This is a genomic window from Caballeronia sp. HLA56 (genome assembly GCF_054655155.1).
The window spans coordinates 625,068-740,410 of the sequence record NZ_BAAHOB010000002.1 but is presented as its reverse complement, the minus strand read 5'-3'; the positions used below and the strand labels follow the sequence as shown (position 1 = coordinate 740,410).

Sequence of the window (115,343 nt, the reverse complement as noted above, 5' to 3'; positions counted from 1 at the left end):
GCATCCTTGGCCCAACCAAACACGGCGCGCACCACGCCCGCCGGATCTCGCACTTCGATAGGACCGCTCTCCGGGCGAAGCGCCGACCATCCTTCAGGAAATTCCGTCACGATTTCGTGACCGCTTTCCCTCACCCATCTCAGGCGCCATGCTCGTGCCATCGCATCGCGCATGCGTGCGACCGATTCATAGCCAGCGGGCAGCTCGACCGCCATCGGCAGCGTGATCAGGTTGTCTTTCCAGAGCTTGGCTTCTTCGTCGATGCGCTCGACAGGCTCGAACGCGCCAGCTTCGAATGGATTCTCGGGCCGGCCGGATTTACGCTCGCTCGTGCTGGATTTCGGCAGACCTTCGAAGAGACGCTCGGCGTCGTCGCGGGTGAGCTTGGGTTTTCCTTTCTTCATTTGTCTCTCTGCGGCAAGGGGTCTTGTCTAGCGACGGTGCTTCATTCGCGCGCGGTTAAAGTCGCTCTTGGCGTCATTGTGCACTGTTCGCTTGCACTAGCCCGTGAAGGTGGCTTAGGCGACGACTTTACACGACGCTCAAAGTCCGCTAAACGCCACCGCGATGCCAACAGTCACTCCACGCCAGCACAAAGCAGCGCAGCGATAGCGGCCGCCGCATCGCTCATTGCCTCGCTTCCCGCTGCGCAAGACTCACCGTAAAAATACCCATTTCATCGATACGCTGTTCCAGCTTGCGGAAACCTGCGCGCCTGACGAGTTCATCCATCTCGGCCTGCGAGCGACGCCGCATGACCCGGCTTGCCTCACCGCGATGAGTATTCGACGAACGCGCGATAAATTCGCGTCGCGGATGCCACGGCTGTGCCGTATAGACGAGATAACTGCCCGGCAGCACTGCTTGCGCAAGCGCATGCAGCGAGCGTTCGATCATCGCGTTGTCGCCGTAAAGCTCGTATAAACCCGCCGCGATGGCAAGCGTCGGACGGGGTTCGAGCGTGGTGAACGACGCTTCATCGAAGGCATCGGCTTGCTCGAAGTGGGCGATCGACTCGAGTCCCCGCCGTGCGATCGAAGCACGTCCCGCTTCGACATTGATCGCACTCACATCGCGCAGCACGATGCGATCGACGGTCACGTTGGCGTCGTCGGTTGAATTTGCTATCGCGTCGAGCACGTGGCGTCCATGCCCGGCCGCGACATCGACGAGACGCACGGGTGAGCCCTCACGAACCAGCCGCGCGATAGCCAGACCCAGGAGCGCTTCGATATGCGTCTTGCGCTGCCGCATACCCTTGCACCCTGGCGCATTCAAGTAAAAGCGATCGATGAGACGTCCGATGCCACCGCATCCACGTGCCTCGTTGCGGTAGACATAGTCGAGCGTCGCGTCCGAATCGAACCCAAGCGAAAGACCAAGCGCGATGCCTTCCGAAAGCGCCCCGCCCGCCCTCAGCGCCAGCCGGTTCATCCACCAATAAAAACGTTCGAACGGCTTGGTTGGAGGCTTCAGCATCGCCTCGTACTCGTCGCGGAATGGTCCGCGCTTGTTCGCGTGAACGAGTGATACACGCGGGCTGCGCGCATTGAATTCACGCAAGATAAATGCGCGCAATGGTTCCAGCGCCTTGGCGCGATCCCGCTCGCCTAGCGTATCGTGACGAAAACGCGGCAGCACGACGCGCTCTTTGCGAGCCGAACGCAGCCGATCATAAAAAAGGTCCTGCGGCGCACGCTGCACGACCCGGTCCGCACCTGAAATCAACACTTGCGTAGGCACGGTGATGGCAGCGGCATCGTCGACGATACGCTTCGACGTATCGTGCAGATCCAGCAACATGTTGACGGCGATCGGCCGCGTAACGAGCGGATCGGCCGCATAGCTCGCGATGCGTTCTATATCTTGCGTGAGCAGCTCGGGCCTCACTAGACTTTTCACATGGAACGAGCCGCGCAGCTTGTGCGCGAGCCGTAACCCAGCCCGCGCAAACGGTATATACCGTTTCATGCGAAATGCGGGCGATGCCAGCGCGAGACAGCGGACAGGCGGCGCGTAATCATGAACCCACGTCGCTGCAAGCACCGCACCGACGCTTTGCCCGATAACAGCGATGTCTTCCACGGCAATGCCGTGCGCATCACGGATATGATCGATGAAGCACTGCAGGTCACGCACCGACGCAGCCACGCTCGGGCTATATCCACGTGGCCCCGGCGACTTGCCATGTCCGCGCGCGTCCCATGCGAAGAAGGAGAAGTCACGCAACTTCAGCTCATCGACGAGATGCGCGACGCGTGCCGAATGTTCGTGTCCGCAATGCAGCAAGACGATTGCGCCACGACGACGCGATTTCGCCGCCGGCCAATGACGGTAGAAAAGCTTCTCACTGTCGTGCGTGATGAATTCGGACTCGTTGATTGTACGTTTGGTCATAGTGCTCTTTAACTTCGTGTTTGATTTGCTCGCAGATGCAAGGTCAATGCACCTGCTTCACTCCGGCGCTACCGCGCATGAATACGTTTGATACGCGCCTGAAGTATTCTTTCGCCGATGTTTGCCCGTAAGAAGTCTGTCGATAACGACGAGTGCCATGCGAATGAATAGTCATGGCGGTATCGACGTAAAGAATGCCGCTCTCGCGCGAACAAGTGCGCCGCATTGTTGCTCGGGCATGTGAAGCGTTCACATGCCCCGGTGATCAGCGACGCATGACTTCGACGACCGATGCGGTCGCATCGTCGGCTTCATGGAACTCGAAGCGCACCGGCAGAAAGCGCTCGATGACTTCCGCATTCGTCCTTGCGTGCATCGATATTTTCTCGACCGTGAAGCGGCCGCCGCCCGCGAGCGCGAGTGGCAACAGGAGCTGATCGCCGAGATGCTCGCCAATGGCCGCAGCGGATGCCAAATAGCGATCCGCCATTCGAACCACGGTCTGCGCAACCTTATCCGCCGATACCGCGCGTTCGCCAAACGCCGTAAATACCTCGGTGACGTGCGCATGTTCGAGCGTGACGAGCAACGCGTTTCCCGGCCCCGGTTCGGCTTCCAGACCACGCACGAGCAGCTGCGAGTCGTCCCATCCCATGCCGGGACGAACCACGTCGAGTTCATGTTGCGCAACGCCGGCGGGCGCCGCCGCGATGAAGCTCTCCGCATACGCGGTATCGAGCGCGCCACGCGCAATCCACTCGCACGGACGCAAGCCCTCGCACGGCTGCACCGTGGCGACAATCTCTCCACCGCCGTCCGGATAAAAGCCGAAGCGCTTGAGCTCGATGTCGATGACCGCGCCCATGTCGCCCATCGCGCGACGCCATGCACGTTGCAGAAAATGCGCGGGCGGCGCCATCGGATTGTGTGTGCCGCCGCGTATACGCACGGTAGATGCTTTATCGGCGAATAAAAGCGCCGGCAGAATCGTTTGCAAGACGAGCGTGCAGCTTTCCGCCGTACCGATATCGAAGCTGTACTCGCCGCTCTTGATCGGCCCCGGCGTGAACATCAGCATCCGCGATCCGACGTCTGCTCCGGAACATTGCGCACCGGATATTGCTTGCGCTGCCGCCACCGCTAAGAGATGTCGATGCAACAGCCCTGGCTCACTTCGCCTTGCGCGGATATTCCCGATCCTGAAAGGCTGCCCCGTGAAAAGCGAAAGCGTGAGCGCCGTGCGTAAAACCTGGCCGCCACCTTCGCCGGCCGATCCATCCAGTTCAATCATTTGCTTGTTACTTGGTATTTAGAATTCGTTCCGAAACCCCGGCGGCACGCATTCTCCGCTGTCGGAGCGTGATCCTGCAACCCTCCGTGCGCACGACAACCTTTGGTCTTGCGTGCAACATACAGCACGCCGGTACACAAAATGCAAAACACTAAGCCATGCGCACAAAAATAGACTAATCTCCATCTGGCGCAACAGCCCGTACCGCATCGTCCAGCCAGCAAGCGCCCGCGCCCCGACGCCAGGAGACGCCCATGAACGACGCCTCACGCCCCGCCGCCTCCGACTCGGGCAACCTCGAGCAAGCCACCAACGTCCCCATGGAGCCGCGCGTTCAGAAGATCGTCGTGGCGATACACGGCATCGGCAATCAACTGCACAGCGATACCGTGCGTTCGGTCGCGAGCCAGTTCGGCGCACGCTACGATCCGCCATTGCCCGTCATGCCGTTGGGATACTTCGATATCGCGGGTGTCGGCGAAGTGGATGTACGCCAGCTCGATCTGCCGCAAGGCGGTCCTTATACCGCCGAGCAGCGCGAGTTCTATTCCGCGCTTGGCTTCGCGGAAGTGTATTGGGCCGACATCCCGCGCGAAGTGGTCAAACAGGACGACACGCTCGAAGAAAGCAAGGCCTGGGGGTTGTCCATCGTGAGCCGCGCGCAGGCGGCATACATGCTGACCGTCGCGGATCGCAAGCTGGAGCCAGCCGATTTCTCGCTCGCCGCGGGTGTGGTGGAAGAAGTGGTCGAAACCGTCGCCATCATGCAAAGCCTGCTTGCCGTGACCGAGAAGGCCGGCATCTTCAAGTTCGATCTGGCGCCCGTGCTGCGCGACTATGTGGGCGACGTGCAGCTTGTCGCGGATTTCAAGCAGCATCGCGACACCATCGTGTTCCGGTTTCATCGCGTGATGGAGCGTCTCGTCGCGCTCGTCACCGAGCGCTGTCAGTGTCCGCCCGAGGTGTATATCGTCGCGCACAGCGAAGGTACGGTGATCAGTTTTCTGGGCATTCTGCAGGCGCTTTCCGCTCCGACGGCAGCGGACCCCAAAGACCACAAGCAAGTCATCGATACGAGCTGGGTGCAGAGTCTGCGCGGCTTCATGACGATCGGTTCACCCATCGACAAACACATCCTCTTGTGGCCAAGACTCTGGGACGGCATGCAACTTCGAAGCGAAGTGCAAGGAGAGTGCATCACGCAAGTCGATCGTCCGGGCGGGCCGTTGACACTGCCCTCGCGTATCCGCTGGCGCAACTACTATGACTTCGGCGATCCGGTCGGCTTCGCGCTCGATACCGCCCGCGACTTTCTGCAACAGCGCGGCTGCGAGGCTTTCGAGTTCGATGCAGACAAGCACGACATCGGCTTCTCGCGCTATTGGCTGCCGGGCAAGGCGCATACGGATTACTGGACGGACTCGAATGTCTTCGGCCATTTCATCGAAGACGTGGTGCTGCGCAAGAACACCGCGAAGGCGCCGGGCAATCTGCCGTTACGCGGCATGGTCGGCACGGCGATTCCTTATCTGCTCAGCTTCGCGCTTCATCTCATGGCCGTGTTCTTCATCTACAAGGCAGTCACGGCCACCTCAGGTGCGGGCGGCGCAAGCACGGCGCCAGCGTTTATATACCTGACGCGCTCGGTGTTCGCGCTCGCGTGTCTTCTGATGGGCACGACAGTGGCCGCACGCATACCGCGGCTCGTCAAGGCGAGCGGCGCCACGCATCCGGTTGCACGGCTACGTTGGCGTCTCGTCGCGCTAGCTGCATTCGTCGCGGGTGTCGCCATCTTCTGGCTCGTGATCCTGAATGGCGTTGCCGAGTTCCTCGCGAGTCCAGTCACGCATGATGGCGATGCGCCCAGCGCGCTCACCGGGAAAATCATGTTCACCCTGGCCGCGCTGATCGTCGCGCTGACGGGATGGTTCGCGCCGCGCAAACCGCGATGGGGACGCCGCGTGCTCGTCGCGGCGGGCACGTTGATGACAATCCTCATCGTCGGCGTGCGACTCTGGGGCGACCTCGCAAACAAGCCGTTATGGCCCGTGGTGATCGGTGCGCTGCTGTTTCTCTATGCGTGGTGGCTGGCCATTCTGATATTCGATCTCGCCTTCGTATGGCATCGCTATGTACGCAACTCAGTCGCGCTCGATACGCTGCGCGCATGGCGTGAAACCGGTAAGGACCCGCTGCCCAAACCGATCATGTCGATGCGGGGCAAGCAAAACTGAGCATAGCGTCTATGCATGAAGCACGAGCTTCTGCACGCGCCAGTTGAGCAGTTCCGCGACGAAGAGCGTGTTCTCCGATGGACACGCCATCTCGTGAATCCAGCCGAACTGCTTCAACTGCTTGCCGGCACGGCCAAGCACGCCGAGCAGCTTGCCGTCGAGCGAGAGCTTGTAGATGCGGCCTGGAAAGGCATCGGCGCTATAGAGCACCTGGTTCGGTCCCGGTGAGATGCAGATGGCCCAGGGCGATCCGGGCGCGAAAGTGCCCGCCGCAATCGCGGCTTCATCCGGCATGTTGCCAATAGCAGGACGCGCATCCGGCGGTACGGGTACGTCGATCGTGAATTGACGCTGAAAGTTGCCTTCCGTGTCGAAGACCTGAATGCGACGGTTGCTGCGATCGGCGACGTACACCATGTTGTTTGCATCGACGGCAATGCTGTGCGGCGTATGAAACTGCCCCGGCGCCTTGCCACGCTCACCCCACGACTTGATCCAGTTGCCGTCGTTATCGACCTTCGCCACGCGCGAGTTGATATAACCATCGCTTATATAAGTGTTGCCTGCCGTGTCCCACGCAACGTCGGTCACTTGCCTGAAGCGTCCCGGCTCCGAAGCCAGCGGCGGGTTCGGATGCTTGAGCGGCGCGGTTTCTTCGTCCGCTGCTTCCTGCTTGCGGCCGAACACCATCGCCACGCGTCCTTCAGGCGTGAACTTGATGATCATGTCGGAGCCTTTATCCGTCACCCAGATGTTGTCGTGCCGGTCGATCTTGACCGTATGCGCGAACGACCACGCATAGAGGTTGTGGCCGATCTCGCGCACGAAGCGGCCATTGCGATCAAACTCCAGGAGTTGCGCGGCCGCCGCGCCATACGCGGGACCTGTGCTGTTACCGCGCGAAAGAACGAAGATGTGCCCCGCCGAATTGACCGCAACGCCCGAGCATTCGCCGAGGTACATGTCGGTCGGCAAGCGCACGGGATAGGGTATGGAGTCGAAGGATAGAGATGGCACACTGTCGTCTGCATAAGCAAGATGCGGGAACAGTGCGAGCGCCGCTGCGCTCTGCGTGGCCATCGCGAGAAAGCGACGGCGGCTTGCGACGCCCGGCTGCATGACTTCGCAGCATGGGCAGAACATCGAGTGCTGAAGGCTCATCGTTACCCTCCTCTTGTTCGTCGCCTGCATGGACGGGCATCGTCGCTTCAAGCTTCTGACGATGCGAGAGGAAGTGTAGTGTATTTGAAGCGAGACACGCGCGCAGTTCGCGCAACTGCTTTCGAATCTGAAAGGACTAAAGGGAGAAGCGCATCATGAGCGATGCATGGCAATATCAGGTAAGAATCAGGCTCGCGCCGGACTATGCGACGAAGGCTCGCCAAAACATGGATGACGTTGCGCTCGCGCCGCTCGCTTCGCTATTGCGAACGCATGACGCCGAGTTGCAATGTCAGTTCGATGCCTTCGCGGGCTACGTCGCCGAAGCGGAACGCGAGGGAACGGAACACTATCCGCTCTATCAATGGACGCGCGACACCATTGAAGACCCGGTGAAGAAGGCCAAGTACATCGAGTGGTTCACCTTCCATGTGCAAGGGCAAGAGGTCTATGACAAGCGGCTCGCCGATGCACTCGAAGCCGACCTGATCGCGCTGAACAGCGAAGCGATCAGCGAGATCAGAAAGATCGATACGAACCCTGCACGCAATCCGCAGCCGCCGAAGCAACCATGACTACGCCTTGGTTGCATCCATCCATTCGACGATATTGCGCACCGTGTCTTTATAGAACGTGCGATACAACTCTTCCGTGACATAGCCGATATGCGGCGTTGCAAGCACGTTCTGCAGCGAGCGCAGTGGATCGTCCGCGGCGAGCGGTTCTTCGTCATACACGTCGAGCCCCGCGCCTGCGATTCGCTTCGACGTGAGTGCATCGAGCAAGGCGGCATGATCGACGATAGGCCCGCGCGACGTATTCACGAGCCGCGCCGTCGGCTTCATCAGCGCGAATTCAGGCGCGCTCACGAGATGCCGCGTGCGCTCCGATAGCCGCAAGTGAATGGACACCAGGTCCGACGTGCGAAAGAGCGTTTCCTTATCGACGCGCTGCACGCCTTTCTCTTGCGCGCGTTCCTCGGTAAGGTTCTGGCTCCACGCGATCACGTTCATGCCAAACGCGCGGCCGATCACGCCGACTGCCGAACCAATACGCCCGAGACCCAGAAGCCCGAGCGTCTTGCCCGCGAGTTCGGTGCCGAGGCCAACCTGCCATCCGCCGCTTTGCAACGAACGATTCTCGGCGGGAATGTTGCGCATCGTCGCGAGGATGAGCGCCCAGGTGAACTCGATAGTGGCTGTCGACGAGTAACCCGTGTGCCTGACCTCGACGCCACGGTCGCCAGCTGCGTCGAGATCGATGGATGCATTCGCCGCACCCGTCGATGCGATCAGCTTGAGCCTTGGCAAATGCTCGATGATGTCGCGCGTGAGCGGCGTGCGCTCGCGCATGGCGCAGATGACATCGAAGGGTTCGAGGCGCTTGAGCAAAGCATCGCGCTCGGCGATGTGATCGTTGAAGACGGTGATCTCGGCGCGGCCTTTGAGCGGCGACCAGTCTGCGAGCTTGAGTGCGACATTTTGGTAGTCGTCGAGTATGGCGACGCGGACCGAAGAAGTAGACGCGATAGACATGATGAATGGCTCTGCTGCTAACGAAGAGGCCCTAGTGTGACGCAAAGCGCGATTTCGCGTCGGCGCGACATCTCGTGAAATAAGTTTGGAAGAGACTGCGCGAGACGCTTTCCCTATAGTGATCTGCATCGCCACCCACGAATCGAAGGGACTTCCCGTGAAAAGCAGATCAGACGTCACCGTATCGAACCCATCCGGCACGCATGCGACTGCTCGCGCGCTGCGTCATGTACTCGTGATTGTCACCACCGCGGCGCTCGCATTTGCAAGCAGCTCGGCCTTCGCGGGCTGGACCCGCTCAGGCTCCGCCTACACCGGCCGTGGCGAATATAACGGCGCGCACGCGAGTTCATGCGGTGGCGGCAGTTGCTCGCATGCCGGCGGCTACATGAATCCGTGGGGCGGCGTGGCGACCAACACCGGCACGGTCACGCGAACCGGCACCGGGCAGTTCGCGAACTCGGGCACCGCCGTGGGTCCGGAAGGACGATCCGTGCAGCACTCCGGCGATACGAACTGCGCCGGCGGCAGCTGCAATCACACCGGCAACATGACCACGCCGAACGGCAAGACCACCACCACCGACAGCACCGTCACGCGCAACGGCGTCGGCCAGTACTCATCGACGAGGTCGGTGACCGGACCCAACGGCAACACCTCGACGCATAACGCATCCACGAATTGCGCGGGCTACACCTGCAATCGCTCGGGCACGGTGAACACCGCGAGCGGCGGCAGCGTAACGCACTCAGGAAGCGCTACGAGCGTCGCGCCGGGCGTCGTGGTGACATCGGGTACGTCGGGTGCTTATGTGGCCAGCAGCGGCTCGCATGGCGCCACCGTGGTCACGGGTAGCACCGTGACGGCCAGCACGACGACGGTGATCGCAGCGCCCGTCGTCGCGACTCCGCCGCCGCCCGCAGCGACGGTTTATGTCGCACCGGCGCCGCGCCCTGCCGTGTGGGTTCCCGCGCACTGGGTCGGCAGATTCTGGGTGCCCGCGCATTGGGCGTGATGCGGCGAGCATGACAGGCATGACGGGCATGCCTTACCGCCTGTAAGCGGTACACTGCGGGTCAACGCCGCTCATCAACGAGACTCGCCATGGTCAATCATGCCTGTGCTTGCCGGACCTTCAGGGTCGCTCACTCATGAAGCGGCAAGACGCGAAGCGCCCGTATCTGCCACACGAACATACGCATAGCGTGCTGCACGATCTCACCTGGACTGCCGGGCCTGTCGTGCTTGCGCTTGCCATCGCCGGGGCGCTGGTCTTCTGGCTCCTCGATCCCGCGCCGCCTCGCACCATCACCATAAGCGCGGGACAAACCGACAGCTCGTTCTACTATTACGCCGAAGAGTACGCGAAGATCCTCGCGAGAAACGGCGTCACGCTCAAGGTAATGCCATCGGATGGCTCGGTGCAGAACCTGCATCGTCTGCTCGATCCGAAGGAGAGAATCGATCTCGCGCTCGTGCAGGGTGGCGTGGCGAGCAAGGAGCATGCGTCATCGTTGATATCGCTCGGCAGCGTGTCGTATGTCCCGCTCGTCGTGTTCTATCGCGGCAAGGGGCTGACGCAGCTTTCGCAACTCGAAGGCAAGCGCATTGCAATCGGCCGTGAAGGCAGCGGCACGCGCATGCTGTCGCTCAAGCTGCTCGAAGCGAATGGCATCAGACCGGGTGGAAGCACTGAGCTATTTGCAACAGACGGCCTGGACGCGGCCACGCAACTCGTCAGCAATCAGGTCGATGCCGTCTTTCTAAGCGGCGATTCCGCCACACGCGCACTCATGCTGCGCATCTTGAAAGTACCTGGCGTCTCGGTAATGGACTTTCAGGAAGCGCGCGCTTATACGCGTGTTTTTCCCTATCTCGATGAGATCGATCTGCCGCCAGGCGTGCTCGATCTGGGCCGTCGCGTGCCGTCCGAGACCGTGCATCTGGTTGCGCCAACCGTCGAACTCGTCGCGCGTCCAACGCTGCATCCCGCGCTATCCGATCTATTGATCGAAGCCGCGCAGGAAGTGCATGGCAAGCCCGGACTCTTGCAACGCGGCGGACAGTTTCCGAATTTCGTCGCGCATGAGTTTCCGATCAGCGAGGACGCCAACCGTTATTACCATTCCGGCAAGGGCTTCTTTTACCGCGTGCTGCCGTTCTGGCTTGCGAATATCGCGGATCGCGCGCTCGTGTTGTTGCTGCCCGTGGCGGTGCTGATTTTTCCGGCGCTGCGGATCGTGCCAGGCTTGTATCGATGGCGCGTGAGGTCGCGAATCTATCGTTACTACGGCGCGTTGCTGGCGGTCGAACGCGGCGCCATGCGAATGTCGAACGATGAAGAGCGCAAGGGCCTGCTGGTCGAACTCGATTACATCGAGGAGTCGTTGAACACGCTCAAAGTGCCGCTTGCGTATGCGGATGCGCTTTACGTTTTGCGCGAACATATCGGCTTCGTCAGGTCGCGCCTTTCGGCCGTCACGCGAAAAGCCGCGAGCGAGGTTTAGCATCCTCGACGATGGCTGCGTCATCTCATGGACAACGCAGCCATTGACGCCGAAACGCTTACTTGAACCCGGCCACCGCGTGCGGCACGTAAGGCTTTTCGAGCTGCGCGATTTCCTCGTCGGTCAGGTTCAATTCGAGCGCAGCAACTGCATCGTCGATATGTCCCACCTTGGACGCACCGATGATCGGCGCACTCACAGGCGTCTTCTGCGCAACCCAAGCCAATGCAACCTGCGCACGCGGTACTCCACGCGCTTGAGCGACGGCGGCAACGGCTTCGACCACTGCACGGTCCGCATCGTCCGTTCGATACAGCGTGCTGCCGAATGCATCCGACTCTTGTCTTGCGCTCGTCGCATCCCAGTCGCGCGTCAGGCGTCCTCGTGCAAGCGGACTCCACGGCAATACGCCGATGCCCTGATCCACGCAAAGCGGCAGCATCTCCCGCTCTTCTTCGCGATACAGCAGGTTCAAGTGGTTCTGCATGGTCTTGAACTCGGTCCATCCTTTGGCACGCGAAAGATACAGCGACTTGCTGAACTGCCACGCATACATTGAAGACGCACCGATATAACGCGCCTTGCCCGCCTTCACGACATCATGCAGCGCTTCGAGGGTTTCCTCGATCGGGGTCGTGTAATCCCATCGATGAATCTGGTAGAGATCGACGTAATCCGTTCCGAGTCTGCGCAAGCTGTTATCGATCTCGTTGAAGATAGCCTTGCGCGACAAGCCACCACCGTTCGCACCGGGACGCATGCGATTGAAGACCTTCGTTGCGATCACGATGTCGTCGCGTCGCGTGAAGTCGCGCAATGCGCGGCCGACAATCTCTTCCGATGTGCCATCCGAATAGGTATTGGCGGTATCGAAGAAGTTGATGCCCGCGTCCAGCGCGTGCTGAATGATCGGGCGGCTCTTTTCTTCGTCGAGCGTCCATGGATGCGTGCCGCGCTCCGGCACACCGAACGTCATGCAGCCAAGACACAGGCGCGAGACCTCGAGTCCGGTCGAGCCTAGTTTCACGTATTCCATCGTGTGATTCTCCATTCAAGGCGAACAAGCGTGTAGGCAACCAAGCCCTCTACCTTAGCGCATGCAGCCCCGGCGCGCTTTCAGCCAGCCTTAAAAGCCTGCATGGCAATTCGTGCTTGACGCATCCCTTCACTCCTGCCGGTAGCGTCCGCTGCTGCTAACATGCCCTGCTTCGAAGCGCCTTACCAGATGTTCAAGCTCGCGTGGCTTGCAAGGAAGCGCCGATAATCGTTCGAGGAATGCGTGCATGCATCAGGATCAGTTGGACGGCATCATGACGTTCGTCGCGGTAGCCGAGGAAAAGGGCTTTTCCGCCGCTGCCGTGCGGCTTGGCGTGTCGCCTTCCGCCGTAAGTCAGGCTATTCGCACACTTGAGAAGCGCGTGGGCCTCGCGTTGTTCTCGCGCAATACGCGCGGCGTGAGCCTTACCGAAGCCGGAGAAAAATTCTTCGAACGCGTCTTGCCCGCAGTGCGCGAACTCGCGCTCGCTTCGGAAGAACTCGGCGCGGCGGCCGAACGACCGTCCGGAACCTTGCGCATAACGGTGGCGCGCTCGGGTCATATGATCGTGCTGCAGCCCGTGTTACGCCGCTTTCTCGATCGTTATCCGGAGATTCGCGTCGACCTGTGCATCGACAATTCGCTCGTCGATATCGTGGCGCGCGGCTTCGACGCGGGCATTCGTTTTGGCGATCGTGTCGAGCGCGATATGGTGGCCGTACGGATCGGGCCGCCCATCGAAGCGCATATCGTCGCATCGCCTGACTATCTTGCACGGCGCGGCGTTCCGAAGCATCCGCATGATCTGGCGGCGCACGACTGTATAAGCTTTCGTCTGATCAGCACCGGACAGATCGAGCGCTGGAGCTTCAGGAAGAATGGGGAATCGCTCGATCTCGTCGTGACAGGTCGGCTCATTCTCAATGACTCGGCTGCGCTCGTGCAATCGGCGCTGGATGGCATCGGCATCGCTTATATGATCAATGGTTATATCGAGCGATTCATCGAGGAAGGCCGGCTCGTGCGCCTCCTCGCCGACTGGAGCCCGCCACTGCCCGGCTATACGCTGTATTACCCGGACCGCCGTCATGTCGCGCCGAAGCTGCGCGCCTTCATCGACTTTCTTCGCGATGAGCGTGACGGGCTCGCGACTTCGCAGCAAGACATCGAACATAGGCCAAGCGTCGATATGCTGATTCGTCCGGCGCTTTGAAGTCTTTGTCTGTCAGCGGCGCTTATAAGGGCTTGAATCTCCAGACGCTGTCGCACAAGCGGGGAATGGATCATGCTCGCGAATTGCTCATGAATAACGTTTTTTAACGGAGAATCGCACATGGCAACGACCGCTGACAAACCCGTCTGGTTCATTACCGGATGTTCGACCGGCTTCGGCCGTGAACTCGCCGCCAAGACCTTGGGCCTCGGCTACCCGACCGTGATCACCGCGCGCAACGTCGCGGCCGTCGAAGATCTTGCAAAGGAGTACGGCGATCTGGCGCTTGCGCTCACGCTCGATGTCACCGACCCTGCTCAGGTCAAAGCCGCAGTGCGCGATGCGACGGCCAAGTTCGGCCGCATCGACGTGCTCGTGAACAACGCGGGCATCGGCTACTTCGGCTCGCTGGAAGAAAGCGAAAGCGAAGAAGTGCGCAAGATGTTTGAAATCAACGTCTGGGGCTTGGTCGATATGACCCAAGCCGTGCTACCGGGCATGCGCGCGAAAAAGAGCGGGACCATCGTGAATATTTCGTCGGTCGGCGGGATCATCGCGTTCCCGGGCATCAGCTTCTATCATGCGACGAAGTTCGCGGTCGAAGGCTTGTCGGAATCACTGTCGCAAGAAGTAAAGCCGCTCGGCATCAAGGTGCTCATCGTCGAGCCGGGACCGTTTCGCACCGACTGGGCGGGCCGCTCGGCGAATCAGGCGCCGCATACCATCGCCGATTACGCCGAGACCGCGAAGGCGCGCGTCGATATGGTGCGCAACTACAGCGGCAAGCAGCCGGGCGATCCGGTGCGTGCCGCCGAAGCGATCATCAAGGCGGTCGAAAGCGACAATCCGCCGTTGCGGCTCTTGCTCGGCAAGGCCGCGCTCACCAACGCGCGCCTGAAAGTCGAAGCCCTGCGCAAGGACTTCGATGGCTGGGAAGCGGTGACGCTGGGCGCGGACTTTCCAGAAGGCGAATGAGTGCGCTGATGAATAGGGCATTCTGCATGCGGTCTGTTGAATGCAAAATGCCAGACTTACAACGCCAGCACGTTCACCGCCACGTCTATGTGGTGCGACCCGCCGCCGAGGATCATCCCGCGCAATAACGACACGTCCGTGTAGTCACGCCCCGTGGAGAGCGTGATGTGATCGAGATCCGCCAGCACGTCGTTGGTCGGATCGAGATCGACCCAGCCGCTCTGCGGGCAATGCACTGAAACCCATGCATGCGAGGCATCCGCACCGATCAGCCGGGTCTGGCCCGGCGGCGGGTCGTTGCGCAAGTAACCGCTCACGTAGCGCGCCGGCAAGCCGAGCGAGCGCAGGCAACCGATCATCACCTGCGCGAAGTCCTGGCATACGCCGTGACCCAAGTCGAAGGCGCGCGTGGCGGGTGTATCGAACGCAGTCGACGACGGGCGGTATTCAAAATCCGCATGAATGCGATGCATCAGATCGATTGCACCCACGACGAGCGGTGTGTCGGCCTCGAAGCTCTGTGCGCCGTACTCGCGCAACGCCTGATCGAGCGCGATGTTCGGCGACGCATAGCAAAACTCGCTCTCCGCGAAGAACCGCGCGCCCGCGTGGTATTGCAGGCGCTGCACGACCTTTTCCCACGGCGGCGTTTCGGCGGGATCGAACGCATTCCAGCGCGGCACGAGCCGCACCGTGGTCTCGCTCGTCATCGAAAGACGCTCGTGCGGCGCATCGAGCGAAAAGTACAGCACGTCGTTGCCGAACGCATCGACTCGGCTGTGCACATAAGACGGCACCGGCTCGATCCGCTCCGTGTGCGCGATCACCTGTTGCCACGGGCAATGCAACGGGCGAATCACCGCGAGATGCTGCGCGATCTCGACAGGCGTCGAATAACGATACGTGGTGCGATGCGTGACCGCGAGCGTCGTGGCTTCGGGGTTGCTGGATACGGTCATGAAGATACCTGCGAGGCCAGCGTGTTCGCATGGCTGAAGTAACGCGCGCTTACCTCGTTCGAAGCCACGCCCACGGCACTCACTAGCCGGTCGCACAGTTCGATCAGATTGGCGAAGCGGCCGTCTTCGTCCGTCTCGCACAGCGACTCGAGACTCGGAAATGATTCTGCATGCGGCATGATGAATGCAAAATGCGTTCGACGCGCGCCGCCCGCCGCCGCCGCGATTTCATCGAGCTTTTTGCGCAAGCGGACATACACGCCGACGAGGCCGCGCGGGTTGGTTTCATCCAGCACGATCATGTCGATGAGCGCCGGCACTTCCAGCCGTCCCGGATAGCGCGATCGATACGTCAACGTGCTGTCGAAAAGCTGCAGCAACAAGTCGAAGCCTGCCGGTGTGGTCAACGTGCCGTGCTCGGCAGCCACGCGCACGAAGCTCGCCATGTTCGCGACGCGTTCGATATGCCGGCCAATGAAGAGCAGCCGCCACGCTTCGTCGCGCGTCATGCGGTCGCCTTGCGCACCGCTGATGGCGGATAGCTGCGTCGCCAGATGTTCGAGCGCATTCGCGAGCATTACGCGGTCGTAGTGCCTGCTGACCGGCGGCGCGGACTCGCCGCTTCCGCTCGCATTCGGACTTCCGCTCGCCGAAGGCAGCGCAAGCCGCGCGAGGGCATCGCGGAAATCGTTACGCGACGCGAGAATGTTGCGCCAGTGATCGTTGGAAAGACGGTCGCGAATTTCGCCCGAGGCGCGCGCCTGATCCGCGAGATTGCCGCCAATGCTCGTCGACCGGTTTGCAAGACCCATCACCAATGCGCGCTCGAAGGCTTGCGGCGAACTGCGCGCGGGCGTATCGATCGATGGAATCAGGCCGCATTGCGCCGCGAAGTCGGCAAGCGTCGGGAACAGATCGCCGTTGTCGTTGACTTCGAGCGTGCCCAAAAGCAGGCGGCACAGGCGCACGTTGTTCTCCGAGCGCTCGCTGTAGCGGCCCGCCCAAAAAAGATTTTCCGCCGCGCGGCTCGACACCGTGCGGCGCGCGCGCACGTCGCCCGGTTTCATCGGCGAAGGCAACAGCGATGCGGCCGGCACCGGTTGACTCGACAGCACCCACGTATCCACGCTGCTGCCGCCGAACTGCATGGACACCGTGGCACGCCGGTCCGCGGCAAGCCGCGTGAAGCCGCCCGGCACGACGCTGAAGCCGCCGTCGATGTTCGCAATGGCATACACGCGCAGCACACAGGGACGCGAACCCAACGCGCCATCATTGAAACGCGGTGCGCTCGAAAACTGCAGGTTCTCCTGCACGGTGAAAACATCCGGCGAGCGTTCAATCCGTTCGCGCCATTCCGCCAGGTCCTGCACGCCCGCGTCGATGCCCGGCGGATGGTCGGTTTGCGCGCCCGGCCACGTCGGCGCGAGCAACGCTCGGTCCAGTTGCTCGAAAGCTTCCTCGCGCGCGGCGGGCTCGCCGCACCACCACGTCGGCACGGTCGGCAAGTCGAGCGACTCATCGAGCAAGGCATCGGCGATACCCGGCAGGAATGCATTGAGCGCGGGAGATTCGGTGAAGCCCGCGCCCGGCACGTTGGACACCATCACGTTGCCCGCGCGCATGACCTGCAGCAGTCCTGGCACGCCGATGGTCGAGTCGCCGCGCAACTCGACTGGATCACAAAATGCGTCGTCGAGCCGCCGTAATATTGCATGCACTCTCGACAAACCCGCGAGCGTCTTGAGATAGAGCTTGTCATGCCGCACCGTCAGATCCTTGCCTTCCACGAGCGTCACGCCCAGATAGCGCGCAAGGAACACGTGCTCGAAGTAAGTCTCGCTGAATGGTCCGGGACTCAAGAGCGCGATATGCGGTGCATCGGGAGAAGTCTCTTCGTGTTCGCCATCGTCGTCGCGCATGGTGGCGCGTGCGGCGCGTGCGAGCGTCGCGATGAGTTGCGCATAAGCGGGCGCGAGACGGCTTACGCGCATGGCGCGAAACGGATCGGCAAAAAGACTCGCGACGATGAGCCGGTTTTCGAGCGCATAACCGAGGCCGGAAGGCGCCTCGGTCCGATGCGCCATGACCGTCCATGTGCCCTTTGGCGTGCGCGCGAGATCGACCGCGACGATCTGCAGAAAGCGCCCGCCAGGCGGTACGTAGCCCTTCACGGGACGCAGATAGCCAGGATGTCCGAACACGAGCGCGGTGGGCAAGAGACCACGATGCAGCAGCGTCTGCGGGCCGTAGACATCGGCCATGATCGCTTCCATGAGACGCGCGCGCTGAGCGACGCCGCGCTCGATCACGGCCCACTCTTCTTCGTCGATCAGAAGCGGCAGCAGGTCGAGCGACCACGCGCGCGGCTCGCCGTTATCGGCATAGACGTTGTACGTGATGTCGTTGTCGCGAATCTGCTGCGCAACGGCGGCCACGCCTTCATCCAGATGCTCGATACCGTCTTCACCGAGCAATTCGAAAAACTGGCGCCAGGGCTCGCGCAACTGGCCGGAAGAATCGCGCAATTCGTCCCAGTGCCCTTCGCGCGCCGGCAAGGTGCGCATCAGCGCGAGTGCGTCGACACGCGCACCGGACGTGTCGAAGGGCAAGGTCGATTGAAACGGCAAGATCGTCTGGTTCCGTGAATGAGCGCTTCTTAACGATAGCGCAGGTCGAGCGTGAAGGGGAATTCGAGGCTGCGTTGCTGCGGCTCGATCTGTGTTGGGCCCGGCGTATGTCCCGTCGCGAAGAAACGCGCGCGCCGGCGGCTCTCCGCTTCGTATGCATTCACCGGGAACGTCTGATAATTGCGCCCGCCCGGATGCGCGACATGATACTGACATCCGCCGATGGCGCGGCCCGTCCAGGTATCGACGATATCGAAAGTCAGCGGCGCATGCACGTCGATGGTCGGATGCAGCGACGCCGATTGCGACCATGCTCTGAAGCGCACGCCGGCCACATATTCACTGACGCGTCCCGTGGGCTGCATCGGCAAGGGGCGGCCGTTCACGGTAATGACATGCCGGGCGCCGTTGAGCCCGAGCGCCCGCACTTCGAGCCGCTCGACGGAAGAATCGACGAAGCGCACCGTGCCGCCTATCGCACCTTCCTCGCCCATCACGTGCCACGGTTCGAGTGCATTGCGCAGCGTCAGTTCGATGCCATTGGTGTCGTAGGCGCCGACGAGCGGGAAACGGAATTCAAAATGCGGATCGAACCAGCTCTTCTCGAATGCGAAGCCGGCTTCGCGCAAGTCGGCCAGCACGTCCTCGAAATCCATTTCCACGAAACTGCCGAGCATGAAGCGGTCGTGCAGCTCCGTGCCCCAGCGCGTAAGGCGCGCGGTGTAGGGCTTTTCCCAGAAGCGGGCGACCAGCGCACGCAGCAGAAGCTGCTGCACGAGGCTCATGCGCGCGTGCGGCGGCATTTCGAAGCCGCGCAGTTCGAGCAGGCCGAGGCGGCCAGTCGGACCATCGGGCGAATACAGTTTGTCGATGCAGAATTCCGCGCGGTGCGTGTTGCCGGTCACATCGATCAGGATATTGCGCAGAATGCGGTCGATGAGCCAAGGCGGCACGGTGGCGCTGTCGCGACCGCCCAGCAGATCGAGCTGGCGTTGCAGTTCCTTGAATGCAATTTCAAGCTCGTAGACCTGATCGTTGCGCGCCTCGTCGACACGCGGCGCCTGGCTCGTCGGACCGATAAAGAGACCCGAGAACAGTGTGGATAGCGACGGGTGGTTGAGCCAATAGGCAATCAGGCTCGCGAGCAGATCGGGCCGTCGCAGGAATGGGCTGTCGGGCGGAGTCGCACCGCCAAGGACGAAGTGGTTGCCGCCGCCCGTGCCAGTGTGACGGCCGTCGAGCATGAATTTCTCAGGGCTCAGATACGTCTCGTGCGCCGCGTTATAGAGAAATTCGGTGTGCTCGACGAGCTGTTTCCAGTTCGATGCCGGATGAATGTTCACCTCGATCACACCAGGATCGGGCGTGACTTGCAGCACCTTCAGACGCGTGTCGCGCGGCGGCGGATAGCCTTCGACGATCACCGGGATACGCAGGTCGGCGGCCGTGGCTTCGACGGCGGCGAGCAAGTCGAGATATGCGTCGAGCGAGGTCAGCGGCGGCATGAACACATGCATGAGCTTGTTGCCGTTGCCGTGTTTCTTGAGCGCATCGGCTTCGGCTTTCGGACCTGCGGCGCGCGCCGGATTGCGTGCTTCGACGCACACGGCGGTACGCGCGATCCACTTCGCGGATTCGCCTCGTTCGGGCATGCGAGTGGTTGCCGAATACGCCGATGCATCGTCCAAGGCTGACGATCCAATCAATGCTTTCCCCGGACCTGCCGCATCGCTGCCGAGAACATCTGCGCCCGGCTCGGCATTTTGCACACCGGATTCAAAATCCCGGTCGGCGGCATATTGCATGCGAAATTCAGCCGCCCGGCGCAACGGCATGGACGGCGCAAACGGGTCGTGCTCGTGCTGATACGGATAGTCGCTCTTGGCCACCCACGGCAGCGAATCGAGCGGCATGCGGTAGCCCATCGGCGAATCGCCCGGAATCAGATACATGCGCTCGTCGCGGAAGAACCACGGGCCGCTCGCCCAGTGCGCCGGACGCGTGCCGTCGGCGGCTTCGCGGGCAATGGGCAGCGCGTAGCCGGTCACCGAGGGCAAGCCGGAATCGAACACACGGAAGAGCCGTGCGCGCTCCAGTTCGTCGTCGAGACGCGAGTCGAACGGGTCCACGTTGACCGGCAGGCGACGCTCGCGCCACAGGTAGTACCAACTGTCTTCGTAGCCCGCCTGAACGTATTTTGCATCCAAGGAAAGCTTGCCCGCGAGATGGCGAATGAAGCGCTCGGCATCTTCGGCGGTGTAGTTGGCGGGCTCGCGTTCGTCCGCGAAGAGCGTGGGATCGCTCCAGCACGGCTCGCCGTCCGCACGCCAGAATAGCGACAGCGCCCAGCGCGGCAACTGCTCGCCGGGATACCACTTGCCCTGGCCGATATGAAGGAAGCCGTTCACGCCGTACTCCGTGCGCAGCTTGTCCATTAGCGTGACGGCGTAGGCGCGTTTGGTCGGACCGAGGGCGTCGGTGTTCCATTCGGGCGCATCGCGGTCGCGCACAGCGACATAGGTCGGCTCGCCGCCCATCGTCAGGCGCACGTCGGAAGCATTCAACTGCGCATCGACCTGATCGCCCATGCGCAGCACGTCACTCCAGTCTTCCTCGCTGTACGGCTTCGTCACACGCGGCGTTTCCAGCACGCGCGTGATGGTCATGGTGTGAGTGAATTCGACTTCGCTCTCATCGACTGCACCTGAAACGGGCGCCGCGCTGTCCGGCTCCGGCGTGCACGCCACCGGAATGTGGCCTTCTCCCGCGAGCAGGCCCGAGGTCGGATCGAAACCGATCCAGCCCGCGCCCGGCAGAAACACTTCGCACCATGCATGCAGATCCGTGAAGTCGACTTCCGTGCCGCTCGGACCGTCGAGCGATTTCGTATCCGGCGCGAGCTGCAGCAGATAGCCCGAGACGAAGCGCGCTGCAAGTCCCAGATGGCGCAGCGTTTCGACGAGCAGCCAGCCTGAATCGCGGCACGAACCGGCAGCGCTGACGAGCGTTTCCTCCGGCGTCTGCACGCCCGGTTCCATGCGGATCAGGTAGCGAATCTCATCGGCGAGACGTTGATTCAATCCGACCATGAAGTCGATGGTCGGCGTCTCCGTACGGTCGATGCTCGCGATAAACTCCGCAAAGCGCGGCGTCAATTCGCGCTTGATCATGTAGGGTGCGAGGTCGTGGCGCAAATCCGGCGCGTAAGCGAACGGAAATTTTTCGGCGGACGGTTCGAGAAAGAAATCGAACGGGTTATAGACCGCCATCTCGGCGACGAGATCGACCGTCACCTTGAACTCGCGCGTTTTCTCCGGGAAAACAAGGCGCGCCTGATAATTGGCGAACGCGTCCTGCTGCCAGTTGATGAAGTGTTCCTCGGGCTCGACGTTCAACGAGTACGACAGAATCGGCGTGCGGCAATGCGGCGCCGGGCGCAAGCGCACCACTTGCGGCGACAGCCCGACGAGCCGGTCATAACGGTAATGCGTGACATGGTTCAACGCGACGCGAATGGACACACCGGACTCCTTTTATTCAAATGACGCCGCACACGGACAGTGCATCGTGCGCGTCTTATCTGTTGCTTAAGCGTTGCTGTAACGCCAGGCGGGAAGAGCGCTTAACGCGGCACGATGATTGCGTGGACTGCGCGCATCCACGAACACCGCGTCGGTTCCGACGCGAACTCCACCCCTTCCGGCTATCACGATGAAGACTTTTCACTGCAACCGCTGCGATCAGCTCGTGTTCTTCGAGAACACACACTGCGAAAATTGCGGCGCGCGGCTTGGCTACGTGCCCGAACTCAATCAGATCAGCGCATTCGAGGAAACCGGCGACGGCCAATGGAAAAGCCTGCATCCCCTCGCGAAAGACATGTTGTACCGCCCGTGTCATAACTACGAGGTCGAGAACGTCTGCAACTGGGTGGTTCCCGCCGACTCGCCGGAAACGCTCTGCTGCTCCTGCAAGCTCACGAGCGTCATTCCCAACCTCGACAATCCCGACAACCGCACCTACTGGTATCGGATCGAGGCGGCCAAGCGGCGCTTGCTCTATACGCTTTCCGAGCTCGGCCTGCCGGTGATCTCGCGGCAGGAAGACCCGGAACGCGGCCTCGAATTCCGCTTTCTCGAAGGCGATTCGCAAGGCCACGGCGTGATGACGGGTCACGACAACGGCATCATCACGCTCAACATCGCGGAAGCCGACGACGCGCATCGCGAGAAAACGCGCGCCGATCTGCATGAGCCGTATCGCACCTTGCTCGGTCATTTCCGCCATGAAACAGGGCACTATTTCTTCGATCGCCTGATTGGCGACACCGCGCGAATTGCGCCATATCGCACTGCATTCGGCGACGAGCAGCAGGACTACAACGCCGCGCTCCAGCGCCATTACAACGAGGGACCGCCTCCCAATTGGGAAGAGAACTTCGTGAGCAGCTATGCCACGATGCATCCGTGGGAGGACTGGGCCGAGACCTGGGCGCATTACCTGCATATCGTCGATACGCTCGATACCGCCGTGTCCTGCGGCCTCGCGCTCGTCCCCGACAGTCCGCATGAACCGACGCTTACCGACCAGACGCCTGTCGAGGAAACCACCTTCGATAACCTGATGAAACGCTGGTTTCCGTTGACCTATGTGCTCAACAGCCTGAACCGCAGCCTGGGCATGCCCGATGGTTATCCGTTCACGCTCGCCCCGGCGGTGATCGACAAGCTGCGCTTCGTGCATCGCGTCGTCGCGGCAGCGTCGAAACGCTAGGGACGCGTTCAAGCGGAGCCTTGCGACTGGCTCTGCGACTGACCCGTCCCCTGCGTTTGCGTCTGCGTTTGCGAGGGCTCCTGAGTCGCTTCCGGCGTCTCGGGAGCGATAGGCAAGAGAAACTCGCGGCTGATACGGCCTGCAAGATCGTTCACGCGCGCGAGAAAGCTCACGAGATACGCGTGCAGCCCCGCTTGCAGAATCTCGCTGATGCGTCCCGTTCTAAGCTCGGCGCTCAATTGCGCCGCTAGGCGCGACGCCTCGGTCTCGCGACCCTTGGTGACATGACGGATGAGCAGCTCCGCTTCGGCAATGCTCGCCGCAAGCGAGCGCGGCCATTCGCCATAGAGAATGAGGAGGCCGGCAACGCGCTCGGGCGTGATGACATCGCGATACACTCGGCGATACACCTCGAAGCCCGATACCGAGCCCAGCACGGCGGTCCAGTGGTGATAATCGAACGGCTGCGCGGAGGTATCGGCGCGCTGCTCCATCATCTCGAACTTCACATCGAGAATGCGAGCCGTATTATCCGCACGTTCGATGAAGGTTCCGAGACGCATGAAGTAAAACGCATCGTCCTTGACGAGCGTGCCGAGCTGAACCCCGCGCGAGAGATGCGAACGAAACTTCACCCACTCGAAGAAGGTATAGGGCTCGCGCTCGAGAATGCCATCGGCCAGCATGCGCTGACAGTCGAGCCACGTCGTATTGAGCGATTCCCACAACTCGCTGTTCGTCGAACTGCGTACAGCGCGTGCATTCTCGCGAGCAGCCCGCAGACAACTCACGATGGACGAGGGATTCGACATGTCCCGCGCCATGAAGTCGACGACCTCGTGGCTCTTCATGCCGTGGTGCGCGGCGGAATAGATGCCGCTTAGTTCGGAGATGGAAAGCATCGCGCGCCAGCCCAGTTCCGCATATTCGTCGGACTGCGGCAAGAGCGAAAGCTGATAGTTCGCGTCGAGCATGCGCGCGGTGTTTTCGGCGCGTTCGGTATAGCGCGCCATCCAGAAGAGATGATCCGCGGTACGGCTCAGCATGGGTTTTCCCGGTTGTTGATATGGAGGTTCGCGTCTCGATTCTCGAGCCGGGGCTCTTAGCGTTCAAGCACCCACGTGTCCTTGGTTCCGCCTCCTTGCGACGAATTCACGACAAGAGAACCTTCACGTAGCGCGACCCGAGTAAGGCCGCCCGGCACCATGCGCACCTCGTTGCCCGACAGCACGAACGGACGCAGATCGATATGGCGAGGCGCGATGCCTGCCTCCACATACGTCGGGCATGTCGATAGCGCGAGCGTAGGCTGCGCGATGTATTTGTCCGGATGCGCTTCGAGCACCTTGCGAAACTCGGCGATCTGCGCGGTCGTCGATGCCGGGCCGACCAGCATGCCGTAGCCGCCCGCGCCATGCGTTTCCTTCACGACGAGTTCGGGCAAGTGATCGAGCACATACTTGAAGTCGTCTGGCTTGCGGCACATCCATGTCGGCACGTTGTTGAGTATCGGCTCTTCGCCGAGATAGAAGCGCACCATGTCCGGCACATACGGGTAGATCGATTTGTCGTCGGCAATGCCTGTTCCTACCGCATTGCAGAGTGACACGTTGCCCGCGCGATATGCCGAGATGAGGCCCGGAACGCCGAGCGACGAATCTTCGCGGAACACGAGCGGATCGAGGAAGTCGTCATCCACGCGGCGATAGATCACATCGACGCGCTGCGGCCCTTGCGTCGTGCGCATATACACGAAGTCGTGGTCGACGAAGAGATCCTGTCCTTCGACCAACTCGACGCCCATTTGCTGCGCGAGGAACGTGTGTTCGAAATACGCCGAGTTATACATGCCGGGCGTCATCACGACGATCGTCGGATTTTCAACGCCTGCGGGTGCCGCCGCGCGCAATGTATCGAGCAGCAAATCGGGGTAATGCGCAACCGGCGCCACGCGGTTACGCGCGAACAGATCGGGAAAGAGCCGCATCATCATCTTGCGGTTTTCAAGCATGTAGGACACGCCCGACGGCACACGCAGATTGTCTTCGAGTACGTAGAACTCGCCTTGGCCGGCACGAACGATGTCGATACCCGCGATATGCGCATAGATGTCGCGCGTCACCTTAACGCCGCGCATCTCCGGCCGATACTGCGAGTTGTTGAGAATCTGCGCCTCGGGAATGATGCCCGCGCGAATGATGTTCTGCTCGTGATAGATGTCGTGAATGAACCGATTGAGCGCATTGACGCGTTGCCGCAAACCGCGCTCCAGCGCTTTCCATTCGTCTGCGGGAAAGATGCGCGGAATGACATCGAAGGGAATGGTACGTTCGGGAATGCTGCCGGATGTATCGCTCGTTCCGTAGACTGCGAACGTAATGCCGACGCGGCGAAAGTTGAGATCGGCTTCGGCGCGCTTGAGGCTGATTTGCTGTTCGCTCTGCGCGATGAGCCAGGTCATGAAATCGCGGTAATGCTTGCGCGGATCGCCCACCTCATTGAAGGCTGCCGCTGGCACACCGCGCGCCTCCAGCACGCTTTGCTCGAACATCTCGTTGAAGAATGCTTGCGTCATAACCGGTCTTCCATATGAAGTGCATGCTGGGGCGGCGCCCCTTCGCTCGTAATTCTGGTTGCACTCGCAAACGCTCGAAAGCCTAACGACGCGGCCGACCGGACTCAACCGGTATGTCGTGTTGTTTCTTAGGCGACCTCTAAGCGCGATGCCAACGATAGGCACGATTTTCGTCTGCATCGAATGCGCGGGCAGCCCAGTGCCGTTCAATCGAAAAGCAACTTCAATGCCAATGGTACAAGCCGGAATTAAACACCTTTATATTGCGCCGATGCCAACAACCATGCACCATAAAAGCGCATCGGTCCGAACGAGTGCACAGTCTGAGGAAGCCAGACGGCCGCACGGCGGTGCGCGTACGCATGAATCGTTGCGCTCCACCGGTATCATAAGCGTCTCACCGCCAGTCTCCGACAGTTTATGAATACGCCCTCTTCTCCCGCTTCGCGCCCTGCCTTGCGCGAACTCACGCCACTCGAAGCACGCGTCCTCGGCGTGCTCGTCGAAAAGCAGCATACCGTGCCAGACACTTATCCTTTATCGCTCAACTCCCTCACCTCGGGATGCAACCAGAAGACCGCACGGGCTCCAGTCATGAACGTGAGCGAGGACGAAGTCCTCACGACCATCGACGGATTGAAGCGCCTCTCGCTCGTGATGGAAGGCAGCAGCAGCCGCGTGCCGCGTTTCGAACATAACGTCAATCGTGTGCTTGGTGTGCCGAGCCAATCGGTTGCCTTGCTCGCTACGTTGTTCTTGCGCGGCCCGCAAACCGCTGCCGAATTGCGTTCGAACAGCGCGCGTCTGCATGGCTTCGCGGACATCTCCTCCGTGGAGAGCTTTCTCGATGAGCTCGCTTCCAACGACCCGCCGCGCGTGATGAAATTGCCGCGCGTGCCGGGCGAGCGCGAAAGCCGCTGGGTGCATTTGCTATGCGGCGAAGTGAGCATGAGCGATTTCCCCGTGCGCGATGTCGCTGAACGCGAGTCTTGGTCGCCATCGGAAGTCGAATCGCTCAAGGCCGAGCAAAAGCGCCTGACACTCGAAGTCAACCAGCTAAGAGCGATGGTTGAGCGCATGGCGGCTGAATTGGGTATCGACCTCGAAGGATCGTCGGACGAAGCATGAGTGTGTCGATCGATCCTGCGGGCTTTAGCGTCGAGCGTGCAATGCTGGTCGTCTTCAAAGCGGTTCAGCTTTAGCGCATCGTGCCAAGACCAACCAAAGGCGATGGTTTAGCTAATGCTCGACGTAACCGGAAAGGAACACGTAAGCATTAAACGAAGATAGCGTGACATGCGCGCATCAATTACAAATATCTTGGATAATTCGCTCGCAGCGCCAGGCGCAGACAAAAGACGATACTGTGCCGCGCCTCGAACCCGCAACGACGTATGAGGAGAACCAGCGTTGGAACCCGACACGAGCGACCAAAACAAGAACCGTCCATGGCTCTGGGCGACTCTTTTGATTCCCTATATTGCCCTGCTCTGGCTGCCGTTTTATAACGACACGCATCCATCGTTCGCAGGCTTTCCCTTCTTCTACTGGTATCAGTTTCTTTGGGTGCCGCTCACGTCGCTTTTGCTTTATGTCGTGTATCGGGGCATCAAATGAACGATCTCAATCCAGTCAATCCGGTTGCGATGACCATCTTCATCGCGTTCTTTCTATTGGTCACCGTCGTCGGCTTCTTTGCGGCGCGCTGGAAGCGTGGCGATCTTACGCAACTCCATGAATGGGGCTTGGGCGGCCGGCAATTCGGCGTATTGATTTCGTGGTTCCTGGTCGGTGGCGATTTCTATACCGCCTATACGGTGATCGCGGTTCCCGCACTGGTCTATTCGGTCGGCGCGTACGGCTTTTTCGCGCTGCCTTATACGATCATCGTGTACCCGTTCGTGTTCGCGGTAATGCCCAAGCTCTGGAAAATCGCGCACGCCAAAAATCACATCACCGCTGCGGACTATGTGCACGGCGAGTACGGCGGCAAGTGGTTCCCTGCTGCCATCGCGTTGACGGGCATCGTCGCGACCATGCCTTATATCGCGCTGCAACTGGTCGGCATGCAGGTGGTCATCAAGGGACTTGGCGTGACGGGCGAATTGCCGTTGATCGTCGCGTTCGTGATCCTCGCGCTCTACACCTACACGAGCGGCCTGCGCGCGCCCGCGATGATCGCGTTCGTCAAGGACATCATGATCTATATCGTCGTGATCGCGGCCGTGTGGGTCATTCCGTCGAAGCTCGGCGGCTATGCGCATGTGTTCGATACCGCCGATCAGTTCTTCAAGGCCAAGGGCGGCGCAACGGGCATCACGCTCAAGCCCGCGCAATTCACGGCGTATGCTTCGCTTGCGCTTGGATCGGCGCTTGCGGCATTCATGTATCCGCATACCATGACCGCCGTGCTGTCTTCGTCGTCCGCGACCACGGTGCGCAAGAACGCAATCTTTCTGCCTGCTTACACCTTGCTGCTGGGCCTGATCGCATTGCTCGGCTATATGGCGATCGCGGCGGGCATTCATGTGAAATCGGCGTCGGATGTCGTGCCCGCGCTCTTCAACACGCTGTTTCCCTCGTGGTTCGTGGGCTTCGCGGCGGCGGCCATTGCCATTAGTGCGCTCGTGCCGGCCGCGATCATGTCGATCGGCGCGGCGAATCTTTTCACACGCAACTTGTGGGGACCGCTGATCTCGCCGGACATGACGCCCGCTTCGGAAGCCGCGACGGCCAAGGTGGTATCGCTCGTCGTGAAGTTCGGCGCGCTGCTGTTCATCGTCTTCCTGCCGACGCAATATGCCATCGACCTGCAATTGCTCGGCGGCGTGTGGATTCTGCAAATATTCCCCGCTATCGTGTTCAGTCTCTACACGCGCCGCATGACGATGCCCGGCCTCTTTCTCGGCTGGCTCGTCGGTATCGTGCTCGGCACTGGACTTGCCATCTCGCAAGGGCTCAAGCCGGTGTATGTCCTGCATGTAGGCGCGGGATCGTGGCCGCTTTATATCGGCCTGATTGCGCTGGCGGTGAATATCGTCGTGACGTTCGCCGTATCGCTCGTAACGCATCGCCGCGTGGTGCCCGCGATTTAACGCCATGAACAGCCCGGCGCTTGACGGCGTCGGGCTTCTTTGCCGAGTGATAGTATCGATGGAGCATGCCCTTCTCATCTTCCGTCGAGTGCCATGTCCGCCTCTTCCATCGCGAACACGCTGTTCGCACCCGGCAAGCTCTCCATCGGCCTTACGCTTCCCTTGGTAACGTCGGGCCGGACCGTAGTGGACTTTAGCGAGCAGCTAGAACTCGCGCGTCTTGCAGATCAACTCGGCTTTCGTGCGCTATGGGTGCGCGATGTCCCGCTCAATAGCATCGACTATCCCGATCCCGTCGGACACCTCGATCCGTGGGTTCTGCTCGGCGCGCTTGCATCGAATACGCAGCGTATAGCGCTTGCAAGCGGAGCAATCGTGCTCACGTTGAGACACCCGCTTCATATCGCCAAGGGCGCCGTTTCCGTCAATACGCTTTCGCGTGGACGCTTCATTCTCGGTGTCGGCTCCGGTGACAGGCCGCCTGAATATGCGGCCTTCGGGCGCGATCCTGAAGAACGCCGCGACTTATACAAACGACATTGGGAGACGCTCGCTGCGGCCATCGAGGTGCCCTCGCGCGTCATTCCGGACCGCGAGCACGAAGGTGCGCCCGCATTCTTTCTGCGGCCTGAGCAGGACGCTTCGATTCCCTTGATCGCAGTCGGCTCCGGCGGTCAAAGCGTCGACTGGATTGCGCGTCACTCGCTTGGCTGGATGACTTATCACCGTGAACCGCAAGCGCAGCGCGGCCGCTATAGCATGTGGCGCGCAGCGGTCGAGCGCGTGTCGCCCGGCGAATTTCGCGCATTCGGCGTGGCCATGCGTCTCGACTTGAGCGAAGATCCCGACGAACCTGCCAGCGATATTCCTCTTGGCTATCGCACGGGTTATCGCGCGTTGATCGACCTGCTGCGCGCCATGCGGGATAACGGCACGCATCATGTCACGCTGAACGTTTCTTCTGAGCGGCGCGAGGCACGCGCGGTCATCGAGGAAGTCGCGGGATACGTGTTACCCGAATTTAATCGCTAAACGCATATGACCAGGCTTGCTTCCTTGCCCACCAACGATATCGTTGCACTCGACGCCATTGCGCTATCCCAAGCTATCCATGCACGAGAAGTATCTTGCGTCGAAGTGATGAGCGCGTATCTGGCGCAAGTGGATCGCCTCAACCCGCAAGTCAACGCGATTGTCGCGATGCAGGATCGCGAGAGTCTTTTAAAGCTCGCAAGCCAGCGCGACACGCAATTGGCGCATGGCGGAAGTCTTGGCGTGTTGCATGGTTTTCCTCAAGCGCCCAAGGACATTTTGCCCGTCGCCGGCATGGTGACGACCAAAGGCTCGCCCCTCTTCGCCAAGCAAATCACGCAAACCGATGCGTTCATTTTCGAACGCACGCGTCGCGCAGGCGCGGTCTTCATTGGCCGCACCAACTCTCCCGAGTTCGGCCTTGGCGGACATACCTATAACCCCGTTTATGGTTTGACGCGCAACGCATTCGATCCATCTCGGTCGGCTGGCGGAAGCAGTGGCGGCGCAGCCGTTGCGGTCGCGTTGCGCATGCTTCCCGTGGCCGATGGATCGGACATGATGGGCTCGCTGCGCACGCCGGCGGCATTCAACAACGTGTTCGGATTTCGCAGTACACCGGGATGCGTGCCGTATGGCCCCGCCGACGAAGTGTTCTATCAGCAATTCAGCGTCGCCGGTCCAATGGCGCGCACGGTCCCCGAACTCGGCTTCCTGCTTTCGGTGCAAGCGGGATTCGATGCGCGCGCCCCACTCTCGCGCCGCGGCGATTCACCGGCGGCATTTGCCAGTGCCTTGGAGCGCGATATGCGTGGCACGCGAATCGGCTGGCTTGGCGATCTGAACGGATATCTGCCTACCGAGACGTCCTTGCTCGATACCTGTAGCGCCGCCTTGCGTCACTTTGAAACGGCAGGTTGCACGGTTGAAGCGGCAGAGTTGAAATTCGATTTCAATCGCTTGTAGCAAGCGTGGATCGATTTACGCAGCTTCGCCATTGCGGGCGCTAATGCGCCGCTTTATCGCGATGCCGCTAAGCGCGCATTGCTAAAGCCCGAAGCCGTATGGGAAATCGAGCGCGGACTGGGTCTTTCGGGAGAAGACGTCTACCGCGCCGCACTGGACCGTTCGGCGTGGTATCAAACGCTCAACGCGCTATTCGAACGTTATGATTTTCTGGTGCTGCCTGCGGCACAAGTCTTCCCCTTCGATGCCACGCTCAACTGGCCTCATTCCATAGGCGCACGAACAATGGATACCTATCACCGATGGATGGAAACCGTGGTGCCCGCAACCATGGCGTCCTTACCCGCGTTGTCGGCGCCAGCCGGTTTCGGTCCTGCGGGTTTGCCAGCCGGAATACAAATAATCGGGCCGGCGCAAATGGATCTTGCCGTGTTGCAAGTCGGGCTTGCCTACGATCGCGCAAGCGGCTATTCCAGCATGCGCAGTCCGTTGCTTGCTTAGCGGGATTAAACCGCGCTAAGCGCATTTTCAAGTGTTTGCTTCTTGCACGCTTGCCGCTTTCTTTCCTGCCGGACGAGCTTTGCTCTTGGCGCCCGCTGCCTTAGACGATCCGGCCGGACTGTCACGACGCGCGCCCGTTTTGCCGTTTGATGCGCCGTCGATCAAATACACGCTACGGTCTGCTACATCCTTGATCCAGGCCGGTGGACGCGCGTGCCCACTCCAAGTCAGACCGCTCGCGGGGTCACGATACTTAGGCGGCATCTTCGATTTCTTGACGGCCTTCCTGGACGAAGCCACATTCTTCGACCCCACCGGACGCCCACGCTTCTTGACGCCAGGCGAACTGTCGCTCTTGTCGAGATCCGCCGTAGTCAGGCCATATTCCTGCATCAGCGCGCGAATGTTTGCGATCACCTCGCTCGATTTACGTTCACGCAATGCATCTGCACGGCGCTGCAATTTTTGAATCTGAGTTTCCAACTGAGCCAATGTAACCATTCTTCCCCCGTTTGATATCCTGCATAGGTCTAGGGAATGAGCGTACGAGAATTGATAAAGGCTTAAACAATGAAGCATTAATCTCGACGCGCACACTCACCCGTCGAGACATCTTAAAGCGATACCATTGTTATAGCGGCAATCGCTCAAAAGATTACTTTTTATTGCTTTCGGCCTAATTGCGTTCGATGCGCTTGACGTGCTTTAACCGCGCACGGCGCAATGGCTTAATGAATATGGCGTTGGCGAAACAATCAAAAAGCGGTGTGGCGAGGCGTGCATTGCACACGCCCTCTTGACGACTTCTCAGCTTTCCTGCGCCATCTCGGCAGGCTCGTGCACATCCGTCACGAGCGCGCCCGCAAGAATCATCGCGCCGCTATTGAGCGGCACGGAACTGCCCACGCGCCTTGGCCGATACACCGGCTGCCCGCGCCTGATCACCTGCCCGCTTAGCACGCACGTTCCGCCCTTGCGCGCCGTGCAAAGCGCCCACACCTGCTCTGAATAATTGAATGAAGTGGGATCGTGCCATGAAAGCGCCAGTGTCGATTCGCTCAAGCGCTCCAACACGCGAATGTTCACGCTTTCCGCGCCCGCCGCCCGCGCTAATGCGTTCGATGGCTCGCGCGTGAAGGCACGCGGCATCAGCCCATGGGTCTCGCCAGACTGCGATCGTCGGCTTGACCGGCTATCGAGCAATGCCAGGGTACGGCTCCAGGGATCCATCGTCGATGGAAGCTTCATGTTCCGCTCCTGCTGGCGGCAACAGACGTCCGCGAAGCAAGCCGGACCGCTGCCTGGTGAACTTTCGGGAATGCACGACGCGCCATCTTTGACACCGGGGCGAGCCGCGCCAGGTCGAACCGTTATCGACTCCTGCTCTTGGTGGAGACACTGCTCTGGACATTCGATCTAGAGTAGTACACCTGAGCATGCATTGTTTTTATTTTTCTTTCCATTCTTTTGTCGAAAATGACAAGCGTCGGTAGCTCGTGCGGGCCGTCCGGCCCGCCATTTGAGACGCGGCGGGGAAAGCGAACGCGTAATGCATTAGCGAACGAACGTTCGGCAAACCCTTTAGAATACTTTAGCGGCTTCCCACGTCACCGTAATGAAGGAAGTCGTTTGCCTGCTTGCGCACGTTTGCCGAACGATGAAGCATGCGCGGAGCGGCGAATTTCTGACAAAATAAAAACCGCGAACCGGACAACCCTGTCGAATCATGACAAGCAAGATGAACGTCAATGCCAGCGTCTCGGCGGACCGCGCGTCCGTCAGTTTCGTTGCCTTCTCGCGCGAGCAGGCCATTCAGTGCAACATCACGCGCAAGGCATTGGAGCAATATTTCTGGGCGCCCGTCGGTGCTACCGACGAGCGTCTGCTCAAAGCGTTAAGCGATGGCTACGAGCGCATCAGCGCTCGCGTTCATCGTAAATTCCTTGCTCATCCGTCGAGTTCGGTCACGCTCGACGTGGTCGATTTTTCCACTTGACGCGGCTCAACGCGCCGCCTGCGTCGACTTGCGCATTTTGGTGACGTCCTCGACGTTGACGGCGGGCGTGTTGTTGTTCCATGCGCCGCGAACGAACGTTAGTACGTCCGCTATCTGCTGATCGCTCAGTACCGGCGCATAGCGAGGCATGGGATAAGGCGCCGGCACGCCTTGAATGACGAGGTCGCCAGTGCCGTTCAGCGTCACGTTAATGAGCGACGACGCATCCTTTTCCAGCACGTTGGGATTGCCCGCCAAAGGCGCGAGCATCGGCGCAAAGCCACGACCGTCCACGCCGTGGCAATGCATGCAGTACGCCGTGTAGACACGCGCGCCCGAATCCGATGCAGCTGGACGCGCCAGGGACACCTTCGTGGCCTTGGCATCATACGAATACGGCGTGTTGCCGTTACCGCCCGCTGCCGGCAGCGACTTCAGATAACTCGCCATGGCCGCCACATCGCTGTCGTTCATGGCTTGCGTGCTGTTGTTGATCACGCTCGTCATTGCGCCGAATGCGGACGCGTGCCCGTTCGCGCCGGTTTTGAGGAACGTCGCGATATCCTGCTCGCTCCATCGGCCAAGACCGGTGTTGTGTTCGGCGGTGAGGTTCGATGCAAACCAGTTGTCGAGCAAGCCCCCGCTTAAATAGACGCTGCTCGTTTCGTCGAGTCCTTTTTCCTGGAACGCGATACCTCGTGGCGTATGACACGAGCCGCAATGGCCCAGGCCTTGAATGAGATAGGCGCCACGGTTCCAGGCGACATCCTTGCCGGATTTATCGCGGTACACGCCCTTCTCGAGAAATACCAGATTCCAAAGCTTGAGCGGCCAGCGCATGGTAAGCGGCCATTTGAAGTCTGGTTCGCGATTAGCCTGCTTGATCGGCGCGACGCCATGCATGAAATACGCATAAAGCGCATGCATGTCTTCATCGTTGATCTTTGCATAAGACGGATAAGGCATGGCCGGATAAAGATTATGGCCATCCTTGGCAACGCCCTCGCGCAAGGCTTTAGCAAAATCCTCTTCCGTATAGCGGCCAATGCCTGTGTCGGGGTCGGGCGTGATATTGGTCGTATAGATGGCGCCTAACGGCGTCATCATCGGCAAGCCGCCGGTCATGGGTTTGCCGCGCGGAGCGGAATGGCAAGCCACGCAATCGCCGGCTTTGGCAAGGTAAGCGCCGCGTGCGACGAGTGCATCGGCGGATGCATCCGCTGCATGCGCGAGTGTCGACGTCACGGCATACGCTGCAAAACAGGCAGCCACGAGCGGCTTGAATACGTTTTTCATGTCGGCCTCCGTCAAGCGCTTTGCAACTGGTTGCCGACTGGTAATTGCCTCAGTCGCTTGCCGGTGGCGGCATAAATCGCATTGGTGATGGCGGGCGCGAGTGCCGCCGTGCCCGGTTCGCCGATTCCTCCCGGCGCTTCGCTGCTCTTGACGATATGCACTTCCACCGGCGGCGTTTCGTGAATACGCAGTATCCGGTAGTCGGTGAAATTGCTCTGCTCGACGCGGCCGTCCTTGATCGTGATCTCGCTATAAAGCGCCGCCGTAATGCCGAATATGATGCCGCCTTGCACCTGCGCCTCGACCGTATTCGGATTGACGACCATGCCGCAATCCACCGCGCATACGATTCGACTGACCTTCACCGCGCCGGCTTTATCGACGGCGACGTCCGCCACGATTGCGAAGTAACTGCCGAACGCATGCATGACCGACACGCCGCGCCCCTGACCTTGCGGCATGGTTTGCTTGCCCCATTCCGCCGCCTGCGTGGCGACATCGAGCACATTGCGCGCGCGCGGCGACTTGCCGAGCAGATCGCGTCGATACTGCACGGGATCGATCTTCGCCTGCGCCGCGAGTTCGTCGATGAAACTTTCCACGACGAACGTGCCACGCGTCGGTCCCACGCCGCGCCAGAATGCGGTCGGCACCTCGCGTGGCTCCTGGCGCACGTAGTCCACGAGTTGATTCGGCAGATCGTAGGGAAGATCGGCGGAGACTTCCACCGCATCCGGGTCGATGCCATTCTTCACCGCCGGCGGCGCAAAACGCGCAAGCACCGACGAACCGACGATGCGATGCGTCCACGCCACGGGCTTGCCGTTCGCATCGAGACCGGCCGACAGCGTGTCGTGATAGCAAGGACGAAACATGTCGTGCTGAATGTCTTCCTCGCGCGACCATGTGACCTTGACCGGCACGCCAAGCTGCTTGCCTATCTTGAGCGCTTGCGTGGCCATGTCGAATTCGAGCCGTCGACCGAAGCCGCCGCCGAGCAGATGGTTATGCACGACGATCTTTTCGGGCGGCAAGCCCGTGGCTTTGACGCCTGCATCGACGACGCGCGTGGGCACTTGAGTGCCTAGCCAGACATCGCAACCATCGGCGCGCACGTGCACCGTGCAGTTGATCGGCTCCATCGTCGCGTGTGCGAGCAACGGCTGCACGTAGACGGCATCGACACGCGTCTTGGCATTGGCAAACGCCTTGTCGACATCGCCGTCCTTGCGCGCCACGGCGCCCGAGCGTCGTGCTGCGCTCGCCATTTCATCGACAAGCTGTTTCGTCGATGTGTTCGCGCCCGCGCCTTCGTTCCATTCGATCACGAGCGCGGCCGCGCCACGTTTGGCGGCCCACGTATGATCGCCGATGACCGCCACGCCGTTATCGAACTTGATGACCTGCTTCACGCCCGGGATTTTTTTGGCGTGACTGTCGTCGACGGAAACGAGCGTGCCGCCGAACACCGGGCAGTTCACGATGGCCGCATAGACCATGTCGGGCAAGCGCACGTCGAGACCGAATACCGCCGTGCCATCCACTTTTTCGGGAGAATCCAAACGCTTGGCGGGCGTGCCGATCAGCTTGAAGTCCTTGGGGTCTTTAAGCTTGATGTCTTTGGGAACCGGCAATTTGGCGGCTGCTTCGACGAGTTCGCCATAACTTGCGCTGCGCCCGCTGGATGCCTGCGTGACCTTGCCGCCTGCGGCGCTGCATGTCGATGCATCGCATTGCCATTGCTGCGCGGCAGCCGCTATGAGCGTCATGCGTGCGGCGGCGCCTGCCTTGCGCATCGGTTCCCATGCATAACGAATCGACGTTGAACCGCCGGTGAGTTGACCGCCCAGCAACGGGTCCATGAAAAGCTTTTCGTTGGGCGGCGCATGCGCAATCGCTACGCTGTCGAGCGGCACTTCCAGCTCTTCGGCGATCAACATGGGCAGCGCCGTATAAACGCCTTGTCCCATCTCGACCTTTGGCATGATGAGCGTGACCTTGCCGTTCTTGTCGATCTGCACGAAGGCGTTGGGCGCGAATACGCCGTCTTGCGGCGTTTCGACACCATCGCCGGCAATAACGGACTTGCCGCTCTTCTGATCCTGGCTCGCGGCCGGCAGACTAAAGCCGATCAATAAGCCGCCGCTGGCAGCCACGCCTATCGTTACGCCAAACTTGAGAAACGCACGGCGCGAGAATGCCCCGCGCGACGCATGACGTCCCGCCTCGATTAAGCCTTGCGACATCTCAGGCCTCCTTCGCGGCTTGCTTGATCGCCGCGCGGATGCGGTGATACGTCCCGCAGCGGCAGATGTTGCCCGCCATCGCGGCGTCGATGTCGTCGTCGGTCGGATTGGGAACGGTCGTGAGCAATGCGGTCGCGGACATGACTTGTCCGGACTGGCAGTAGCCGCACTGCACCACATCCAGTTGACGCCATGCGGTTTGCACCTTCTTGCCAGCGGGTGTGTCGCCGACGGCTTCGATCGTCGTCACCTTGCGCTCACCGACAGCCGCCACAGGCAGCACGCATGAACGCACGGCGACGCCGTCGAGATGAACGGTGCAGGCGCCGCATTGCGCGATGCCACAGCCGAACTTGGTGCCCGTCAGGCCCACAAGATCGCGCAGCACCCAAAGCAAGGGCATGTCGGGCGGCGCATCGACGGTATGCGTCTGGCCGTTGATGGAAAGCGTGGTCATTGGGCGGCTCCGGCTTATTAATGGTTATCGGATATCGCATGAGGCTGAAGGCGTGGGGCGGCCGTCAGTCTTTGAATTCATCGCGTCTCGAATGCAAGGCGACTAAGCACGAGGCAAGCGGATTGTAGCGCCGCATTAAAAAAGGAGCATGGATGGCGACGCCTTTAGCTCAGACGGCTTTAGCACCATGTTGCTTTGCAGGCTTAAGGAATGAGGCATTTGCTTTAAGGCGTCAACATAAAGTATAGAGCGCGATCGACAGTTAGTTGCATGATAAAAGCTAAGGCGAGTTGCTTCACGGCCCTCTCGCCTATTGGCAAGCTAGCGAATCATTTCCCAGTTTGCATAGAACACACGTCGCATGGACATGACGCCAAGACGCACCGCCGCGACCATGACGTCAAGCACGCGCGCAAAATGCGAAGGCCTCAAGACATCGAGAAAAATGCAGTACCGCAAGCGATCGGATTCGTTGACCGACCGATGCACGAGCGTATCGTCGAAAATGAATAGCGGATCGTCGTGCCAATAATGACGACGCCCCGCTACTTCGATAAAGACATTTTCGTCGTCGACGGGACGCAGGTTGTAAAGACAACGCAAGGTAAGACGCAGCGGTCCGTAATGCACTGAAGTACTCTGCCGCTCATTGAAAACCGATATGCCGATGGTCTTGACGTATTTGAAGTCGCGCGCCATTTCCGGTAAGTCAAGCGAACTATCGACCGGCATGCCGTACCAGCGCACGAAACACATGCCGCGGCGCTTGCTTGCCATTTGCCCTCCGAGGCGCGCGTTCACTAGCGGAAGATGGTCGTTGAAAGCGGCGATGATCGAGCGGATCTCGTCTTGATGCGCGGCCGGTAACTGCGAGAGATCGTAGACGCCGTGATTCCGTTCGCAGATGAGATCGACCAGCAAATTGAAGGGAGAAAGCACCCACGTAAGCAGGCCATTGCCAAGAAAATAACGCCGCCAGTTTGCTGCATCGAACTGGCGGCTGCGTTGAAAATCCGCTAAGCCGCTTGCCAGGAAACAGAGCGCAAGGACAGGCAAGAACCTTAGAAGAAGCGCCAGAATCGCAAGATAGAGCAGATCCTTTCGTCTCACATTCGGCCTCGGCGAGCGTCGTCGTTGACCGTTACATCTTAGTACGGGTTATGTCAGCGAGAAAACGCCTGCTTAAGAAAATGCGGCGCGCTTGCAACACCCGCTTCAAGCGCTCTTAGGCTTGAGCAAAACCTTGATTGAGTCGAGTGAATTGGCGGTCTTGATCGCTTCGTCCCATTCTTCCAGGGAAAAGTCGTGCGTGACGATGCCCTTGGAAGTCACGAGCCCGCGCGCCAGCAAGTCGATAGCGATGGGATAGCAATAAGGACCGAGATGCGCGCCGCGCACGTCGAGTTCTTTGCGGTCGCCGATGATCGACCAGTCGACCGTTGTATCCGCACCGAACACGGAGAACTCCACGAAGCGTCCAAGCTTGCGAATCAATTCCAGCCCTTGCGACACGCCGGCAGGCACGCCTGTGGTTTCGATATAGACATCGCAACCGTATTGGTCCGTGATCGAGAGGATGATGTCGAGCGCGTTGTCGCTCTTGGGATTGATGGTGATATCCGCGCCGTATTCGCGCGCGAGTTCCAGCCGCTCATCCACGAGATCGATCACGACCAGCTTCCTGGGCGTCTTGAGATGCGCGACTTGCGTCATCATCAAACCGAGCGGTCCCGCGCCTGCGATCACGACGACATCGCTTAGCTGAATATCGCCGCGATTCACCGTATGAATGGCACACGCGAGCGGCTCGACGATCGCGGCATCTTCGAGCGAGATGCCGTCCGGAATTTTGTGAACGATGGCTGTCGGCGGGAAGCGCATGTATTCGGCCATGCCGCCATCCGCCACTTCACGCTGAAAGCCGAAGATGTTATGCACTTCGCACATCCAGTATTGCCCGGACTTGCAATAGCGGCACTTCGCGCACGGCACGATCTGTTCGGCAATTACGCGGTCACCATCGTTCACGCCGAAGTGCTCGGCCGCCCCCTCGCCCAGTTCTTCCACGTAGCCGAAGAATTCATGGCCTGGAATGACCGGCGCCTTGACCCAAGGGTTCGGGCCGCCCCAGAACATCTTCGCGCCCGACCAGCATTTGCAGTCGCTCGCGCAAATTCCGCATGCGGCAATGCGAATGACGATCTCGTTTCTGCCCGGCGTCGGGCGCGCGACGCGCTCCACGCGATAGTCCTTCGGCGCGCGGCACACAATGGCCGTCATATCCGTCATGTTCGTGTCTCCGGTTATCGTTTTGGCGTTCGTTATTCTTCGAGCACGATCTGCACTTTCACATCCGTAGGCAGGCCGCTCGATGCTTCCTCGAACGCCTTGATACCATCGGCGAAGGGGAATGTGCGCGAGATGAACGGCTTCACATCGAGCTTGCCGGATGCGATCAACTGGATCGCACGCGGGAAAATATTCGCGTAGCGGAATACGGATTCGATGCGCGCTTCCTTGATCTGCACGGCGACCACATCGAGGGCAATGGCGCGCTGCGGCATGCCGACCAGCACGAGGCAGCCACCGGGACACAACAGATCGACAATGCCCTCGAAGGCCTTCTCATTGCCGCTCGCCTCGATCACGATATCCGCGCCCCAGCCGTCGGTCAGTTCGGCGATCACGTCCTTCGCATTGCGTTCGCGGATATTCACGGCCGTCACGCCCTGCACCGCGCCAATGAGATCGAGCTTCTCCTGCACGAGATCGCAGACGATGGCGCGGCTGCATCCACCTGCGAGCGCCGCCAGCGCGCACATCATGCCGATGGTGCCCGCACCCAGCACGACGGCGACATCGCCCGGCTTGATCGCGGCTTTCTTCGCAGCCTGCAAGCCGATGGAGAGCGGCTCGACGATCGCGCCTTCGGCAAAGCTCACGTTGTCCGGCAACTTGTACGTGAAGGCCGCGGGATGCACGACGAACGGCGCGAGACAGCCATGCACGGGCGGCGTGGCCCAGAAGCGCACCTTGGGGTCAAGGTTATAAAGCCCTTCACGCGATGCACGCGACTCCATGTCCGGCACGCCGGGTTCCATGCACACGCGGTCGCCCGCCTTGAGATTGCTCACTTCATCGCCGACCTCGATGACCGTGCCCGACGCTTCATGCCCGAGCACCATCGGCTCATTGACGACGAACGGTCCTATGCGGCCATGCTGGTAGTAGTGAATGTCGCTGCCGCAAATGCCCACCGTGTGAATGCGGATACGCACGTCGCGCGGTCCGACCACCTGCGGCAAGCTGAACGGCCGCAAGCTGATACGCCGTGCTTCTTCGAGAACCAGTGCTTCCATCGTCGCTCCTTCCTTGAAATGTTTATTGTTGGCTAGCCCGCCTGAAAGCCGCCGTCGATGGCGAGGCTCACGCCGCTGACCATGCTGGAATCGTCGCTTAGCAGATAGGCGATGGAGCGCGCCACTTCCACGGGCTGCACGAAGCGGTTCAGCGGAATGCGCGCGAGCATCGGGCCGGATTTGACGGGGTCGCTCCAGGCTCGCTCGGCCATGGGCGTCATCGTCACGACAGGGTTCACGGCGTTGACGCGGATGCCGTGCGGTCCGAGTTCGACGGCCATCACGCGCGTCATTGCGTCGAGTCCGCCCTTGGACGCGCAATACGCCGCATGCAACGGCAAGCCGACGGTCGCCGACAAGCTCGACACGTTGACGATGGCCCCGCCCGCATTGCGCGCGATCATGCTCTTCGCGCACTCCTGCGCGACGATCATCGCGGCGCGCACGTTGACGTTCATGGTGAGATCGAACGCTTCGGCGGTCGTCTCGAGGAACGGCTGCAATTGCGCGATGCCCGCGCAGTTCACGAGCAGATCGACCGGTTGCGCGCCGCGCGCGGCCTCGCGGGTGGCATCGGCATTTGCGAGATCGACGGCAATGGTTTCGCAGCCGGTCTCTTCCTTGAGTTGCACGAGGTCGGCAGCGCTGCGGCTCAAGGCAACGACCCGCGCGCCGCGTTCGATCAGGAGATGCACGGTCGCGTGGCCGATGCCCTTGCCCGCGCCGGTGACGAGCACGGTCTTGCCTGCAAACTCGCGGTTACGGTCGATGGTGTCGGTCATGTTCTCTTCAAGGTTCGTCGCAGAGTCGCCGCGCCGTGTCTTCATCGGTCACGAGCACCGACGGATAGCGTCCGCGCAACGCCGCACGCGTGACATGAAACTTCTTCGCCCCGCCACTGACGAGAACCACGCGACGCAGCTTGCGCAAGTCTTCGAGCGTGATCGCAACGGTGCGGCGATTCAGCGGATGATCGATCAGCTCGCCGTCTTCATCCATGAAATGCCCGAGCATGTCGCCGACCGCGCCCGCTTTTTCGAGCGTGCGCAATTGCTCCGGATTGTCGATGCCATAGGTCACGACGAGGGATTCCGTCAGATCGCCGCAAGTCAACAGGGCGAGGTCGGAGTTGCGCGCGAGTTCGTAGGTCTCGCGCACGGTGCCTTCCTGCAAGATCACGTCGCGCGCCTTCTGGCTGCTGACGTAGATGGGCGCGGCGAACAGATATCCGTCCGCTCGGCAGATATCCGCGAAGTCGGAAACGATATCGAACGTGTTGATGCTCGGGCAATGCGACAGGCCGCCTTGCAGCGACACCGCCGACACCGCGCCATAACTGCGTTGCGGCATGGCGCGCAGCACGGCGCGGATCGTGCGTCCCCAGCCAAGCCCGATAGTTTGCCCTGCAACTATCTGCCTCGAAAAGTAGCTCGCCGCGCCGATACCGAGCGCCGCGTTGTTCGCTTCGGTGTTCGCACCGGTCGGCACGACCACCGCGCATTCAAGACCGAAGCGTTTGCTGAGCGCTTCTTCCAGCGCGACGCATGGCGCTATCTTGCTGTTGATGGTGATCTGCACGAGACCCGACTCGCGGCTTGCCGCGAGCAGCCGGTTCACGCGCACGCGGTTGCTGCCTATACGTTCCGCGATCTCCTGCTGCGTCAGGTTGCCGACGTAGTAGTGCCACGCGACGCGCGCCTGCAATTCCTCTTCCGAGTCGATGGATTCGTCGGTTTCGGCGAAGGCTAGGGGTGGTACTGTCTTGCTCATATCGAGTGTCTGGTCACAATGGAAGGCCGAAGGAGTCTACTTCACCGCGCCCATCGTGAGACCTTGCACCAGCCGCCCGGACACGAGCAGCGCGAAGACGACCATCGGCAGGACGATCAGCGTACCCGTGGCCATGATCTCGCCCCAGGGCAATTCGTAACCGCTCATGTAGCTCGTCGCGGCGACCGGCGATGTAATGGCATCGGTGCGTGTCAGCACGAGCGCATAGAGCAGATCGTTCCACGAGAAGATGAAAGCGAAGATGGCGGATACGACGATGCCCGGCATCGCGAGCGGCAAGTTGATGCGCCAGAACACGCGCCACGGCGACGCGCCATCGAGCCGCGCGGCCTCGTCGAGTTCCACGGGAATATTGCGGAACTGGTCGGTGCAGATCCATACGACGATCGGCAACGAGAAGGTCAGATAAAGAAGAATCAGCACGATGTGCGTATCGACGAGATCGAGCTTGGTCGCAATCAGAAAGAACGGCACCGCGAGCACCACGGGGCTCACCATGCGATTCGAGATGAACCAGAACCACAGATCTTCCTTGCCACGAAATTCGAAGCGTGCGAGCGCATAGGCAGCGGGCGCGCCGAGCAGAATGGCAAGCACCGTCGTGCTGCTCGCGATGATGAGCGAGTTGAGCAGACTGCCCGCCACGTCATGCTCGAAAAGCGCCGCCGAATAGTGATGAAACGTGGGACTGAACAGCCACTTCGGCGGATACGCGAGCGCGTCGGACTGGCTCTTCAGGCTCGTCGTCACCATCCAGTAGAAGGGAAACACGGACGACAGAAAGACGATCGCCAGACCGAAAAAGTGCCATACGGTGGCGCGTTTGCGTGCGGCACGCGCACGCAGGGCACGCTTGGTCATGCCGCCATTTGCGGCTTGCAGGGTCGGAGAACTCACGCGGCCTCCCGGTACACGAAGCGGATATAAAGACGCGACAGCACGATAGTCAGGATCAAGAGAATGATGGCCTGAGCGGACGCCATGCCCTGATCGAAGAGACGAAAGCCCACGCGCTGGATATAGATGCTGATGAACTCCGTCGCGGTGCCGGGGCCGCCGCGCGTCATGGTGAAGACGGCATCGAACATCTTCAGCATGTCGGCCGAGCGCAGAATGAGGATGGCCGTCAAACCCGGCAGCAAATACGGTCGCTGCAAGTGCCAAAGAATCATGCTCCACTTCGGCGTTTCGAGGCGCGCCGCTTCCTCGGCTTCCTTCGGCACCATGGAAAGCCCGGCCAGCAGAATCAGCGCGCAAAACGGCGTCCACTGCCAGATATCCATGATCATCACGGAGACGAACGCAAGCGTCGGATCGGCAAGCCAGTCTTGCGGCGGAATGCCGAAGAGGCCCGCCAGATAGTTCGCCACGCCGAACTGCCGGTTGAAGATCAGGCGGCCGATTAGGCCCACGACCGCATAAGTTGTCGCCATTGGAATGACGAGGCTCACGCGAGCGGCGGCGCGCATCCATCGCAAGTCGATACGGTGCAGCATCAACGCCGCAAAGAGCCCGAGTGCGACCTCGATCGGCAAGGTAAGACAAAGGAACAACGCAGTGCGGCCGAGCGCGCCCCAGAACGAGGGATCGGTGAGCGTCGCCACGTAATTGTCGATGCCCACGAACGGCGTGCCCGACGCGAGATCGGCGAGCTTGTACTGATGAAACGAGTTATAGAGCGCCAGCAGCAGCGGGTAAATGCCGATGACCGCCAGCGCGAATATCGCCGGAATCAGGAACCAGAAGGCAGGCGTTCGCGGCACCACGCCAAAGTAACGCGTCCGCTTTCCGAGCCTTGGAGAAGTTGCCACGCCTGCCATTCGATCGCCTCCGGTTCCTGATGTTTAGCGTTCAGCCGATTACTTGAGCAAAGGCTTCTTGCCGTCGTAATAGCCGGCTTTTTTCAGGATGTCCTCGGTCTTCTGACCGATGGTCTGCGCGCCATCCTTCACCGTCACCTGACCGAGCATGATCTTGCTGCCCCATTCGCCGATGACTTCCGACACCGCCGGCCACTCGGGGAAACGCGGACGATAATCCGGCACGCCGCCTTGCCACGATTCGACCATCGGCTTCACGAACGGATACTTGTCCTGCACCGCCTTGTCCTGATAGACCGCCGTGCGTGCCGGCACGCCGCCCGCCTCGAGATAAGGCTTCGCCATGGCCTCGGACGTGATCCATTGGATGAAGAGCCACGATGCCGCTTGCTTCTTCGCGCTGGCCTTTGCATTCACGGCAAGCGAGAAGCCGCCGAGCGCGGGCTTGAGTCCCGCCGGCCCCTTCGGTTCGGTGGTGATCGCAAGACAGTTGCCGAGCTTCGACTTGCTCGGGTCGGTGAGCGTCGGATAGAAAGCGGACCATTCGGTGATCATCGCGACCTGCCCTTGCGCAAGCGCGTTGACGGCTTCGGCGTGATCGAAATCGACGATACCCGGCGGCATGTACTTCATCAGCTTTTGCCGGTATTCGAGGCCCGCTTGCGATTGCGGCGACATCAGGTTCGACTTGAACTTAGCATCGAGAAGCGATCCGCCATTGGGCCACAACACGCGCATGAAGCTATCCGCCGATTGCGTCTCGCCGCGCCGCGACTGCAACGCGAAAGCGAACTTGTCGCCCTTCGTGAGCTTCGGCGCGTAGGTTGTCAGCAACTCGTCCCAGGTCTTCGGCGGCTCGTCGAAACCCGCGTCCTTCAGCATGCACTTGTTGTAGAACATGAGGCCCGAGTAATTATCGAACGGCAGGCCATACGTGACCTTGTCCCATGTGCCGAACGAGTCGAGCAGAATCGGGAAGAAGCCCTTCAGATTGAGATTCGGGTCCGCGAGCTTGGGGTCGTCCGTGAACTTCTTGATGGGCACGAGCCACTTGTTACTCGCGAATTCGCCGATCCACACGACGTCCACGAGCACGATGTCCTGATCGCCGCCGCCCACGAAGTTGAGCACTTCCTTCTCACGCGTGTTCTCGTACGGAATCACTTCCCAGCGCACCTTGATGCCCGTCTCTTTCTCGAACTGCGGTATCAGGGTTTGTGCTGCCTTGTAGCCGGGACGATCCAGAAAGATAGCCTTGATGGTGGTGCCAGAATACGGCTCCGCGGCTTCCTTGAGCGTCCACGCCTGTGCGTTCGATGCGGCGAAAGCCGCGCTAGCCGCAAGTAGCGCGACAGCCGCTACGTGCTTGACGGGACCAAGTTGTCTCACCTGGGTGAAGCGCTTCTTCATGCCTGTCTCCTTTGATTTTTTTAGAGCAGTGATGGCTTGCGGATTCGTTCGTAGCGTCTTTCGGTTCCTGCGAGTGCGAAGGGAAACGGGTGGAAAACACGGCGTATGCGGCGAAGACCGTCTGTGTCGTTTCACTTGTAATTTCGGTTTTACAATTGTATATTTTGGCCCGAACAGGTTGTCAAGAACTAAATCGACGAAGCCATTCGATGCTGCGCTGCGATGAACATACTCGTGGCTCGGCCATAGACGGAGACAGGCATGAGCGCCGTTCATCTACAGCAGATCCGCAAGTCCTTTGCAGGCACCGATGTGCTCAAGGGCGTCGACATTCAGGTGAAGGACCGCGAGTTCATGGTCTTCGTCGGACCATCGGGATGTGGCAAGTCCACCTTGCTGCGAAGCATCGCCGGGCTCGAACGCAGCGATTCAGGGCAAATACTGATAGGCGGTGAAGACGTCACCGAACTCGAACCATCGCAGCGTGGCGTGGCGATGGTGTTTCAGTCGTATGCGCTCTATCCGCACATGACGGTGTACGAGAACATCGCGTTCGGACTGCGCATGCTGAAGCTGCCCGAAGCGCAGATCAAGGAACGCGTGCAGCGCGCAGCCGAGATCCTGCAGATCGGTCAACTGCTCGAACGCCGGCCGCGCGCGTTGTCGGGCGGACAGCGTCAGCGCGTTGCCATCGGGCGATCGATCGTGCGCGAACCGCAAGTGTTTCTCTTCGACGAACCGCTCTCGAATCTCGATGCCGCCTTGCGCGTGCAGATGCGCCTCGAACTCATCAAGCTGCACAAGCAACTCAACGCGACGATGATCTACGTCACGCACGATCAGACCGAAGCGATGACCATGGCCGATCGAATCGTCGTGCTGAATCATGGGCGCGTGGAGCAGATCGGCACGCCGCTGGAGCTTTATCGCACGCCGCATAATCGCTTCGTCGCGGGCTTCATCGGCTCGCCGAAGATGAACTTCATGGACGTGCGCGTGCAACGTGTCGATGCCGCCGGCGTCAGCATCGAACTGCCCGGTGGCGAGGCGCTCACGCTGCCCTTCAAGGCTTCGTCGGTGAAGGCGGGCGAGACGCTCACGCTCGGCATTCGCCCGGAACATTTCGTCGAGGAATGCGGCGGCGATATCGATAGCGGTCTTGCCGGCGAAGTGATGGTGATCGAGCATCTCGGTGGCGAGACGCTCTTGCATCTGCGATTGCCGAACGACCTCGTGATTCAAGTGAAGGGCTCGGGCGAGTCCACTGCGTTCGAAGGACAACGCCTGAACGCGGGCTTCAGCATTCGCCATGTGCATCTGTTCAACCAGGACGGCAGTGCGCTCGAACGTCTTCGGCCCGTGACGGAGACTGCTGCCGCTTGAGGCTGGGTCGCTCGATCAAGTTTCCTCAGCGGATGCCGTAAACGAAAAGAGGCGCCGAAGTAGCGGCGCTCGCGGCCGCGCCGTCGGCTGCATCCGTCACCGCTGTTCATCGTGAAACTCATGGCATCCAGCATCCGTTCGCTGACGGCATGGTCCGTCGTGGTGACGTTCGCGCTCAGCGCGGCACCTTCCGCTTTCGCAGGCACCGGCAACGCAGAGTTGCCCGTGACGCTGACCGTCTACGATATCTGTACGCTCGATACGGGCGCCACGCAGCCAAGCGTGGCCTGTTCCGCAGGCGGCCAGTACCGCATCCTCGCGGGCGAATATTTCGCGGACGTCCGCATCGCCGATATCAAGGCCGCGCAACGACCGCAAAAGCCGGTCGTCGAGATTGCGTTCTGAAACGTCGAACCCTTGGCGACGCATTGTTACAATCGCTTACGCTTTAACGTCTGAGGAATGCACATAATCAGGGCGTCACGACGCGCCAAAAATCTGAGAGAGCAGCACAAACGTTTGGCGCGCGGAAGACACTTCCAGAGAAGAGGTGAACAATGCGTCGCCGTAACCTTGCCGTTTCCGTGCTTTGCATCGCGTTGGCATCGGGGCCGCTCGTTCCGTTCGGAGCGAACGCAGCCACGCGAACCACTACCTTCACCGTATCCCTCACGCTGCAGAACGATTGCCAGATCGCGGCCAATCCGCTCAATTTCGGCAACTCGGGTGTTATCGCGGCGAACATCGATCAGACCACCACGTTGAGCGTCACCTGCTCGAACGGCGCGTCGTATAACGTCGGGCTGGATGCGGGTTCGGTGTCGGGTTCCACGGTGCCGAACCGGCTGCTCGCGGGCACGGGCACGCCTCTGCCGACGGTCGCCTATCAGCTCTATCGCGATGCCGCGCGCACGCTCGTCTGGGGCCAGACGGTCGGCACCGACACGGTCTCCGGCACCGGCACGGGCGCGGCGCAGACGGTCACGGTCTATGGCCGCGTCGCGCCGCAGACCACGCCGGCCGCGGGCACGTATTCATCCGTCGTCACGGCTACCGTCACGTTCTAGCATGCGCTCATCGCAGTGTTACCGGGCCGCGCGGCCCGGCAGGCGGGCGCTCGCGTGTGCGCTGGCGGGCTTCTCGTGGTGGTGCCTTCTGTACGCGGCGAACGTATCGGCGGCGGCCTTGCAAGTGTCGCCTATCCGGCTCGATCTCTCCGCCGAAAGGCCCGCCGCCGCGCTCACGCTGCATAACGACGGCAGTGCGCCGCTCAATGCTCAGGTACGCGTGTTCGCATGGACGCAGTCGCTCGACGAAGACCATCTGGAGCGCACGGCCGCCATCGTCGCGAGTCCGCCGATCGTGCAGATCGCGCCGAACGGCGATCAGACCATCCGCATTCTGCGAGTGGGAAGCGAGCCGCTTGCGCGCGAGGAGACGTATCGTCTGCTGATCGATGAAATTCCGAACGCACAGAGCGCGCAGAACACGGGCGTGCGCATGCAGTTGCGCTATTCGGTGCCGGTCTTCGTGGGCGCGGACGAAGCGCGCTCACCCGCGTTGAAGTTCGCGCTGGAACGCAAGAGCCAGGCAAGCAACGAAACCGACGTCATGCTGCGCGTGTCGAACGGCGCGCAAACGCATGCGCAATTGAGCCGCGTTCGTCTTGACTGGTCCGATGGTCAGAGCACGCAAGTCTCGGCGGGACTGCTCGGCTATGCGTTGCCCGGCGCCGCGCGCCGCTGGCCCGTGCAGGGCGCGCCTGCGAATGGCACGTGGGCGACCTTGCACGCCGTCGTCAACGGCGAGCCCGTGACCATGCGTGTGAACGTCGAGCCGGGAACGCCGGGCTCCGACCGCTAGGCCGTGGATGCCATCGCCGCGCCCGCGTGCGAGCCGGTCACGCGCTCATGTGCTTCGTCTCGTGCCGATCATCGTGTGGTCCGCCATGCCCGCGTGGTCACACGCGAACGACTCGACACCGGCGACAGCGCCCATGCAGATGCAAGGCGCCCTTCCCCATGAACGCGGCGAGCTGTATCTCGAAGTGTCGATCAACGGAACATCGACGCAAAAGATCGCGCAATTCTTCGTGACCGACGAGACGATCTACACGACGCCCGGCGAATTGCGCGAACTCGGCTTGCGCACCGACGACCTGCAAGCGCAAGCGAACGGCCGCATCGCGCTGGGTGTCGTGCCGGGCCTGCGTTATCGATACTTCGAGCAACAGCAACGCATCGACCTCGAAGCCGCCGATGCGCGCCGCGTGCCTTCCGCGCTTTCCAACATTCCGGCACGCGCGCCGGTGGCCGCAACCGGCACGGGCCTCGTCATCAACTACGAAGCGAGCGTGCAGACCAACTCGCCGGCGCAATACGGCTTCTATGGCGAGGAACGTTTCTTCTATCCGGGCGGCCTCTTCGACAACACCGGCACGGCGTACTGGTATGCGGACAGCCGCCGCTACGTGCGGCTCGATACGTCGTGGAGCTATTCGGACACCGCTTCACTCATGACCACGCGCATCGGCGACACGATTTCCTCATCGCTCACGTGGACGCGCCCGGTGCGCATGGGGGGCGCGCAACTATCGCGCGATTTCGGCTTGCGGCCCGATCTCGTCACGTATCCCGTGCCCGCGCTCGGCGGTTCGGCCGCCGTGCCGAGCGCCGTCGATCTCTACGTCAACAATGTGCGCCAGTTCAGCGGCGCGGCGCCCTCGGGACCGTTCGTCATCAATGCGGTGCCGGCCATCAACGGCGCGGGCGAAGCGGTGATCGTGAGCCGCGATGTGCTCGGCCGCAGCGTAATGACGACGGTGCCGCTCTATATCGACGCGCGTCTGCTCGCAAGCGGCCTCACGGACTTCTCCGTCGAAGCGGGCTTCGTGCGCCGCGCGTATGCGCTGCGCTCGTTCGACTATGCGGGCGACCCGTCGGCATCGGCGTCGATCAGGCGCGGCATAACCGATACCATCACGCTCGAAGCACACGGCGAAGCCACGCGCGGCGTCTACAACGCGGGCGCCGGCGTATTGTTCGGCATCGGACAAGCGGGCGTCTTCAATGTGTCGCTGGCGGGCAGCGCGGGCAACGGCGGCTTGAATCCCGCGCCCCTTTATACGTATCCGGCAAGCTTCTACAACGGCTTCGATAGCAGTTTGCCGCCTTATGTTCCGCAAGCGCCGCATGGCGGCAGCGGCATGCAGGTTTCGGTGGGATGGCAATGGCGCACGCCCGCGCTTTCCGTCGATCTGCAAGCGCAGAAAGCGACGCCTCACTACAGCGATCTGGCGTCCGCCGAAGGCACGCCCGTGCCGCGTTCGACGTATCGCGCGACGCTTGCCGCGCCCGTGCGCGTGCTGGGTTCTTCGAGCACGGCAAGCGCGAGTTACGTGGGTCTTGCCGATCCCTACTACGGCGACTCGCGCATCGGTTCGCTGGCGTACACGGTGACGTTGCCGCGCGGCACGTCGCTATCGGCGAGCGTGTATCACGACTTCGGCGACACGCGTAACACCGGCGTCTTCGTGGCGCTCGCCTTCGCGCTCGGCGGCGCCCTCAACGCGAGCGTCGATGCAGGCAGCGATCACGGCAAACCGCTCTTCGGCGCATCGGTGACGAAGACGGCCGACTACGGCGGCGGCTTTGGCTGGCAAGCGCAGACGGCGCATCAGAACGGCGTGCAGCAGTCGCTTGCGCAAGGCGCGTATCGCACTCGCTATGGCGATTTGCTCGGCACCGTGGCGAGCGTGCAGTCGCGCGTGTATGGCGAGCTGGACGCATCGGGCTCCATCGTGATGATGGAAGGCGATGTGCTCGCGGGCCGCCGTATCGACGACGCCTTCGCGCTCGTCTCCACCGATGGCGTAGCGAACGTGCCCGTGCTGCACGAGAACCGCGAGATCGGCAAGACCAATGGCGCGGGGCATCTGCTGGTGCCGGATCTGATTGCGTATCAGGCGAATCATCTCGGCATCGACCCGCTCGATCTTCCCGCCAATACCTCCATCGCCACCACGCAGCTCAATCTCGCGCCGCAATCGCGGGCGGGCGTCGTCGCGCGTTTTCCGATACGGGGTTTCAGCGGCGCACAACTGCAGCTCGTCGATGCCGCAAGCGCTCCCTTGCCGCCGGGCACGACGCTTACGCACCGCGAGACCGGCAAGCGATACGTCGTCGGCTACGACGGACTCGCCTTTATCGACGATCTCGCCGCGACCAATACGCTCGACGCCACGTCATCCGGCACGTCCTGCGAAGCGCACGTTGCCTTCACGGCGCAAGCACACGCCTTGCCGACGCTCAGCCCATTCACCTGCAAGAGCGCGTCGCCATGAAGCGCGCATGGTTCTTGGCTATCGCGCTGTTCGTCTTCATGACGACGCCGGTGCGTGCGCAAGTGTGCACGGCGTCGATATCGAGCATCAACTTCGGATCGATCGCGCCCGCGACGGATTCGTCCGCGAACGTCTCGGGCTCGGTGACGGTGTCTTGCACGGGCTTCGTGCTGACCTTGCCGGTGCGGGCGTGCATCAGCATCGGGACGGGCAGCGCAGGTGCGTCCTACGCGCCGCGCCTGGCGGCCAACGGCGCCAGCACGCTGCAATACAACCTCTATGCCGATTCGACCGGCGGCACGATCTGGGGTTCGCGGCGCTCCGCGAGTTACGGCGCGGTGGCGCTCGACATACCGCTTACCCTCGCGCTCGGCACGGCATCCGGCAGCCGTACCTTGCCGTTTTATGGACGCATCGCGGCGGGTCAGAGCACGCTCGTCGCGGGAACGTATCTATCGACATTCTCGGGCGCGACGCAGGCCGAAATGACGTATCAGCAATACGTCGTTTCGCCGCCCAACTGCTCGACCGTGACCGCCAATTCGAACGCCCTTTCCTTTACCGTGAGCGCGACCGTCATCAACGATTGCACGCTTGCCGCGACCAACATCAATTTCGGCACGGCCGGACTACTCGATGGCGCCTTGACGGCAACGGGCACACTGAGCGTGGCATGCACCAACAACGACCCTTACTCGATAACGTTATCGGCCGGCGGCGGCAGCGGCGCAAGCGTCGCGGACCGGCGCATGACGCGCGGCGGCGGCAGCGAACAGGTGCGTTATCAGCTCTATCAGAACGCGGCTTACTCGACTCCGTGGGGCGATGGCACGAATTCCGCGCCGGCTCTTGCAGGCACCGGCACCGGTTCGAGTCAGGCGATCACGGTCTATGCGCGCGTGCTGCCGCAAGCCACACCCACCGCCGGAACTTATAGCGATACCATCCTTGCGACCATCACTTACTGAGCCGCGAACGTGCGCTTTCCACTAGTCAGCATTGCAAAAGTTATTACACACAGGCTCGAAACTACAAGGCGCCGTGCACGGTGACGACGCATGCGGGCGTAACGCTTGCCTCGACGTAACGTTACCTTTGACCGATACGCTCTTCCCGATGCTTCCGAGGATCGCTCAACACCGGCAAAAATTCGGGTTTTCCCTTTCTGAAGTCCGCATCCGAACGCCGAACCGCCGCGTATATCCAAACTGGCACGACTCCTGCAAACCTTCTCTTGAACACTAAGGGAGGGCGGCAAAGCATGAGTACAACGACATCCCGCTCGCAGGTCGAGAACGTCGTGCGCGACTCCGGTCAGGCATTGAGGCGTCGCGTACTTCAGGGTCTCGCGGCTGGCGAGTTTTGTATCGCCTATCAGGGAATCTACCGAGTCGACAGCGGCGAGCTCGCGCGCATGGAAGCGCTCATCCGCTGGCGTCATCCAGACTATGGCGTGCTCTTGCCTGGCGCGTTCTGCGAGGCGTTGCAGGACCCGGACGTCATGGTGAAGATCACCTGGTTCGTCATGGATGCCGTTGCAGGCGATATCGCCGCGTGGCTCGCGCGCGGCGGCAAGCGTTATCCCGTCGCGGTCAACGTGCCGCCTTCGGTCGCCGCCATGCCGGGCTTCGCAAAACGCATGGAAGCGATCTGCGTGGCGCATGGCATCGCGTCGAGCTATATCGAACTCGAACTCTCGGAAAGCGAGGATCTTGCGCTCTTTCCGTCGATTCAACAGGTCGTCCAGCGCTTCCGTAATAAAGGCGTCAACATTGCGATGGATGATTTCGGTACCGGCTACGCGTGCCTCGCCGCGCTCGGGCCGATCGACTTCGGCACCGTGAAGATCGCCAAGGAGTTGCTCGCGGAAGCGCCGCGCTGCCCGAATGCGTGCATGGTGTTTTCCTCGGTGCTCGCGCTGCTCACGCGGCTCAAGGTATCGATCGTCGTCGAAGGCGTGGAGACGCCCGCGCAGGCGCAATGGCTCGCGCAGTGGCCGCATGTGCTCGCGCAAGGCTTCCTGCTCGCGCGGCCCACGTTTGGCATGGACAACGTGCCGGGCGTGGATGCTCACGCGGACATGCAAGGCATGCAGAGAGCCCATGCAATCACGCGGCAAACCAGCCGGCGCTCGGCGATGCGTATCGCGGACGCCGCATGAAGGCGCGCACCGCCTGTATGGAAGGTTGAAAGGACATAAGGCCGGACCCACTGATTTCATCCGGCCGCCCAGAGCTTCTGGCAGCCCTCGAAACGCCAGAACTTCGCCGACGTAGGCATGCGTCGGCGTTTTTTTTGGACGCCCGGAATCGATACCCGAGCGCGGCACTCAGAGCGGGCGCGTCTCCGGTTCCTCATCGAAGATCTGGAACTTGCGCATCTTCTCCCACAGCACCTTGCGGCTGATGCCCAGATGCAACGCCGTGTCCTGCCGGCGCCAGCCGTTCGCTTCGAGCGCCGCGATCACGCGATTTCGTTCGTTCATGTCCCACTTGCTGCGGTCGACGAGCAGCTCAGTGGCGTTATCCACGGGTTGCGCATTGCGCGCGAGCACGAGGAGCCGCTTGACGCGCCCTTCGTCCCACGAGCCGAGTTGCCGCACCGTCACACCCACGCGCTCCGCCAGATTGCGCAACTCGCGCACGTTGCCGGGAAAATAGACATCGGCGACGGCGTCCGCCAGCCAGTACGGTAACTCGGGCAAGGACTCGAGCTTCTCCTTGCCCACCACTTCGTTGATGAACGACTTGAAGAGCGCTATCTTGTCGGCCGCGCCGCGTTCTTCCAGCGTCGGAATCTTGAGTTCGATGACCGCGAGCCGGTAATAGAGGTCCGCGCGAAAAGTGCCGTCCTTCACGAGCTGCGGCAGGCTCTTGTTGCTTGCCGCGATAAGCCGGAATTCGAGCCGCACGGGCGTCGCCGAACCGAGCCGCGTGACCGCCTGATCTTCCAGCACGCGCAGCAGCTTGACTTGCTGATAGAGCGGCAAATCGCCGATTTCATCGAGAAAAAGCGTGCCGCCGTTGGCCTGCTCGAAGTAGCCTTTATGCGCAAGCACCGCACCCGTGAACGATCCCTTCGCATGCCCGAAGAACAGCGACTCGAAGAGACCATCGGGAATCGCGCCGCAGTTCACCGGCACGAACGGACCTTCGCCATAGCGGCGATGCTTCTCGTGCAGCAATTGCGCAATGCGCTCCTTGCCGACGCCGGTCTCGCCGTGCAGAAGCACGGGCGTATCGCAATCGGCGAAGGTATCGACTTCATGCAAGAGCGCCTGCATGCATTCGGCATGCGCGATCAACGCATGCGACGCCTGCGCTTCCTCGCCATGCGCGCGCAATTGCTGTGCGAGTTTCGAGACCATCGCGCGCAATTCGGCGCCGGTGAAATCGAGCGGCAGGATGTGCGAATAATCGGCGGGAAACATGGACGGATCGCGTTCGCGCGGCGCCGCGCCGACCCAGACCACGGGCATCGAATGACGCGCTTCCCAGTCGCGCAGCACGAACGCGCCGCTGTCTATCACGCTTACGCTGATGATCGCGATCGCCGGGCGCGACGAATCGCGCGGCGCGCTGATGGACGTGCCGTCCGCGCGTAATACATCCACTTCGTGACTGGACATGCAGCGCACCACGCGCTCGACGATGTCGGACTTGCCCTCCCACACGTGGATGTCGAGGCCATCGATTTTGGTGATCTGTCTCATGTCGTTCAGTACGCCAGTTGCGATTCGCCGCAGGTAAGCGACAAGTCGTGAATCGTGCTCGTGCCGATCTGCGCGCCGAGGAGTTGCAGGACGGGGACGAGGACCTGGTCCAGTCCGGCGAGTATCGTGGTCAATGCGGGCGTGAGCAAGGCAAGCAGCAGCGGTGCGATGCTATTGAGCAGCGCGGACGGAAGCAGCGGCGACGCGAGTATCAAACCGCCAGGCGCCGAGAGACTCGTGTTGAGCGAGGACAACGCGTTGGCGAGCGTCTTCCCCGGCAGCGATGCAAGTGTTTGATAGTCGTCGCTGTTGCCGCTCTGGCCATCGAACGTGAGCGTGCCCGATGCCGAAGGCACGGAGCCGGTGGTCACCTTGGCGGTGACCGTCAGCAGTCCGAGCACGTTGACGAGCGTCGCCGGTTGCGAGCAGGCGGCGGTGCCCGCGGGGGTGTCGCCGACACACACGTTCGCCACCGTGCTGTTGACGCCGATGACCGAGCGCCGCGCGAGCGGCGGCCCCTTGCATTGCGTCGACGCAAGGTACGCGGAGCCCGCCACGGCCTCCACGACCACGGGCAGATGCACGGTTGGCGCGATGTTGCCGAAGAGCGGACCGAGCACGAGCGACAGCGTGCCGACCGTGACATCGAGCGATGCGCGCACTTGCGCGGTCTGCGCCTGCGTGCGCCAGTTGCCGTTGGCATCCTGTCCCGCTTCGCCGATGGCAAGCACCGGCGGCTGAATGACCTGCACGGTCAGCCCGGCGGAAATCCCGAGCAGATTCAACCCGCCCGCCACATTCACCGCCGACTTCCCGGCCTGCGCGATCTCGGCCATGACGAAGAGCGCGTCCAACGGGCTGATGGTCGCGTTGAGCGCGGATTGCGTGTTGGCGAGCGCCACCGAAAGCAGCCCCGGCGCCGTCGATGTCTTGCCGAGCGAGATCGTCTGATTGCCCGGGATATTGGCGCTCGCGATGGTCTGCATCGCGCCAAGCGCCGTCGAGAGATTGGCGTTGGCCACGCTCGTCGTTTGCAGCGCGTTCACCATCAGGCGCGCGATCTGCGCGGCCGTGAGACTCGTGGCGAGCAGTTGATCGACCGTGCCCACGCCCGCCGCCGTCACCAGATCGGCGATTTTCACGCGGGTATCGGCGAGTCCCTGATACGACGCGAGCGAGAGATTGAGGCTCGTGCCGAGCAGCGCGTTGAGCAGGCCGTTGATCGGTCCCGGGCCGATGCTCGCGAGCGTCGTGCCGATGCTGAACGCGCCGATATCCGTGACCTTGGCGACGGCCGTCGCCGTCACCGTGCGTGCCGGCCCCACGAAGAAGTACGGCACGGTGCGCGTCGCGACGACTTTCACCGCGTTGATCGGCGTGCCGCCCGCCGCGAAGTAGTCGGGCGCGGCGTTCGCTTGCGTGTCCCAGCGGCCGCACGCGGTCGTCATGCCGTTGCCCGACGCGGTGGCATCGAAGCCGTTGACCGCCGCGCTGCCCGTCGCGGCGGCGGTGGCGCGCGTGCACGCGGCATCGGCGACTTGCGAGCCTGCTGTAGCCGCGAGATCGGCCGCGCTTTGCAGGCTGCGGCGCGCGAAAAAGAAATTGCCGACGTCGATCGCGCCGAGCGCCGCCACCGCCACGATTAGCCAGATGGCCGCGAGCGTGCCCGCCACGCCGCGTTGCGCGCGCCGCGCTGGTCGATGGCGAAAAGGCCGTGTCATGGGCCGGTCAGTCCGCGTCGTGATAGTTGACATCGAGCGCCGGCCGCCCCGCCTGTTCCAGCGACGAGCCGTAGCGCTCGGGAATGGCCGTCTCGAACGACTTCATGTAGCGCGCGTAGGCAAGACTCGCTTGCGCGCCGGGCATCGGGCGCGCGGGACCGGCTGCGGCATTGCTCGACTGCAACGTGAGCCAGGCTTCGGTTGCGTGACCGACTTCGCTTGCTGCCGGTGCGCCTTCCTCGGCCCGCGCTGCGGATACGAGCGCCATCGCGCTGAACCAGATCGCTGCCATTGACGATGCTTTCATCGACTGCTTCCTCGCTCGATTCGATTTCAACGTGACGCGATACGGCTACCGCCGCCTTCGTCCTGCACTTGCGCGCGATACGTGCGCGCCGCCTGCTGCACGCGCTTTGCATCGCCCTGAATGGCCTGCTGCACGTCCGGCGCGAACTTCTGTTGCGTCATCAATCCCTGCGCGTTCGCGGCCTGCCCGCTCGAAAGCAGGAAGAGCGCGACGTTGCTCATGATCTTCGCGTTGTCCGGGGCGAGTTCGGCGGCCTTCATCAATGGCACGCGCGCGCCCGCTATGTCGCCTTCGCGCAGCTTCGCGTACCCCAGGTCGGACAGCGTCGCGGCATCGGTCGGCGCGCGCTGCGCGGCGGCTTCGAAGCGCATTGCCGCCAGCCGGAAGTCGCCCGCCTGGCCGGCCAGCAAACCCAGTCCACGCAGACCGCGTGCGGCGAACGAGGTATCGGCGAGACGCGCATAAGCTGCTTCGGCGGGCTGTGTCTGGCCGGTCTGACGCAGTGCATCGGCGCGCAAGAGAATGGTGTCGGGCGACTCGCCATACTGCTGCTCGTAAGCGTCGATATGCGCGAGCGACGCGAAGTACAACCCTTGCGACTGCATCCGGTCGATGAGCGCCAGATACATGCCGGGCGTGTCGGGCGCGGCATCGCGATGCATCGCCTGATCGAGCGCGGCCTGACGTTCGGCCTGAATGCCGACGCCGTAGCCGCTTTCCATCTTGCTCGCGCATCCGCCTAACAGCATGCATGCGCCGATAGCGGCAAGCGTGACGAGTCGCGTCCGGTTGATTGAAGATTGCGTCATCGATGAAGCCCCGAAAGCGAATGCAATACCGCGAGAAACCCCGGCCCCGCGGTGACGATGAGCAGCGCAGGCAACAGCGTCAGCACCATCACGCCCGTCATCTTCACGGTGACTTTGCCGATGCGCTCACGCAGCGCCGCACGCCGCGCCTCGCGCAGACGGTCGCCGAACTGCCTGAGCGGCTCCTGCACCGCGCCGCCGTATTTCTCCACCTGAATCACGAGCCGCACGACCGCCGCGAGGTCTTCGTTCTCGTAGCTGCTGGAAAGGCGCTTGAGCGACTGCTCGCGCGTGCGGCCCGTCGCAAACTGCGCCTGCGCCGCCGCCAGTTCCTTCGACAAGATCGGCAGCACCGTTTTGAAGTCGTGGATCATCACTTGCAGGCTCTGATCCAGCGATAACCCCACGCCCTGCAACAACCGCAACAGATCGACGAACATCGGCAGCTCGTTGCCGACCGCACGCTGACGCGCGTTCGCCCGGCTCTGCACGAACCACTTCGGCGCCATGAAGCCGCCCGACAGCGCGACGAACAGCAGCAGCATGAAACGCGCGCCGTGCGGCGTGCCACGCGCGAGCAACATCAGCGCGACCGGCGCGAGCGCCGCGCCCGCGATGCGCGCCAGCATGAAAGCGCCGCGAGCGCGCGCGTCGAGATAGCCGCAGCGATCGAGCAGGCGGCGGTCTTCGTCGGCCACGGCGATGCGCCCGAACGAGGTATCGAGCCACGCGATGCTCGCGCGACCGATGGCGGCGAACAGGCCCGTCGGCGGCGCTTCGCTGCGCGCGGGCCCGCTATCCGTCGATACCGGCGCGCCTGCCGCGACACGTTGCGTGAGCGCACCTTCCAGCGTGCGCGCCGAGCGTTGCATGCGCGCGTAGCGGCTCAACGCGAGCGCGCCGATCAGGGCGGCGGCGCATGCGAGCGCGAGCACGGCGAACGCGGCCACGAGGTTGGGCGTCAGATGCATCGCGTCCTCTTAACGTTTACGGCGCGCGCGCTCATGTCCTGAGCCTCGCCATGCGAAACAGCAGCCACACGCCGAGCATTTGCAGGCCGAGCGCCGCGTACACGAGCCGCTGGCCGAGCGGATCGGTCCACATCGCATCGAAATATTGAGGGTTGGTGACGATCACCGCCGCGCCGAGCAGAACGGGCAGGAGACCGAGCACCCACGATGAGAGGCGCGTTTCCGTCGACAGCGCGACGAGTTCGCGGTCGGCCTGTTCCAGATCGCGCATGAGCGCCGACATGCGGTCGAGCATCACGTCCGAGCGCCCGCCGTATTTCACCGATACGCGCAGCACCGCGCCCACCAGTTCGAGCTCGCGCACGCGATACATCCGCGCCACCGCGCCGAGCGCGTGATCGATCTCCATGCCGGTACGCAGCATCGGCAACACGCGGTCGAGGCAATCGGCGAGCGGCGGCTCCGTACTTGCGAGCGCGGTCTGAAACGCCGCCGGCACGCTATGACCGATGACGATGAGCCGCACGATGCCATCCATGAACGAGGGCAACTGCCGCACGATACGCTGACGTCTTTTCTGCGCGCGCCAAAAAAGCGCTGCCGCCGTCACGGCAAGCACGAGCGCGGCGGCCGCAAGCCCAAGCAATGCGTTCGTGCGCGCTGTCATCCAGAATGCGGCCAGCGCCGCGGCGACGAGCGTGACGAAAAAGAAAGCGCGCGGCCGTTCGATTCCCGCACGCCGCATCAGATGTCCATAAGCGGCACGCGCCCGCACGATGTCTCGCGCAATCTCGACACTCACGCCCGAGTGCGTGTTCGCCGATGCCCGCGACTGCTCGGGCTGCCGTGCAGTGCGCGGCCGCGGCGTTGCGTGCGACGCCATAACCTGCCGCTCAACGAAGCGCGCGGCGAGCATGCGTTCGTGCTTTTGCGCGCCGCGCCGCCACAAGGCGAGCGCGGCGGCCGCGAACAACAGCGCGAGCATTGCGACGAGCGCCGTGCCTCTAGACACGGAAGCCTCCGCCGAAGCCGCCGAAACCGCCGCCACCGCTTTTGCCGAATCCTTCTGCAAGCGACGCGCCCAACGCCTGCCGATACTTCGCGAGCTTGGGCGAGCTCGGATGAATGCCGAGCGAGGTCCAGCGGTCGGTTTCCTCGCCATTCGCATCGGCGACGGGGTCGTAGCGATACAACTCCTGCATCGCGATGATGTTGTCCGACAGCCCGGTGACTTCCGTCACGGAAAGAATGCGCCGCTTGCCGTTCGAGAGCCGCCCGATCTGCACGATAAAGTCGATGGCGTTCGCAATCTGCCGCCGCAAACTTGCCTCGGTGCCCTGAAAGCCCGCGAAACCCGCGAGCATTTCCAGCCGGTAAAGGCACTCGCGCGGTGAACTCGCGTGCACGGTCCCCATCGAGCCGTCGTGGCCGGTGTTCATCGCCTGCAGCATTTCCAGCACTTCGCCACCGCGCACTTCGCCGACGATGATCCGGTCGGGCCGCATCCGCAACGTGTTGCGCAAGAGATCGCGAATCGACACGACGCCCGCGCCGTCGAAGCCGCCCGGACGGCTTTCGAGCCGCACCACATGCGGATGATTGAGCGACAACTCGGCCGTATCCTCGATCGTCACGACGCGTTCGTGCTTCGGAATGAAGAACGCGAGCGCGTTGAGCAGCGACGTCTTGCCCGAACTCGTGCCGCCCGAGACGAGCACGTTGCAGCGCGCCTCCACCGCCGCTTCGAGCAGCGAGCTGATCTCCTGATTGAACGTGGAGTTCGCGAGCAAATCGTCGGGGCGCAGCGGATCGCGGCGAAACTTGCGGATCGACACCACCGGCCCGTCGATCGACAACGGTTCGATGACCACGTTCAGGCGGCCGCCGTCTGGCAGGCGCGCATCGACCATCGGGTTCGACTCGTCGAGCCGTCGGCCGATGGGCGCGAGAATCCGCCGCACGATGCGCAAGAGGTGCGCGTTGTCCGCAAAGCGCACGGGAATCTTTTCGAGCATGCCGTGACGCGACACGTAGACATCGCTATAGCCGTTGATGAGGATGTCTTCCACGGCGGCATCGGCGAGCAAGTCCTCGATCGGACCGAAGCCCGCGAGCTCCTTCGTGAGCGCGGCCGCGACGAGGCGTACCTCGCTCTCGTTGAGCGGGATGCGTCGCAGGCGCACGAAGCTGTCCATCTCCAGATCGACGAATTGTTGGATGGCCTGGCGCGACCATCGCCCGAATTCGGCGCCGAGTTCCTCGATACGCGTGAGCAGATGTTCATGCGCCGCGCTCGCCACGTCCTGGAACTGCTGCGAGTGCGCGAACGCGACGGCATCCTCGGCCAGATCGTTGGAAAACGCGATGTCCTTGCTGAAGTCCTGAACCATCGTCATGACCGCCTGAGAAAGGTGGGAAGAAGTTGCGCGAGTCCGGCGGCCGGGCTTTCAGTAGCCTTGGGCAGTGCATGGCGGCCGGCGGGCGCGGGTTCATCCGCGAGACGCGCGACGAGAGGTAAAAGCGCGCGCACGTAAGGGTCGCGCGGCGCGGTTTCCGCGAGCAAGCTTCCCTGATTCACCGCGCGCCCGAGCGCCTGCGCACGTTCCGGCAAGATGCCGATGAGCGGTAGCCCGAGCCGCGCGGCCAGTTGATCCGCGCCGAAGTTGAGCGCCGCATCGAACTTGTTGACGACGAGACCGAGCGAAATCTTCCGCGCTGCGGTTTCGGTTTGCTCGCCGCCGCGCACATGCTCGACGAGCGTGACGGCCGAGACCGCCGAGACCACGTTCGGATCGCATACGAGCCAGGTTTCGTCGGCGGCCTGCACGACTTGCGCGACGAAGTCGGGATTCGAAAAACCGCCGAGATCGACGATCTGGTGGTCGAAGTATGCGCGCAGCCGGTTGAGCGTGCTGACGGCCGTGGCAAAGGAAATCGCGCGCATTTCGGCAAGATCGGCGGGCAGCGCGGTGAGCGCGAGGCCGCTCGCATGACGCGCGAAGGCGGTGTGCACGAAGGTTTCGTCGAACCGGCGCAGGTTGCGCACGGCATCGACGAAATGCAGTTCGCTGCGCGTGTCGAGCAAAAGCGCGCTGTCGGCGGCGGGCAGGCCGAGATCGAGCAGCGCGGTGGCGCGGCGCGCGCTCTGACCGCGCCGTTGCAGACTCACGGCGAGATTGGCGGCGAGCGTGCTCACGCCCACGCCGATGCGCGCGCCGAGCAGCACCGTCAGCTTGCCGCGCTTGGGCACATGTTCGGGACGCTCGTCGATGAGCCGCCGCGCCACCGTGAGCACGCTGCCAGGATGCCCGCCGGTATCGATGAAATCGCGCACGCCCGCGCGCAAAGCGGCGAGCGCGGGTGCGGGCGTCGCAAGCGTGCCGAGCGCCACGACCGGCACGTTCGGAAAAGCGTCGCGGGCCGCTTCGGCGAGTGCGGCCGCGTGGTAATCGGCGCGCTCGGTGAAGTCGATGAACACGATGGCCGGCGCGCATTCCGCGATGCGCGTGACCAGCGCGACGGCATCGCACGGCGCGATTTCCACCGCGCCCGTGCTGGTCAGCGCCTGCTGCAGCCACGCTTGCCTCGACGGTTCGGGACTCGCCAGCAGAAAGCGCGCGGTGAGCGGCTCGCCCGCTGCCGCCGCCGCTGCTGCCTTGCCGGGTCCGAATCCTTGGGTGTTCATCGCGAAAATCCTGGCGCGGTGTCGGAAGAAAGCGCTCCGCCGACGAAGCTCTTCCACACCGGTCCGTCGCGCTGTTCGGACTGCTGGCCGGGCGTCATCGGCAAGGCGGCGCCCCGGGCGATAGGCGCGACCAGGTGCGGCGTCACGATGATCACCAGCTCGCGGTCCGTCTGCGAGTACTGCAAAGTCTTGAAGAACGCGCCGATGATCGGCAAGTCGCCGAGCAAGGGCACCTTGTTTACGTTCGACGCCGTTTCGCGATCCACCAGCCCGCCGATCACGAAGCTCTCGCCGTCGCCGAGTTCGACCGCCGTTTCCGCGCGGCGCGTGGTGAGCGCGGGCACCGAAACACCGTCGATGGTGATGGCGTGCGCGAAGTCGAGCTGGCTCGCTTCGGGCGCGACCTTCAGCGCAATGCGGTCGGCGCCGAGCACGGTCGGCGTGAGCGAAAGGCCTATGCCATACGGCTTATAAACGATGGTCGTGCTCCCGAGCGCCTGCGGCACTGGAATCGGAATTTCGCCGCCCGCGAGAAAGCTCGCGCTCTGGCCCGAGAGCGCGACGAGCGTCGGTTGCGCGAGCACGCGCGCGAGGTTGTTCCCTTCGAGCAGGCTCAGGTTGGCGAACAAACCGCGCGAGCCCGAGTTGAGCAGCAGGTTGAACGCGGCGCCGATTGGCGAGGTGGACGTCACCTGCAACGCGGTCGTCGCGCCGCCGGTATAGGAACCCAGCGAACTGGGCGCGAAACTGCCGAACGCGAAGCCCGCGTGATTCTGCGAGAACAGATTGAAGCCGGCTTCCTTTAGCACGGCCTTGCTGAACTCGACCACTTTCACGTCCACCTGCACGACGCTCTTGCTCTGTACCGTCGATGTATCGACGAGCGCGCCGTCCTTGCCGACAGCCGCGCGCGCCGCCGCTGCCGCGCGCTGATGCTTGGCCATCGACGGCGTGCTGCCGCTGAGTACGGCCGTCTTGCCGAGCACGCGCACTTGCGGCGCGTCGTGGTCGAGCAGCGCGGCGTTCGCGCTGGCGGCGACATCGACGGTATAGGACGCCGGCGTGTCGCGGCCCTGTTCCCAGACGAGCAGATTGGTCGTGCCTGCCGACTTGCCAACCAGCAGCACGCCGCCATTCTTGAGCACGAGAACATCGGCGATGGCGGGATCGGCGACGGCCACGCGCGACACCGTGCGGCCATGCGCGAGAACCCGCTGCGCACTGGTCGCAAGCGCGATCACGGGAGCGTCTTGCGCGCTGCCCGTCGATGCACGCTCGATGTCATCCGCGTGCGGCGTCGCGACGGCATGCGCCAGGTTCACGTTGAGGCCAAGCAAAACCGCGCAGCACGCCATGAGCGCGCGCGTGTGGAACCGCAACGTCGTTGGCCGGTTTATCGTCATCGTCATGGCTTGCTTCGTTTCGAATTCATCGGGATAGCCGGCATCGGCGCGCTCAATATGCGGTTCGCTCGACACGGCCACCCCGGATCACTTCCACTTCGTTGCTACGCGGCGCACGCGTCACGCCCGCCGCACGAGGCTGCGTCACCGGTTCGCGGCCGGCGCGCGCGCCCGACAGCGCACCGAGCGATACCCCGGCGGCCGCGCGTGCGGCGCCGTCCGCGTCGGCATGCAAGGCAGCGGCATGCAGGGGCAGCCACGACTGCGGCGGCGGCATTTCGGCGTCGTTGGTGTTGCGCAGCGCCAGCACGAGGCGGCCCGAGCTTTCGGCGAGCGTGAGCGCATCGACGTCGGCGGTGCGCACGGCGAGCACGGCGGTCTGTGCGTTCAAATTGCGAGTCGCCTGGTTCGTGTCGCCCCCGGCCTTGCCATCGACACCCTCCACCGACGTGCCGCCCACGCTCAGCACGCGCACTTTCGACAATAGAAGGCGCGCCTGTGTCGCCTCGACTTCGGCGCCACTGCTGCCGCCGCCTTCGCGCTTGAGCGTGAAAAACACATCGACGAAATTGCCTGGGCGCACGAGATTGCCGACCGCATTGGTTTCGTCGACGCGCACCGCGACCGCGCGTTCGCCCGGCTCGACGACATCGGCAAGTCCGCTCGACAGCGTCTCGACCGTGAGCGGCGTGCCTTGGGGCACCGCGACGCGCGTGGTGCGGCCGGTGAGCGCGGCGGTATCGCCGAACACGCCGGACGCGGGTTCGGCCTGTATGCGCACCGTGAGCGACGCGGCATCGAGCGGCTTGCCGGGCTGCAAATCGCGTGCGGCGATCACCACCGGCGCGAGCTTGCGATCCACCGCGAGCGCGGGACCGGGCGCGCCGCCGTTGGCGCTTGCCGGCAGCGGCGCCGGGGCGCGCGCCAGCGTGAACGCGAAGATGCCCAGCGCGATGGCCAGCATGAAAAACAGGACCGCGAGCGTTCGTGTGACGTTGGCCATGTGAGATCAGTCGTGAAAGTTCGGGCGGACGCTCATAACACGTTGTCCGGATTGAGTTGGACCATCGCGCGCGCCACCAGCGAATCGGGCAGCGCGAGGCCGATCAACGGCAGCGTTGGGACCAGCGGCTTTTGCGCATAGGCATAAGCGAGCGTCACCTGGATGCAGCGCAGGGTCCCGTCGTAGGTACACGGCGCGGGCGTGGCGGTGCATTGCGCGAGTCCCGCAAGCCAGTTCGACAAGCCTTGCGCGGTCTGGCAGGCGGCACTGCCACGGCGCGCGAGGGCGTCGTCGATGCTCGTCGCGTTGGCCTGATAGCGCAGCGCGGCGCGTGCGCCCTCTTCCGCTGCGAGCGTCAGCGACTGCTGCGCGACGAACACGAGGCTGTAGGTGACGATGGCGTAAAAGATAAGGAAGAACAGCGGAAACACGATGGCGAACTCGACCGCCACGTTGCCGCGCTGGTTTCGTCGTGGGCGTTGCCGCTGGATTGATGGCGCGGACTTCATGCTGGCCGCCCCGTTGCGTTCAGCAGATGCAGCGCCAGCTGACCGATCCCAGCCGCCGCGAGCAATGCGCCGTAGGGCGTGCTGTTGCGCCTGCGTTCGGCCACGCTCGCATGCGCGGCAAGACTGCGCAGCGACAGCACCACGCGGTCCTCACGGCGTGCGAGCAACACGAGCGCATGCACCGCGGCCGCAAGGCTCGCCGCGACCCAGACGCCGACGAGTTCGCGCGGGCCGCACCACGCGCCGAGCACGGCGAACGCCTTGACGTCGGCGGCGCCCATCATGCCGAGCAGGTAGAACGGCAAGAGCGCGGCGAAACCCGCCAACGCGCCGAGCAATGCGAAGCCGATCGCCGTCTGAAAAGGCGAAATGCCGAGCGCGGCGAACGCAAGCGCGAACACGCCTCCGGCCGCGACCAGCGAATTCGGAATGGACCTGCGCTGCCAGTCGAATAAGACGACCGCCAGCGCCCAGCCGATAAATATCGCGGATTCAAAATAAATCATGGCAGCGTAAATCGGCAGGCAATAAGACAGCGCCCTCCGTGGTAATACGGAGGTTTAATCGAAACTCGAAAGATGTATTCGGTCCGCGCGCCGGATTGCTCCGGCGCGCGAATCGGCATCTCGTCAGCGAATAAAGATGGGATTAGCTCGACGTTTTAGCGAGCTCCGCCTTTATCGCGTTGAAAGTGGACGTGAGCTGAGTGGAGACGCCGCCCACGGCCGTCATGATGCCGAGCGCAAGCACGCCGGCAATCAGCCCATATTCGATGGCGGTGATCCCACGCCTGTCGCGGATGAATTGAAGCAAGGTAGATGTCATTCTTGTTGCCCTCGGATGGTGTACTGCCTGGCTGCGGATTCGCCTCTTCGTGCGAGGCTCCAGGCGGCAGACCACCACGCGAACGCGATGTCGTGACCCCGGGCCCATGCATCGGAGCGGCGCTCCAACTCTCTCGATATTTTTGGTTTTTCTTGTTGATCGCTACCCTCCCCAACGTTTGCCGAAAGAAGAGGACTGCGTTGGCGAATTTATATCGCATGCACATCTCAAAATCAATTACGTCAGAACATTTTGTATCGTGCAGTGCATCAATAGTTGCATCGGGTAAATAAACTCTGGCATATCAGTAAAATCAACTTGATGCGAATGCAGCGAGTCGTATTGATTTCCTGCCCCGCTCTTTTTCATTGATTGGCTCTTTATGGCGGGCCCGCGTAACGCGTCGCGTCGTAACGCGGCTCGATGTTCGTTACGTTACGAACGTCCGAATTGCCGTTTGCCGATACGCGGTGAGAGGCGGCCGCAATCTCCCGCCAAACCCCGAATTCATTTGGAAAGCGTCCTTTCGCGAGCGCTTCTCGCAGGGCGAGGAACGCCTGCGAGCCCCGTCGTCCGTACGTTGGCACACCTTTCGCAGTTACTGGCCCGCGGTTCAACCAAAACAAAGTAACGAGGGCCATCATGAATACGAGGAACGTCGGACAGGAATTCTTGCGCAAGTCTATCGTCGCGGCAGCGGTCGCGAGCGTACTCACGCTGGCGGCGTGTGGCGGCTCGGGCACGATGAGCAAGTCGGCAGGCGCGAGCGGTAGCGGCTCGGGAACGATCACGACCGGCGACAGCGGCACGGGCTCGGGCAGCAGCGGCGGTACCGGAACGGGTAGCGGCGGGGGTAGTGGTAGTGGTAGTGGCAGCGGTAGTGGCGGGGGGACCAGCGGGGGCTCCGGTGGTAGCACGGGCGGCACAAGCGGCGGCGGCACCGGAGGCGGTAGCACGGGCGGTGGCGGTACGGGTGGTGGCAGCACCGGAGGCGGTAGCACGGGTGGTGGCGGTACGGGTGGTGGCGGTACGGGTGGTGGCAGCACCGGCGGTGGCAGCACCGGCGGTGGCAGCACGGGCGGCGGGGGAACCGGCGGTGGGGGAACCGGCGGTGGCACCACGGGCAGCACGACACCTCAGCCTGTCGCGGCCGTCGTAGGCAAAACAGGCAACGTGGTGTCCGCGCTTGGCGCGACGGTATCGGGAATCGGGTCGGCAATCGGCGCGACGACCACACCGCTCGTCAGCGCGGGCACCACGAAAGCCACGGGCGATGTCGTCACGAACGCAGGCGCGGCTGTCACGACGCTCGGCGATGGCGTGTCGGCCGGGCTCGGAACCATCGGCTCGAGCACGAATCCGGTCGGCACGACGGTGGCGAGTCTTGGCGGTGTCGTCGAAAAAACCGGCGATACGGTCAGCAGCGCCGGGACGCTCGTATCGAGCCTCGGCACCGGTACGCTTTCGCCGCTCGCACCTGTTACGACGCCGGTCGGGAGCATCGTCGGAATCGTGGGTAACGCGGTGACGCAGACGGGCGGCGTCCTCGATCAGACGCTGACCAGCGCACCGGTTCAGCAACTCACGCAGCAAGTCAGCCAGGCCATCACGCCGATCACGTCTGTCGTCAGTTCGACGACGCAGACCGTCGGCGCGGCAACGGGCCTCGGCACGCCGGTCAACAACCTCCTCACAACGCTCGGCGGCGCGCTCGGTCAGGCGGGTCAGGGCATCGCAGGCACGGGCGCCAATCCGGTCACGGCGGGCGTGGGCAATCTGGTGTCGACCACGGGAACGACGGTGGCATCCGCGGGCGGCCTCGTCAGCGGCACGCCGGCGTCCAATCCGCTCGCACCGATCACTGGCATTCTCGGCGGCGCGACCGGCGCAGGCTCGGGCGTACTTGCGCCGGTCACGGGTCTGGTCGGCGGCGTCACGGGCGCACTGACGGGCGCAACGGGCGGCACTGGAACGACGGCAGGCTTGCTTGCGCCGGTCACCGGTCTCGTCGGCGGCGTGACGAGCGCGCTTACGAGCGCGACGGGCGGCGGCACGGGCTCGACGGCGGGCTTGCTCGCACCGGTCACGGGGCTTGTCGGCGGCGTCACGGGTGCGTTGACGGGCGCAACCGGCAGCGGTACGAGCGTGCTCGCGCCGGTCACGAGCGCGGTCAGCGGCGTGACGGGTGCGTTGACAGGCGCGACGAGCGGTACAGGCGCCGGTGCCGGTGTGCTTGCTCCGGTCACGGGCGTGGTCGGCGGCGTAACCGGCGCGCTTACAGGCGCCACGGGATCGGCCGGTGGCGTGCTGGCTCCGGTGACAGGCATCGTTGGCGCGGTTACTGGTGCGCCGGGCGGCACGACCGGCTCGTCCGGTTCGGGCGGCGGCGTGCTCGGCACGGTGACCACGATCACGGGCGCGGTCGGCGTGACGGTCGCCACGACGCACGGCACGACCAGCGCAGGCGCCGGTACGGGCGTAGGTATCGCGACGACGACAGGCGGCACGGGTAGCACCGCCAGCACCGCAAACGGCTCTGGCACGGGCTTGCTCGGCGCGGTGGGTTCGATCGTCGGCGGCGTGCTCGGAGGACCGCGACGCTAACGCATGAAGCCAGGCGTCACCGTTTCCGGATCGCGGCGTATCGCGGTTCGGAAACGGCGTGACGCCAGGCGAACGTCGACGCGCATGCCAGCAACACAACACGCGTCCGATCGAAGCCACGAATCGCATCACCAAACGACAACACACGACGAAGAACGCGGAGCTGCCCGTGCAGGATGTTGGAAGAAGCACGCACCGTACGACGTTCTCGCGACAACCTTCGAGGATTCATCGTGGAGATCCGCGACTGGAAACGGGTGCTCTTGCTCGCCGCAATCGGCGCACCATTCACGGCGCAACTCGCGCTCGCTCAAACTGCTCCGGCGGCGCCGCGCGCGAGCATCGGCGGCAATCCGCTCGATGCCCTGCCGCAAGTGAACACGCCGCCCAAGCCGGCGGTATCGGTGAACGTGCAGCCTCCCGCTCCCGCGCTCGACGCGCTCCTCGCACAGCATCTCACGCCGCGCAAATTCGAAATCGAGGGCGTCAAGGCCCTGCCCTTCGACGATGTCGCGCAACGCTTCGCGCCGCTCGTCGGCACGGACGTGACCATCGGCAAGCTGATCGAAACCGCCAACGGCATCACCGCGCTTTACAAGGAGCGCGGCTATGCGCTTTCGTTCGCCTTCATTCCGGCGCAAACGTTTCGGGATGGCGTGGTGCGCATAACGGTGGTCGAAGGGTATATCGCGCAGGTCGTCGTGAAAGGCAACGCGGGCGCGGCCGAGAAGCGCATTCGCGCGGTGGCCGACCGCATGCGTCAGGACCGGCCGCTCACGCAAGCGAATTTCGAGCGTTATATCAACGTGCTCGGCATGATTCCGGGCGTGAAGACGCGTGCGACCGTCGCACCGCCGCAGAATACGGACGGCGCCGCCACGCTCGAACTCGATGTCGAGCGCAAGCCTTTCAACGTGAGCACGGGCATCGACTTCAATCATCCGGGCGTGCAGGGCATTCTGAGCGCGACCGAGAACGGCATGCTCGGCTTCGGCGAATCGCTGTCGGCATCCGCGCTGTTGCCCAAGGGACGCGACGATCAAACCTATTACGCGCTCAACGGCTCGCTGCCTATCGGCACGGATGGCTTCACCGCGAAAGTCGATGCATCGCATTATCACGGGCATCCGGTCGACAATCCGGGGCTGCCGTCTTATATCGAGCGCACCGTCGTGAACGACAAGCTCGCGTTTTCCGCCGTCTATCCGTTCCTGCTGAGTAACGCGCGTAGTCTCGTCGGCACGGGAAGCGTCTATGCATCGCACGATGAAGACCGACTGAAGAACACCATCGTCGCGGGCAATCCGCAGTTGTCGCAGCGCTCGCAGATTCGCGTCGCGCAATTGCAGCTCGATTACACCGGCATTGCGACAGGCGTCGTGCGGCGCGCGAGCGTGAACGTGGCGAAGGCGTTCGACGTGCTCGGCGCCTCGAAGAGCGCGGACACCAACATTGCCGGCTACGCGCCCGTCAATCCCGTCTCGCTCACCTTCGTGCGGACCGGCGCGAGCTACACGCAGAGCAACGAATGGCCGATGAAAATCGGCACGGCGCTTTCGCTGACGGGGCAGTATTCGCCCGACTCCCTGCCGACATCCGAGCAGGTTTCGTTCGGCGCGCAGCGTTTCGCGCTGGGCTATCAGCCGGGCGAAGTGTCGGGCGATTCGGGCTTCGGCGCGTCATTCGAAGTGAACCGGCCGCTCGATATCAGCATGACGTATCTGAAGACCTTCACGCCTTACGTCATGGTCGATGCCGCGCGCGTTTTTCTCCACGGCGGCACGGCGAGTCCACGGCGTTTGTCGTCGTTCGGGATAGGTTTTCGAGTGTCGGATTCCAAGCACTACAGCATCGATCTCTCCGTCGCCAAGGCAACGGGCGATGCACCCGTCGAGAGCGCATCGCGCAGTCCGCGTGTGAACGCTTCGTTGTCGTATCAGCTGGACTGAAGCTTCACGTGACTGAGCGTCCGGTTCACGGCGTCGAAGCGGGCGCCGGTTGTCCGGCCTTCTTTGCGTTGACCTTGGCCTGCGCGTTCTGCAGATTCTGCGGATAGTCGTTCTGCTCGCCGCCGGGGTTATAGCCGTTCCTTTCGAGCTCGCCGAGTTCGGCGTTTTTCTTTGCGCGCGCTTCCTTGCGCTGCGCTTTCTTAACCTGCTTGGGCGTGGACGCGCCGGCGTCTTGCGCGTGTGCGGGCGTCGCGGGCAGCGTGACGAGCGCCGCGACGGACAGCGCGATGACGGCGAGCGGTGCGGTGCGTAGGTTAAGCATAATTCTTCTCCCCAGGAAGTGAATGAAGCGCCTGTCGCGGCAGCAAGAACCGATCCAAACCTTATTTGTCGACGATCCGGCTGAGGTTCGCCCGCACCCGCTGCAGGAGCCCGATCAACTGCTCGCTTTCCTGGCGGCTCAGGCCCGCGAGCGCCTCGGAAGTGATTTCGTCGCCGACGCGCCGCGCCCGGTCGAGCGCCTTCTCGGCTTTCGCGGTCATGCTCACTTGCCGCTCGCGGCGGTCGTCGGGATTGAGCCGCCGTTCGATCCAGCCGCCCTCCTCCATGCGATCCAGCAGCCGCCCGGCGGAGATCGGCGCGACTTCGAGCAGCCCGGCGAGCCGCGCCTGATTCACCTCGCCGTAATGCGACAGATAGGCAAGCACGCGGCATTGCGCGCGGGTTAGATTCAGCGATGACTTGGCAAGCTCGTCGAAGCGGTTGCCGCACAGGCGGTCCACATCGGCGACCAGAAAGCCGAAGCGTTTGTCGAGTTGAGTTTCCATCGGGCGATTATAGGGAAGATGCCGCCCGGTGTTCCGGAGGCGACGGGCAGGCAAACCACGATGATCGTGATCTCAACGACTTCATGCTGATGTGCGTTGTCGGTGTGATGCGCCCAGCGATGAATTGAGTCGCTAATCATTCGACGCACGCCACGGCGAAAAGTCCATGCCTATTTTTGCCGAAGAGATGACTCGACTTCTTGAAGTTAATCGTTATGTTTCGGTATCCGAATATCTCTGAATGCTTTGCCGATGGCGCGGTCGATTCGAATCATGGATGTATCAGTTCGCATATTCGAATTTGGTCACGGGTCAACGTCTGCCACAACGGCCGATAAAGAGCTCGACCGTACTAAATTATTTAGTCTCTGCACACAGGATGACGCGCGCGTAGTTGGCGCACGATTAAGTTGCACAGCGCCCGGTAAATATCGTTCCAATTGCTTTATGTTTTACCGATTTACAGCCGCATGCGTGTTAAGCTTCACAGCACGCCGCCTGAAGCAAGCCACGCGGCACGCACCATTCGCCGCTTGTGAGTTGTCCCTCCTATCGATCGTGCCCGTATCGTCCAATGGGCTTGGACAATCCATGCTCCATTCAACGAGAAAGCGCCCTTTTCGCACGACTCGCTTTATTAGTAATTAGCGCATTATTGATCTGACGATCCTTTTCAATACTCGCTTCGTTAGTTCTAACTGTAAGTGCAGCGACGGGTTGCACGATCTCCTCGGTTGCAGGCGCGTTTGAACGCAAGCCTTGCCCGCTTCTAATCCGCCAAGAGTCGCCATTCTCTGCGACTAATGTCTTGCGTGCGTCACGATCGCATCGGCGATCGATTCGCGAAAAATAGTCTTTGCCACCTTGGCCGGCGCGTCCAGGCCACCGACCATCAGCGTGAAATATCCAGCCGGCTGTTTTCCGGCTCAACAAGACTAAATGCCTACTACGTATGTGTAAATAGCTGGTTCAGGCCGGTCTACGGAGCAAACGGTGTTTACTACCGAGTGGTACCTGCCCATGAAAGCCGATTCCCTCCCTCATCCACGAGAACAAATACCGGAGAACCCCGGCTTCACGCCTGTCGCGCTACTGCTCCGTGCTCTCTCGATGCTTCCATATCGATGGGTTGCCAGAATTGGCAGCATACTTGGCGCGCTGCTGTACGAGATCCCGAGCCGTCGCAAGCACATCGTTCTCGTCAATCTGCGCCTTTGCTTTCCCGGCAATTCCGAAGCGCACTATCAAGAGCTTGCCAAAAAGCACTTTCGTCATGTATCCGCAGCTATCTCGAGCGCGGTATTCAGTGGTACGGCAGCGCGAAGTCGATACGTTCGATAGTGCAGATAGACAGCGAAATCGATCTCGATGATAAAAACGCCCCGCCAACCATTTTCATGGGCTTTCACTTCGTTGCCATCGAGGTCGGCTGTCTGGTGCATTCGACGACTTCGCCGGTGGCCGCGCTCTACACCCGCATGTCTAACAAGCGCCTGTGCGCGCTAGCCAAACGGCAGCGCGGCAGGTTCGGCGCCGAGCTAATCGAGCGGTCGACGAGCGCCAGGAAGGTGGTTGCGCTGCTTCGCTCGGGCACGCCGGTGATGCTGGCGGCCGATATGGATCACGGCATCGACAATTCGGTTTTCGTGCCGTTTTTCGGCGTGCCGGCCTGCACGTTGACTGCCGTCTCTCGGCTTGCAAAGCTGGGACATGCGCGTGTGGTACCGTTCGTCACCGAGGTGTTGCCCGATTATCGAGGATACCGCCTTAAGGTCTTTAAACCCTTGATCGATTTTCCGTCCGCCAGCGACACGGTCGATGCGAGCCGCATGAATGCATTTCTGGAAGAACAGATTCGCCTGATGCCCGAGCAGTACTATTGGGTGCACAGGCGCTTCAAGCATCGGCCGGACGGCTTGCCATCGGTCTATTGAGGTTGAAATGGACGTTGTGTGCCCGAAAGGCAGGAAATCCGGCGTTTCGCGAACCGGAGTTTGACGCAGAAGTAATTTTGCGCACAACACCAGTTGCCTTTCAGACGTAGGCAGTTCACTATAGGCGCCTTAGCGCAATCGCGATAGGAAACCGCCGCTACGCGGCAAAATTCAGGAAGAAGATATGGCAACCGGTACGGTCAAGTGGTTCAACGATGCAAAGGGTTTTGGTTTCATCACGCCTGATGGCGGTGGCGAGGACCTGTTTGCACATTTCTCGGAAATCCGCGCTGACGGCTTCAAGAGCCTGGCGGAAGGCCAGAAAGTGAGCTACGAAGAAAAGATGGGCCCGAAGGGCAAGCAAGCTTCGAACATCAAGCCTGTGTAAGGCGAACGCGCCGCAGCAGCTTTCGGGTTTGCTGCGGCGCGTCATATTTGACCTTCTGTTTAGGCACGGCAACGCGCATCGGTTTTGCGCTGCTCGGCTGCTGTTATGTAATATCGCTTAGTCTACCTGGGGCTTGATGCGCTCGTGCTTCGGCGCGGCATGTTAAAGCCGAAGATCGCGTGGGCACGATAGGTTGTGCCGCTGCTTTCGTACATGGGTCGTTTAGGCGCGTCGATCTAACTCGTCTTCCAGCACCGTCCTTCCCGTTTTCCCGGCTCGCGTCCATTCGGCCTCTGGTCTTCTTTAGAGCGTCAGCAAAGAGAGCCTTTTCTCAAAGCGCGTCTGTGTAAGTTGCGCGGCTTTCGATCGTTGCCTTCCCCATGACTTTCGCCTTGCTTCACCAGGCGAGGTGTCCCTGCCGCACTGCAGCGCCGCTACAGGCCGCTTTCACCTAACGCACTACGCATGCAACCGCCGCGTGACGAAAAGCCGTCCCAAGTTTATAAGCTGCCTGGCGTCAAGCACTGGTCCATGCTGCTTGCGAACTGAAAACCTCTCCTCGTGTTCGGACGCTTTCCGGCTGCGTTATCAATCCGGCGAGCAGGGATATTCAAAAGCGCATCTTTAGCTCCGCATCGCCTGATCGACTCGTTTCAAGCTTCAAACCCTTCTTGCAGTGAAATTTCAGGCAGGCACCAGGACGCATACGACGCCCCAGGCGCAGCAATTAACCGACCTATCTGCTGCCTTAAGGCACTTTTTCTCTAGCTTCTCTTGGCATCTCTCAATCAACGATTCGATTTCCTAAGCATAGGCAACAATGCTAATGAAAATATAAGACCAATCTCGTTGAAGCTTATTTGAGGATACCGGATCATTCACACACGCTTTGTAGAGAGCGACTCGGACGACTCCAGTGCACTGAACTATGTCGTCTGATGAGGCTGACTGTCTGGATTGACTCGCGCCTTTTTCGGCGCCAATTCAAACTCGACGCTTCACATACTTAGCGGCGATTCAACTTTAAAACAAACATTCGCAAATCTAACTGTCTGGAATCTCGTATGAAGACTTTTGCTATCTCGGCCCTCGTTGCTGGCTTGCTTGGCTTGACTGCCGCCAGCGCATTCGCCTCGGACGGAACTATCACGTTCAACGGCGCATTGACTGCCACGACTTGCACCATCAACGGCAACGACACGTCGTCTAAAGACTTCACTGTCACCTTGCCGACCGTTTCCACCAGCCAACTCATGGCCTCCGGCGAAACGGCCGGCACGACGTCGTACCACATAGCTCTATCGGCCTGCTCGCCGATTACCGCCAGCAGCAAGGCGGCGGTGTTCTATGAAGCGGGCTCGACCGTCGACCCGAGCGATGGCCGCCTGATGGTCGCAAGCGGCGGCGCCGAAAACGTCAAGCTGCAACTGTTGAATTCCGACTCCTCGCCTATCAAGGCAGGTTTTTCGCGCGACCTGCAGAACTCCATCGCGGCCGACATCTCCTCAGGCTCGGCTTTGCTGAACTATCAAGTCCAGTACTACGCAACCGGCGTTACGTCCGCTGGCGCGGCGAACTCGTCAGTCGTGTATAGCATCGACTACCAATAAGCCGTGCTTTCGGCAGCGATTGAGTTCGCATAACTAAGAGGTCATGCGAGGGTGGGCACGAGCCCGTCCTCGCGTTGGGTCAAGCATTTGGTTGGAATTTTAGTTCCCATGAGACTGGCAATCAGACTACTCACAACTACAGCGCTGTGCATTGGGTACCTTACCGTGGCGCCACAAGCGTATGCCTCCGTGGTAGTTGCCGGCACGCGCGTCGTCTATAACCAGAGTGACTCAGAAGTCACCGTGAAGCTGACGAACAATGGAAAGCTTCCGGGGCTGACCAAGGTATGGCTGGATAAGGGAGACCCGGACGCCAAGCCGGACAGCATCGACGTCCCGTTCACGATCACCCCTCCCATCATGCGCATCGATCCGGGCAAGTCTCAGACGTTGCGCATCATGTCGACCGGCGAGGCGCTGCCTGCCGACAAGGAATCGATTCTCTACCTGAACGTGCTGGAAGTTCCGCCAAAGCCTTCGGGCGATGAGGCATCGGCCAACCAGCTGCAGCTGGCGTTCCGTACACGCATCAAGTTCTTCTTCCGGCCGACTGGACTGAAAGGGCAAGCGTCGGACGCGCCCGGCGCTGTCGTTTGGCACGTCAAGCGTGATGGCTCGACGAATGCGATCGAAGCGTCCAATAGCTCTCAGTATCACGTTTCTTTCGACCGCATCGAACTTACGGGGGACGGGCATACCGCGGCATTCGATCAAGGTGGAATGGTCGGGCCGGGAGAATCAAAATCGTTTCCGCTCAAGGGTGAAGTGCCTTCATCGGGCGGAAAGGTCAAATACACGGCCATTAACGACTACGGCGGCCCCCAGTCTGGCGAAGCGAGTCTGGCTCCCTGACTAAGAGACAACCCCGGTTCGACCGCGTGGCCAACTAACCACGAGTTTGCAAACGCGCCGGATTTCCTCCAAAAGACGCGCAGGCTGGCATGCACGCCTTTAATGGCTGCATGGCTATGCACGCCCGTAATTTTCGTATGCGTCAGGGAACATGAAATACCGCAGCATTAAGTTGGCAGGCACGCACCTGAAACCGGTAAGTATTCTGGTCATTCAAGCTATCGCGGCAGTGGGTACCAGTTGCCGTGCCTGGGCGGATGCACCGCAACACTTTGCCGCCGTCGAGTTTAACGAGCAATTCCTCGATTCCAGCGATTCCGAGAAGTTAGATGTATCTCGATTCAATAAAGGCCAAGAAGTGCTTCCGGGCACGTATCGGTCCGACATTTATGTCAACGACGCTTGGAAAGGAAAGCTGAATATCGAGGTTCGAGAGCTGGGAGGGGACTCTCACGAGGTGGTCCCTTGCATGAATGCCGATCTGCTCGAACGGCTTGGCGTCGACCCGAGAAAGCTCTCGGCAGAGTCGACCGCCAAGCTCGAAACAGCAGATAAGGTCTGCCTGACTTTGCCAGATCTGATTCCGAGCGCGGTCGCGTCGTTTGACAGTGGCGAGCAACGGCTGGACGTCTCAATCCCCCAGATCGTGATGAATAGCCGTGCCCGAGGCTATGTCGATCCGAAGTACTGGGAGGATGGCGTGCCTGCGGCCATGCTGCAATACAACGCCAACGCTTATCACAGTTCATCGCCCCAATTCAATAACGACTCCCAGTATCTCGGACTGATCGGCGGGGTCAACGCGGGTGCCTGGCGCTTTCGCTATCAGGGCAACCTGACGAACACCAGTAACGGTGGTTCGCATTTCCAAAGCGTGCAGACCTATGTTCAGCGCGGGTTCAAGGGAATCAAGAGCCAGTTGACCGCCGGTGACACTTTCACCGACGGCGCGCTATTCGACAGTTATGGCGTTCGAGGCGTCACACTGGGCACCGATGACCGGATGTATCCGGAATCGCAGCGTGGCTATGCGCCGGTCATCCATGGCATAGCGAATAGCAACGCCAAGGTTCAGATCCGGCAGAACGGCAACATTATTTACGAAACGACCGTCGCACCCGGTGCTTTCGAGATCGACGACCTGTATCCGACTGGCTACGGCGGCAATCTCGATGTCATCGTCACCGAAGCAGACGGGTCTCAGCACGTCTCCACTGTGCCGTACGCCGCAGCCGTCAATGCGCTGCGTCCGGGAGTGACGCGCTATAGCGCGACGATCGGTGAGTATCGTGATGCCACGCTCAACATTCATCCCTTCGTCTCGCAGTTCACGATACAGCACGGCATAAGCAACCTGCTGACGCTCTACGGCGGGATCACCGCTGCGGATCTGTATTTCGCGGGCATGGTGGGCACGGCGCTAAACACGAGCGTTGGTGCATTCGGCGTGGACGTAACCAGCGCGACCGCGAGTTTCAAGCGACTCGGCACGCGTAACGGGGCGAGCGTACGCCTGAGTTACTCGCAGCTAATTGCACCAACCGACACGAATATCGCGATCGCAGCGTACCGCTATTCCACGAGCGGTTTCTTCAGCTTGCCTGATGCCATGACCATGCGTCAATTGAACGACGACGGTCAGCTAGCGGCTATGTCGGCGCTACAGAAATCGCGTGTTCAGTTCGTGCTGAATCAGAGCATCGGATCGAGCGGCCGTTTTGGGTCAGTGTATGCAATGGGTTCGGTCACATCCTACTGGAACCGCTCCGGTCACGACACGCAGTATCAAATTGGCTATAACAACAGTTGGAAGCGTCTGACCTATGGCGCGTCGCTTGTGCGCCAGTATCAGGTCGATGCGGACCGCTGGGACAACCGAATCATGCTGAATCTCACGGTTCCGCTGGGTTTGGGTTCGCACGCGCCGCAATCGTCAACATACTTCCAGCATGACACGAGCAATAGCAGTTCCAGTATTCAACAGTCGATCACCGGCACCTTGGGTGAGGACAACGCCATCACGTATGGCCTGAATGGAAACTTCAACGACGGCGGCCACGCACGCAGTTCGTTCAATGCAGGCGCCAATGTGGGCTATATATCGCCATTCGCGCTCCTGACGGCCAACGCCAGCACGGGACGTCAATACTCTCAGGTGGGCGCGAGCGTTTCAGGCGGTGTGGTGGCCTGGGGCGATGGCGTGGCGTTCACGCCGAACATGGGTGAAACGGTTGCCGTGGTGGAAGCCAAGGATGCGGCTGGAGCCAAGCTTGCGAACGGCTCGGGCCTTCGCGTAGACCCTTGGGGCCACGCAGTGGTGTCGGGCATACAGCCGTATTCGAATAACGACGTCGAGATCGATCCCAAAGGCTTGCCTCTGAATATCGAGCTGAAGTCAACCGTTCAGCGAACAGCGCCGACGGCAGGCGCCGTTGTGAAGCTCAAGTTCGAAACCGAGGACAAGGGCAAGTCCGCCGTGATGCGCGTCTTGCAGGCCAACGGCAAGCCGCTTCCGTTTGGCGCCACGGTTTTGGACGACGCACAGAACACGGTCGGTACCGTTGCTCAGGGCAGCCGCATTATCGCGGTGGGACTGAAGCTCGATAGCGGCAAATTGAATGTCAAGTGGGGCGATGCATCTGATCAAACCTGCTCCGTGCCTTATCAGTTGCCAGAAAAGACAAACTCGGTGACGCCGATCTTGCTAAAGATCGCGGACGGCGTATGCCAGTAATGCAAGGCACGAGTTAAACCATTTTGGAGTTATACATGAATCACGTTAAGAGGATAGTGCTGACATTCGCGCGGCTCGCGGTGTGCTCGGTGTTAGCTGTCACTATGCTCCCTAACAATGCTAGAGCCGATGTCTCATGCCGCTCGAACTATACGAGTTTTACTATCACGATGCCGGGCACGGTTGCGGTTCCTCGCGACCTGGCCAATGGTTCCATGCTGACATCCTGGTCAATGATGCCGAACACGACCAACATGTACACATGTACATCGACTAACCTTACATATTCAGGAATAGACTTCGAACTCGCAGGCATGAGTTCGACCATGACGAGCTATAAGGCCTCTTATAACGGCACGGTATTCCCTGTGTATCAAACCAACCTTCCTGGCGTGGGGATCGCGATGGGGGGGAACCTCAATGCTCACGGCCGCACGGCCGGTCCTGTCGGCTTCAACGACATGGGCTTTCACTGGAACAGTAACGGCACCAATGACAATGGGGGTCAACTGATCGCTGCCTTGGTGAAGATCGGCGATATTACTCCGGGCACGCTTTCAGGTTTGATTGCGCAAGGCTTTTCATGGGAAGGCGCTGTTAGCCCACCCGCCGGAGATAATCCTGCGTCAGGAGTTATAAGCTTCAACATTACGCCTGTCGTCGTGACCGTGTTGACTTGTCAGACACCAGACAAGACGATCCCCATGGGCATACACGGCCCAAGTGACTTACCTACTGTTGGGTCGACGTCGAGCAATCCGGCATCGTTTACGCTCGACTTGAATAACTGCCCCGGTGGTGCGCCCGTAGCAGGCCTTTCGGTTGGGCAAATTAACAGCATTCAATACCGAATCGATCCATCGAATGGAGCAGTGGCCGGCTTTACCAACGTCGCGGCGTTGAGCGGAAGCCCATCTGCCGGCGGCGTCGGAATCCAGCTCTATGACAGCACCGGTGCAGTCTTTCCGCTTAGCGTGTACAAAACTTTAAGCAACTTCAATAGCGCCACAGGTGGTAGCTACAACATTCCGCTCACGGCACGCTACTACAGAACAGGAACCCTTACTCCGGGACCGGCGAACTCGACCATGACAATGACTGTGCTGTACCAATAGAAGCGTAAAAAACGTGTTTGCACCATTCAAGTTTATAAACATTTTCGGGAAGCAAGATGAACAAACTTAAGCTCATTCTAGTAGTCTCAGCATTGGCCGCCGCGAAGTCGGTGTTTGCAGTAGACGCGACGCTCAACTTCACAGGCACAATCATTCTGCCAACCTGCACGGTCGATTCGAGTAGTGCGAACCAGACAATCTCGCTCGACACGGCGAAGACGACCGATTTCGCGGCTGTGGGGTCCACTCAAAATCCTCGACCGTTCAACGTAAAGTTGGCCGCTTGTGCTACGAATACCAACGTGACAATGACCGTGAATGGTACGAATGACACGTTGACCAGCGTGTTGAAAAACACCGGTTCAGCGGCGCAGGTGGGTGTGCAGTTGCTGAAGGCAACGAACGTTGGCGACACGACTGGATCGCCTATTACGCTTGGAAACGCTGAATCGCTCGGTGCCGTCGATCAGACGAATGAAATGACCATCCCGATGGTTGCGCAATTCTACCGACTTGGAGCAATGACGGGTGGTACGGTGACGGCAGTAGCTACAGTCAACTTCGCTTATAATTAACTGGTCTAAGGTTCGTTTTCCGAACTAACGATGTGTGAACCAATCTTAAGGATCTAGCGCGCTCTAAACGCTCCCAGATTGACTGGTCGAATAGTTACCGCGCTATCCGTCGAACATCCGCGTGACGTTGCATCGATATCCATACGTGACGACCTCGGAAAACCCATTCTCGTCAACAGGTTCGAGAATTTTTTATCAACGCTTTTACTTTAAATAGGTTTAAAAATGAGTATGCAGAAAATCACGCGAAGCGCACTCGCACAAGTCGATATCGCGGGCGCCGGTTCGACGTCATCTTCCTCATATACGAGCGTTACAATCAACATCACACGAGCCGATACAACTGGTGGCCTTAAGTCCGGAATCGTGATATCCGTTCAGTAAGATGATTAGCTAGTCACGATGTTTCGCGGAGCCATTACCCATGGCTCCGCGTTTCTTTATGTAGCGCCTCTACCCATGCGGCAAGTTACTTCTGTACATCGACATCTCGCTCCAGCACTAGCTTCGTTCGGGAGGGAGATTGTATGGATTGCTATGAAACGCCCGGCGCGCTTATCCCGTAATTAAGCCAGACGCCGATGCGCCATTTACCGCATCATCGGTCCTCGCGTCCGAAGGAACCAGCAACTCGCCAAATGCATCCGCCGAAAGCGGTCGCGCCAGCAAGAAGCCTTGCATTTCATCGCACATCAAGTCTTGCAGGCGATTCAATTGCGATCCCGTCTCGACGCCTTCCGCGACCACATCCATATCCAGCGAATGCGCGAGCGCAATGATCGCCGACACGATCGCGCGCCCTTCGTGGCCGTTCTCGTCCAGCCCGTTGGTAAAGAACCGGTCGATCTTCAATTGCTTCGCGCGAAACCGCTGCAGATACGCGAGACTCGAATAACCCGTGCCGAAATCGTCGATGGCGATTTCGAAACCATTGTCCTGAAACGCGCGAATCATCTCGATGGTGCGCGGCGCGTCCTGCATGGCGACGGTCTCGGTGATCTCGAACATGATCTGGTCGCTCGGCACGCTCTCTTCACGCACGATTCGCATCACGTTCGCCACGAGGTCCACTTCGTTCATCTGACGCGGCGACAAGTTGATGGCCACCTTCACCGCCGGCCGCCCCTCGGCACGCCAGCGCGCGATATGTCGGCAAGTCTCGCGCACGACCCAGTAGCCGATCTGCACGATCTGCCCCGAGCGCTCCGCAATCGGAATGAATTCGAGCGGCGTCAGTACGCCGATCACGGGATGATCCAGCCGGATGAGCGCTTCCGCGCCCGCCAGCGTACCGTTGGCGCCGCGAAACTTCGGCTGGAACAGCAAATAAAAGTGTCCCGCGTTCAATGCCTCGTGCAACGCCTGCTGAATCTGCAAGGTCCGGACGGCGGCTTCGTTCATGCTCGCCTCGAAGAAGCGATAGGTGCTGCGCCCGCCGCGTTTCGCTTCGTACATGGCGATATCCGCGTGCTTGAGCAAGGCATCGACCGTGTCGCCGTCCTGCGGATAAAGCGCAATGCCGATGCTCGGCATTACCTGCAAGGTATGTTTCGCGACCATCAGCCCCTGACGCATGGATTCGAGCACGCGCTCGGCCATCTTTTCGGCATCGGCGGGCTCGGGAAGGTTTTCCAGCATCACGACGAATTCGTCGCCGCCAATGCGCGCCACCGTATCGCCACCACGCACGCATTGTTGCAGACGCCGGCCGAAAGCCTTCAGCACTTCATCGCCGATGGAGTGGCCGAGCGAATCGTTGATCGTCTTGAAGCCGTCGAGGTCCATGAAGAGAATGGCGAAGCCGTTGCCGCCCGACTGCGCGCTCTTGATTGCGCGCTCGATGCGCTCGGTGATCGTGCTGCGATTCGGCAAATCGGTCAGCGTGTCGAAGGTCGCCATGCGCACGATCTGTCCGTTCAGCCGCGAGACGGAGCCGGCGAGGAACGCGGTGCGCGCATCGAGGCGCGACAACACCAGCGTGATGATCAGAATGGTGAGCGTAAAGAGCACGACGGTAGTCGCGAGCCAGTGTGTATCGACATCGTTGGCCGCGCCGCAGATCGAACCCGGCGCGAACTCGGCCGCCGCATTGCCGGTGTAATGCATGCCCGTGATGGCGATACCCATCACCAGCGCCGCCGCCGCGCGCTTGGTCAGCACGTGCGACTTGTTCGCGTCAGACAAGGTCCGCGCAATCCACAACGCCGCGCCCGAAGCCACGATGGCGATCACGATCGACGCCGCGAACAGCGTCGGGTCGTAGACGATCGCGGGCAGCATGCGCATGGCGGCATCGCCCGTATAGTGCATGGCCGCAATGCCCGCGCCCATCATCACGCTGCTGACCACGAGCCGTCGCGCCGTGAGCTTTGCGCCGGTGATCACGTAGAGCGCGAAGAAAGACGTCAGGACGGCGATGACCAGCGATCCCGTGGTGATCCAGAAGTCGTAGCCGAGCGGAATCGGCAACTGGAACGCCAGCACGCCGATGAAATGCATCGACCAGATGCCGAGGCCCATGGACGCCGCGCCGCCTGCGAGCCAGACGTGGCGCAGGCGCGACTGCCCAAGCATGGCGAGGCGGCCCGAAATGTCGAGCGCGGTGAAAGAGGCAAGCGTCGCGACGATCAAGGATGCCGCGACCAGCCATAAGTTATAGGTGCCGTGCATGTCCGGGCCGATGTCGAAGACTCAATAGTGTGAGCGTCTTATCGGCGCGGTATCGCGCTTCTTTAGTGTGCGACTGCAATTAGTTCCGCACGCAACTTTTGTCCAGGTAAGAAGCGCTTCACAGTTGCGAATCGAGAAGCGCGGCCACGCGTTCGAGCACGCGTTCGCGCAAGGACCGATGTTGCCAGTCTTCCAGCGTGATGCGTTTGGCTCGGGTCACGTCGTCGTCGAAGATAGCGGTCTGCTGGGCCGCGAAGTCGCGGTCGTAGATGTTGAGATTGGCTTCGTCGTTGAGCTTGAAAGACCGGCTGTCGAAGTTGGTCGACCCGACCGACACGAGATATTCGTCGACCACGATCAGCTTGCAGTGGAACATGGTCGGCTGATATTCGTACATCTCCACGCCCGCCGCGAGCAGGTCGCCCCAGCAGGCGCGCGAGGCTTCGCGCACCGTGTGTGTATCGATCCGCTTGCCCGGCGTGATGATACGCACGCGCACGCCGCGCTTCGCCGCTTCCACGATGGCGTTGATCGTCAGCTTGTCCGGCACGAAATACGCGCTCGACAGATGGATCGACGTCGTGGCGGCGGTGATCGCCATGAGATACATGAGTTGCATGTCGTCGCTGCCGCCCGAGGGCGATGAGCTGAACATGTGCGCGAGGCCGTCGCCCGCGGGCGCGATCTCGGGAAAGTAGTCGCCGCCGTGCAGCACGTTGCCCGTGGCCTTGACCCAATTGTCCATGAAGACCGCCTGCATCTGTCCCACCGCCGGGCCGGTTATCCTGAAGTGCGTGTCGCGCCAGTGCTTCTCGTCCTGAGCGTGTCCGGTCCATTCCTCGGCAATGCCGACGCCGCCCGTGTAGCCCGTATGACCGTCGATCACGAGCAACTTGCGGTGCGTACGGTCGTTCATGCGGCCAAGACCGGTCCAGTGCGGCTTGTGATACTGAATGACCTCCGCGCCCGCGTCCTTGAGCATCTGCAAGTAGCGCTTGTCCATCTTCGAGGAGCCGACCCAGTCGAGCAGCACGTGTACCGCGACGCCGGAGCGCGCTTTCTCGGCGAGCGCGGCGGCCACCTCTTCGCCTATCTTGCCCGACCAGTAGATGAACGTTTCGAAGGTAATGGTTTTCTTCGCCCCGCGAATGCCCGCGAGCATAGACGGGAAAATCTGATCGCCGTTGACGAGCATCTCGAAGCAGTTGCCATCCACGACGGGCGGGCCGAGCAACAGTCCCATCGAGCGGAGAAATTGCGGATCGTCGCTCGCGTAGAGCCGTTCGATCTTGTGTTCGATCTTCTTTTCGCCGCTCGTCAGATTCGCGATCAGCAGCACGATGACCACGGTCACGACGACGGTCAGGACAATCACAGCAATCAGGGCAAGCGCCGGCATGCGGGGGTCTCGGTGAAGGAACTGGCGTCCGGGACCCACAGTGTATTGGGTTTTTGTTCAACCGCTAAATGCCGTCCAGCCTGCTTCCCGGCTCACCTTGGCGATTTCCTTGGCGATGGCGTCGCCCAGGCGCTTTTTATCGGACGATACATCCGCGTGCTTCGTCTCCGATACCGCGTGCATGCCGCCCGATACCGCGAGCGAACTCGCCACATGGCCCGCCGCCGCGCCGACGCCCGCCATTTCCGCGACGCCCGGTGCGTGGCCGCTGTCGCCCTTGGCATCGAACTGTTCGATGACTTGCGGCGCGCCGTGCGCCGGCTTGAAGACGAGTTGCACGTTCGCGCCCACCTGGCTTTCGCCCGCGCCGAGTCCGATCAGGACGCGCCGGCGGCGATTGCCCGCATCGATCGTGCTGAAGTCACCGACCACGGCGAGCACGTTTTGATCGTCCGGCGGCGCGACGTCGGCGCGAATGGCGCGCAGACCCTGCGCTTGCAGCTTCGCGACGATTTCGTTGGCCACTTCCTCACGCGCGGCCGTGGCGTCCTGCGCTTGCTGTGCGGCGGATGTATCGCCCGAGAACGCGCTGGAAAGCTTCGACGCGAGACCATGCTGATCGAGCTTGACGTGGGACGCGTCGCTATCGAAAGCGTAGACGTAGATCACGTCGGGGCGTGCGACGGTCTGCGCGTTTGCGTTCGCACAACCGGCCATGAGCGCCGCTCCGGCAAACAGGCTTGCCACCGTCACGCGGCGAGCCAGCTTCAGCAGCGAGTGGAGCGAAGGGGTCTTGATCGAGTCGAACATGATGTGCACCTTGTATGCCGGCCGCGCCGGAAAGCAAAAATTCGGGGATATCGGACCGTATAACCGCGATCCTGGCTGTGCGTGACACGGCGCTTGGGTTCACTTGTTACCGCGATGTCTGCGTCACGCTGGTCGCCACTATGGACGATGCCCGCCGCGTGCGCCATCGAGCATTTATGTCGCGAGGTTTCACGTCTTTCGCGGCCTTCGCGGCCCGCGCCGGCGCACCGCTTGTGCAGAAGTGCACCACTTCTGGTTACCATGACCGCCAGGCGTCGCGCGAGGTGGCGCGCCGCATCCACGAATCGTTTTCAAGGAGCGCATATGGACCTCAAGATCGCCGGCAAGCTGGCATTCGTATCCGGATCGACCAAGGGCATCGGGCACGCCATCGCGGTGGGACTCGCGCGCGAAGGCGTGCAGGTGATCCTAAATGGCCGCTCGCAGGCTTCCGTCGATGCCGCCCTCGCCAAGCTCAAGGAGCAGGCGCCGGGCGCACAGGCCGAGGGTTTCGCGGGCGACGTATCGGATGCCGCTCAGGTCGCGGAACTCGTGAAGCGCTTCCCGAGTGTCGATATTCTCGTGAACAACATGGGCATCTTCGATCCCAAACCCTTCGAAGAAATTTCCGATGAAGAATGGCTGCGCTTCTTCAACGCCAACGTGATGTCGGGCGTGCGGCTTTCGCGCGCCTATCTGCCGAAGATGAAGGAGAAAAACTGGGGCCGCGTGGTGTTCATCAGCAGCGAAAGCGGTATTCAGATTCCCGTCGAGATGATTCACTACGGGTTGACCAAGACCGCGCAGTTGGCGCTGTCACGCGGTCTCGCCGAGACGTGTTCGGGCACGAACGTGACGGTCAATTCGGTCTTGCCCGGTCCGACGAGTTCGGAAGGCGTCACGGAATTCGCGGAGAAGCTCTCGGGCGGAAAGAGCCTGAAGGACTTCGAAAAGCAGTTCTTCGAGGAAGCCCGGCCGACCTCGATTCTCAAGCGCTTCATCACGCCCGAGGAGATTGCGAACACGGTCGTGTATGTGTGCTCGGAACTGTCTTCGGCGACCAACGGAGCGGCGGTTCGCGCGGATGGCGGCGTCGTGAAGTCGGCGTTTTAGCGCGACGCGTTCACTTCGGCGGCCTTCTCGAGCGCACTGACGATAGCCGCGACGGTTTTCTCGCGCGCGGCTTCGTCGTTCTGCCGCAGCGCATACGAAGGGTGATACGTGGCGACGATGAACTTGTCGCCATACGGCACCACGCGGCCGATATGCGCCTGCAAGGTCGCCCGCTTGCCGAGCAAGGCAGTCAGCGCCGTGGCCCCGAGCGTGACGATCACGCGCGCGCCGGTCTCCTGAAGCTCCTTGTCGAGCCAGTACGAACACGCTTCGATTTCCTGCTGCCCGGGCGTCTTGTGCAAGCGCCGCTTGCCGCGCGGCTCCCATTTGAAATGCTTGACCGCATTCGTGAGATAGACCTGCTCGCGCGGAAGCTGCGCGCGGCGCATGGCGTCGTCGAGTAACTGCCCTGCCGGGCCGACGAACGGTTCGCCCTTCAAATCTTCCTGATCGCCCGGTTGCTCGCCGAGCAGCATGATGCGCGCGTCGGCCGGGCCGCTGCCGGGTACGGCTTGCGTCGCGTGCTTCCACAGCGAACAGCGGCGGCATTCATCGAGCGATGTAGGCGCGTCGCGTTCGGGTTGCGCGGCGTCGGCTTCGACCTGCACCGCCTTGCCGCCGAGTGCGCCGACGCTGCGCGCCTGGCCGACACGCCGCGCGCCGCCGCGCGCATCGCTCACGAGCTTGGGAATGAGCGCGCCTTCGGGCAAACCTTTCCAGAACCGCACCGGCATATGCTGTTCGAGCGCGTTCTCGTTCAGCCGCGCCGGGTTGAAGATGCTGCGGTAGTAGGTCATCCAGAGCGCCTCGGCGGCGTCGGCTGTGTCGTTCGCGTGATCGGCGGCGAGCGCGCGGCGGCGCTCGAGTTGCAGGCGCTCGCCGTTGAAGAGCGCGGCGCCGTCGGGCGTGGTGATGAGCCATGACGAGCGTCCCATGCGCGCCGCGAAGTGTTCGGCGGCCCAAGCGAGCACGTCGTGATCCGGCTCGTACCATGCGACGTACTCGGGCGCGCCGAGCGCCTCGTCGCGCTGCCGGAAACGCACGTAGGCGATCATGTCGTGCTGCGCGCGCCGCACGGCCTTGGCCATCCTATAAAGCCGCGCGCCGTCTTCATCCGCGGGCGATGCCACCGAACGGTCGCCATGCGTCCAGCGCCATAACACGAGATAGAGGAAGCTCCAGCGGCGTTCGTCGCGAAAGCAGGCTGCGTCTTTCAGCAACGCCGCCAGTTCCTTCGAAACGCGGATCTGTGCGGGCTTCACCTCGGAAGCGGCGGCGTCTTCAACGACGTCGCCGAACAGCGCAGGCGCTTGCGCCGCGCCTTCGGCCGTGCGCCATTCGATCGATTCGGGCGCGCGCTCTTTTGCCAGCGCGATGAGCGCCGCGCTCCGCCAGGAGTCGAAGTCGTCTTCTATCTCGATGACGTGCATGATCCGCTCAGATGAGCGACAACTGCACGGGCTCGGTCGCGAGCGAACGCCGCAACTGCTCCGTCGACGCTTCGCGCAACGGCGGCCGATAATCGTCCGTCACGATGAACGGTTTCACCTTGTCCATTGCGCAACGCAGCCGCGCGACATCGTGATACCGCACGCGCCGCGAACGGCGCAACTCGACGATACGCTTGGCATTGCGCATGCCGATGCCCGGCACTCGCGAGATCATGCGCACGGGCGCGGCGTTCAGATCCACCGGAAAGCGCTCGCGATGCGACAGCGCCCAGGCGAGCTTAGGATCGATATCGAGCGAGAGGTTACCGGCCGTTCCGAGCAATTCCTGCGCTTCGAAGCCGTAGCCGCGCATCAGAAAATCCGCCTGATACAGCCGATGCTCGCGCAACAATGGCGGCGCCTGCGACGGCACACCCGACGGGCTGTCGGGGATGGGACTAAAGGCCGAGTAATAGACGCGCTTGAGCTGATAAGAACCGTACAGCGTTTCCGCCGTGCCGAGGATAGTGCGGTCATCGGTCTCGTCCGCGCCAACTATCATCTGCGTGCTTTGCCCGGCGGGCGCGAAACGCGGCGCGCGCGGCTCCGCTTCCGACTCTTCGCGCGCCACGCGAATGTTGCCCATCGCGAGTTTGATGGTGCGGCCGCTCTTCTCCGGCGCAAGACGTTCGAGGCTGATTTCGGTCGGCAGCTCGATGTTAACGCTCAAGCGGTCCGCATAACGCCCCGCCAGTTCGATGAGTTCCGGGTCGGCATCCGGTATGGTCTTCAGATGGATATAGCCGCGAAAGCGATGCTTTTCACGCAGCAATCGTGCTACTTGCACGAGCTGATCCATCGTGTAGTTCGACGAACGGATCACGCCTGAACTGAGAAACAAGCCGTCGATGTAATTGCGGCGATAGAAGTCCAGCGTGAGCTTGACGACTTCGTCCGGCGTGAAGCGGGCGCGCGGCACGTTACTCGACCGGCGGTTGATGCAGTAGCGGCAATCGTAGAGACAAAAGTTGGTCAGCAAAATCTTGAGCAGCGACACGCAGCGGCCGTCCGGCGTGAAGCTATGGCAAATGCCCGAGCCCGTGCTTGCGCCGAGCCCGTCGATGCCGCGCGATTCCCGTTTCGGCGCGCCGCCGCTGGCGCACGACGCGTCGTACTTGGCGGCGTCAGCAAGAATTTCGAGCTTTTCGGACAGATCCATCTTGGCTTTTATACTGTATATACGTACAGTATTCTATGTGTGTGGGTAGCGGAAAGCAATCGACCGTTTTGGCGGCTTATTTGAGAGGATCATGGCCCCAGTTCATCAGCGAATAGCGCCAGTGCGAGTGCTCGACATCATTCGGTCGTTGCGCGAGGTGTCGCTTGATATAGCCGGCCACTTTGCGCATATGCGCGTAGTCGTCATCGCTCAGGTCGGCTTTCTTCTTGCCAAGTATGTCGATAATGTGCCGCCCCGACTTGTGTCCCACGGACTCGCTGTTGCCGTCTTTCTGGCCAACTTCGCGGGATTGATCCGTCGCGAGCCACTTTTCTATCTGGTGCGGCGTCATGTTCACGAGGTCCTTGAAAGCCCCGTAGATTTGGGCTTCATCTTCGTCCGCAGGGTGTCCATGCTGCGCGTGTCGAGTGGTCATGAGCGTTCATCCGTTAAGTTTCTCGTCACGAAAGAGCAAGCCATGCACCCGGCAAGACGCCGCAAGCGTGCTAGCCTTTGTCCACTCACCTACGGAGAAATCAATGCGCTTTGATTACCGGTCCTTTCACATCGACTGCACCGCGCCACACGACGAAGACGGGAATTACCAGGCTCACGCGCGAATTACGCGCGCCTCGGAAGACGACACCGCGCATGTGGAAGTTTTCGATTCAGGCGATCTCGACTCCTTCCAGAGCCAGGCGGATGCGCTGCATTGCGCGCGCTCGTGGGCTATTGAGTGGTGTGACGAAGTGCTTGCCTAACCGCTAACCCGGTGTTCTTTCTTTTAGACGTCGACGGCTGAAAGCTGCTCGCTCGCAACGCGGCACGCCGATTGCGGTATGTAAGCAGCGACGTCGCTCCGGACACGAGGCGGCGCGCATCGAAATTCCACTCGGGAGGACATCATGAAGATTGCACAAAAAAGCTTGCTGGTATCGGCGCTGGTTCTGAGCTTGTCGGGCGCGGCATTCGCGCAGGGCGCGGGCGGTGGAGCAGGCGGCGGTGGCGGCACGGCAGGCGGTAACGGCGCGGGTCAAGGTGGCACGGGCATGAGCACACCGAACGCAAACGGCACGACGGGTTCGACCTCGGGCGCCACCGGTGGCGACACTTCCGGTTCGAACAGCAGCGGCTCGCACAAGATGGGCAAGATGAAAAAGGGCAGCTCGGGCATGTCGAACAACAGCACTGGCGGCCAGTCCAACTAAGTCGTCAACAGTTGAAAGCGCCCGGGCCTTGGTCCGGGCGTTTTCGTTTGTGCTTCAGCGAATCGATGAATCAGCGCACGTTGGTCGTAAGCGAAAACGATGCCGTGATCGACTCACCGGCCTGCAGCACGCCTCCTCCTTTCAGCGCTGGCTCGACGTTCAGATTGACCCAGTCCGCGACATTGCTCACCGGCTCCACGCAAAGCAGTGAAGGAAACACGGCCGGCGCATAGATCACCATGAAGTCCAGCGGTGCTTCGGCGTTCAGCGTGACCGAGCGGCCTTCGTTCGGCCAGTCGATTGTCGCCGTGTGCTTCCAACCCGTGAAGTGGTTATCCAGATCGAAGCCGTTTGCAGACATGCCTTGCGTCGAAGCCAGTGCATCGACGCTAGCATGCGGACCGGCGTGCAGCGGCAGCGGATCGGAACTTGCATGCCACATTGAATCGACATTTGCGTGAACGAAAGTCGCTTCGGTGCGCGGAAAGTACGGGTGATGTCCGATGCCGAAGGGCATCGCTCTTGGCGAGAGATTGCGCATGGTGATCGTCACATGGAGCGCATGTGCGTCGAGCGTGATGCGCTGTTCGGCTTCGTAAGCGAACGGCCAGTGATGCGCGGCTTCTTGCGAAGGCTCGTGCCGCAAACTCAACGTCGCCTGCGCCTCCGATAACGCGCTCACTTGCCAAGGCAGCCGCCACGCATTGCCATGCAGCGCGTGCGGAAAACCGTTGCCGTCGCCGGACAGATCGATCTCCACGCCATCGAAGGCAAAGCGCGCATCGCGAATGCGGTTGCAATACGGCAGCAACGGAAAACTGCCCATGCCGAGCGGATTCCTTGCAGCGAGCGCATCCGGCGTGGCGGGCCGCAGCCAGTGAATCACGCCGTCATCGCGCGTTTCGAAGAACGCAGCTATCGCGCCGCCAATATGCGGAGCGAGCACAACACGCCGCGCGCCATGACGCAGTTCGACGAGCGCTTCATTCCCGCGGGCGTTGGAGTCTAGAGCGGCGTTCAATATGCAAACTGCCGGTAGCTTTCGTCGAAGGTGCGCGCCGTGCTTTCGACTTGCGGGTTGTAACGCAGCAAACGCTTCGCGCGAGCGGGCAAGCTGGCGAAGACATCGCGCGGCACATCGATCCGCACTTCGGGCCGGAAATACCACGCCCGGCTGTAGCCGACCACGACCATCGGCCGGGGCGCACCGGAAAGATTCGGTGTGCCGCGATGCAAGCCGCGTACATCGCGAATCATCACGTCGCCAACTCGCATTGGCACGCGTTCGGTGGGGAAGCGGCCATCGGCGAGACCGGCGAGCGCTTCTTCGCGCGACATGCGATGCGTGCCGCGCGTGGTTTCGAGCGGACCGTTGCTGTCGTCGACATCGACGAGCGGGAAGTTCACCGCTAGCTGGAACGAAGGCGTTTCCGGCGCGTCGTCGAAGAGCGCGGGCGTATCGCGATGCCAGTCCTGAAAGTCAGAACCGCGCACGGGCGTATCAGTTGCGAGCTGGCACATGACCGGATCGGCGCCGGCTACGCGCTCGACGATGGCCACGATGTCCTCGTCGCAAAAAATCGATGGATCGGCAAATGCGCCTTCGAAGGGCAAGGTCACGTAATAGCGGCCTGGCCCGCGATTGCCGTCCGCTGCTTCTCTATGCGGCGCGAGCAAAGGCATGAACGCATCGCGCCAGGCTTCGATGGTTGCGCGTGGAAAGTGTGCCCGCAACAAAACGAAGCCATCGCGCTCGAAGTCCTGCGCGAGCGCATCTCTTGCGCTCTCGTCGTATCGGCCCATGCGTGTCGTCTCCTTGTTATGTTTGCCGAAGTGAAGCCAAGAATGGCATGGGCGTGATCCGTCCGTCAATATTATTAGTAATTTTCCACGCAAAACCAGTGAAAACCCCGAGCGGCATTTCGCGGAATCATCATTAATATTAGCGGCACGCTCACGGATGAATCGCCGCCGTTACGACGGCGCGCCAGATGAAGAAAACCACCCAACGCCGCCCGACGATGACCGACATCGCGAAACTCACCGGAGTCTCGCAATCGACGGTATCGCTCGTGCTGAACAACGCGTCCGGCGCGAAGTTTTCCGACGCCACGCGCGACAAGGTGCTGCGCGCCGCGCACGAACTCGGCTATCGCATGACGCAGCGCGAGCCGCTTTCGTTCGCGCCGCTGGATACGGCGGAGCGCAATCTGATCGTCTATCTGGCCGATGAAATCTCGACCAGTCCGCATCCGGTGGTAAGCATCGACGGCGCGCGTGATGCCGCCTTCGCCCACGGCCGCATGCTCGCGGTTTATTCGACGCACGGCAACGCGGAAATCGAGGCGCGCGTGCTCGACGCGACGCTCGGCAATCCGGACGTGCTCGGCGTGATCTACGCGACGGTCTACACGCGCCGCGTCACCGTGCCCGCCGCGCTCGAACAGGTGCCGACCGTGCTGCTCAACTGCTATGCGAGCGAAGCGAACGTGTCTTCGGTCGTGCCGGCGGAGGTCGCGGGCGGTCACACGGCGACGGATCATTTGCTGGCGGCGGGGCATCGGCGAATTGGTTATATCAACGGCGAACCTTGGCAAGACGCGGCGCGCGACCGGCTCAAGGGTTATCGCACGGCATTGGCGACGGCGGACCTGCCGTTTGCGCCGGAACTGGTCCGCGAAGGCGACTGGGGACCGGCTACTGGATTCGAGCAGACGCTTTCATTGATGCGCGAGGCGAATCCGCCGACGGCCATCTTCTGCGCCAACGACCTGATGGCGCTCGGTGCAATCGAAGCGCTCAAGCAACTCGGACTGCGCGTGCCCGACGATGTCTCCGTGCTCGGCTACGACGATCAGGAGATCGCGCGCCATACGCATCCGCCGCTGTCGAGCGTGGTCTTGCCCAACTACGACCTGGGCCGCTGGGCCGTGGAAACGCTACTGCAGGAAGAACACAACCGCGCGGCCGGCGCACCGGTGCGACGCCGCACCGTGAAGCTGGACGGCCCGCTCATCGAACGCGGTTCCGTCAGGGAAATTACCGAAGCAAAGCAACTCGCAATTAATAATATTAGCGATGACGAGTCATAAGTCGACCACGCATTCGCCTGGAAATCAACTCTCGCAGCAGCAGACCGGGCAACACATAAGCATCGGCATCAATAGAAGAAGGCACCCATCCCTATCGGAGGAAGACATGCTGTCGCTAGAAAAGAACACTCGCCTAGGCTTGCGCCCGCTCGCCGCCACGCTTGCCGCCCTGACGCTCGCCATGGGTTTCAGCGCGGCCCATGCCGCCGATGACGGCTTGCCGAAGATCGCCAACAAGAAGCCGCTCAAGGTCGGCTTTGCGCAGACCGAGAGCAACAATCCATGGCGGCTCGCGGAAACCAAGAGCTTCAAGGATGTCGCCGCGAAATGCGGCTGGCAGGTAGTCATGACCGACGCGAACAGTTCGGCCGCGAAGCAGGTATCGGACATTCAAAGCATGATCGCGCAGCACGTCGATCTGCTCGTGTTCCCGCCGCGCGAAGAGAAGCCGCTCGTGCCGGTCATCCTGCAGGCCAAGAAAGCCGGCATTCCGGTGATACTCGTCGACCGCAACGTCGATCAATCGACGGTGAAGGCCGGCCGCGACTACATCACGTTCATCGGTTCGGACTTCATCGATCAGGGTCAGCGCGCCGCCGACTGGCTCGTGAAGGCGACCAACGGCAAGGCGACGATCATCGAACTGGAAGGCTCGACCGGCGCCTCCGCGGCAAACGACCGCAAGAAAGGTTTCGACGATGTCATCGCGAAGAACTCGGGTATGAAGATCGTCGCGTCGCAAAGCGGCGATTTCGCACGCGACAAGGGTCGTCAGGTCATGGAAACGCTGTTGCAGGCGCATCCGGACGTGACCGCCGTCTACGCGCATAACGACGAAATGGCGCTCGGCGCGATCGCGGCGATCAAGGCGGCCGGCAAGCAGCCGGGCAAGGACATCGTGCTCGTGACCATCGACGGCACCAAGGGCGGACTTGAAGCCATTCAGGCGGGCGAACTGGGCGCAAGCGTGCAGTCGAGTCCGTTCTTCGGCCCGCTCGCGTGCGACGTCGCGCAGAAGTTCGCGAAGGGCGAAACCATCCCGCCGTGGGTCAAGGTCTCGGACCGCTTCTACGACAAGAGCAACGTCAAGGAAAGCATGCAGTACGGGTATTGAGCGCAGTTGGCTGGTTCGCGGGCGTCTATCCACGGACGCCCGCTCTTTTCTCCGGACGAACACCGACGCCATGCCCAACGCTCCCCTCCTCGACATGCAGGACATCGACATCGCTTTCGGCGGTGTGCCCGCATTGAAGCGCGCCCGCCTCACCGTGGCGGCGGGCGAAGTGCACGCGCTCATCGGCCAGAACGGCGCAGGCAAGTCCACGCTCATCAAGATTCTTACGGGCGCGTATAGAAAGACGGCGGGCACGATTCGTTTCGATGGCCGCGAAACCGATTTCCGCACGCCCAAGGAAGCGCGTGAAGCGGGCATCAGCACGATCTATCAGGAGATCAACCTGGTGCCGTTCCGGTCGGTGGCCGAGAACATCTTTCTCGGACGCGAACCGCGCCGCTTCGGACTCATCGACTGGAAAACCGTGCAGCGGCGCGCGCATGAATTGCTCGAATCGTTCGGCCTTCACATCGACGTCAAAAAGCCCGTGCGCGAATATTCCACCGCCATTCAGCAGATGGTCGCGCTGGCGCGCGCGGTATCGTCGGATGCGAAGATGGTGATCATGGACGAATCGACTTCCTCGCTCGACGAGCGTGAAGTCGAATTGCTGTTCACGGTCGTGCGCCGCTTGCGTGACGACGGCCGCGCGGTCATCTTCGTGTCGCACCGGCTGGATGAACTCTATGCACTGTGCGACCGCGTCACGGTGATGCGCGACGGCCAGACCGTCGCCGAAAGCAGCATGCAGGAGATGGACAAGCTCAAGCTCGTCACGACCATGCTCGGCCGCACGCTTGCCGCCGTCGTGCACGAAGACGATGCCGTGAAGGAAGCGAATCTCGCCAAGCGCGGCGCGGTGGCGTTGCGCGCGCAGGGTCTCTCGGCGGGCGCGAAAGTCACCGACGTCACGCTCGATGTCCACGCGGGCGAAGCCGTCGGACTCGCCGGATTGCTCGGCTCGGGCCGCACGGAAACCATGCGCCTGTTGTTTGGCGCGGACCGTCCGTCCAACGGCACGCTCGCGGTCGACGGCGCGGAGGTCGCATTCAAGTCGCCGAAAGACGCCATCGCGCGCGGCATCGCTTATCTCACCGAGGATCGCAAGGCCGAAGGCATCGTGCCGGAGCTTTCCGTGCGCGACAACCTCACGCTCGTGTGCCTGCCGGCGCTGACCAGACGCGGCGTGATCGACGTGGCCAAACAGCGCGAAATCGTCGATGGCTTCATCACCTCGCTCGGCATCAAGCTGCGCTCGCCGGATCAGCCGATCCGCGAGCTATCGGGCGGCAATCAGCAGAAGGTGCTGCTCGCGCGCTGGCTCGCGACCAACCCGCGTCTCTTGCTGCTCGACGAACCCACGCGCGGTATCGACGTCGGCGCGAAAGCCGATGTCGCGAAAATCGTGCGCGAGTTGCGCGATGCGGGGCTTGCGGTGTTGCTGTCGGCATCGGAACTGGAAGAGTTGACGGCGGTGGCCGATCGCGCGGTCGTGATCCGCGACGGCGAAACGGTCGCGCAACTGGACGGCGCGCAGATGACCGAGACCTCGATCATGGATGCGATCGCTTACGGCACGGGCGAGGAATCGACATTGGCTTCGGCCGCTCAAGGAACCGAGTCGTGATAGAGAAAACCGGCGCACCTATCGTCGCGGAAACCGCGCCCGCGCGGAAGAAAAAACGCGGCATGGCGATTCAACGCGAGATCGTCGTGCTCGTCGCGATGATCCTCTTCAACCTGCTCTTTACCGATCACTTCTGGTCGCTGCAGACCTTCAACGTGAACCTTACGCAGGTGGTGACGATCGTGATCGTCGGCATCGGCATGACGCTCGTGGTGGCGACAGGCGGCATCGACCTGTCCGTGGGCGCTTCGATGGCCATCTCCGGTGCGCTCGCGCCGATGCTCTTCATGAACATCGACGGGCCGGGCGGCTTGCTGCTCGCATTCACCTTGCCGATCGTGGCGGCGGCACTATGCGGCTTCTTCAACGGCTTTCTCGTGACGCGGCTGAATGTGCAGCCTATCGTCGCGACGCTCGTGCTGTTCATCGCGGGACGCGGCATTGCGCAGGTCGTCACCGATGGCAGCCTGCAGGCCTTCAACAATCCCGCGTTTCAGTGGATTGCGCTGGGCCGCGTGGCGGGCGTGCCGTTTCAGATCCTGCTCATGCTCGCGCTCGTCGCCATCTTTACGTGGATCGTGCGTAAGACGCTCTTCGGCAAATATCTGCTCGTGACGGGCGGCAACGAGGAAGCGGCGTATCTTTCCGGCATTCCGACCGCGCGCGTGAAGATGATCGCGTACACGGCGTGCGCGGCGCTCGCGGGTCTGGCCGGACTGATTTCGATCTCGGTGAATTCGTCGTCGGATGCGAATGTGGTCGGCCTCGGCGTGGAACTCGATGCCATCGCGGCCGTGGCCGTCGGCGGCACCGCGCTCACGGGCGGCAAGGCGTATATCACGGGCACGCTGATCGGCGCGCTCATCATCCAGTTGCTGCGTTATACGCTGCTTGCACACGGCATTCCGGATGCCGCCGCGCTGGTGCTGAAAGCTGCGATCATCATCGCCGCTGTGTACGTGCAGAGAAAGCGAGGCTGACGACGACATGAAGAAGAACCTCCCGATTCTCATCGCGCTCGCGGCGCTGCTCGTGCTTGGCGTCGTGCGGTACGAGCACTTTGCATCCGAATACAACGTGACGTCGTTCTGGCGCTACAACTCCATGTTCGCACTGATTTCCATCGGCATGGCGTTCGTCATCATCACGGGCGGCATCGATTTGTCCGTGGGCGCGGTGGCCGCGCTCGCAAGCGTGGTCGCGGCGCTCGCGAGTCCGCATGGCGGCGTGGCGGCGGTGCTCGCGGGCTCGGCTGCCGGTCTCGCGGTGGGCCTGCTCAACGGGCTCGTGATCACGCATCTGCGGATACTGCCCTTCATCGTTACGCTGGCGACGAGTCTCGGCGCGCATGGCCTCGCGCTTCTGCTCGGCCATAACGATGCCGTCGCCATCTCGTCGGACACCAGCTTCGCCAACTTCGGCCAAGGCGATCTCTTCGGCTTGCCGATTCCGGGGCTCGTCGCGGCCGCGGCGGCGATTGTCGGCTGGATCGCGCTGCGCAGCTCGCGCTTCGGGCGGCATGCACTGGCTATCGGCGGGAGCGAGGAAGCATCGCGTCTGATGGGACTGAATGTGGACCGCACGCTCGTCGCCGTGTATGCCGTGAGCGGCCTGCTCGCGGGCATCGCCGGCGCGATTCTCGCGGCGCAATTCGGCGCGGGACAGCCGAACGAAGGCATCGGCTGGGAACTGTTCGCGATCTCGGCGGTGGTGCTCGGCGGCACGCGTCTGACAGGCGGCGACGGCTCTATCGCGATGACCATTGCGGGCGTCGCACTGCTCGGCCTCGTCTTCAATCTGCTCAACTTCGAGAACGGCCTGGGCTATATCTCGTTATCGGCTTACTGGCAGTCGGTGATTCGCGGGTTGTTCCTGCTGCTCGTGATCGTGCTGCAGGCGCGGGTGCTGAACAGGAAAGCGTTGGTGGCGAAGGTGGCGCGGTAGAGTTTGGATGTTGCACGAGCGTTGGAGCTTGATGAAGTCTATCGCGACGAAACGCCGCTTTAGCAAGCAGCGCCGCGCCTTGCGATCGATGCAACCGGCAAAGTGCGGACCCTTCCCCGCGAACGCGTGAAGGGTCCGGTCATGCCTGGGGCATTCTGCTCGCTGCATCGCCATGGAAAGTGGCACGGAGCAGCGAGAGGTGTTGTGTTCGACATGCTCCTCGCAGGAACAATCGCCCGGCTTACCCAAGCATTAGGGCGACGTCTTCTGGTTCGGCGGAGTTGCAAACACCGTCCCTGGTACAAGCGGGGCCGGTTTAAGTTGACGCGTAAGAACGAAGTTGAGCGCATCCTTCGCGCGCGCGTCGTCGGGGCGAATGGCCAGCGCCTGACGCAGCGCACCTTCCGCCTCGGCGAATCGGCCGAGATTGAGCATGGCCATGCCTAAACCGATGCTCGCCTCGAAAAACGGCTGACGCCGTGCCAAAGCTTCCTTGAAGTGCGCCTCGGCCTCGGCCGGATTGAAGCGTCGTTCCGACACATTGCCCAGACCGCAATAGGCTTCCGCCGATTTGGGATCGATGTCCAGCGCACGATGGAATGCAGTGTCGGCTTCGGTTAGACGAACGGCGGCGCAAAGGACATCACCGAGCGCAAGATAGCCGGAAACCGACTGCGGCTGCGCTTCGATGGCAGCATGCGCTGCAACCTCGGCTTCCGGCAGACGCTGCCGACGGCGCAGCAGATCAGACAGCGCACAATGCGCCTGAACCATGTCCGGCTGATGATGGATAGCCTGGCGAAAAGCGTCCTCGGCTTCCGACTCGCGCTTTTCGTCGCTGAGGATGCAGCCGAGCATCCAGTGCGCGAGTGAAGAATCCGGCCTGATAGCCAGCGCTTCACGGCAAAAGGATGCGGCGTCGGCGAAACGCTTTTGATCTGCCATGACAAGCGCCAGATTGACGACAATCTCGGCGGACGTGGGCTGCAAAGTCCGCGCCTCGTTCAACAACGTCTCTGCTTCGGCGAAGCGGCCAAGCTGGCGCAGCACCAGCGCGAGATTGTTTTTTGCTGCAACCGAGGAAGGATTGGCCTCGATGTCTTGACGAAACTTCGCTTCGGCTTCAGCAAATGTCATCGTTACGTTTCGATCATTGTCTTCAAGCATGGTGATTATTTCTCTTGCGTAGGAAACCAAACTAATTCGATCTCAGGTAGATATCTGTTATTTCGTCTTGCGGACAGGAGATGAGGCGTTCGCTTGATCCCTCTTCGCGAATCAAGTCGCGGCGTTGTTTCCACATTCGTACCGGTGCCCGCAAAAACGAAGGCCGAACGATAACGCATCGATTTCAGTATAGTGCAAAAAGTTATGACCAAATCCAACCTGGCCCAGCCATTGAACCACCAAACAAGCCGCCTATGAAACCACTCTCCTCAAGACTCGCCGCATTCGTGTTTATCGCTTTCGGCGCCATTGCCGCGCCTGTTTCCTCGCAAGCCGAGGAGCTTCATGTCATGAGTTCAGGAGGCTTCACCGCCGCCTATAACATCCTCGGCCCGAAGTTCACGGCCGCAACCAGCAATACGCTCGATACCCAACTCGGCCCGTCGATGGGCAAGGCGCCCGAAGCCATCCCCAATCGACTCGCGCGCGGCGAACCCGCCGATGTCGTCATCATGGTGGGCTATGCGCTCGACAATCTCATCAAGGAAGGCAAGGTCATGCCGGACTCGCGTGTCGAACTCGCCGATTCGCGCATCGGCGTATCGGTGAAAGCGGGTGCGCCGAAACCCGACATCGGCAATGTCGATGCGTTGAAGGAAACGCTGCTGCACGCAAAATCGATCGCTTATTCGGACAGCGCGAGCGGCGTCTATATCCAGAACGAGATGTTCAAGAAACTCGGCATCGAAGATCAGGTGAAACCCAAGGCGAAGATGATCCCGAAGATTCCCGTGGCCTCGGTCGTCGCGGGCGGTCAGTACGAACTCGGCTTCCAGCAAGTGAGCGAACTGTTACCGGTACAAGGCGCGGATTTCGTCGGCAGGATTCCGGAGTCCGTGCAGTCCGTCACGCGTTTCGCAGCGGGCATTCCGGTTGGCTCGAAGCACCCGGAGGAGGCGCGCGCCTTGCTTCGCTACCTCGCTTCGCCGCAGGCACAAGACACCGTGCGCGCCACCGGACTCGACCCGATCGCCGCGCATTGAAGCGCAGGCAGGTGCCACGCGCCGGTTCACCTTGCGTTTCATGCGTATTTGCGAAGCGAAAACGGCGTTCCGTGCGAAAATCGAGATGCTCGCGCAAGCGCCTCCACAGGCAGGATTGGTCCGCTCAATAGTTGAAGAGCCGTTCGCTGGGCCAAGCCGGGTTAAGCCGATCCACACGCGAAACGACATGCAAAAAAGACATGCAGCGAGGAGAACCTGCGTCAATGGAAGCTGACAAGCTGATACCGGACACGCGCACCAACGCGCCCGAGCCGAGCTTTCTGCTCGGCGGCGGCGAAATGGGCGCGCTCATCCGCGCTTTCGACTGGACGCAAACCTCGCTCGGCTCGCCCGAACAATGGCCGCAGAGTCTCAAGACGGCCGTGCGCATCATGCTCACCTCGCGGCAGCCGATCTGGGTCGGCTGGGGTCCCGACCTCCTGTTCTTCTACAACGATCCTTACAAGTCGATCATCGGCGGCAAGCATCCGCAAGCGCTCGGTCAGCCGACGTCGGTGGTGTGGCGCGAAATCTGGAACGAGATCGGCCCGCTGCTCGACACCGCGCTTGCCGGCATCGAAGGCACCTTCGTCGAGCAAAAGCTGCTCATCATGGAACGCAACGGCTTCCCGGAGGAAACGTACTACACCTTCTCCTATAGCCCGATTCCGGACGATCGCGGCGGCGCGGGCGGCATCATCTGCGCCAATAGCGACGATACCCAACGCGTGCTTGGCGAACGCCAGTTGCTCGTGCTGCGCGAACTGGCTGCGTCGGCCGCGAACGCGCGTTCGTGGCGCGAGGCCTGCGAACGTTCGATGAACGTGCTCGCGAACGCCGCGCGCGACATGCCTTTCGCGTTGCTCTATACAGCCGAGCCCGGCGACGAAAGCGCCACGCTCACCGGCGCATGCGGCATCGCGCCGGGCAGTGCGGCCGCGCTGGAAGTGCTGCACGCGGCGCATGCGGGCGCGTGGCCCGTTCACGAAGTGCTGCGCGACAACCAAGCGCGGCTCGTGACCAATCTGAAGGGTTTCATCGACGGACCGCTGCCCACCGGCTCGTGGAACGCCGCGCCGACGCACGCGGTGCTGCTGCCTATCGCGCCGTCGGGCGAGACCGGGCGCGCGGGCGTGCTGATCGCCGCGCTCAATCCATACCGTCTCTTCGACGAAGGCTATCGCGCGTTCCTGAATCTCGTGGGCGGCCAGATTGGCGCGGCCATCGGCGCCGCGCATGCCTATGAAGAAGAACGCCGCCGCGCCGAGGCGCTCGCCGAAATCGACCGCGCCAAGACCACCTTCTTCTCGAATATCAGCCACGAGTTCAGAACCCCGCTCACGCTGATGCTCGGCCCGCTCGAAGACCTGCTGACGAAGCCGGAGCGCGCGGGCGACGAAGTGCGTCTGCTCGAAATCACGCATCGCAATGGCTTGCGCCTGCTCAAGCTCGTCAACGCGCTGCTCGACTTTTCGCGCATCGAGGCCGGGCGTATCGAGATTCATCGGCAGACCACCGACATCGGCGCGTTCACGGCGGAGCTGGCTTCGTTGTTTCGCTCGGCCATCGAATCGGCGGGGCTGCGCTTTTACATCGACATTCCCTCGACGCCGGTGCTCGCCGACATCGATCGCGACATGTGGGAAAAAGTCGTGATGAACCTGCTGTCGAACGCGTTCAAGTTCACGTTTCGCGGCACGATCGAAGTGACGCTGCGCACGAACGCCGCGCAGCGCGTGGAGATGAGCGTGCGCGATACCGGCATCGGCATCGCGGAGGCGGAACTGGCGCGCGTTTTCGAGCGCTTTCATCGCGTGGCGGGCGCGACCGGGCGCTCGGTGGAAGGCAGCGGTATCGGCCTTGCAATGGTTCAGGAACTCGTCAAGCTGCATGACGGCGCCATCAGCGTGCAAAGCAGTCCCGGCGAGGGCACGTGCTTTACCGTGACGCTGCCCGCCGCGCATGAACGAGTCGACGCGCTACATGCCGATACGCCGCGCGCGCAAGCCAGCAGCGGCGCGCGCAGTTATGTCGATGCCGCCTTGCGCTGGATTCCCGACGCAAGCGAACCGGCGCTCGCCCTCGACGACGAAACACCGCTCGGCGCGGGCGCGAACGCCAGCGCATCCGCCGATGAAATCCGCGGCCGCGTGCTGGTGGTCGACGACAATGCCGACCTGCGCGAATACATGCGTCGCATGCTGGTCGCGGCGGGCCACGAAGTGAGCGTCGCGGCCGACGGCGAGAGCGCGCTCGAAGCGGCTCGCACCGGGCATCCCGAAGTGATCGTGTCGGACGTGATGATGCCGCGCCTCGACGGCTTCGGCCTCTTGAACGCCGTGCGCGCCGACGAAGCGCTGCGCGAGACACCGGTCGTGCTGCTGTCCGCGCGCGCGGGCGAGGAAGCGCGCCTGGGCGGTCTCGAAGCCGGCGCGCACGACTATCTGACCAAGCCCTTCGCCGCGCGAGAATTGCTTGCGCGAGTCGCGAGCAATCTGCGCATCGCGCGGCTGCGGCGCGCGTCCGAGGAGAACCTGCGCGAAGAGTCGCGCATGCTGGAGATTCTGAACGACGTCGGCACCACGGTCGCGGGCGAGCTCGATCTGTCGCGCGCCGTGCAGGTCGTCGTGGATGCCGCCACCGAGCTCACCGGCGCGGCCTTCGGCTCGTTCTTCTACAACCTGCTCGACGACAAGGGCGAGAGCTACACGCTCTATTCCATCTCCGGCGTGCCGAAAGGCGCGTTTTCGCGCTTTCCCATGCCGCGCAACACCGCGCTCTTCGGCCCGACTTTCGCGGGCGAAGGCGTGGTGCGTTCCGACGACATCACGAAAGACCCGCGCTACGGCCAGAGCGCGCCGCATTACGGCATGCCGGAAGGTCATCTCAGCGTATGCAGCTATCTCGCCGCGCCCGTCATCTCGCGCACGGGCGAAGTGCTGGGCGGGCTGTTTTTCGGTCATCCCGAACGGGCGATGTTCAACCTGCGCGCGGAGCGGATCGTCGTGGGTATCGCCGCGCAGGCGGCTATCGCCATCGACAACGCGCGGCTCTTTCAGGCGGCGCAGGACGAGATCGCCGAGCGCACCAAGGCGCAGGCCGCGCTGCACGATCTCAACGATACGCTCGAACGCCGCGTCGCCGACGCCATCGCGGACCGCGACCGGCTGTGGGAACTGACCGAAGACCTGTTCGTCGTGACGAGCTTCGAAGGCGCGCTGTTGCGCGTGAGCCCGTCGTGGTCGACCGTGCTCGGCGTCGATCTGCAGCGCGTGCATGCGCGAACCATGCTCGACCTCGTCCATCCCGACGACGTCGAAGCGGTCGCGAGCGCGATGGAAAGTCTGCGCCAAAGCGGCGCGTCCGTGCGTTACGAGTGCCGGCACGGCTTCGTGGAAGGCGGCTGGCGCTGGATCGCGTGGACCTTGTCGATCGACCCGGCCACGCGCCGCATACACGGCGTGGGGCGCGACGTCACCGCGGACCGCGAAACCGCCGACGCGCTGCGGCACGCCGAGGAAGCGCTGCGCATGGCGCAGAAGATGGAAGCCATCGGCAAGTTGACGGGCGGCGTCGCGCACGACTTCAACAATCTGCTGCAGGTGATCGGCGGGAATCTGCAATTGCTGGCAAAGGACGTCGCGGGCCAGGAACGCCCCGAGCAGCGCGTGAAGAGCGCGCTCGCGGGCGTGGCGCGCGGCGCGAACCTCGCCTCGCAGCTGCTTGCGTTCGGCAGACGCCAGCCGCTCGCGCCGAAGGTCGTCAATCTGGGCCGCTTCGTGCGCGGTCTCGACGACATGTTCCGCCGCGCGCTGGGCGACGGCATCGAGATCGAGACGATCGTATCGGGCGGCTTGTGGAACACGCTCGTCGATCCGTTCCAGGTCGAGAACGCGCTGCTCAATCTGGCGATCAACGCGCGCGACGCGATGAACGCGCACGGCAAGCTGACCATCGAAGCGGGCAATGCATCGCTCGATGAAAACTACGCCAAGCGCCACGCCGACCTGTTGCCCGGCCAATACGTCATGGTCGCTGTTACCGATACCGGCTCGGGCATGTCGCCCGAAGTGCAGGAACGCGCGTTCGAACCGTTCTTCACCACCAAGCGCGAGGGCCAGGGCACGGGTCTCGGACTCTCGATGGTGTACGGCTTCGTGAAGCAGTCCGGCGGCCACGTGAAGGTGTACAGCGAGGAAGGACACGGCACGACGATACGCATTTATCTGCCGCGCGCACGCCAGGAAGAAGACCTCGAAACCACGATCGACGCCGGCCCCGCGCACGGCGGCGACGAAACCATTCTCGTGGTCGAGGACGACGAAGAAGTGCGCGCAACCGTCGTCGCCATGCTTGGCGACCTCGGTTATCGCGTGCTTCGTGCAAAGGATGCGCAAAGCGCGCTGGCTATCGTCGAGAGCGGCGTGCCCGTGGACCTGCTCTTCACCGATGGTCGTGATGCCCGGTCCGCTACGCAGCCCCGAACTGGCGCGAAAGGCGCGCGAACGCGTGCCGGGTATCGCGGTGCTGTTCACGTCGGGCTACACGGACAACGCCATCGTGCATGCGGGACGGCTCGATGAAGGAATCGATCTGCTGAGCAAGCCTTATATGCATGAGGCGCTCGCCCGCAAGGTGCGTCAGGTGCTCGCGGCTAGCGGCAAGGGCGCGAGTTCCAGCGCACCGCCCGCGACGGTCACCGGCAACACGGTTTCCGATGCCGCGCCCGCCGACGCCCTTTCGCACCTGCGCGTGCTGTTCGTCGAAGACAACGAACTCGTGCGCGTAAGCAGCGCCGAGTTGCTGCGCACGTTCGGGCTCGATCTCGTGGAAGCCGGCAGCGTCGCCGAGGCGCTCGCCCTGCTGCGCGAAGAGCGCTTCGAACTCTTGCTGACCGATGTGGATCTGGCGGGCGAATCGGGCATCGAGCTGGCCCTTGCGGCTAGCCGTGAGGCGCCCGGAATCGGCGTGGTGTTCGTCACCGGATACGACCTCGTCTTGAGCGCCGACGAACGCAAGGCCTTGCCGCGCGCGACGCAGTTGCGCAAGCCCTACGACCCGCTGGCGCTGATCGAAGCGTTGAACGCAGCGGTGATTCGGTGATCCGCTAGCCGTCTCCGAACGCGGAGACGGCTAGGTACGCACGCCTAGCCGCGACGGCGCTGTCTCACCGCATCGGCAAGCAGGTCGAGCACCGGCTCGGTCTGGCTCCAGCCGAGACACGCATCCGTGATCGAGACGCCGTGCTTGAGCGGCACGCCCGGCTTGAGGTCCTGCCGCCCTTCGTCCAGATGGCTTTCGATCATCACGCCGGTGATGCGGCTTTCGCCCGCGATCAGTTGCCGCGCGATGTCTTCGGCCACATCCACCTGCCGCAGATGCGACTTGTTCGAGTTGGCATGCGAGCAATCGATCATCACCTGCTCGCGCTGTCCGAGCGCCGCCAACGCCGCGCAACTCGCCGCGACGCTGGCCGCATCGTAATTCGGTGCTTTTTTGCCGCCGCGCAGGATCACGTGGCAGTCGTCGTTGCCGCGCGTTTCGAAGATGGCGGCAAGGCCCATCTTCGTCATGCCCATGAAGGCATGGCTCGCGCGCGCCGCGACGATCGCGTCCGCCGCGACTTGCACGCCGCCGTCCGTGCCGTTCTTGAAGCCGATCGGGCAACTCAGCCCCGACGCCAGTTGCCGATGGCTCTGACTCTCCGTCGTGCGTGCGCCGATTGCGCCCCACGCGATCAGGTCCGCGATGTACTGCGGACTCAGCAGGTCGAGAAACTCGGTGCCCGTTGGCAGACCAAGCTCGCTGATTTCCAGCAGAAGCTCACGCGCGCGGCGCAGACCTTCGTTGATACGGAAACTGCCGTCCAAACGCGGGTCGTTGATATAGCCCTTCCAGCCGACCGTCGTGCGCGGCTTTTCGAAGTACACACGCATGACGATCAGCAAATCGTCGCCGAGACGATCCGCGACGGTCTTTAGATGGTGCGCGTATTCGATCGCCTGGTCGTGATCGTGAATGGAACACGGTCCGACCACGACTACGAGGCGGTCATCGCGGCCATGCAGAACGTCCGCGATGCGCGCGCGGCTCGTTTCCACGAGCGCCTGCACGCCGGGCGTGACCGGCAGTTCGTCGAGCAAAAGCGCTGGCGAGATCAGCGGGCGCACCGCGCCGATGCGCGTATCGTCGATACGGGTCGTGTCTTGCGTGGAGTCGGCCACGCCGGCCTCCTGATCGCGGGAGGGATTGTCGATGCGGCTCAAGGTCAGCTCCGTCGGGCGTAATGAATGCGTAAAGAGTGCATGTTGCGGCTATTCGATGCGAGAAAACCGCGCACTTTTGGCCGCGCGGTGCAAACATCGATTATCGCATTTGAAGCGCATGCGTCGCGCATTTCCGAAAGCGGACGAGGATCGTGCGTATCATGAAAGGAACCGGAACACGCCATTCATCAAGGGAGCAGACCATGCGAATCGAAACATCCTTTCTCTTCGATCTCGACGGAACGCTGGTCGACAGCGTCTATCAGCACGTGCTCGCGTGGAAAGAAGCGCTGGATAGCGAGGGCATCGAACTGTCGGTGTGGCGCATTCATCGCAAAATCGGTATGAGCGGCGGCCTCTTCACCGATCAATTGCTGCGCGAAACGCATGGGGAGATCAACGCGGATCGCGTGGAACGTCTGCGGCGCCTTCATGCCGACGCTTATCAAAGTCTGCGCGCACAGGTCTGCCCATTGCCGGGCGCGCGCGAATTGCTCGACGCGCTGACCCAGGCGGGCACGCGCTGGGCGATCGCCACGAGCGGCCGCATGGAAACGGCGGCGTTCAATCTCGAAGCATTGGGCGTGGACCCAGGCAAGCAAGTGGTCGTCACGCGCGATCAGGTGAAATACGCCAAGCCCGATCCCGACTTGTTCCTTGCGGCGGCCGCGCGTCTGAACGTGCCGATCGAGCATACGGTGGTGGTTGGCGACAGCATCTGGGACATGCTCGCGGCGCGTCGCTGCCGATCGCTCGGCGTCGGCCTGCTGTCGGGCGGTTATGGCAGCGACGAACTGGAACGCTCGGGCGCGCTGCGCGTCTACGAAGACCCCGCCGACCTGCTGTTCCATCTCGACGAAGTGGCCGCGCGCCCTTGAATCATGCTAGAACGCGTGCCGCAAGCCGACAGTGACGCCGACTTGCGTACCTGTCGATGACGGCGACAACGTATTGAGCATCGCCTGCCCGAGCACGGAATCGGGCGGCGCGCCCTTTACGTGCTGATAGACGCCTTCGAGATAGACATCCGTGCGTTTCGAGAGCGAATAGTCGGTCTGCAACATGACCGTATGCCACGACGGATAAGCGATGGATGCAGCGTTGCCATAAGCGCCGTCCGTGAACGTGTAAGCCGCCGATACGCTCAACACGGGCGTGAGCGCGTAATGCACGTTCGCTTCGTAATTGTCGAGACGCAGGGTGCCATCGAGCGGAATATAGTTGCCGAGCCCGATGGAAAGCACGCTGTTCATGTTGTCGAGTTGCGTGTGCGACCAGACGAGACCGACCGTCGCCGGCCCGAAGGTGGCGTTGGCGCCCGCGCCCCAGATGCGCTGCCGTTGCGCGACGAAGTTCGCGCTGCCATCCCCTTGCGACACCGCGCCATTCAAATTCGTCCCCGCAATGCCGCCGCCCGCGTTATTCAATTGCAGATAGCCGCCCGCGACCGTGAACGGCCCTTGCGCGTACGATGCCGAAAAGCCATACGCGCGGTTATCCGCGAAGTTTCCGGCGCTATTGCCGAAGGAATACATGCTCTCGACCGTCACGCCGCGATAAGTGGGGCTGACGTATTTGACGGTGTTGTTGATGACGACCGAGTTTGCCGCCAGATTATCGTTTTCGAACGGATGCGCCGAGATGCTGCCGCCCCACGTATTGAATTCGGCGGTGAGCGGACCGAGCAGATCGTTGAGCACGTCGTATTGACGCCCGGCCGTGAGCGTGCCGTAGTCGTCGTGTTGCAGGCCGACCCATGCTTGCGAGCCGAAGCCATCGCCCGCGAATGCATTGGTGCCGTTATTCAGATTGAAGCCTTGCTCCAGCTTGAAGATGGCCTTAAGGCCGCCGCCGAGATCCTCACTGCCTTTCAGGCCGAAGACCGTGTTCTGCGTGACGCTGCTGAGCATCTGCCAGTTGCTGTGGCCGGTCTGATTGTTGGTATAGACGATACCCGTGTCGATCAGGCCATATAGCGTGACACTGCTTTGCGCATGCACCGAAGCTGCGCATATAGCGGCGGGCAGTGCGACCATCAACATTGACCTTTTCATTGCTGAAAGCTCCATGAACGATTGAAAGCGACGGCCTGCCGGGAGAGCGGCGACTGGCAATTGATCGTACGACGCCAAAATTGTGCGGGCGCAATATCGGCATGGCGTTGCATAAATGCTATTCCGGCGCGGTACTGAATTCTTGCGGAAGGCTTTCCTATACTGGGGTCTCACATTTCGAACAAGGGGACACCGATGTTGATGGAAGCAAAGGAATCGATCTACAGCCCGACGCAGGACGGGCTGATTTTCCCCGAAGAGCCCACGTTTTCCTCCTCGGCGGAAGAACGGCGCTATCGCAAAGAGCATCTCGCCGCCGCATGCCGGATCTTCGCGCGGCACGGATTCAGCTTCGGCTTCGGCGGCCATCTGACCGTGCGCGACCCGGAACATCCCGAACTCTTCTGGACCAATCCGATGTGCGTGCCATGGTCACGCGTGAAGACCTCGCAACTCGTGCTCGTCGATCATTCGGGCACAGTGGTCGAAGGAAAGTACGCGGTGAACCGCGCAGGCTACGTGCTGCATTCCGCGATCCACGCTGACAATCCCGACATCATCGGGTCGTGTCACGCGCATACCGTTCATGGCGATGCGTGGGCCGCAATGGGCAAGCCGCTCGACTATGTGACGCAGGACGCCTGCATGTTTTATGGCTCGCATATGGTCGTGCGCGACGGCGCGGGCAAGGTGCCGGTCGCGGATGCATCGGGTAATCCGATTGCACGCGCCTTCAACGAACACAAGGCCGTAATCCATCAGAACCATGGGCTTCTGACGGCGAGCCGCCATAGCATCGATGATGCAGTATGGACGTTCATCGCCCTCGATCACTGTTGCAAGATGCAGCTGCTCATGGACGCGACCGAATCGCGCCCGTTGCAGATCGACCCGGAGCATGCCGAGTATTCGCATCGTCATCTGGGCAACTCGTTCATCAGCTGGCTGCATTTCCAGACCATGCTGTATGAGATCGCCGAAGAGGAGCCGGAATATCTCGACTGAGCAATGACCCAGCGGCATGCGTGCCATACGAGCATGCCGTGATAAAGCGCTAAAAAATACAGGAGACAAGCATGGAAGCGCTATACGGAGATCAGGCCGTCAAGGAAACGGATGCTGGCCGCATCTATGGCAGGGCTTACTGGCGGCTCTTGCCGTTGCTCTTGATCTGCTATCTCGTGGCATATCTGGACCGTGTGAACGTTGGCTTCGCGAAGTTGCAGATGCTCGATGCACTCGGCTTCGACGACGCCATCTATGGCCTCGGCTCGGGCATCTTCTTCGCCGGCTACTTCTTCTTCGAGGTTCCGAGCAATCTCGTGATGCGCAAGGTCGGCGCGCGCCGCTGGATTGCGCGCATCATGCTCACGTGGGGTGTCATTTCTGCGGCGATGGTCCTCGTCAAGACGCCGACCATGTTCTACATTGCGCGCTTCATGCTTGGTGCCGCCGAAGCAGGCTTCGCACCGGCGATCATGTATCTGCTCACGCTGTGGTTTCCCGCGCGCTACCGCGGTCGCGCAATGTCCATCTACGTGATGGGCGCGCCGCTCGCGTTCGTCGTCGGCGGGCCGATTTCCGGCTATATCCTGCACGCGTTTTCAGGTAACGACCAGCTAGCCCCGTGGCAATGGCTTTTTCTGATCGAAGCGCTGCCCGCCATCGTGCTCGCCTTCGTCGTGTTGCGCTTTCTTGACGACGATCCCGCCAAGGCGCGCTGGCTTTCGGACGACGAACGCAATCTCGTGCTCGCCGACATTCGCGCGGAAAACGCCAGCAAGATCGACTATACGAGCGTGCGCGGCTTTCTCGGCAACAAGAAATTGTGGGCGTTCTGCGCGATCTACTTCTGCCTCATCATGGGTCTTTATGCGCTCGGTTTCTGGATGCCCTCGCTCGTCAAGCGCAGCGGTGTCGCCGACCCGTTCGCCATCGGACTCTATACGGCCGTGCCGAACATCTTTGCGGCGATAGCGCTATATTTGTCGAACCGCAGCGCCGATCGCACCGGCGGCAGGCGCATCCACTTCGCGGCGTTCATGGTTATCGGCGCGGTTGGACTTGCCGTAAGCATGTGGTTGTCGGCGGGGCCGCTCGTGACGGTAGCTTGCCTGTCGGTCGCCGCAGCGGGCGTCTATTCGTGCATCGCGCTGTTCTGGGCCTTGCCGACAAGTCTCTTCGTGGGAGCATCGGTGGCGGCAGCGTTGGCGTTCATCAATTCAGTGGGCAATATCGCGGGCTTCATGTCGCCGTATCTCGTAGGCTTGCTCAACGTGTGGCTTGGACACGCGGAAGTCGGCATGTATGTGATCTCCGCATTCCTCGTGCTCGGCGCCTGCATGACAATGCGCTTGCCTCGAACGTTGGACAAATGACGCGTTGCTTCAGGCGGCCCACGGCGGCCGCCGGAGCTTATCCGCCACGTAATCAATAAACGCACGCACGCGCGGATGCAAAGTCGAATCGCGCGGATACAGCACATAGATCGCGGTTTCGTCGCTCGATTGAAAGTCGGTGAGCAAAGGCACGAGCATGTTGCTGCGAATGGAAGGCAACACCATGTGTTCAGCCATCCGCGTAATGCCCACGCCTGCAAGACACATATAAACGGAACTCACGCCGCTGCTCGTCTGAAAGTTGCCGTTGATGAGCATGGACGTGCGCTCGCCGCCGACCATGAAAGGCCAATGGTTGAGATGGTCCATCGGCGGTTCCCACATCAGGCAGTTGTGTCGGGTGAGTTCCGCGGGTGTTGAGGGTACCCCATGTCTGGCGATATACGCAGGCGACGCCGTGACCACTCGCTGCAGATGACATAGCTTGCGGCTCACGAGATTCGAGTCCTGCAAATTGCCCATGCGGATGGCGACATCGAACCCTTCTCCGATGATATCGGCGAGCGTATCCGAAAGAGAAAGCCGCACGCGCAGGCCCGGATAACGTTCGAGAAATGCCGGAATGAGCGGCACGATCTGATCCATGCCGAACGACGTAGCCACGGTCACGCGAATATCGCCGGACATGTGCTGGCCCGCGCGCGAGAGTTGTGCTTCGCCGCTTTCGAGTTCTTCGAGAATGCGCTTGCAGAGCGCGAGATACTGCGTGCCCTCCTGCGTCATCTGAAGGCGACGCGTGGAGCGCCTCAAAAGCGATACGCCGAGCCGCTTCTCCAGCGCGGATACAGTGCGGCTGACGTAAGGCTGCTGCAAATCGAGCGAGAGCGCCGCAGCTGTGAAACCGCCCGTCTCGGCGACGGCCCTGAAGATCCTCATCTCGGTGAGGCGTTCGTCCTTCATGCTGTCACGATGCCTGGGGAAACAGGCATCGTAGCGTGCCTCGCTGGCAGGGCCTATCGGGGAAGGCACGGACATCCGGTCTGTGCCTTCCGGCTGCCTCAACTCCTCACCCCCACCCCCGCCGCCCCAACTCCACTACGCCCACGCAAGACACACCCCACCGCCACCGCGCCGACCAACAAACCCGCCGCCACGACGATCAACGCCACATCCGTGCGTCCCGTCACGTCCTTGAGATAGCCGATCATATAGGGCGACACGAAGCCCGCGAGATTGCCGATGGAGTTGATCATCGCAATGCCCGCTGCCGCCGTCACGCCGGTGAGAAACGCCGTCGGCAAGCTCCAGAACAACGCGGGAATCGACAGCACGCCCATGTTGGCGATGCACAGCGCGATCACGCCCAATACCGGCTGGTTCTGCCACACGACGCACAACGCAAAGCCAAGCGCGGCCATCGAGAACGCGGCAATCAGATGCCACTTGCGTTCCTTGCGACGATCCGCCGAGAATCCGAACGCCAGCATGCTGATGATCGCGCACACGCCCGGCAACGCCGTGAGAAGCCCGATGGTGAATGGATCGGCCACGCCCATCTTCTGCACGAGCGTCGGCATCCAGAAGCTGATCGCGTACAGCCCCATGTTGTAGACGAAATAGATCAGCACCAGCGCCCAGATGCGCCCATGACCCAGCAGGCTCATGAAACCATGCGCGATCTTGTCGCGATTCTCCGCCGCAAGCACCGCGCTCAGATGCGTCTTCTCGCCATCGGTCAGCCACGTGACGCGGCGAATATCCTCGCTCATGCGGAAGTAGATATAGATGCCGAGGAGTATCGTCGGAATGCCTTCGCACAAGATCAGCCACTGCCAGCCGCGCATGCCGCCGACGCCCGACAGAAAGCCGAGAATCGAGCCAGACACGAGTCCGCCGATTACGCCCGACGATGCCAGCGCGATATAAAACACGCCCCATGCGCGTCCGCGTCGCGCCGCCGGATACCACTGGCTCATGTAATAAATCGCGCCCGGAATGAAGCCCGCTTCGGCGAGACCCAGCAGAAAGCGCATGACATAAAACTGCGTCGGCGTGCGGATGAAAATGGTCGCGCACGAAAGCAGGCCCCACGTCACCATGATTCGCGCAATCCAGCGTCGCGCACCCACGCGATGCAAGATTACGTTGCTAGGCACTTCGAGCAGAAAGTAACCGAGAAAAAAGATGCCCGCGCCGAAGCCATACACGGCATCGCTGAAATGGAGGTCGCTCGACATCTGCAGCTTGGCGAACCCCACGTTCACGCGGTTCAAATAGGAAAAGAAAAATCCGAGCATCAGCACGGGCAGAATGCGCAGGGATATCTTTCTGAAAAGCCTGTTTTCGTCGATGGCGGGCGTCATGTCAGTCTCCTTGATTTCGTGCGGTCATGTTTTTATTCGACGCGATAGAAACGTCGCGCGGTCCCTTCGAACAACGCGCGTAAATCGGTTTCGGTGGCTTGTGGCAAGGCGCCGAGCACATCGGCGACGATCTCCGTGAAGCTCGCCGACAAGTTACCCACCGGCAGATTGCTCGCGAACATCGAACGCTCGTAGCCGAATAGATCGACGGCTTCGCGAATCACGCGGCGATTGCTCGCGCTGTCCCACGTGCCATTCGGCAAGCCGAGTTCCGATACCTTCAGATAGACGTTCGGACACGCCGCGAGCTTCTCCATGCCACGGCGCCAGATCGCGACGCCTTTGTCCGATCGATCGAGCGGCAAGCCGAGATGGTTCGTGACGATAGGCGTCTTCGGGAATGCACGCGCCACTTCCGCCGCTTCTTCCAAGTGCCAATACGGCACGCGCAAGTCCCACGAGAAGCCGTACTTATCGAGTAAAGCAAGACCCGCAAGCCATGCTTCGTCTTGCATCGTGCCCGGTTGGCCCGCAACGGATTCATGCGGACCGCTGGAGATTTCAGGCTTCGAGCGCACGCCGCGCGCGAGCGGGCTGTTTGCATGACCTGCGAGAATCGCATCGCAATCGGGCTGCACGAAGAACACATGGCCGACGATCGCGCTGGGTAATCCCGTTTTCGCGTTGAGCGCGGTGAGCCAGTCGGTTTCGCGCACTTGTTGCTTGCGCGAACGCTCCGCTTCCACATGCACGGTGCCGATCACGTTGAAGCCGGCCGTCGCCTGGCGATACTGCGGCGGCAAAAAGTCCTGACACATTCGGCGATAGTCGCCGAGGAAGAAGGCGTCGTCGTACTCGTTCGTGAGCCAGGGAAAGTCGCCGTCCGACAGGTCCCAGAAGTGATGATGCGCATCCAGTATCGGCAAGTCGAAGCCGAGCGTGTTGGTGGTCATCGCGATGTCCTTGCGTGAGTGCCGCGTGCGTTGTCGTCGAGCCCTTCCGGGCGATAGATGCGCACGGCCGTATCGTGAAAGAAAGCCTCTTGATCCGCGCGCGGCCAGGCGCGCACCAGTTCGGCAAAGCCGCGTAGCAGACCGTCGAGCGAGATGAACATGCCATCCACGGGGAAGTTGCTGCCGAACATGAGACGCCCGGCGCCGAAGACTTGATGAAGCGTATCGAGCACTGGCTGGTTTGCGGCCACGCTCCACGGCTTGCCCGCCTCGCACAGCCCCGACACCTTCACGGCCACGTTCGGCAAACGCGCGAGTTCTTCCAGCGCCGCGCGCCAACCCGTAAGCGTCGCGTTCGATCTATCGCCGGGCACGCCCGCATGATTGACGATGAGCGTGGTGTGTGGAAAATCGCGGGCGAGCTGTGCCGCTTCGGACAATTGCCGCCACGACGCCTGCAAGTCGAAGTGCAGGCCGTATCGTTCGAGCAAGGCATAGCCGCGCTGCCAGCGTTCGTCGGACATGAGCGTGCGGCCATCCTTGTCCGGTGCGCCCGGCTTGTGACGCACGCTGCGAACGCGAGCCACGCGGGCTTGCGCGGACAACACGTCGTCCACGTCGGCGCGGTCGAGCCACGCTTGCGCCACGATCGCGTTGGGGCGACCCGTCTCTTCGGCAAGCTCGCGGACATAGCGCGTTTCGCCAAGCGGATCATCCGGGTTCCACTCGGCTTCGACATACACGCTGCCGATCACGCGATGCCCCGCCGCATCACGCAGATAGTCCGATGGCAGGTACGTCTCTTTGATCGGCGTGTAGTCGCCGTAACGATGTTCGACCAGCACGCCCGGCATGAGCCACGGATAGCGATTCGCTTCGAGGTCCCAGAAGTGCTGATGCGCGTCGATGATCGGCCCTTCGTACAACTCGTTCATGCGCGCGCTCCCGGATCGTTGCGGCCGAAATCGATAAAGAGCGAGCCGACGAGATAAGCGAACGCCGCCGCCGCGAAGAACAGG

Annotated in this window: 94 protein-coding genes and 5 pseudogenes (2 of these 99 cut by a window edge); 43 read left to right on the top strand and 56 right to left on the bottom strand. The window is 61.8% G+C overall.

Going from position 1 to position 115,343, the window contains the following annotated elements; translation table 11 throughout:
* The 3 genes from ACYQ47_RS09725 to rtcA form a co-directional block, all read right to left on the bottom strand.
* Positions 1-404, bottom strand: partial view of a hypothetical protein gene (locus ACYQ47_RS09725; RefSeq protein WP_459905236.1) — the 5' portion only. The gene continues 247 nt to the left of window position 1, outside the view; the window shows 404 of its 651 coding nt (coding positions 1-404); the start codon lies at positions 402-404; its stop codon lies off the left edge, out of view.
* 223 nt (positions 405-627) lie between these two features.
* Positions 628-2,397 carry a bifunctional alpha/beta hydrolase/class I SAM-dependent methyltransferase gene (locus ACYQ47_RS09720; RefSeq protein ID WP_459905234.1) on the bottom strand — a complete coding sequence of 590 codons (1,770 nt, stop codon included), beginning with the start codon at positions 2,395-2,397 and terminating at the stop codon, positions 628-630.
* Positions 2,398-2,662: 265 nt separating this feature from the next.
* Positions 2,663-3,688 (bottom strand): RNA 3'-terminal phosphate cyclase, encoded by a 1,026-nt coding sequence (gene rtcA, locus ACYQ47_RS09715; protein WP_459905232.1) that lies wholly within the window; start codon positions 3,686-3,688, stop codon positions 2,663-2,665.
* Positions 3,689-3,942: 254 nt separating this feature from the next.
* Here rtcA and ACYQ47_RS09710 point away from each other — a divergent pair, with 254 nt between their 5' ends.
* Entirely contained in the window at positions 3,943-5,922 is a 1,980-nt protein-coding gene (locus ACYQ47_RS09710; protein WP_459905230.1) for an MFS transporter, read from the top strand.
* A gap of 9 nt (positions 5,923-5,931) precedes the next feature.
* Here the strand turns inward: ACYQ47_RS09710 and ACYQ47_RS09705 are convergent, their stop codons facing one another.
* Entirely contained in the window at positions 5,932-7,083 is a 1,152-nt protein-coding gene (locus ACYQ47_RS09705) for a peptidyl-alpha-hydroxyglycine alpha-amidating lyase family protein (RefSeq protein WP_250527678.1), read from the bottom strand.
* Between the two features lie 155 nt (positions 7,084-7,238).
* Here ACYQ47_RS09705 and ACYQ47_RS09700 point away from each other — a divergent pair, with 155 nt between their 5' ends.
* Positions 7,239-7,658, top strand: a complete 420-nt coding sequence (locus tag ACYQ47_RS09700) for a hypothetical protein (protein WP_250511055.1) — start codon at positions 7,239-7,241, stop codon at positions 7,656-7,658.
* On the opposite strand, the gene ACYQ47_RS09695 is transcribed toward ACYQ47_RS09700, so the two are convergent.
* Complete coding sequence (locus tag ACYQ47_RS09695; RefSeq protein WP_459905228.1) at positions 7,659-8,618, bottom strand: D-2-hydroxyacid dehydrogenase family protein; 960 nt, start codon at positions 8,616-8,618, stop codon at positions 7,659-7,661. It abuts the gene before it with no gap.
* Positions 8,619-8,775: 157 nt separating this feature from the next.
* Here ACYQ47_RS09695 and ACYQ47_RS09690 point away from each other — a divergent pair, with 157 nt between their 5' ends.
* Together ACYQ47_RS09690 and ACYQ47_RS09685 are read left to right on the top strand one after the other, a co-directional pair.
* Positions 8,776-9,633: a hypothetical protein gene (locus ACYQ47_RS09690; RefSeq protein WP_459905226.1), complete on the top strand. Its 858-nt coding sequence runs from the start codon at positions 8,776-8,778 to the stop codon at positions 9,631-9,633.
* A gap of 136 nt (positions 9,634-9,769) precedes the next feature.
* Positions 9,770-11,125, top strand: a complete 1,356-nt coding sequence (locus ACYQ47_RS09685) for a TAXI family TRAP transporter solute-binding subunit (protein WP_244830774.1) — start codon at positions 9,770-9,772, stop codon at positions 11,123-11,125.
* 58 nt (positions 11,126-11,183) lie between these two features.
* Here ACYQ47_RS09685 and ACYQ47_RS09680 read toward each other — a convergent pair whose 3' ends face one another.
* Complete coding sequence (locus ACYQ47_RS09680; protein ID WP_244830776.1) at positions 11,184-12,161, bottom strand: aldo/keto reductase; 978 nt, start codon at positions 12,159-12,161, stop codon at positions 11,184-11,186.
* 247 nt (positions 12,162-12,408) lie between these two features.
* Here ACYQ47_RS09680 and ACYQ47_RS09675 point away from each other — a divergent pair, with 247 nt between their 5' ends.
* Both ACYQ47_RS09675 and ACYQ47_RS09670 read left to right on the top strand, forming a co-directional pair.
* Positions 12,409-13,374: a LysR family transcriptional regulator gene (locus ACYQ47_RS09675; RefSeq protein WP_459905224.1), complete on the top strand. Its 966-nt coding sequence runs from the start codon at positions 12,409-12,411 to the stop codon at positions 13,372-13,374.
* A 120-nt stretch (positions 13,375-13,494) separates the two neighbouring features.
* Entirely contained in the window at positions 13,495-14,349 is an 855-nt protein-coding gene (locus ACYQ47_RS09670) for an oxidoreductase (RefSeq protein ID WP_250469371.1), read from the top strand.
* A 56-nt stretch (positions 14,350-14,405) separates the two neighbouring features.
* Here ACYQ47_RS09670 and ACYQ47_RS09665 read toward each other — a convergent pair whose 3' ends face one another.
* Genes ACYQ47_RS09665 through ACYQ47_RS09655 form a run of 3 tightly spaced genes read right to left on the bottom strand, consistent with a single transcriptional unit; the run spans position 14,406 to position 21,459 of the window.
* On the bottom strand, positions 14,406-15,308 hold the full coding sequence (locus tag ACYQ47_RS09665; RefSeq protein ID WP_250494576.1) for a transglutaminase family protein: 903 nt from the start codon (positions 15,306-15,308) through the stop codon (positions 14,406-14,408).
* On the bottom strand, positions 15,305-17,938 hold the full coding sequence (locus ACYQ47_RS09660) for a circularly permuted type 2 ATP-grasp protein (RefSeq protein ID WP_459905222.1): 2,634 nt from the start codon (positions 17,936-17,938) through the stop codon (positions 15,305-15,307). Before ACYQ47_RS09660 ends, ACYQ47_RS09665 begins: the two co-directional genes overlap by 4 nt.
* Before the next feature lie 29 nt (positions 17,939-17,967).
* Positions 17,968-21,459 carry a transglutaminase family protein gene (locus tag ACYQ47_RS09655; RefSeq protein ID WP_459905221.1) on the bottom strand — a complete coding sequence of 1,164 codons (3,492 nt, stop codon included), beginning with the start codon at positions 21,457-21,459 and terminating at the stop codon, positions 17,968-17,970.
* A gap of 190 nt (positions 21,460-21,649) precedes the next feature.
* Here ACYQ47_RS09655 and ACYQ47_RS09650 point away from each other — a divergent pair, with 190 nt between their 5' ends.
* On the top strand, positions 21,650-22,711 hold the full coding sequence (locus ACYQ47_RS09650; protein ID WP_244830786.1) for a zinc-binding metallopeptidase family protein: 1,062 nt from the start codon (positions 21,650-21,652) through the stop codon (positions 22,709-22,711).
* An 8-nt stretch (positions 22,712-22,719) separates the two neighbouring features.
* On the opposite strand, the gene ACYQ47_RS09645 is transcribed toward ACYQ47_RS09650, so the two are convergent.
* Positions 22,720-23,757 carry an alpha-E domain-containing protein gene (locus ACYQ47_RS09645; RefSeq protein ID WP_250469366.1) on the bottom strand — a complete coding sequence of 346 codons (1,038 nt, stop codon included), beginning with the start codon at positions 23,755-23,757 and terminating at the stop codon, positions 22,720-22,722.
* A gap of 56 nt (positions 23,758-23,813) precedes the next feature.
* The gene (locus ACYQ47_RS09640) at positions 23,814-25,286 is read right to left on the bottom strand and encodes a circularly permuted type 2 ATP-grasp protein (RefSeq protein WP_250527672.1); all 1,473 of its coding nucleotides are present in this window, start codon (positions 25,284-25,286) and stop codon (positions 23,814-23,816) included.
* Positions 25,287-25,706: 420 nt separating this feature from the next.
* Between ACYQ47_RS09640 and ACYQ47_RS09635 the strand changes: the two genes are divergently transcribed.
* The 5 genes and pseudogenes from ACYQ47_RS09635 to ACYQ47_RS09615 all read left to right on the top strand — a co-directional run bounded on the left by ACYQ47_RS09635 (position 25,707) and on the right by ACYQ47_RS09615 (position 30,880).
* The gene (locus ACYQ47_RS09635; protein WP_459905219.1) at positions 25,707-26,414 is read left to right on the top strand and encodes a YceH family protein; all 708 of its coding nucleotides are present in this window, start codon (positions 25,707-25,709) and stop codon (positions 26,412-26,414) included.
* A 282-nt stretch (positions 26,415-26,696) separates the two neighbouring features.
* Complete coding sequence (locus ACYQ47_RS09630) at positions 26,697-26,903, top strand: DUF3311 domain-containing protein (RefSeq protein ID WP_370652249.1); 207 nt, start codon at positions 26,697-26,699, stop codon at positions 26,901-26,903.
* Complete coding sequence (gene mctP, locus ACYQ47_RS09625; RefSeq protein ID WP_309847266.1) at positions 26,900-28,381, top strand: monocarboxylate uptake permease MctP; 1,482 nt, start codon at positions 26,900-26,902, stop codon at positions 28,379-28,381. The genes ACYQ47_RS09630 and mctP overlap by 4 nt, the downstream gene beginning before the upstream one ends.
* A 93-nt stretch (positions 28,382-28,474) precedes the next feature.
* A complete protein-coding gene (locus tag ACYQ47_RS09620; protein WP_459905218.1) occupies positions 28,475-29,413 on the top strand; it encodes an LLM class oxidoreductase in 939 nt (312 codons plus the stop codon).
* A gap of 6 nt (positions 29,414-29,419) precedes the next feature.
* Positions 29,420-30,880, top strand: a pseudogene (locus tag ACYQ47_RS09615) (amidase).
* A gap of 27 nt (positions 30,881-30,907) precedes the next feature.
* On the opposite strand, the gene ACYQ47_RS09610 reads toward ACYQ47_RS09615, so the two are convergent.
* Entirely contained in the window at positions 30,908-31,381 is a 474-nt protein-coding gene (locus tag ACYQ47_RS09610) for an H-NS histone family protein (protein ID WP_250494571.1), read from the bottom strand.
* A 306-nt stretch (positions 31,382-31,687) separates the two neighbouring features.
* Entirely contained in the window at positions 31,688-32,128 is a 441-nt protein-coding gene (locus tag ACYQ47_RS09605; RefSeq protein WP_250469359.1) for a DUF3331 domain-containing protein, read from the bottom strand.
* A gap of 478 nt (positions 32,129-32,606) precedes the next feature.
* Here ACYQ47_RS09605 and ACYQ47_RS09600 point away from each other — a divergent pair, with 478 nt between their 5' ends.
* On the top strand, positions 32,607-32,876 hold the full coding sequence (locus tag ACYQ47_RS09600; protein ID WP_244830795.1) for a DUF1488 family protein: 270 nt from the start codon (positions 32,607-32,609) through the stop codon (positions 32,874-32,876).
* Positions 32,877-32,882: 6 nt separating this feature from the next.
* On the opposite strand, the gene ACYQ47_RS09595 is transcribed toward ACYQ47_RS09600, so the two are convergent.
* On the bottom strand, positions 32,883-34,172 hold the full coding sequence (locus tag ACYQ47_RS09595; RefSeq protein WP_459905217.1) for a c-type cytochrome: 1,290 nt from the start codon (positions 34,170-34,172) through the stop codon (positions 32,883-32,885).
* Positions 34,173-34,183: 11 nt separating this feature from the next.
* Positions 34,184-34,600: a molybdopterin cofactor-binding domain-containing protein gene (locus tag ACYQ47_RS09590; protein ID WP_370652259.1), complete on the bottom strand. Its 417-nt coding sequence runs from the start codon at positions 34,598-34,600 to the stop codon at positions 34,184-34,186.
* On the opposite strand from ACYQ47_RS09590, the pseudogene ACYQ47_RS09585 reads away from it, so the two are divergent.
* A pseudogene (locus tag ACYQ47_RS09585) lies at positions 34,595-34,645 on the top strand (hypothetical protein); the annotation flags it as partial. The gene ACYQ47_RS09590 and the pseudogene ACYQ47_RS09585 sit on opposite strands and share 6 nt — an antisense overlap.
* A 78-nt stretch (positions 34,646-34,723) precedes the next feature.
* Here the strand turns inward: ACYQ47_RS09585 and ACYQ47_RS09580 are convergent.
* The 10 genes and pseudogenes from ACYQ47_RS09580 to ACYQ47_RS09535 all read right to left on the bottom strand — a co-directional run.
* Positions 34,724-36,418: pseudogene (locus tag ACYQ47_RS09580) on the bottom strand (xanthine dehydrogenase family protein molybdopterin-binding subunit); the annotation flags it as partial.
* A gap of 1 nt (position 36,419) precedes the next feature.
* Entirely contained in the window at positions 36,420-36,875 is a 456-nt protein-coding gene (locus ACYQ47_RS09575; protein WP_244830799.1) for a (2Fe-2S)-binding protein, read from the bottom strand.
* 321 nt (positions 36,876-37,196) lie between these two features.
* Positions 37,197-37,985, bottom strand: coding sequence for an aspartyl/asparaginyl beta-hydroxylase domain-containing protein (locus ACYQ47_RS09570; RefSeq protein WP_459905216.1), 789 nt, complete (start codon positions 37,983-37,985; stop codon positions 37,197-37,199).
* Positions 37,986-38,090: 105 nt separating this feature from the next.
* Positions 38,091-39,164 carry an alcohol dehydrogenase catalytic domain-containing protein gene (locus ACYQ47_RS09565; RefSeq protein ID WP_459905215.1) on the bottom strand — a complete coding sequence of 358 codons (1,074 nt, stop codon included), beginning with the start codon at positions 39,162-39,164 and terminating at the stop codon, positions 38,091-38,093.
* Between the two features lie 32 nt (positions 39,165-39,196).
* Positions 39,197-40,234 (bottom strand): NAD(P)-dependent alcohol dehydrogenase, encoded by a 1,038-nt coding sequence (locus tag ACYQ47_RS09560; RefSeq protein ID WP_250511042.1) that lies wholly within the window; start codon positions 40,232-40,234, stop codon positions 39,197-39,199.
* 32 nt (positions 40,235-40,266) lie between these two features.
* On the bottom strand, positions 40,267-41,016 hold the full coding sequence (locus tag ACYQ47_RS09555) for an SDR family oxidoreductase (protein ID WP_250527664.1): 750 nt from the start codon (positions 41,014-41,016) through the stop codon (positions 40,267-40,269).
* Positions 41,017-41,023: 7 nt separating this feature from the next.
* Positions 41,024-42,004: a sugar-binding transcriptional regulator gene (locus ACYQ47_RS09550; protein ID WP_244830810.1), complete on the bottom strand. Its 981-nt coding sequence runs from the start codon at positions 42,002-42,004 to the stop codon at positions 41,024-41,026.
* Between the two features lie 36 nt (positions 42,005-42,040).
* Positions 42,041-42,886, bottom strand: a complete 846-nt coding sequence (locus tag ACYQ47_RS09545; RefSeq protein ID WP_284503485.1) for a carbohydrate ABC transporter permease — start codon at positions 42,884-42,886, stop codon at positions 42,041-42,043.
* Positions 42,887-42,918: 32 nt separating this feature from the next.
* The gene (locus ACYQ47_RS09540; protein ID WP_244830813.1) at positions 42,919-43,845 is read right to left on the bottom strand and encodes a carbohydrate ABC transporter permease; all 927 of its coding nucleotides are present in this window, start codon (positions 43,843-43,845) and stop codon (positions 42,919-42,921) included.
* A gap of 39 nt (positions 43,846-43,884) precedes the next feature.
* Positions 43,885-45,255 carry an ABC transporter substrate-binding protein gene (locus ACYQ47_RS09535; RefSeq protein ID WP_250494563.1) on the bottom strand — a complete coding sequence of 457 codons (1,371 nt, stop codon included), beginning with the start codon at positions 45,253-45,255 and terminating at the stop codon, positions 43,885-43,887.
* A gap of 261 nt (positions 45,256-45,516) precedes the next feature.
* On the opposite strand from ACYQ47_RS09535, the gene ACYQ47_RS09530 reads away from it, so the two are divergent.
* From ACYQ47_RS09530 to ACYQ47_RS09500, 7 genes are all read left to right on the top strand, one after another.
* Positions 45,517-46,638: an ABC transporter ATP-binding protein gene (locus ACYQ47_RS09530; protein WP_250494562.1), complete on the top strand. Its 1,122-nt coding sequence runs from the start codon at positions 45,517-45,519 to the stop codon at positions 46,636-46,638.
* Between the two features lie 120 nt (positions 46,639-46,758).
* Positions 46,759-47,043, top strand: coding sequence for a hypothetical protein (locus tag ACYQ47_RS09525; protein WP_459905212.1), 285 nt, complete (start codon positions 46,759-46,761; stop codon positions 47,041-47,043).
* A gap of 152 nt (positions 47,044-47,195) precedes the next feature.
* A complete protein-coding gene (locus tag ACYQ47_RS09520) occupies positions 47,196-47,705 on the top strand; it encodes a Csu type fimbrial protein (protein WP_244830818.1) in 510 nt (169 codons plus the stop codon).
* A gap of 1 nt (position 47,706) precedes the next feature.
* Positions 47,707-48,501, top strand: coding sequence for a fimbrial biogenesis chaperone (locus tag ACYQ47_RS09515; RefSeq protein WP_459905210.1), 795 nt, complete (start codon positions 47,707-47,709; stop codon positions 48,499-48,501).
* Positions 48,502-48,508: 7 nt separating this feature from the next.
* Positions 48,509-50,980, top strand: coding sequence for a fimbria/pilus outer membrane usher protein (locus ACYQ47_RS09510; RefSeq protein WP_459905209.1), 2,472 nt, complete (start codon positions 48,509-48,511; stop codon positions 50,978-50,980).
* The gene (locus ACYQ47_RS09505) at positions 50,977-51,948 is read left to right on the top strand and encodes a Csu type fimbrial protein (protein WP_250494558.1); all 972 of its coding nucleotides are present in this window, start codon (positions 50,977-50,979) and stop codon (positions 51,946-51,948) included. The genes ACYQ47_RS09510 and ACYQ47_RS09505 overlap by 4 nt, the downstream gene beginning before the upstream one ends.
* 293 nt (positions 51,949-52,241) lie before the next feature.
* On the top strand, positions 52,242-53,141 hold the full coding sequence (locus ACYQ47_RS09500) for an EAL domain-containing protein (RefSeq protein ID WP_459905208.1): 900 nt from the start codon (positions 52,242-52,244) through the stop codon (positions 53,139-53,141).
* A gap of 168 nt (positions 53,142-53,309) precedes the next feature.
* On the opposite strand, the gene ACYQ47_RS09495 is transcribed toward ACYQ47_RS09500, so the two are convergent.
* The 13 genes from ACYQ47_RS09495 to ACYQ47_RS09435 all read right to left on the bottom strand — a co-directional run bounded on the left by ACYQ47_RS09495 (position 53,310) and on the right by ACYQ47_RS09435 (position 65,925).
* Positions 53,310-54,692 (bottom strand): sigma 54-interacting transcriptional regulator, encoded by a 1,383-nt coding sequence (locus tag ACYQ47_RS09495; RefSeq protein WP_244830823.1) that lies wholly within the window; start codon positions 54,690-54,692, stop codon positions 53,310-53,312.
* A gap of 5 nt (positions 54,693-54,697) precedes the next feature.
* Positions 54,698-56,413: a TadG family pilus assembly protein gene (locus tag ACYQ47_RS09490; RefSeq protein WP_250494556.1), complete on the bottom strand. Its 1,716-nt coding sequence runs from the start codon at positions 56,411-56,413 to the stop codon at positions 54,698-54,700.
* 7 nt (positions 56,414-56,420) lie between these two features.
* On the bottom strand, positions 56,421-56,720 hold the full coding sequence (locus tag ACYQ47_RS09485) for a DUF3613 domain-containing protein (RefSeq protein ID WP_250494555.1): 300 nt from the start codon (positions 56,718-56,720) through the stop codon (positions 56,421-56,423).
* Between the two features lie 26 nt (positions 56,721-56,746).
* A complete protein-coding gene (locus tag ACYQ47_RS09480) occupies positions 56,747-57,529 on the bottom strand; it encodes a pilus assembly protein (RefSeq protein ID WP_459905207.1) in 783 nt (260 codons plus the stop codon).
* The gene (locus ACYQ47_RS09475; protein ID WP_404989406.1) at positions 57,526-58,494 is read right to left on the bottom strand and encodes a type II secretion system F family protein; all 969 of its coding nucleotides are present in this window, start codon (positions 58,492-58,494) and stop codon (positions 57,526-57,528) included. The genes ACYQ47_RS09480 and ACYQ47_RS09475 overlap by 4 nt, the downstream gene beginning before the upstream one ends.
* 37 nt (positions 58,495-58,531) lie before the next feature.
* Positions 58,532-59,512: a type II secretion system F family protein gene (locus ACYQ47_RS09470; protein ID WP_459905206.1), complete on the bottom strand. Its 981-nt coding sequence runs from the start codon at positions 59,510-59,512 to the stop codon at positions 58,532-58,534.
* On the bottom strand, positions 59,505-60,890 hold the full coding sequence (locus ACYQ47_RS09465; protein WP_244831002.1) for a CpaF family protein: 1,386 nt from the start codon (positions 60,888-60,890) through the stop codon (positions 59,505-59,507). Before ACYQ47_RS09465 ends, ACYQ47_RS09470 begins: the two co-directional genes overlap by 8 nt.
* A gap of 2 nt (positions 60,891-60,892) precedes the next feature.
* Positions 60,893-62,185 (bottom strand): P-loop NTPase family protein, encoded by a 1,293-nt coding sequence (locus ACYQ47_RS09460; RefSeq protein ID WP_250469330.1) that lies wholly within the window; start codon positions 62,183-62,185, stop codon positions 60,893-60,895.
* Positions 62,182-63,540, bottom strand: a complete 1,359-nt coding sequence (locus tag ACYQ47_RS09455; RefSeq protein ID WP_459905486.1) for a type II and III secretion system protein family protein — start codon at positions 63,538-63,540, stop codon at positions 62,182-62,184. Before ACYQ47_RS09455 ends, ACYQ47_RS09460 begins: the two co-directional genes overlap by 4 nt.
* Positions 63,541-63,640: 100 nt before the next feature.
* Positions 63,641-64,591, bottom strand: coding sequence for a Flp pilus assembly protein CpaB (gene cpaB / locus ACYQ47_RS09450; RefSeq protein WP_459905205.1), 951 nt, complete (start codon positions 64,589-64,591; stop codon positions 63,641-63,643).
* Positions 64,592-64,623: 32 nt separating this feature from the next.
* Entirely contained in the window at positions 64,624-65,100 is a 477-nt protein-coding gene (locus ACYQ47_RS09445; RefSeq protein WP_459905204.1) for a TadE/TadG family type IV pilus assembly protein, read from the bottom strand.
* Positions 65,097-65,606 (bottom strand): A24 family peptidase, encoded by a 510-nt coding sequence (locus ACYQ47_RS09440; RefSeq protein WP_244830830.1) that lies wholly within the window; start codon positions 65,604-65,606, stop codon positions 65,097-65,099. The genes ACYQ47_RS09445 and ACYQ47_RS09440 overlap by 4 nt, the downstream gene beginning before the upstream one ends.
* A gap of 142 nt (positions 65,607-65,748) precedes the next feature.
* Entirely contained in the window at positions 65,749-65,925 is a 177-nt protein-coding gene (locus ACYQ47_RS09435; RefSeq protein ID WP_244830831.1) for a Flp family type IVb pilin, read from the bottom strand.
* Positions 65,926-66,567: 642 nt separating this feature from the next.
* Between ACYQ47_RS09435 and ACYQ47_RS09430 the strand changes: the two genes are divergently transcribed.
* Together ACYQ47_RS09430 and ACYQ47_RS09425 are read left to right on the top strand one after the other, a co-directional pair.
* Complete coding sequence (locus ACYQ47_RS09430) at positions 66,568-68,529, top strand: collagen-like triple helix repeat-containing protein (RefSeq protein ID WP_459905203.1); 1,962 nt, start codon at positions 66,568-66,570, stop codon at positions 68,527-68,529.
* A gap of 233 nt (positions 68,530-68,762) precedes the next feature.
* The gene (locus ACYQ47_RS09425; RefSeq protein ID WP_459905202.1) at positions 68,763-70,478 is read left to right on the top strand and encodes a ShlB/FhaC/HecB family hemolysin secretion/activation protein; all 1,716 of its coding nucleotides are present in this window, start codon (positions 68,763-68,765) and stop codon (positions 70,476-70,478) included.
* Between the two features lie 25 nt (positions 70,479-70,503).
* On the opposite strand, the gene ACYQ47_RS09420 is transcribed toward ACYQ47_RS09425, so the two are convergent.
* Positions 70,504-70,800, bottom strand: a complete 297-nt coding sequence (locus tag ACYQ47_RS09420; protein ID WP_459905201.1) for a DUF4148 domain-containing protein — start codon at positions 70,798-70,800, stop codon at positions 70,504-70,506.
* Positions 70,801-70,861: 61 nt separating this feature from the next.
* Positions 70,862-71,305 (bottom strand): MarR family winged helix-turn-helix transcriptional regulator, encoded by a 444-nt coding sequence (locus tag ACYQ47_RS09415; protein WP_250527754.1) that lies wholly within the window; start codon positions 71,303-71,305, stop codon positions 70,862-70,864.
* A 1,110-nt stretch (positions 71,306-72,415) separates the two neighbouring features.
* Here ACYQ47_RS09415 and ACYQ47_RS09410 point away from each other — a divergent pair.
* From ACYQ47_RS09410 to ACYQ47_RS09380, 7 genes and pseudogenes are all read left to right on the top strand, one after another.
* Positions 72,416-73,239: pseudogene (locus ACYQ47_RS09410) on the top strand (lipid A biosynthesis lauroyl acyltransferase).
* 184 nt (positions 73,240-73,423) lie between these two features.
* Entirely contained in the window at positions 73,424-73,627 is a 204-nt protein-coding gene (locus tag ACYQ47_RS09405) for a cold-shock protein (RefSeq protein ID WP_244830836.1), read from the top strand.
* Between the two features lie 1,064 nt (positions 73,628-74,691).
* Positions 74,692-75,237 (top strand): fimbrial protein, encoded by a 546-nt coding sequence (locus ACYQ47_RS09400; protein ID WP_459905200.1) that lies wholly within the window; start codon positions 74,692-74,694, stop codon positions 75,235-75,237.
* Between the two features lie 108 nt (positions 75,238-75,345).
* Complete coding sequence (locus tag ACYQ47_RS09395; protein ID WP_459905199.1) at positions 75,346-76,089, top strand: fimbria/pilus periplasmic chaperone; 744 nt, start codon at positions 75,346-75,348, stop codon at positions 76,087-76,089.
* Between the two features lie 151 nt (positions 76,090-76,240).
* On the top strand, positions 76,241-78,823 hold the full coding sequence (locus ACYQ47_RS09390; RefSeq protein WP_459905198.1) for a fimbria/pilus outer membrane usher protein: 2,583 nt from the start codon (positions 76,241-76,243) through the stop codon (positions 78,821-78,823).
* 35 nt (positions 78,824-78,858) lie between these two features.
* Positions 78,859-79,938 carry a fimbrial protein gene (locus tag ACYQ47_RS09385; RefSeq protein ID WP_459905197.1) on the top strand — a complete coding sequence of 360 codons (1,080 nt, stop codon included), beginning with the start codon at positions 78,859-78,861 and terminating at the stop codon, positions 79,936-79,938.
* Between the two features lie 56 nt (positions 79,939-79,994).
* Positions 79,995-80,513, top strand: a complete 519-nt coding sequence (locus ACYQ47_RS09380) for a fimbrial protein (RefSeq protein WP_459905196.1) — start codon at positions 79,995-79,997, stop codon at positions 80,511-80,513.
* Between the two features lie 555 nt (positions 80,514-81,068).
* Here the strand turns inward: ACYQ47_RS09380 and ACYQ47_RS09375 are convergent.
* The 3 genes from ACYQ47_RS09375 to ACYQ47_RS09365 form a co-directional block, all read right to left on the bottom strand.
* Positions 81,069-83,183, bottom strand: coding sequence for a putative bifunctional diguanylate cyclase/phosphodiesterase (locus tag ACYQ47_RS09375; protein ID WP_244830841.1), 2,115 nt, complete (start codon positions 83,181-83,183; stop codon positions 81,069-81,071).
* A gap of 118 nt (positions 83,184-83,301) precedes the next feature.
* Positions 83,302-84,582, bottom strand: coding sequence for a cardiolipin synthase (gene cls / locus ACYQ47_RS09370; RefSeq protein ID WP_244830842.1), 1,281 nt, complete (start codon positions 84,580-84,582; stop codon positions 83,302-83,304).
* Positions 84,583-84,639: 57 nt separating this feature from the next.
* The gene (locus tag ACYQ47_RS09365) at positions 84,640-85,392 is read right to left on the bottom strand and encodes a DUF4410 domain-containing protein (protein WP_459905195.1); all 753 of its coding nucleotides are present in this window, start codon (positions 85,390-85,392) and stop codon (positions 84,640-84,642) included.
* Positions 85,393-85,716: 324 nt separating this feature from the next.
* Here ACYQ47_RS09365 and ACYQ47_RS09360 point away from each other — a divergent pair, with 324 nt between their 5' ends.
* Positions 85,717-86,505 (top strand): SDR family NAD(P)-dependent oxidoreductase, encoded by a 789-nt coding sequence (locus ACYQ47_RS09360; RefSeq protein WP_250469309.1) that lies wholly within the window; start codon positions 85,717-85,719, stop codon positions 86,503-86,505.
* Here ACYQ47_RS09360 and ACYQ47_RS09355 read toward each other — a convergent pair.
* The 3 genes from ACYQ47_RS09355 to ACYQ47_RS09345 all read right to left on the bottom strand — a co-directional run bounded on the left by ACYQ47_RS09355 (position 86,502) and on the right by ACYQ47_RS09345 (position 89,590).
* A complete protein-coding gene (locus ACYQ47_RS09355; RefSeq protein WP_459905193.1) occupies positions 86,502-87,935 on the bottom strand; it encodes a UdgX family uracil-DNA binding protein in 1,434 nt (477 codons plus the stop codon). The two genes, ACYQ47_RS09360 and ACYQ47_RS09355, sit on opposite strands and share 4 nt — an antisense overlap.
* 7 nt (positions 87,936-87,942) lie before the next feature.
* A complete protein-coding gene (locus tag ACYQ47_RS09350; protein WP_459905191.1) occupies positions 87,943-89,154 on the bottom strand; it encodes a putative DNA modification/repair radical SAM protein in 1,212 nt (403 codons plus the stop codon).
* Positions 89,155-89,230: 76 nt separating this feature from the next.
* Positions 89,231-89,590 carry a DUF3140 domain-containing protein gene (locus ACYQ47_RS09345; RefSeq protein ID WP_459905190.1) on the bottom strand — a complete coding sequence of 120 codons (360 nt, stop codon included), beginning with the start codon at positions 89,588-89,590 and terminating at the stop codon, positions 89,231-89,233.
* Positions 89,591-89,693: 103 nt separating this feature from the next.
* On the opposite strand from ACYQ47_RS09345, the gene ACYQ47_RS09340 reads away from it, so the two are divergent.
* The gene (locus ACYQ47_RS09340; RefSeq protein WP_244830848.1) at positions 89,694-89,915 is read left to right on the top strand and encodes a hypothetical protein; all 222 of its coding nucleotides are present in this window, start codon (positions 89,694-89,696) and stop codon (positions 89,913-89,915) included.
* A 144-nt stretch (positions 89,916-90,059) separates the two neighbouring features.
* Positions 90,060-90,362: a hypothetical protein gene (locus tag ACYQ47_RS09335; RefSeq protein ID WP_309847023.1), complete on the top strand. Its 303-nt coding sequence runs from the start codon at positions 90,060-90,062 to the stop codon at positions 90,360-90,362.
* 70 nt (positions 90,363-90,432) lie between these two features.
* On the opposite strand, the gene ACYQ47_RS09330 is transcribed toward ACYQ47_RS09335, so the two are convergent.
* Both ACYQ47_RS09330 and ACYQ47_RS09325 read right to left on the bottom strand, forming a co-directional pair.
* Positions 90,433-91,383, bottom strand: a complete 951-nt coding sequence (locus ACYQ47_RS09330; protein WP_459905189.1) for an aldose 1-epimerase — start codon at positions 91,381-91,383, stop codon at positions 90,433-90,435.
* Complete coding sequence (locus ACYQ47_RS09325) at positions 91,380-92,165, bottom strand: phytanoyl-CoA dioxygenase family protein (protein WP_250494536.1); 786 nt, start codon at positions 92,163-92,165, stop codon at positions 91,380-91,382. Before ACYQ47_RS09325 ends, ACYQ47_RS09330 begins: the two co-directional genes overlap by 4 nt.
* 188 nt (positions 92,166-92,353) lie before the next feature.
* Here ACYQ47_RS09325 and ACYQ47_RS09320 point away from each other — a divergent pair, with 188 nt between their 5' ends.
* The 5 genes from ACYQ47_RS09320 (at position 92,354) to ACYQ47_RS09300 (ending at position 98,139) form a co-directional block, all read left to right on the top strand.
* A complete protein-coding gene (locus tag ACYQ47_RS09320) occupies positions 92,354-93,454 on the top strand; it encodes a LacI family DNA-binding transcriptional regulator (RefSeq protein ID WP_244830852.1) in 1,101 nt (366 codons plus the stop codon).
* A gap of 106 nt (positions 93,455-93,560) precedes the next feature.
* The gene (locus ACYQ47_RS09315) at positions 93,561-94,568 is read left to right on the top strand and encodes an ABC transporter substrate-binding protein (RefSeq protein WP_244830853.1); all 1,008 of its coding nucleotides are present in this window, start codon (positions 93,561-93,563) and stop codon (positions 94,566-94,568) included.
* A 70-nt stretch (positions 94,569-94,638) separates the two neighbouring features.
* A complete protein-coding gene (locus tag ACYQ47_RS09310) occupies positions 94,639-96,195 on the top strand; it encodes a sugar ABC transporter ATP-binding protein (protein ID WP_250511012.1) in 1,557 nt (518 codons plus the stop codon).
* Positions 96,196-96,257: 62 nt separating this feature from the next.
* Positions 96,258-97,175: an ABC transporter permease gene (locus ACYQ47_RS09305; protein ID WP_459905485.1), complete on the top strand. Its 918-nt coding sequence runs from the start codon at positions 96,258-96,260 to the stop codon at positions 97,173-97,175.
* Between the two features lie 7 nt (positions 97,176-97,182).
* Positions 97,183-98,139, top strand: coding sequence for an ABC transporter permease (locus ACYQ47_RS09300; protein WP_250511011.1), 957 nt, complete (start codon positions 97,183-97,185; stop codon positions 98,137-98,139).
* A 252-nt stretch (positions 98,140-98,391) separates the two neighbouring features.
* Here the strand turns inward: ACYQ47_RS09300 and ACYQ47_RS09295 are convergent, their stop codons facing one another.
* Positions 98,392-99,306 carry a tetratricopeptide repeat protein gene (locus tag ACYQ47_RS09295; RefSeq protein ID WP_459905188.1) on the bottom strand — a complete coding sequence of 305 codons (915 nt, stop codon included), beginning with the start codon at positions 99,304-99,306 and terminating at the stop codon, positions 98,392-98,394.
* Between the two features lie 254 nt (positions 99,307-99,560).
* Here ACYQ47_RS09295 and ACYQ47_RS09290 point away from each other — a divergent pair, with 254 nt between their 5' ends.
* Positions 99,561-100,349, top strand: coding sequence for a substrate-binding domain-containing protein (locus ACYQ47_RS09290; RefSeq protein ID WP_459905187.1), 789 nt, complete (start codon positions 99,561-99,563; stop codon positions 100,347-100,349).
* Positions 100,350-100,573: 224 nt separating this feature from the next.
* Positions 100,574-105,452, top strand: a pseudogene (locus tag ACYQ47_RS09285) (response regulator).
* 44 nt (positions 105,453-105,496) lie between these two features.
* On the opposite strand, the gene ACYQ47_RS09280 reads toward ACYQ47_RS09285, so the two are convergent.
* Positions 105,497-106,615 (bottom strand): 3-deoxy-7-phosphoheptulonate synthase, encoded by a 1,119-nt coding sequence (locus ACYQ47_RS09280; RefSeq protein WP_305038186.1) that lies wholly within the window; start codon positions 106,613-106,615, stop codon positions 105,497-105,499.
* A 203-nt stretch (positions 106,616-106,818) separates the two neighbouring features.
* Between ACYQ47_RS09280 and ACYQ47_RS09275 the strand changes: the two genes are divergently transcribed.
* Positions 106,819-107,493, top strand: coding sequence for an HAD family hydrolase (locus ACYQ47_RS09275; RefSeq protein ID WP_250511007.1), 675 nt, complete (start codon positions 106,819-106,821; stop codon positions 107,491-107,493).
* A gap of 6 nt (positions 107,494-107,499) precedes the next feature.
* On the opposite strand, the gene ACYQ47_RS09270 is transcribed toward ACYQ47_RS09275, so the two are convergent.
* Positions 107,500-108,669 carry a porin gene (locus tag ACYQ47_RS09270; protein WP_459905185.1) on the bottom strand — a complete coding sequence of 390 codons (1,170 nt, stop codon included), beginning with the start codon at positions 108,667-108,669 and terminating at the stop codon, positions 107,500-107,502.
* A gap of 195 nt (positions 108,670-108,864) precedes the next feature.
* Between ACYQ47_RS09270 and ACYQ47_RS09265 the strand changes: the two genes are divergently transcribed.
* The gene (locus ACYQ47_RS09265) at positions 108,865-109,674 is read left to right on the top strand and encodes a class II aldolase/adducin family protein (protein ID WP_250469291.1); all 810 of its coding nucleotides are present in this window, start codon (positions 108,865-108,867) and stop codon (positions 109,672-109,674) included.
* A gap of 71 nt (positions 109,675-109,745) precedes the next feature.
* A complete protein-coding gene (locus tag ACYQ47_RS09260) occupies positions 109,746-111,047 on the top strand; it encodes an MFS transporter (protein ID WP_250469289.1) in 1,302 nt (433 codons plus the stop codon).
* 9 nt (positions 111,048-111,056) lie between these two features.
* On the opposite strand, the gene ACYQ47_RS09255 is transcribed toward ACYQ47_RS09260, so the two are convergent.
* The 5 genes from ACYQ47_RS09255 to ACYQ47_RS09235 form a co-directional block, all read right to left on the bottom strand.
* Positions 111,057-111,968, bottom strand: a complete 912-nt coding sequence (locus ACYQ47_RS09255) for a LysR family transcriptional regulator (protein WP_459905184.1) — start codon at positions 111,966-111,968, stop codon at positions 111,057-111,059.
* Between the two features lie 98 nt (positions 111,969-112,066).
* Positions 112,067-113,371, bottom strand: a complete 1,305-nt coding sequence (locus ACYQ47_RS09250; RefSeq protein WP_250469286.1) for an MFS transporter — start codon at positions 113,369-113,371, stop codon at positions 112,067-112,069.
* 32 nt (positions 113,372-113,403) lie between these two features.
* Positions 113,404-114,324 (bottom strand): amidohydrolase family protein, encoded by a 921-nt coding sequence (locus ACYQ47_RS09245; protein ID WP_459905183.1) that lies wholly within the window; start codon positions 114,322-114,324, stop codon positions 113,404-113,406.
* Positions 114,321-115,259, bottom strand: coding sequence for an amidohydrolase family protein (locus ACYQ47_RS09240; RefSeq protein ID WP_310391872.1), 939 nt, complete (start codon positions 115,257-115,259; stop codon positions 114,321-114,323). The genes ACYQ47_RS09245 and ACYQ47_RS09240 overlap by 4 nt, the downstream gene beginning before the upstream one ends.
* Positions 115,256-115,343 carry the 3' portion of an MFS transporter gene (locus ACYQ47_RS09235; RefSeq protein ID WP_250469282.1) on the bottom strand. 1,214 nt of this gene lie beyond the right edge of the window, so only the last 88 of its 1,302 coding nucleotides appear in the window; the start codon falls outside the window, past its right edge; its stop codon occupies positions 115,256-115,258. The genes ACYQ47_RS09240 and ACYQ47_RS09235 overlap by 4 nt, the downstream gene beginning before the upstream one ends.

Coding starts and splice junctions, on each gene's coding strand:
- ACYQ47_RS09465 (WP_244831002.1), bottom strand. CDS start 60,890: ATGGTTCAGGACTTCAGCAAGGACATCGCGTTTTCCAACGATCTGGCC.
- ACYQ47_RS09685 (WP_244830774.1), top strand. CDS start 9,770: ATGAAGCGGCAAGACGCGAAGCGCCCGTATCTGCCACACGAACATACG.
- ACYQ47_RS09345 (WP_459905190.1), bottom strand. CDS start 89,590: ATGACCACTCGACACGCGCAGCATGGACACCCTGCGGACGAAGATGAA.
- ACYQ47_RS09605 (WP_250469359.1), bottom strand. CDS start 32,128: ATGAAGCTTCCATCGACGATGGATCCCTGGAGCCGTACCCTGGCATTG.
- ACYQ47_RS09315 (WP_244830853.1), top strand. CDS start 93,561: ATGCTGTCGCTAGAAAAGAACACTCGCCTAGGCTTGCGCCCGCTCGCC.
- ACYQ47_RS09375 (WP_244830841.1), bottom strand. CDS start 83,183: ATGCACGGCACCTATAACTTATGGCTGGTCGCGGCATCCTTGATCGTC.
- ACYQ47_RS09250 (WP_250469286.1), bottom strand. CDS start 113,371: ATGACGCCCGCCATCGACGAAAACAGGCTTTTCAGAAAGATATCCCTG.
- ACYQ47_RS09460 (WP_250469330.1), bottom strand. CDS start 62,185: ATGAACACCCAAGGATTCGGACCCGGCAAGGCAGCAGCGGCGGCGGCA.
- ACYQ47_RS09445 (WP_459905204.1), bottom strand. CDS start 65,100: ATGAAGTCCGCGCCATCAATCCAGCGGCAACGCCCACGACGAAACCAG.
- ACYQ47_RS09555 (WP_250527664.1), bottom strand. CDS start 41,016: ATGACCGACACCATCGACCGTAACCGCGAGTTTGCAGGCAAGACCGTG.
- ACYQ47_RS09325 (WP_250494536.1), bottom strand. CDS start 92,165: ATGGGCCGATACGACGAGAGCGCAAGAGATGCGCTCGCGCAGGACTTC.
- ACYQ47_RS09645 (WP_250469366.1), bottom strand. CDS start 23,757: ATGCTGAGCCGTACCGCGGATCATCTCTTCTGGATGGCGCGCTATACC.
- ACYQ47_RS09420 (WP_459905201.1), bottom strand. CDS start 70,800: ATGCTTAACCTACGCACCGCACCGCTCGCCGTCATCGCGCTGTCCGTC.
- ACYQ47_RS09290 (WP_459905187.1), top strand. CDS start 99,561: ATGAAACCACTCTCCTCAAGACTCGCCGCATTCGTGTTTATCGCTTTC.
- mctP (WP_309847266.1), top strand. CDS start 26,900: ATGAACGATCTCAATCCAGTCAATCCGGTTGCGATGACCATCTTCATC.
- ACYQ47_RS09525 (WP_459905212.1), top strand. CDS start 46,759: ATGGCATCCAGCATCCGTTCGCTGACGGCATGGTCCGTCGTGGTGACG.
- cpaB (WP_459905205.1), bottom strand. CDS start 64,591: ATGGCCAACGTCACACGAACGCTCGCGGTCCTGTTTTTCATGCTGGCC.
- ACYQ47_RS09530 (WP_250494562.1), top strand. CDS start 45,517: ATGAGCGCCGTTCATCTACAGCAGATCCGCAAGTCCTTTGCAGGCACC.
- ACYQ47_RS09440 (WP_244830830.1), bottom strand. CDS start 65,606: ATGATTTATTTTGAATCCGCGATATTTATCGGCTGGGCGCTGGCGGTC.
- ACYQ47_RS09705 (WP_250527678.1), bottom strand. CDS start 7,083: ATGAGCCTTCAGCACTCGATGTTCTGCCCATGCTGCGAAGTCATGCAG.
- ACYQ47_RS09710 (WP_459905230.1), top strand. CDS start 3,943: ATGAACGACGCCTCACGCCCCGCCGCCTCCGACTCGGGCAACCTCGAG.
- ACYQ47_RS09335 (WP_309847023.1), top strand. CDS start 90,060: ATGAAGATTGCACAAAAAAGCTTGCTGGTATCGGCGCTGGTTCTGAGC.
- ACYQ47_RS09495 (WP_244830823.1), bottom strand. CDS start 54,692: ATGAGACAGATCACCAAAATCGATGGCCTCGACATCCACGTGTGGGAG.
- ACYQ47_RS09360 (WP_250469309.1), top strand. CDS start 85,717: ATGGACCTCAAGATCGCCGGCAAGCTGGCATTCGTATCCGGATCGACC.
- ACYQ47_RS09480 (WP_459905207.1), bottom strand. CDS start 57,529: ATGACGCAATCTTCAATCAACCGGACGCGACTCGTCACGCTTGCCGCT.
- ACYQ47_RS09640 (WP_250527672.1), bottom strand. CDS start 25,286: ATGACGCAAGCATTCTTCAACGAGATGTTCGAGCAAAGCGTGCTGGAG.
- ACYQ47_RS09675 (WP_459905224.1), top strand. CDS start 12,409: ATGCATCAGGATCAGTTGGACGGCATCATGACGTTCGTCGCGGTAGCC.
- ACYQ47_RS09320 (WP_244830852.1), top strand. CDS start 92,354: ATGAAGAAAACCACCCAACGCCGCCCGACGATGACCGACATCGCGAAA.
- ACYQ47_RS09240 (WP_310391872.1), bottom strand. CDS start 115,259: ATGAACGAGTTGTACGAAGGGCCGATCATCGACGCGCATCAGCACTTC.
- ACYQ47_RS09275 (WP_250511007.1), top strand. CDS start 106,819: ATGCGAATCGAAACATCCTTTCTCTTCGATCTCGACGGAACGCTGGTC.
- ACYQ47_RS09430 (WP_459905203.1), top strand. CDS start 66,568: ATGAATACGAGGAACGTCGGACAGGAATTCTTGCGCAAGTCTATCGTC.
- ACYQ47_RS09435 (WP_244830831.1), bottom strand. CDS start 65,925: ATGACATCTACCTTGCTTCAATTCATCCGCGACAGGCGTGGGATCACC.
- ACYQ47_RS09610 (WP_250494571.1), bottom strand. CDS start 31,381: ATGGTTACATTGGCTCAGTTGGAAACTCAGATTCAAAAATTGCAGCGC.
- ACYQ47_RS09485 (WP_250494555.1), bottom strand. CDS start 56,720: ATGAAAGCATCGTCAATGGCAGCGATCTGGTTCAGCGCGATGGCGCTC.
- ACYQ47_RS09340 (WP_244830848.1), top strand. CDS start 89,694: ATGCGCTTTGATTACCGGTCCTTTCACATCGACTGCACCGCGCCACAC.
- ACYQ47_RS09390 (WP_459905198.1), top strand. CDS start 76,241: ATGAAATACCGCAGCATTAAGTTGGCAGGCACGCACCTGAAACCGGTA.
- ACYQ47_RS09575 (WP_244830799.1), bottom strand. CDS start 36,875: ATGACCACGCTTTCCATCAACGGCCAGACGCATACCGTCGATGCGCCG.
- ACYQ47_RS09300 (WP_250511011.1), top strand. CDS start 97,183: ATGAAGAAGAACCTCCCGATTCTCATCGCGCTCGCGGCGCTGCTCGTG.
- ACYQ47_RS09720 (WP_459905234.1), bottom strand. CDS start 2,397: ATGACCAAACGTACAATCAACGAGTCCGAATTCATCACGCACGACAGT.
- ACYQ47_RS09455 (WP_459905486.1), bottom strand. CDS start 63,540: ATGGCGTGCTGCGCGGTTTTGCTTGGCCTCAACGTGAACCTGGCGCAT.
- ACYQ47_RS09385 (WP_459905197.1), top strand. CDS start 78,859: ATGAATCACGTTAAGAGGATAGTGCTGACATTCGCGCGGCTCGCGGTG.
- ACYQ47_RS09350 (WP_459905191.1), bottom strand. CDS start 89,154: ATGGATCTGTCCGAAAAGCTCGAAATTCTTGCTGACGCCGCCAAGTAC.
- ACYQ47_RS09255 (WP_459905184.1), bottom strand. CDS start 111,968: ATGAAGGACGAACGCCTCACCGAGATGAGGATCTTCAGGGCCGTCGCC.
- ACYQ47_RS09670 (WP_250469371.1), top strand. CDS start 13,495: ATGGCAACGACCGCTGACAAACCCGTCTGGTTCATTACCGGATGTTCG.
- ACYQ47_RS09540 (WP_244830813.1), bottom strand. CDS start 43,845: ATGGCAGGCGTGGCAACTTCTCCAAGGCTCGGAAAGCGGACGCGTTAC.
- ACYQ47_RS09650 (WP_244830786.1), top strand. CDS start 21,650: ATGAAGACTTTTCACTGCAACCGCTGCGATCAGCTCGTGTTCTTCGAG.
- ACYQ47_RS09515 (WP_459905210.1), top strand. CDS start 47,707: ATGCGCTCATCGCAGTGTTACCGGGCCGCGCGGCCCGGCAGGCGGGCG.
- ACYQ47_RS09415 (WP_250527754.1), bottom strand. CDS start 71,305: ATGGAAACTCAACTCGACAAACGCTTCGGCTTTCTGGTCGCCGATGTG.
- ACYQ47_RS09400 (WP_459905200.1), top strand. CDS start 74,692: ATGAAGACTTTTGCTATCTCGGCCCTCGTTGCTGGCTTGCTTGGCTTG.
- ACYQ47_RS09305 (WP_459905485.1), top strand. CDS start 96,258: ATGGCGATTCAACGCGAGATCGTCGTGCTCGTCGCGATGATCCTCTTC.
- ACYQ47_RS09245 (WP_459905183.1), bottom strand. CDS start 114,324: ATGACCACCAACACGCTCGGCTTCGACTTGCCGATACTGGATGCGCAT.
- ACYQ47_RS09535 (WP_250494563.1), bottom strand. CDS start 45,255: ATGAAGAAGCGCTTCACCCAGGTGAGACAACTTGGTCCCGTCAAGCAC.
- ACYQ47_RS09365 (WP_459905195.1), bottom strand. CDS start 85,392: ATGTTCGACTCGATCAAGACCCCTTCGCTCCACTCGCTGCTGAAGCTG.
- ACYQ47_RS09265 (WP_250469291.1), top strand. CDS start 108,865: ATGTTGATGGAAGCAAAGGAATCGATCTACAGCCCGACGCAGGACGGG.
- ACYQ47_RS09405 (WP_244830836.1), top strand. CDS start 73,424: ATGGCAACCGGTACGGTCAAGTGGTTCAACGATGCAAAGGGTTTTGGT.
- ACYQ47_RS09355 (WP_459905193.1), bottom strand. CDS start 87,935: ATGCACGTCATCGAGATAGAAGACGACTTCGACTCCTGGCGGAGCGCG.
- ACYQ47_RS09545 (WP_284503485.1), bottom strand. CDS start 42,886: ATGACCAAGCGTGCCCTGCGTGCGCGTGCCGCACGCAAACGCGCCACC.
- ACYQ47_RS09590 (WP_370652259.1), bottom strand. CDS start 34,600: ATGCATGCGTTCGGCAGTTACTTCGCAATCGTGGCGGACGTCGCCGTC.
- ACYQ47_RS09500 (WP_459905208.1), top strand. CDS start 52,242: ATGAGTACAACGACATCCCGCTCGCAGGTCGAGAACGTCGTGCGCGAC.
- ACYQ47_RS09700 (WP_250511055.1), top strand. CDS start 7,239: ATGAGCGATGCATGGCAATATCAGGTAAGAATCAGGCTCGCGCCGGAC.
- ACYQ47_RS09520 (WP_244830818.1), top strand. CDS start 47,196: ATGCGTCGCCGTAACCTTGCCGTTTCCGTGCTTTGCATCGCGTTGGCA.
- ACYQ47_RS09665 (WP_250494576.1), bottom strand. CDS start 15,308: ATGACCGTATCCAGCAACCCCGAAGCCACGACGCTCGCGGTCACGCAT.
- ACYQ47_RS09380 (WP_459905196.1), top strand. CDS start 79,995: ATGAACAAACTTAAGCTCATTCTAGTAGTCTCAGCATTGGCCGCCGCG.
- ACYQ47_RS09620 (WP_459905218.1), top strand. CDS start 28,475: ATGTCCGCCTCTTCCATCGCGAACACGCTGTTCGCACCCGGCAAGCTC.
- ACYQ47_RS09510 (WP_459905209.1), top strand. CDS start 48,509: ATGCCATCGCCGCGCCCGCGTGCGAGCCGGTCACGCGCTCATGTGCTT.
- ACYQ47_RS09260 (WP_250469289.1), top strand. CDS start 109,746: ATGGAAGCGCTATACGGAGATCAGGCCGTCAAGGAAACGGATGCTGGC.
- ACYQ47_RS09680 (WP_244830776.1), bottom strand. CDS start 12,161: ATGGAATACGTGAAACTAGGCTCGACCGGACTCGAGGTCTCGCGCCTG.
- ACYQ47_RS09565 (WP_459905215.1), bottom strand. CDS start 39,164: ATGACGGATATGACGGCCATTGTGTGCCGCGCGCCGAAGGACTATCGC.
- ACYQ47_RS09490 (WP_250494556.1), bottom strand. CDS start 56,413: ATGACACGGCCTTTTCGCCATCGACCAGCGCGGCGCGCGCAACGCGGC.
- ACYQ47_RS09595 (WP_459905217.1), bottom strand. CDS start 34,172: ATGAAAAACGTATTCAAGCCGCTCGTGGCTGCCTGTTTTGCAGCGTAT.
- rtcA (WP_459905232.1), bottom strand. CDS start 3,688: ATGATTGAACTGGATGGATCGGCCGGCGAAGGTGGCGGCCAGGTTTTA.
- ACYQ47_RS09600 (WP_244830795.1), top strand. CDS start 32,607: ATGACAAGCAAGATGAACGTCAATGCCAGCGTCTCGGCGGACCGCGCG.
- ACYQ47_RS09635 (WP_459905219.1), top strand. CDS start 25,707: ATGAATACGCCCTCTTCTCCCGCTTCGCGCCCTGCCTTGCGCGAACTC.
- ACYQ47_RS09270 (WP_459905185.1), bottom strand. CDS start 108,669: ATGAAAAGGTCAATGTTGATGGTCGCACTGCCCGCCGCTATATGCGCA.
- ACYQ47_RS09310 (WP_250511012.1), top strand. CDS start 94,639: ATGCCCAACGCTCCCCTCCTCGACATGCAGGACATCGACATCGCTTTC.
- ACYQ47_RS09505 (WP_250494558.1), top strand. CDS start 50,977: ATGAAGCGCGCATGGTTCTTGGCTATCGCGCTGTTCGTCTTCATGACG.
- ACYQ47_RS09395 (WP_459905199.1), top strand. CDS start 75,346: ATGAGACTGGCAATCAGACTACTCACAACTACAGCGCTGTGCATTGGG.
- ACYQ47_RS09695 (WP_459905228.1), bottom strand. CDS start 8,618: ATGTCTATCGCGTCTACTTCTTCGGTCCGCGTCGCCATACTCGACGAC.
- ACYQ47_RS09560 (WP_250511042.1), bottom strand. CDS start 40,234: ATGGAAGCACTGGTTCTCGAAGAAGCACGGCGTATCAGCTTGCGGCCG.
- ACYQ47_RS09550 (WP_244830810.1), bottom strand. CDS start 42,004: ATGAGCAAGACAGTACCACCCCTAGCCTTCGCCGAAACCGACGAATCC.
- cls (WP_244830842.1), bottom strand. CDS start 84,582: ATGCCGGCGCTTGCCCTGATTGCTGTGATTGTCCTGACCGTCGTCGTG.
- ACYQ47_RS09295 (WP_459905188.1), bottom strand. CDS start 99,306: ATGCTTGAAGACAATGATCGAAACGTAACGATGACATTTGCTGAAGCC.